The following is a 115,343-nucleotide window of genomic DNA, read 5'->3' as shown; positions in this document are numbered from 1 at the left end:
CGTTTTCTCGGTACCAGTTCCGTACACTTGTTTTACTGATCCTCCTGCTCGTCTGTGATGGTTACGATGCCCAGCTTCTGGGCTTCGTAGTCCCTAACTTGGCGCAGGAATGGGCTACCCCGAAAGCGGCGTTCGGCATTGTGTTCACATGCAATCTGATTGGCCTTACCCTGGGTTCACTGTTCCTTACACCACTCGCAGATCGATTCGGGATCAGAAAAACCTTACTGTCCTGCGTGTTGTTGTTTGCTGGGCTTACGCTCCTGTCCGCTTGGGCACACAACATCGAAACCCTAGCGGTGATTCGCTTCCTGTGTGGAGTCGGCATGGGTGGCGCTATGCCGAGTGCGATGGCGCTGATGGCTGACTACGCACCGCCTCGCATGAAGACATTCTTTGTGACTTTGGCGGCGTGTGGCTTTTCGTTCGGTGGAGCCGCTGGTGGCTTTGTCGCCGCGAGTATGATGGAGCATCACGGCTGGCAAAGTGTATTCATCGTCGGCGGGGTAGCGCCATTGGTTCTGCTGCCATTCCTTTACCTATGGTTGCCAGAGTCCTTGGCGCGGCTGTTTAGTGCCAAGCATCTTGGCCAATCGCTTAAGAGGATGCTTGCCACTCTGGTACCTCAGTGGACTCCACCGGCGCCTGTTCTTGAGCACGGCAAAGCACAGAAGGTGACTATCGCGGATCTGTTCCGCTACGGTTATTTGAAGCCAACCATCTTCATCTGGTGCACGTGTGTATCTACCTTCATCCTGCTCTATTTCACTATCAGTTGGTTGCCTACGTTGCTATCGGAGGGCGGTTTCTCTACTAGCGCGGCGAGCCTTGCAACATCCTCCTTCCTTGCATCAGGAACGGTCGGCGCTATCGCGTTCTCGTACCTGGCGGATAAGGTCAAGAAAAAAGTCTGGCTACTCGGTAAAATCATGGCGGTCTGCGGTATTGCAACCGCTGCGATCGGCTACAACCATGGGATACCTACGCTGACTGTCTTAGCCGTGATGATCGCTGGCTTCTGCCTGATCGGTGGTCAGTTGACGTTGAACGCACTGATCAGCAATTTTTACCCCCCTCACATCCGTGCGACCGGTGTAGGTTGGGGATTAGGTATCGGCCGTTTAGGTTCGATCTCTGGGCCATTGATCGGTGCCATGCTCATCTCAATGCAACTACCGCTCAGTACCGTGATGCTCATCGCCGCGATTCCGGCAATAGTAGCGGCGTGCCTTATCGTGAACATCTCTCATCCGGACACAGCTTGCGAAAAAAAGATACAAGAGGTTGATAGCCTCCGCCCGACATCTTTAGCTTCCAAATAATCAGGTCTGCGGAAAGTTGTAGACAACTGCTAGATTAACCTCGCCCTGTCGCGTCTCTGATGCGGCGGGGTTTTTTTCGTTTAAAAAGATCAAGAGGTTTCGCTGCAGAATGCCCACCGTACGTCTACAGTGTCTATTGTATGATTGTTTGCCAAGCTTCCTAACGATCTGAGGAGTTTCCAACCTGAACACCTCCAAGGAGGCGGAGGTAGGCATTGAAGACAACCATTCAAAGGAGCCAGCGGCTGAAAGCTTTTTTCAGCCGTTTGGCGAATCATAGGCGACTCTGAGTCAACACTCTTGCGAAGGCTGCTGTATATATAAACTCTGTGTAGCGGATTAGGATGAACTCAGGACAGTCGCTCAAACCTATCGTCAGCTGGGCGCTTAGTTGGCCTGAATAAGGCGCCGAGCATCAAATGACATTGAAGCGGCCGATATGTTCTACATCTAATTCTAAGGAGAATATCCATGGCCAAAGCCTTTGCCTCTTCGACTGACACCGTCGACAAAATTGAAACGCTGGAAGTGATTGCTGACGGTGTATATGCCTTGACCGCCGAAGGTGATCCAAACGTTGGCGCCATCGAAGGTGAAGATTTCCTGGTTTGCTTCGACGCACGCGCTACTCCGGCTTCGGCTTACACTTGGCTCAAGCAGCTCCGCGAACACACCGACAAGCCTGTGAAGTACCTGATCCTGAGCCACTACCACGCCGTGCGCGTGCTGGGCGCCAGTGCTTTCGAGGCTGAGAACATTTTGGCCAGCACTGCCACCGCGAAATTGATCGAGGAGCGCGGTCAGGAGGACTGGGATAGCGAGTTCGGTCGTATGCCGCGCCTGTTCAAGAACCCAGAAGAAATCCCAGGACTGACTATCCCCAACATTGTCAGCGACGATTACACCATCGAGCTGGGCGGGGATCGCGGTACTCTGGAAGTTAAATTCCTGGGTCGTGGCCATACTGCGGGTGACCTGGTCGCTTGGCACAGCAAGAGCAAGACTCTCTTCGCCGGCGACCTGGTTGAAGCAGAAGCTGCACTTTACACCGGTGATGCCTTCCACTTCGACTGGGCGGGTAAGACCCTGGATGGCGTCAAAGCCTTCCGCGCCGAGAACGTTGTCGGTGGTCGAGGCGCAGTTGCCAAAGGCCTCGAAGCTTCGGATGCCGCCATTGAACAAACCCGCTCGTTCATCAACGGGATGCTGGAGCATGTTGGCAACGCTCACCGCAACGGTGGCACTGTCAAAGATGCGTTCGAAGCAACTCACAAGGCCCTTGAGCCGCAATATGGCCAATGGCCGATCTTCGAACACTGCCTGCCGTTCGACGTTCAGCGGGTCTGGGACGAGTACGAAGGCGTTGAGTGGCCACGCGTGTGGACTGCTGAACGCGATCGCGAAGTGTGGGCTCTGCTGCAGGGCTAAGGCTCACGCCTAGTTTCCAACTCCTTTGTTTAGGGACAGCTTGAAGTTTTGACGGCTATGAACATCGTGTTTTGTCCCCACAGAGCGGCCTAGGCCGCTCTGTTTTTTTGGATGTAAATTATCTCCCATCCCATCCAAATCCACCGTGAACAATTTGATGAGCATCGGCTTCACAGGCAGCGAAAAATCCTACGGATGACTTTCACACACCCGTCTGGGTTCACCTCACACCTTTTGCCCGAGCCAATCGACCTAACTGAGCCCAAGTTCCGTTGCGAGAAATAGCTTCCGTCTGACGTTTGATCAAGAAGCAAGCTCCATTTCCCCGCAGACACTGAACTCTGATGCTTGCCAAGGTCACGCTCCATATTGTCAGGCAAAGGTCTGAACCACGGCGCGCGTGCATTTCGTCACCCCCGCTATCTCGTTCGGCCATGTAGCATCCTGGTTCGAGACCTGAGAGATTTTGTAGATGACTCTCTTTATCTCTAGCCAGTATCAGACCCTGTACAGGATGGGGTCTGATACCGATAGCTAAGTCATTTTGACAGTCGGAATACCCCTAGCTGCCCAGGGCCGACAGCGTATAGAGCCAAGAAACCACCTGCGATGGCTACGTTCTTATAGAAATGAGTAAACATGGCCATGTATTGCTCCGGAGGTACCGACCAATACGCATGACCGATGAAGCCCGTTACGAGGGTATAGGCGGCGAAAAATAGCGCTAGAGGTCGGAAGCACACCCCCAGCAGTAACAGGAGGGCGAGGGGCCCCTCGATCGCAATGGCTACGACAGCGAACAGCGTGGGGAAGGGGGCTCCTACTTTGGCCATCGATGCGATTGTCTGATCCAGGTGCATCACCTTGATTACAGCGAATATCAAAAACAGAGCGCAAAGAAATACTCTCGCGATTACCGGTGCTAGGTTCATGCTAGCGGAGGGCGAGTGGGGCTTCGCATAAATCATTCAGCTTCTACCTTGAGGAGTGGTTCAGAAGCGCCAGCGAGTGGGGCAGTGCTTCGCCAGCGGGATAGCCAGGCGGCCATAGGAATTTTGTTATGCGTAATCAAATTACGCAAATGATAATTTGCAGCTCGTTCGACCAACGCGCTATAAAGCCGGTTTACACGATAAGAGTCCGGGCTATGGAAAATGTGCCAGCTCCAGCTGCCGCAAATAAACAGACGGTGAGATCTGCGGAGGTTGGGACTGAGATTCTGCGCGCGCTTGCCCAGCTCTCACCGTCCACCTCTCTCAGTGCGTTGGCCAAATTCATCGACATGCCGGCGGCCAAAATACACCGGTATCTACAAGCGCTGATTACAAGCGGGTTCGCCGAGCAAGATGAGCAAAGCAGCCATTACAGGCTTGGCCGTGAGGCTCTGTATGTAGGGTTAGCGGCGCTCAGCAGTGTAGATATCTACCGAAGTGGCGGCAGAGCCCTCGTGGAATTGCGCGATGCCATTGAAGAGACATGCTTCTTAGCAGTTTGGGGCAGCGAGGGAGCAACGGTCATCCAGGTCGAGCCAGCCCCCAGGTCTGTGACTGTCGTCACGCAGATTGGATCGGTCTTACCGATCTTTCGGTCTTCGACGGGACTCGTTTTTGGCGCCTATCTGCACCACCTTGATTTCCAGCATTGGCTCGACAAAGACACCGCCCAGCACAAATCGTCAGACGCATTGCGCAGGGAAGATATCGAGGCGCAACTCGCCGGCGTGCGCGACAAGCGTATGTGCTCGATCCGCGGGCTGTTTATGCCTGGAATCAATGCTCTATCGGCACCAGTCTTCGACGCGTTCGGGAACATCAAGGGTGTGCTTACAATAGTCGGGTCGGTATCAAGCTTTGCTGCTGAGCTGAACAGCTCTCAAGCCCAATTACTGGATCAGGCTGCCAGGCAATTGAGTGCAGAGCTCGGGTATCGTGAGGAGTAGATGCGCTCATGACGGAGCGGAAGCGGGTGTAGAGCTCGTGTGCAGGCTGGGTGAGTGCATTAACGGTTGTCTTGGATCTAAATGCCACGCTCTCGATCTGATGCCACAAATGCGTGGTAAGTGGCTCAGGTCGAGAGCATGAACTCGATAAGTGAAGGCGGCACCTTCACCGTATGGGAATCACAGCGAATCGAACACGCTGAAGGGAGTAGGTTGCTCTTCAATCGCGGTTGTTTTCTCGAAGATGAGCCGATTGACAATTGTCATGCTGACTGACGTCCACCATTCACCAGCACTGGTGTCGATCATCAAACCCTCGTCTTTAGCAATCGCTTGATAGTCTTCGCTACGGAGGAAATCCTCCAGGTCGTTTAGGCTTGCGAAGCTGAGCAAACTGACCCCGTCGAATTTGCTCGCTTCAGGGTGGTAGAAAGCCTCACCGGGTTCTGTTGGGCCAATGCTGTGTAACTGAACATAGCGTCGCACCAGGCCACCGGTATGCTGCATGAAGGTCGGAGCATGTTCATGCAACCACCAGTGTTGAAATTGAGCGCGGGTGGTTCCGACCTTCCGGACGTGTAGCTTGACCAAGGTGATAGGCTCGTTGTCCGAGGTGCTTGGCAAGACGATGTACTGCTTCGCGGGGATTGGCGCAATGTTTCGGAACATCGCGTGGTCTTCAGGAGCGATCTTGTTTCGCACCCGCTCATTTCCGAACACAACTGCCATATCTTCCAGTCGGGCGAAGTGTAGGTACGCCACTCCGTCCCATGATGGGCGGTGATACGGCGGCACGTGCCCAACGATCGTAGGCCACAGCTTTCCGTGTTCATCAACTGGGAACTGATAGGGGGGCGCATTGAAGCTGGTGGGGCCCGGAGCGAATCGGTGAAGCTGGTCGTACCGCAGCAGACGCTCAAGAGACTTGTCATCCGATTCTTCAACGTGCACGAATCGTGGGCCGTGAACCTTGCGCCAGTATTCACCCCAATGCTCGAAGCTGAGATTCGGATCGCCCTCAAGCGCGTTTTTAGAAGGATCGGCCGCAGGATCCTCGATGACGTTGCCATCATTATCAAGGCCGAAGCCCTGCGCACGGCTGCGCTCATTCAGCGGCGTGTTATCTGACCGGGAAAGGAGTGAGAACAATACAGTCAACGGTGCCCGCTCGGCCAACTTGGGCTCGATGTATGGAGTGCGTAGCAGGCGATCGTGTGTGGTGTTAGGCATAACGCTGTTCCCGTTTCGGTACATGGTGAAGATAGGTGACGGCCAGGGCGGCAATTCCTGAGACTGCAGCAAAGATGAACATGCCTCGGGCGCCGAAATTCGTGAATGCGAACGTGCCGATTGCCGCGCCTACGGCCATACCGGCCATGGCTCCAGCCATCATAAGTCCGTTCAAGCGGCTTCGTGCTTGAGGGTCAAGGCTGTTGATGATGCTCTGATGTGACACCAATCCAGCTTGTACACCCAGGTCGAAGAGCACGGCACCCACAGCTAGCAGCGCAAGGCTGGGCGGAAGAGCTGCCATGGCTACGAAGGAGACGATCACCAGAGCGCACCCTGCTCTGATTGCGATTAGAGGCCCACGTCGATCTGCCAAGCGACCGAACAGGGGCGCTGCTAGAGCACCGGCTGCGCCGGCAATACCGAACGAACCTGCTACACCAGCCCCCAAGTGGAATGGTTCCGCAGCAAGCACCAGGGCAAGGCAAGACCAGAAAGCACCCAAGGTAGCAGCCAGCAGACCTTGGACAATCATCGCCAATTTCAAAGCCCGGTGTTCTACCCAAAGCGTCCACAGACTCGCGAGCAATTTTGTGTAAGGCGTGCGCAGAGGAGCAGGGGTAGGAGCCAGCGTCAGGAATGTGATCAGGATAACCACCAACATCAGCCCGGCAGCTAAGAATTGCATCTCTCGCCAGCCAAAGCTGTCCGCAACAAACCCACCAAGGGTGCGAGAGAGAAGGATGCCAGTAAGCAGCCCGGTGGTGACCATCCCCACAGCATGGCCACGCGACTTCTCTGGTGCGACATGAGCCGCAACGGGAATGAAATCTTGGCCTACGCTGCCAAGCAGGCCCACGACCATACAAGACACAAGCAGGATATTCAGGCTTGGTGCGGTGGCGGTAGCAATGAGGGCCAGAACCAGGATCAGGGATTTGATGATGATCAGCTTGCGCCTCGAGATCACATCTCCGAGGGGAGCCAAAAGAAGCATGCCCAGTGCATAGCTGATCTGGGTGAGGGTGGGAACCCAGCCGATTTGCTCAACGGTGGCGCCCAGATCGGACTTCACCAATTGAAGACTGGGTTGGAGATAGTAAACGTTCGCCACACCGAGGCCTGAGCAGACCGCGAGCAAGAACAGCTCGACGTTCAGGGGCAGCTTTGAGGGGGTTACAGCGTTCATGTTGCTTCGTATCTCGTGTTACGACGGCCCCCTGACGCAGGGAACCTTGTTGTGCATATGCTATTGACGAATTTGCTTGAGATATACCATGCTGTGATCGCAATAGAGTTGACTATTGGTCGTCAATCGGATGTTTAGGTAAATGAACACAGCAGATCCTTTCCGTGGCATCTCAATTTTTCTCGAAGTAGTCGATGCCGGGAGCTTTACAGATGCAGCCGAACGCCTGGATATGAGCAAGTCGGGGGTTGCTAAAAGCATCTCGCGGCTGGAGACCACGCTTGGAACGCGGCTCTTTCATCGCACCACGCGCAGCCTCACGCTGACAGACGAAGGCACACGCTTTAGTGAAGGCTGTCGTCGATCGCTCAATGAGCTCAAGCAGGCCCAGACACAGTTGCTCGCTCAGCAGCAGGAGCTGAGTGGGCGTCTTCGCATCACACTTCCTATGGTGTTAGGCAAGCGGTGGGTGCTGCCCGAGTTGCTGGAAATCGCCAAACAGCATCCTGCGCTCGAGCTGGACATCAACCTCACGGACAGGCTTGTAGATCTCGTGGAGGAGGGTGTCGACCTAGCGATCCGCATCGGGCCGTTGCATGACAGCGCTACATTGATAGCGAAGCCGCTGGGCGTTCAGCGCGCGGTGCTATGTGCCGCACCCGAATACCTAGAGGAGAATGGGTATCCATCATCGTTGGAGGATCTTCACTCTCACGCCTGCATCACATTCGGTAGTGGTGGCCAGGCCAGGTCATGGTATTTCCTGGACGAGAATGGGCACAGCCACTCCATGGCCATCCGCGGCCGTGTCGGCCTGAACGACAGCGGTGCGATTCTGGTGGCCACTCTTGCAGGGTTCGGCATCGCTTTGATTGCAGACTGGCTGGTTAATGAGCATCTGGCTGCCGGACGATTAGCGGTCGTGTTGCCCGAAGTGAAGACGGTCGGCTTCCCAATTCACGCTGTTTGGCAGCGAAATCAGTTGCTCTCTCCAAAGGTTCGGCATGTGGTTGATCTGTTGGCGGAGCGGTTCGTCCCGGAACAGCCTTGGGAGGTTCGAGGCTAAAGGTCATCAAAAGCGATCCCAATAGGGCGGGGAGCCGATCTGCTCAATGAGAAATGCGGAGACTTCCCGTACTTTGCGTGACCGAAGCTTGTTTTCTGGCGAAAGGAGCTGAACCTGCATTTCCTCGGCTGATGCGGAAACGTCCCAATCGCTGAGCAACCTGACGAGGTGTCCGTCTTTGAAGCTCCCTAGGTTGAATAGCCAGCTGGGGAAAAGGACGATACCTTGGCCCGCGATGGCTGCTGCTACTAACACCTCTGCATTGTTGCTTCTGAGAGGGCCGCTCACCGTGAGGGAGTTGAATTTTTGATCTCCTGGGCGCTTGAAGAACCAGCGCTGCGCACCCTGATCGCCTTTGTAGAGGAGGCAACTGTGTTGAAGCAGATCTTCAGGCGTGCGTGGGATGTCGTGGACAGCCAAATAGTCTGGACTTGCAGCCAGGACATACCGCTGACCGCTGACGACCCGGCCTATCAGCCCTGAGTCGACGACCTTGCCCACCCGTACGGTAACGTCTGCACCTTCCTGAACGGGGTCGATAATAGCGTCCGTGAGCGTCAGCTCTACTGTCAGATCGGGATACTTAGCTTGCATGCTGGCGAGCAGCGGAGCGACATGCAGTCGTCCTAGCGCTACGGGCGCATTGATCCTGACCAGCCCCTTGATTCCCGTATCTCCCTGAACCATTTCCTCCGCAGCAGCGTCCAGCAGGCCTATGGCTTCTTGTACTTGTAGGTAGAACCTTTCTCCCTCCTCGGTCAGTTTCACGGCCCGGGTGCTGCGGTAAAAAAGCTGACGACCTAGCTCCTTCTCCAAAGCTGCAATGAATCTCGAGACCGACGAAGCGGGCACTTCATAGTGCCGGGCTGTCGCTAGAAAGCTGCCGGTCGTGGCCACCATCAGGAAGTAGCGTAGAGCTTTGATCTGCATGGCTGCCTATCTTGTTCGATGAGAAGCTTGGTGATTGCAGTAATCGCAATTTAATTTTGCCAATTATAGCTGTTGTTGCAGCAATGCAGGGTACCTACCATTGGATATCCACGTGCGTTATGCACCAGCTTCTTGGAGTCCCTACTCATGAAAGACCTCTTCAAACCGTTCGACCTTGCAGGGCTTAGGCTACGTAACCGCGTTGTCATGGCTCCGATGACACGCTCCCGAGCTATCAATGATGTGGCCGATGAGTTGACGGCTCTGTACTACACGCAGCGAGCGACTGCAGGCTTAATCATCAGTGAGGGCACGTCGATTTCCAATGAAGGGCGCGGTTACCTCTTCAATCCCGCCATCCATACCGCAGAGCAGATCGCCGGCTGGAAATTGGTTACGGATTCGGTGCATTCCGTGGGTGGACGCATATTCGCCCAGCTGTGGCACGTAGGACGTATCTCTCACCCTTCCATCCAAGACGGCGGCGGACTACCGGTGAGTCCTAGCTCATTGCAAGCGAAGGGGGCGACGGCGTACGGGTACAACGAACGAGGTGAGCCAGATCAGGTAACTCCTCCAGCACCGCGTCCTTTAACAACTGCAGAGGTGGAGCGAACCGTTCTTGATTTCGCGCAAGCGGCGGCAAACGCTATGGAAGCCGGTTTTGATGGAGTGGAGATTCACGGTGCCAATGGCTACCTGCATGAGCAGTTCCTGAACCCAAAGGTGAACGATCGCACCGATAAATACTCAGCTGATCAGATGGACAACAGGTTGCGCTTCACGCTTGAGGTGATCGATGCAGTGATAGCCCGGATCGGCGCCAACCGGGTGGGTATCAGAATCTCGCCGTACGGGCAGCTGTTCGACATGCCCCTGTATGACGAGATCGATGCAACCTACGTCGCGCTAGCTCGAGAGATCGCAAGACGCGAGCTCGCTTACGTACATGTCATGAACCAGGACAGCTTTGAACGCATTGATCGAGGTGTCCAAGGAGAGGCAGTTGGCGGATTCTTTGCCCTGTTAAAACAGATTAAAGCTGAGCTGCAGGACACCGCACTGATCTTAGCTGGCGGTCTGAACCGGTCGCTGGCGGAAGAACTGGTATCAGAGGGGCAAATCGACTTGGCTGCCTTTGGACACACGTTCATCAGCAATCCCGATCTGGTCGCTCGACTCGAACATGGATGGCCATTGACTCCAGCTGACAGAGAAACGTTCTACGGTGGTGATGCGAAAGGCTACGTCGATTACCCGGCCTATCGACCGTAATCCTGGAAATCTGCTCCACGCCTGGCTGGAATTGCGGGAGGGGTTTACTGGTCTGGGGTGGATCGGGCGCGGGAAAAAGAGGTGGTCTAGAGTGGATGGGAAGCCTTGCTATGGGCCTTTACCCAAACCTTTTGAGTACCGCGAATGAGCCGATCGTCACGACGTCGCTACGACAAAGAATTTAAAAAGATTTTGAGGAAGGACGGTGATAGATGTGGGATCTGTCGAAAGCCTCTGGAGCATAACTGTCAGACTTTCGGGGGATTCACCGCTGACGGCACGACGACTTTGACCTCCGAGTGCTGCCGTCACTTACTGCACACCCTGATGGGGTCTGGGGTGTATGTGAATCAAAATACCGACGCTATCCGCAGTGTCCTCAGACAGATGCCGCAAGGGCAGGGCCCCGCCACTGACGTCATTGCGGCGGCTGAGCGCATGCGCTCAGGCGTCAACTCAATTGATCGGTTGACCCAAGAAATGATGGCAAAGGGCGGTCTCACTTCTAAGCCCACCGGTATTTCTCTGACGGAAACACCTTGGAAATCGGACGACGCCGCCTGGTTTGATCGGAACAAGAATCGCACCCACAGGATGCGGCAGATCTACCCAGGAGAGTTTGAAACCCTTCCACCCGAGTATCAGCAGCTCAATATTCCAGATGATCATCGCCTGGAAATAGTGGTACGCCAGGTCAAGAAGGGTCAGCGCATCAGGTCTGCGTTTTGTCGAAACCTGTCTGTTGAAATCCCTGATACCGATGAAGTCATACATGTGATCTTTGACTGGGTGGCTGGGGGTGGAAACGGCGCAGGAGTGATGACTGCTCAGGAGCTTGCGGAGCTAAGCAGCAGATACAAAGCATCGTCATCTGGATCTCGTCATTGAACCTATTCCCACCGCGATCTTGAATGCAAAACGGCACGCTTAGCGTGCCGCTTTCTTAGGTTTGCCAAGATTATGCTTCGGAGCTGCCCACGTGAAGCGCTCGCTTAGGCGTTAGGAAAATCATCGCAAACGCCGCGAGCACCATGATGAAGCTGATGACATAGAGTCCTGCATGGTCTTTCCCTGTAATGTCTCTAACGAACCCGATCAGCGCAGGCCCGACGAAACCACAGGTAACACCGAGGCTGCTCACCAATGCGATCCCCGCTGGGGCTGCCTTGCCTTTCAGATACGTCGAGGGGATTGCCCAGCAAACGATGATCGCTCCACTGAACCCAAACGCGGCGGCTCCCAGGATCAGTAGCGAGAGCAACAGAGAGTCATTTGATAGCGTCGACAGCGAGAGCATCAATGCACCAAACAGTATGCTTGCGGTGTAATGCCAGCGTCTTTCTCGTCGCAGATCCGAGCTCCGCCCGATCAACAGCATCCCTAAGGCAGCACATGTGAAGGGGAACATCGCGTAAAGCGCGATATGCGTGAGATCAGTCACACCCATTTTTTGAATGGTTGTCGGCAACCAGAAATTGAAGGTGTAGGTGCCGAGCGCGCTGCTGAAATATAGGAATGCGAGCACGTAAACCTTCGGATCCAGAAAGGCAGCGAGCAGTGCGTCCTTGTGCTGGTGAGACCCTTGCTGATCGTCAGCGCCTTTCTGATCTTTTTGCATCACCTGTCGATGTAGCACTTGCTCATCCGCTGACAGCCAGCGCGCCTCCGAAGGTCTGTCGCAGAGCACAAAGAAGCAGACGACCCCGATCACGATAATCGGCAAAGCCTCCAGGAGAAACAGCCATTGCCAACCCGACCAGCCGCCAACGCCGTGGAAGTGTTGCATGATCAACGCTGATATCGGCCCGCCGAGTATGGGGGCGACCAGGGTTGCAATCATGATCGTGGCTGTCGCACGGCCACGCATGTAGCTTGGGTACCAATAGCTGAGATAGAGGATCACACCTGGGAAGAAACCTGCTTCAAATACACCAAGGAAAAAGCGCAAGATGTAAAGCTGCTGAGACGTGGTGACGAACATGGTCATGGCGGAGGTCACCCCCCACAGAATCATGATCCGTGTCATCGTCCTTCGCGCCCCGATCTTGTCGAGCAGGATGTTGCTGGGGATCTCAAAAAGCGCGTAGCCAATGAAAAAAATCCCAGCCGCGAGACCATATTGGCTCTCAGAAAGACCGAGCTCAGGAGCCATTTGCAGTTTGGCGTAGCCGATGTTCACCCTGTCGAGGAACGCGAATACGTAGGCGATGAACACGAGTGGCATTACGCGCCAGGTGATTTTTCTGAACAGTGCCTTCTGCGATGAGAGAGTGCAGGCGTCAGCATGCACCCACTGACCGCTGTCAGTGGTGGGTTCCATTTCAGTGTCCTGTATTGTTTTTGTCGTGGACTGCAAACGGGGGCCGAACGGCCCCGCGCTGAATTGGTGACTTACTGCTCGTCGATTACGCGATTTCGAAGAGTGCCTATACTGCTGACTTCGACCTCAACCACGTCGCCAGCTTTCATCCACAGCGGTGGTTCCCGAAACGCGCCGACACCACCTGGAGTACCTGTAGCGATGACATCCCCCGGCAGGAGCTCTGTGAATGTTGAGATGTAGGCGATGAGGTCAGGCACCTTGAACAGCAGATCGTCGATTCCGGAATGTTGCACCACTTCTCCGTTGAGCCGGGTCGTGAGCACCAGCTTGTTCAGATCGGCGACCTCATCTCTGGTTACTATCCATGGCCCGAAGCTGCCGGAGGCTACGAAATTCTTTCCGGCGGTGAACTGCAGGGTGTGCCGTTGCCAGTCTCGGATCGAGCCGTCATTGAAAACGCTGTAGCCAGCGACGTGCTCCAAGGCATCCTCGGCCTTGATATGACGACCACCCTTGGCGATTACAACAGCCAATTCACCCTCAAAGTCGAAAGCCTTGGACGCGGCCGGCAGTATCAGCGGCTGATCATGTCCAACCTGTGCGCTTGAGAAGCGTGTGAAGAGAGTGGGGTGCTTCGGAACCTCTCGCCCGGTCTCCTCAATGTGCTTGCTGTAGTTCAAACCAACGCACAGAACTTTGTCTGGGTTTGGTACGGGGGGAAGCCACTGAACTGCGTCCACAGGGATCCGCGGAGCATCATTGAGACTCCCGATAAGATCCAGCCCCTCAGGACATGCGAGTACAGATTTGAGATCAGGGTATTTGACCGCGAGCGACTGCCCTGCATCCGTGATGTGCTCGTGCTCGACTACACCATAGGAGGCGCGGCCGTTATGGATAAAGCTTGCCAGTTTCATAAATGCCTCCTTGGCTCATTCGAGGATGATCAACACATCGCCTTCGTCTACCGTATCCCCCTCAGCTACCCGGATCTCCTTGACTGTTCCGGCTTCATCGGCCTCAACGGGGATCTCCATTTTCATGGATTCCATAATGATGACCTCATCGCCAAAGTCGATGGCCTGGCCTGGCTGAATATTGATTTTCCAGACGTTGCCGGCCATCTGCGCTTTGATCTGACTCATTGAATATCTCCGGTATGGCTACGGTTAAACTGGGTAAATGCCGTTGCGACGGTCTATGCGCGGGATTGCCCGACGGCTGTAGAGGGTGAAGCGCTTGATGAGGTCTTCGCGCAGCGCATCAGGATCCACCACCGCTTCGAAAGAGAACTGGTCGGCGGGATCGAACGCGTTGATGTCTTTGGCGTACTCCTGGCGTTTCTCAGCAATAAAGCGTTCACGCTCTTCGCCTTCCATTGCCTGGATCTCATTGAAGTGGATCGCGTTGATCGCTGCTTCTGGCCCCATCAGTGCCGGCATAGCGCCGGGGAGGGCGAGTTGAGCATCAGGCTGAGTCGGCCCTCCGGACATCGCAAGGTAGCCGCCGCCATAGCCTTTCCGGATCATCACCGAGATTCGTGGGACTTTTGCCTCACAAACTGCATGGAGCAATTTAGCGCCGTGGCGGATGATTCCTGCCTTCTCAACCGCGCTACCAATCATGTAGCCGCTGATGTCCTGCAGGAACAGAAGGGGGACATTGAATGCGTTGCAGGCCCAGATAAACCGGGTTGCTTTATCTGCGCTGTCGTTGAACAAAACTCCACCTTTGTTCTTCGAATTGTTGGCCACGATCCCTACCGGGCGCCCGCCGAGGTAGGCGAGTCCAGTGAACATTTCCTTGGCGAAAAGTGCTTTGACTTCAAAGAGACTGTCCGCGTCTACCAGCGACTCGATAAGCTCCTTCACGTCGAAGGGGCGGTTCTGATCGGGCGGAACGATTTCGCTGATCTTGCGCGAGGACGAAGGCTTCTGGCTCTCGCGCAGCGGCGGCAGGTCGCTATTGTGCGATGGGAAGAATCGCAGGTAGTCGACAGCAGCTTTGAGAGCCTCGTCTTCGGTTTGAGCGAGGTAGTCCCCCAGGCCGCTAACGGCGCAGTGCATGCGCGCACCGCCCATCTGCTCTTCAGTCACTTTTTCACCGATCGCCATTTCTGCAAGGCGCGGTGAGCCCAGGTAGGCCGTGGCTTGCTTATCGACCATAATGATCAGGTCGCAGAGGGCTGGCACATAAGCGGAGCCTGCAGGCGAAGGGCCAAACAGGACACAAATCTGCGGTACCACGCCTGAAATCTGCACTTGGGTGTAAAAAATATTCCCCCAAGCGATTCGGCCGAGATAGCAGTCGAACTGGCTATCGATTCGGGCGCCGGCGCTGTCCACCAAATAGATAATGGGCATCTTGCTGGCGACAGCAATCTCTTGCATCCGTACGATCTTGCGGAAGGTGTGGTAGCCCCAGGTACCGGCTTTCACAGTCATGTCGTTGGCAATGACTGCAACTTCCCGCCCATCAATCTTGCCAATTGCGGTAACAACGGCGTCGCCGGGCATCCCTCGAGATGCCCCAACCAGTAATCCGTCTTCGAGATACTCACCGTTGTCGAAGATGAACTCCAAGCGTTCACGCACCAGCATTTTACCCTGCGCTTTGTGCTTTTCCTTCGCCTTATCGGAGCCGCCAGCCATGGCAATTTCGACTCGGCGCTGCAGTTCTTTTACGTTCTCGATGCCGCTCATGCTTGAGCTCCTTTCTTAGTGAAGAATTTTTCGATACCCCGACGGAGCTCTTCCGAACACATAAAGGCGGGACGCAATCCACGCGCGAGTTCAAGGCCTTCCTCGAAGCCAACGGACGATATTTTGTGGAAAGCGTGCTTACCACGCCTCACCGTGGCAGGTTCAAGTCGGGCGAAAGCAGCCACCTGGGTCTCGATCAAATCATCGAGCTGACTAGGTTCCACAGCCGCATTGATCAAGCCCATGCGAACCGCGTCAGCAGAACCGATGGTTCGTCCAGTCATCACTAGGTCAAGGGCATGGCGTTGACCCATGCGGTTAAGCAGAGCAGGGAGGATGAACAGGGGGAACAACCCAATCTTGATTTCCGGTGAGCCAAAAGTCGCTTCTTGGCTCGCATAGGCAAAGTCGCAGGCCGCCACTAGCCCGCAAGCACCCGCCATAGCAGGGCCTACAACGCGAGCGATAACTGGCTTGCTGAGCGTGGGGATCAACCCAAAGAGCGCCTGCCATGCATCACCCGTTTCCCAGAGCTGAGTGGCGCCCGCGTCGACCGTCGCGAGGAACTCATCCAGGTCACCCCCGGAAGAGAAGCATTCCCCTTGGCCCGTGATCACGATCACCCGGACATCGGGCTCCAGATCCAGTTGCTTGAGTGCATCTACCAGCTGCGAGGCAGTAGCGGTGGCGATCGCATTGCGTTTGGCGGGGTTTGAAATCGTTATGGTTGCACGCGCGCCTTGGCGACTGATGAGAAGGTCGGTGGAGGTCACTGCGGTCTCCTTTCTTGTTTTATCTAACGGTTGTTAGTTTTCTAGAATATAGCTACGCTCATCTGGCAGCACAACCCTTCACGTAAATTTTCCTAAACTGGCTGGATAGCCCGATTTTCTAGCTAGTAGGGGAAGGGTTTTCTGGTTAATGGAATACTTACAACCGTTTGTTTCTAGGAGGTTGGCGTGACACAACAAAAACTACTGGTCGCGAACCGAGGCGAGATCGCCTGCCGCGTAATTCGTTCAGCACGGCTGCTTGGCATTCCTACGGTGGCGGTTTACTCGGACGCCGACGCGCAGGCTCAGCACGTTAAGATGGCGGATGAGGCATTCCATTTGGGCCCGGCCAAAGCTTCGGAGAGTTATCTTGACGCTGGAAAGGTGCTAGAGGCAGCGAAGAAAAGCGGCGCGACGCTGGTGCACCCTGGCTACGGGTTTATGTCTGAAAACACCGACTTTTCGGATGCTTGCCATACAGCCGGAATCAAATTCATCGGCCCTACAGCAGCAGTCATCAAGGCGATGGGCGACAAGCAACGATCCCGTCATCTTGCGATCGAGGCGGGCGTTCCCGTTCAACCAGCGGCGGAAAATGTCACAGCCGATGACCCTGAAGCCCTGCGAGTGGCAGCTGCAGCGGTCGGGTACCCGCTGCTGGTTAAAGCCTCGGCTGGTGGCGGTGGCATCGGGTTGAAACCTGTTCATTCTGAGGCGGAGCTAATCGATGCCGTTGCAAGCACGCAAAGGATGGCCGAACGTGCTTTTGGTGATGGAACCGTGTTTCTCGAAAAACTGATTCTCAGTGCCCGGCACATTGAGGTTCAGATCTTCGGCTTTGGTAACGGGAAAGCCGTGCATCTTTTTGAGCGTGACTGCTCAATTCAACGGCGCTATCAGAAAGTATTGGAGGAGTCGCCGGCACCACGCGTGCCCCGGAATGTGATCGAACACATGGCTGAGGCCGCCGTGCGATTGGCCAGCGCTTGCCGGTACGACGGGGCAGGTACTGTGGAGTTTCTCTACGACGACGACTCCCAGTCATACGCTTTCCTGGAAATGAATACTCGCATTCAGGTCGAACATCCCGTTAGCGAGGCCATCACCGGGGTTGATCTAGTCGCCGCTCAAATCCGACATGCGTTAGGTGAAGACCTGCAGCAGGAGCTCGCTCAAAACGCAATTCGCGCCACCGGTCATGCGATTGAGGCGCGCATATACGCTGAGACGCCTGAGAAGAAATTCCTGCCTGCGCCAGGTCTGATTGAAACTCTGGTGCTTCCATCTGTTAACGGCGTGCGCATTGACACGGGCTTCGTTGCCGGTGATCGGATCACTCCGTTCTACGACCCAATGGTCATGAAGATCATTGCTCATGGCGACGACCGTGCCCAAGCGGTGGAGCGGCTACAAGAAGCGCTGAGCGGCTTAATCATCACCGGTCTGCGTACCAATCGCGAATTCTTGTTGAGAGTGCTCAGCCACCCCGCTTATCGGGACACCGCGGTTCATACCCGATTCATTGATGCGCACAGCGAATCGCTTTTTCCAGCTGCGCAGCCAGCCTAAAGGAGACAGTCATGGCGGCTACAACACCTAACCTTGCCGAGCTGGATTTGCTCCCAGCGCTAGCCTCTCGTTACGTGAGCCTGGAGCTCTTGCCCTGGAAACCGACGCCTACGCCCGGGATCGATATGAAGATTCTGCTCCAGGATCAAGAGACCGGATTGCTTACGGCTCTTTTCCGCTGGGCTCCCGGGACACGTCTGCCACTGCACGAGCACGTTGAAATCGAGCAAACCTATGTGCTTGAAGGCAGCATCGTTGACGACGAGGGTGAGGTCACCGCGGGAAACTTCGTCTGGCGTCCACGGGGCAATCGACATCTTGCATGGTCGCCGAATGGCGCACTTGTGATCTCGTTCTTCCTGCGTCCCAACAAGTTCCTTGAAGGCGAATTTGCCGGGCAAAATCTGGAGTAATTGACATGACCGACTTGCCTAAACGAATTGCTATCAACGAAGAGGGGCCGCGCGAAGGTTTCCAAATCGAGCCCAATCCAATCCCGGTCGAGCGTAAAGCAGAACTCATTCATGCGTTGGCGGATACGGGGCTGAAGCAGATCGACTGTGTGTCATTCGTGAACCCGAAGCGTGTTCCAGGAATGGCAGATGCCGATGAGCTGGCTGAGGCGATTCGAAAAAAACCAGGCGTACGCTACACAGGCTTGTGGCTGAACCAGCAAGGGCTGGAGAGAGCCTATCAGTCCCCCTTAGATGTGATTGGCTCGATCCGGGTGACCGCTTCTGAAACCTTCTCGATCAAGAACACCAATAAAAATATTGAGCAAACACTCGACGAGCAGCGGGCGTGGTTGAAGTCCTACGCTGAGCATGATGTTCAGGTTGAGTGGGGCTACGTCATGACCGCCTTCGGTTGCAATTATGAGGGCTACATGCCTATCCCGCAGGTGGTGCGTATGGTCGGCGAGGTACTTGAGCTCGCTCGCGACGCGGATGTCGCGCTTAGAGGCTTGTACCTTGCTGACACCGTGGGCTGGGCTAATCCTCTGCTCATGGAACGTACCATTGGTGCCGTTAGAGAGCGCTGGCCAGAGTTGCCTCTCGCCTTGCACCTGCACGACACCCGCGGCACAGGGCTTGCCAACGTATATGCCGCGCTCAAGCTTGGTGTGGCTAAATTCGATAGTTCGTGTGCCGGATTGGGTGGCTGCCCGTTCGCGGGTCACAAAGGCGCTGCTGGAAATATCTGCACAGAGGACTTGGTCTTCATGTGTGAAGAAATGGGCATCGAGACTGGCGTAGATCTGGAAAAGCTGATCGAGGTCGCTCATTTGGCCGAGTCAGTTTTCGGAAGACAGCTGCCTGGTAAGGTCATGCGAGGAGGCAGCCTCACAAAATACAAGGCCTAGAAAAGGAGAACCCCACGTTAGTGGGGTTCTTTTTCTCACGATGATTTGTAACTCACCATTCGCAAGGCCAGCTCTATGTGCTGCCCCTCAAGATCTTCGATGGTTAACCGACCCTCTGGGTCATACCAGGAGCAGATTCCGGTGAGCATGGAGATCAGCGCCTTAGTAGTCAGGTTGCTGTCCGTCACATGGAAGATGCCTTCTGCGACACCTTCCTCGATCAGTTGACGGACGCGACGTTCATACTCAGCTCGGAGCCTCACAACCATCCGATAATTTTCCTGGTCAAGGCTGCGAAGCTCCATGTTGCCGATGAAAACCTCTTTGCGGCGACGAGTGTGAAAATCGATGTGCACGATAATCATCGCCTCAAAACGCGCCAGGGTTGTAGGCTGGAAATCCACCCGCTCAGTAAACTCTAGGAGCAGATCGCGCATGACCGCTTTCAGCACGATTGCCAAGAATTCCTGCTTGGTGTTGAAGTAGTTGTAAAGCGATCCAGCCTTCATGCCCACCTTCTCAGCGAGCATGCGCAGGGTCATGGCCTCATAGCCGTAGGTGCTTATCAGATCAACGCCGGCTGTGTGGATTGCCTGTTCTGTTACTTCTCGTTTCGCACCAACTGGTCGCATTAGGTCTCGTGTCTCAAATTGAAGGGGTGGGTGGCTTAGCGAGTCAGGTATCCACCATCGACCGGCAGTATTGCGCCAGTAATATAGCTCGCAAGCGGGGAGGACAGGAACAGAGATGGCCCTACAAGCTCATGAGCTTGGCCGGTTCGCCCCATGGGTGTGTGACTGATATAGGCCTGGAGTTTTTCCGGGTCGGCCAGCGTAGCAGCCGACATTGCTGTCGGAAATGACCCTGGGGCTAGTCCATTTACCCTCACATCGAACTCAGCGAACTCAGCTGCCATAGCTCTCGTCAGCTGCATCACTGCGCCTTTGGATGTGCTGTAGGTAGACAGCTCTGAACCAGGGGAATATGAGCAAATCGAAGCTATGTTCAAGATTGACCCCTTCGAGCGCTTCAGTTGTGGGAGCAGGGCATGGGTGACGTTGATCATTCCGGTCACGTTTACATCAACCGTCCGCTGCCAGTGCTTCAAGGTTTCTGGCTCTTCAAACCGCCCACGAAAAAGGAGGCCTGCGTTATTTATGAGGACGCTGACGGCGCCATAGCGCTGTTCAATTTCTGCTGCCATGCCCCTGCACGCAGCGTCGTCCGTGACATCCAGCGCTAGACCAAAAGCATCCCCGCCCGTTTTTTTGATTTCGGCCGCGGTACTGGCTGCCGTTTCGAAATCAATATCGACTACCAATACCGTAGCCTTCGCGAGGGCAAATCCTTGGGCGATGATAGCGCCATTGCCGCGACCAGCGCCGGTGATCAGAACTACCTGGTTCGAAAAATCGAAAGTCATCGGGATCATTAGCACACCTCTGTTGTTTTTGTTTAGGAAACTAACGACCGTTATTTTTAGCGGTATCTTGGAATTTTTCAAGCAAAATCAGGCTTGGCGACCTGGCATTGAGGTGCGGAAGAGGCCTTCAGCCCTGCAATTCGTCACAGTTTTTACTTTTTCAGGGTTGAAAACGAACAAGCGTTAGGTATTCTTGCGGTGGAGAGATTGAAAGGCATCCCTGCGTGCGGGCGACGCCAGCGTGATAACAATTACAAAAGGAGATCTCATGTCGAGTCGTATGCTGCTTGGTGGTCACATCACCCACAATGCCCGTCGATACCCGGACAAAGTGGCTCTGATTGATAAATATGGACGTTCTACATACGCAGAGCTTGAGCGCGGCGCGAACCAGGTCGCAAATGCCTTAGGTGCTGCTGGGATTGGCTACGGCGACAAGGTGGCATTCATTGCTTCAGCCAGTCGCAACTGGATTGAAGCGTTCTTCGGCATCGTGAAAGCCGGGGCGGTTGCCGTACCCTTAAATTATCGTGAGACAGGCGAGCAACTCGCCGCGCTACTGGATGACTCTGAAGCCAAGCTGCTCTTCGTGTCTCATCACCATCAGGATTCGTTCGCGCAGCTGCTGGGTAACCTCGCAATTCCTGTTGTTGCTTTGGAGGCCTTGCCGGAGTTTGTGAAGAATGCTGCAGGCGAATGGCACACCTCGCCAGCAATCGATCCGAACGATCCTGCAGTGATCCTTTATACCGGCGGGACGACGGGCCGGTCGAAAGGGGTGTTGTTGAGCCATGCAAATCTGTATTGGAACAGCATGGACGAAATCATCGATACCCGGATGATTGAGAGCGACAACACGCTCATCGCAACGCCCTTGCATCATTCCGCCGCACTGAACTGCTGGCTGCTACCCCATCTTTACCTCGGCGCCACTGCGACCATCCTCGAAAAATATTCCACCGAGGATGTGCTACGGGTGATTGCGCAAGAGCGCGTTACTAACACATTCATGCCACCGTCGTTGACTCGAGAGTTCATCCTTCATCCGCTGTCCAAATCCCTTGACCTTTCGAGCTTCAAGCGTTGGTACGTGGGGAGTGGCATCCTTACAGCTTCTGACCGCCAGGCGATGAAGGAATGTATTCCTGGGGTAGAAATCTTCTATCAGTACGGGCTCACCGAGGCTGGCCCGATCGCCACCGTGCTCAAGGAGGAGGATTATCAGAAGGCTCCTGACTCGATTGGCAGGGCGTTCATCAACATGGAAGTTGAGATCCACGACGCTAATGGCCAAGTGGCAGTACCTGGAGAAGTCGGCGAGATCGTATTGCGTGGGCCGACCGTCATGCTGGGGTACCACAACCGCCCGGACGCCACAGCTGAAGTCCTCGACTCTAACGGATGGCTGCACACCGGTGACTTGGCCCACATGGATAGCAACGGCTACGTCTATTTTTATGACCGCCTCAAGGACATGATCAAAACGGGCGGGCTCAATGTGTACTCGCAAGAAGTGGAAGCCGTCCTGGCCAAACACCCTGACGTCCGAGAGGTCGCCGTAGTCGGCCTGAGTAACGAACGATGGGGGGAAGAGGTCACTGCCATCGTTGTTTTGAAAGTCGACAGTCTGCCGGATCCCGAGTCTCTGCTGAATCACGCCAAGGAGCTGCTGGCTAGCTACCAGGTACCGAAGCGCATTGAGTACATCGCCTACGAGGAAATGCCGTTCAATCACAACGGCAAAATTCTTAAGCGCGACCTGCGTCAGCGTTTCCAGCCAGCCAATTGAGTGAGTCCGCCATGTCCATCATGTTTGAAAAAGTCGGCCATGTAGGCCTCGTTACGATCAATCGGCCCCAGGCCATGAATGCCATTGACCTCGAATCGCATCTCGCGTTCCAGCAGGTCTGGGGGAAGGTGAACGCTGATGACCAAGTGCACGTTGTTGTCATTACTGGAGCCGGCGGTAAAGCGTTCTGCTCAGGTGCTGACATCGGTACGTTCCTTCCATACCTGCGCGAGCGTGCCCAGCGCGAAGTGGATGATGGTGATTTTTGCGGTATCAATCGAAAGCCGCCCACGACGAAGCCCATCATTGCTGCCATCAACGGCCTGGCTTACGCGGGTGGCCTTGAGATCGCTTTGGCATGCGACATCAGAATCTCTGTAGTTCATGCTCGATTCGCTCTTCCTGAACCCAAATGGGGTGTTATCGCTGGGGCGGGGGGCGTAACCCGTCTTGCGCGGGCGGTGCCTACTTCATTGGCGACTCAAATGATTTTGACCGGTGAACCGATAACGGCAGATAGAGCGTTGGCTGAGGGTTTGGTTAGTGAGCTGGTTGAGCCTGACCAACTCCTGCCTCGTGCAATGGAAATCGCGGAGCTGATTGTGCGAAACGGCCCATTGGCTGTCAGGTCTTCGTTGCAAGTGGTTCGCCGCGGTGCAGACTGCGGCCTTGATGCTGCACTTGAGCTCGAGCGCACTGCATTCCGCCGTGTTCTCCTCAGTGAAGACTTTAAAGAGGGGATCGCTGCGTTTACTGAAAAGCGAACTCCCGTCTACAAGGGCATCTGAGGGTTAATCGCATGGATATCTTCACACCTTTGAAATGCGGCGCTTGTGTTTTTCCCAACCGGATTCTCATGGCGCCCCTCACCCGAGCGCGCACACCGGACACAGTACCTGGGCCGCTTCAAGAGCTCTACTACAGTCAGCGCGCGAGTGCTGGGCTGGTTATCTCAGAAGCCACGAACATTTCTCCGACAGCAGTTGGCTACGTGTACACGGCAGGGATCTACACCGACGATCAGGAAAAGGGCTGGGGTGGTGTTGCCCGCGCAGTACATGCTGCAGGGGGCCGCTTGGCGATGCAACTCTGGCATGTAGGGCGCGTATCGCACGAGCTGGTTCAGCCAAGAGGAGCTCAGCCTGTGGCGCCGACTGCAATCCGAGGTGAGACTACCAAGGCCTTCGTGGAGTTTGCTGATGGCTCCTCTGGGCCGACGCCCGCCAGTACGCCGCGAGAACTGAGTACCGATGAAATTGGCGGCATCGTGGATGATTACCGCAGGGCAGCAGTTCGCGCCACTCGTGCGGGATGTGACATGGTGGAGATCCATGCCGCGAACGGATATCTCCTCCATCAGTTCACTGCCACTGGTACGAATAAGCGAAAGGATCAATACGGCAGCACGATCCAAAACAGAGCAAGGATTGTGCTTGAGATTGTCGACGCGGTAGGTATCGCCATCGGTTACGACCGGGTGGGTGTCCGCCTTTCTCCTTTGACTGACATTTTTGATATCACAGATGACGATTCAGAAGAGATGGCACTGTACCTGGCCCAGCATTTGTCTCGCCGTGAGGTGGCGTATGTGCATATCAACGAGCCTGATTGGCGGGGAGGGGAAGTCAAACTCACTGAGGACTTTCGCCGTGCTCTGAGGCAAGAGTTTCCGGGCGTCTTGATCTACTGCGGTCACTACGATGCTCAGAGCGCTCAGCACTTGCTTAACCAGAATCTGGCAGACGCAGTGGCATTCGGACGTCCGTTTATCGCGAATCCCGACCTTCCCAACCGTTTTCGACTGGGGTTACCGCTCACGAAACCTGACTCCTCGACCTACTACGGTGGCGACGCCAAGGGCTACACCGATTATCCATTTGTGAATCAGCAATAGGCTCACCCATGACCACCTCGCTCGCTGAACTGGTGAACATTTTCTCGCTTGAACGCATTGAGCAAGGCATTTTTCGTGGCGCTAGTCAGGAACTGTATTTACCGCAACTTTTCGGAGGCCAGGCGCTGGGCCAGGCCGTTGCTGCATCTAGCATGACCGTCGGAAGCGAGAAAGTGCTGCACTCTATTCATGGATATTTCATCCGAAAAGGAAGGGCCGCCAAACCAGTGCTGTATCAAGTCGACTCACTGCACGATGGCAGAAGCTTTAGTACACGCCAGATCACTGCAAGTCAGGATGGAAAGCCGATATTCACTGCTTCGGCTTCGTTCCACATTTTCGAGCCTGGCTTGAGTTATCAGACGAAGATGCCATGTGTGCCGGGGCCGGAAACCCTTCCGCTAGAGATTGATTTAATGGAAGGGAATGAGGCATTGGCAGAGCAAGTCAGACTGCGTTTTTCCGCGGCCCAAGCGATCCAAATTCGTCCTGTCGACTTGATTGATCCCAGCAAGCCAATAGCGCAACAGCCCTTGAAGCGCTTTTGGTTCAAGGCAGCAGGTGACTTACCCGAAGATCAAACGCTGCATAGGTCAATCCTGGCTTACGCCTCTGACATCGGGTTGCTCATCACATCACTATTGCCTCATGGTGTTTCAGATCTTCAGGAGAATATGCAGGTCGCCAGCCTCGATCATGCTCTTTGGGTTCATCAAGATATCAAGGCTGATGATTGGCTTCTGTATGTGATGGACAGTCCCTGGTCTGATACAGGAAGAGGCCTGTCGAGAGGGAATATTTATAACGCACACGGCGCAATGGTTGCCAGTGTGGCTCAGGAAGGGTTGATCAGAAAGCTGTAAAGATTGAAGCTACTGGGCCAGAAAGTCACATTCTTTCGTTGTATCTAAATACAAAAATAATAGATGGTGCACCCTATGACTGCGAACCGAGTTGCGTGCTTGGCTATCATCCCCTTTGTCTTTTTTGAGGGGAGGGCAAACGCTGAACAGAATGCCGATTTCATTGGTGATAGTAAGCTGACGGTGACGGCTAGAAATTTTTATTTCAACCGTGACTATCGTAATGGTGCAAGTAGTGGTACCGGCACAAACGCATTCAAGCCAGCTGGTGACCGCAATGGGTATGCAGAAGAGTGGGCGCAAGGCTTCATGGCCAATTTCACATCTGGGTTTACGCCAGGAGAAATTGGTGTCGGCGTAGATGCTTACAGTTTCTTGGGAATCAAACTCGATAGCGGCGGAGGGCGCACGGGTTTGCGGCTGATGCCTATACAGGATGATGGTAAGCCGCAAGATAACTTCAACAAGGCGGGTGCTTCAGTAAAATTGCGCTACGATGGAGCGCTTTTCCAGTATGGGAATCTATTTCCAGCAGTCCCGGTTTTCTCGGTCAACACCGTTCGCCTGTTTCCAAGCTCTGCGACCGGCTGGATGTTTGGTTGGGACGTGGAAAAGCTGCATTTGGATGCAGGTCACTTCTATGGGCAGGGAGGGGTTGCCTCTTCTAATAACGATGACCCAATCACTACGGACTACGGCCTACCCATTGCTATTGACTCAGTGAGCTATGTAGGTGCTAAATATTCGGTTATTGATAACCTAAAGCTTTCGGTGTACGGCTCCGAACTCGAAGACACTTGGCGTCAGTACTACGGCAACGTCAATTACCGCTACCAGATTGATCCATCTCAGTCGGTCACATTCGACGGCAACATTTACAGAACGTTGGATACTGGGCGTCAACTGGCCAGCGTGATCAATAACACAACCTGGTCGATGTCGGTTGCCTATAAGTATCTGGCGCATACGTTCACATTCGCTGCTCAAAAAGTAGAAAGCGATGAGCCGATGGATTGGGCTGCATTTACCACCATGGGTGGATCAGTTTCTTTAGCCAACGCGGTACAGTTCGCGACCTTTACTGAGCCCAATGAGCGATCTTTCCAGTTGCGTTATGACTTAGACATGGCACCGTTCGGGGTGCCTGGACTATCGTTTATGACACGCTACGTCAGAGGCGATCAGATCGATAACCGAGATAGTCATAACACTTTTTATACTCGACGCTATGTCTATCCCGAGGGCGCTGATGTTCGCCACTGGGAGAGGGACATAGAGGCGCGGTATGTCGTACAGACTGGCGCAGCTAGAGATCTCTCTGTCCGTGTCCGACAAGCTACCCATCGCTCCTCGACTGGATACCGCTACGTAGATGATGATGAGGTAAGGATTATCATCGACTATCCCATCTCTATTTTCTAGAGATCCCGAGCGGACTTACACAGGTACGCGGCTGAAATAAATTCTGTTTCAGCCGCGCATACCACTGCTTGCGGGTTTGAAGTTTGACCCTCGCTCCCGCTTAGAATCGCACTTAAGGAAGAGCGTAGGCGATCACGTAGTCGCCGCGGTCAGGCGATTGTCTGGCTCCACCGGCGGTGATGACGACATACTGTTTCCCTGTTTTCGGAGACACGTAGGTCATTGGCCCGCCTTGACTGCCAACTGGCAGCCTGGCCTTCCAGATTTCGCTGCCATCGGCGGTGTTGTAAGCGCGAAGGTAGTAGTCTTGCGTACCCGCAATGAATACCAAGCCACCTTGGGTCGACAGTGTACCTCCCAAGGTTGGCATGCCGATCGGAAGCGGCAGGTGCATTTTGACACCGAGTGGCCCAGTGTCCTGGACGGTACCGACTGGTACCTGCCATGCGATTTGACGGGTTTTCATGTCAATCGCAGTCAGTGTTCCGAACGGTGGCGCTTGGCAAGGAATGCCAGCGATCGACAGGAAACGGTTTTTATTGACTGAGTAAGGAGTACCTTTGAGCGGGACTGCTCCCATCCCGGTATTCAGCGCTTCGCCGCCAGACGCAGTGGGCGCATTCTTCTCTTGAGGAGTCATCTTCACCCACAAGCCGAGCCGCATGTCATTGGCGAAGATGTAGCCATGAACGGGATCAAACGACAGCCCACCCCAATTCATTCCGCCCAAGGAGCCTGGGAAACTCAGCGACAGATCAGTTCCAGGGGCGGTGAATAGACCCTCGTATCGCATCTGCTTGAAGGAGATCCGGCACAGCATTTGGTCAAACGGTGTCGCGCCCCACATATCTGATTCAGTAAGAGTAGGAGCGCCAATTTGTGGCATGCCCAACGACTTCGGCTGGGTAAGTGAATACTGCTCGTTAGGAATGTCGGCCGCTTTAACCGGTACCTCCTCCACATGAGTCAGAGGCTTACCAGTAGCTCGGTCGAGAACGAAGATCTGACCCGCTTTGGTACCAATGACTACAGCAGGCACAGATTTTCCATCAACAGGGAAATCGACCAGGCTTGGCTGCATGGGCAGGTCAAAGTCCCAGAGATCGTTGTGAACCGTCTGATAGACCCATTTCTCCTCACCAGTGGTGGCGTTGAGAGCAAGTACGGAAGCGCCATACTTGTGGTTGAGAGCAGTACGCTCGACACCGTAAATATCGGTGGAGGAGCTGCCCATAGGCAGGAAGATGGTATTCGAGGATGGGTCATAGGTCATCGGAGCCCAGTTGTTTGGGGTGCTCCGCACGTACGTCTTTCCAGAATCAGGTGCGGCCCGGTCAGTGGGATTGCCTGGGTCAAATGCCCAGCGCATGGCACCAGTGACAACATCGAAGCCCCGAATCACGCCGCCTGGCATGTCAGTTTGTACGTTGTCAGCGATTCGCCCGCCTACTACCACCGTGGTACCCGCAACTTGAGGCGGAGATGACAGTGAATAGTAGGAATCTGGCATGTCGCCCATACCGTCTTTCAGATTTACCTCACCGTTCACTCCGAAGCCTTGGCAGAGGGCACCCGTGTCGGCATCCACAGCGATCAGTCGAGAGTCGATAGTGTTGGTGAATAGGCGACGCTGGCAATTGGCGCCTGCAGCTACGGCAACAGCGGGTACGGGAGTGCTTCCGTCCGAGGGCTGAATGAGCGGCGTAGAGGCATCGAAGTACGCCATGCCGCGGCACCGTTGCCACAATTTAGTTTTAGCGTTGGTGTCGTGTCTCCACAGCTCTTTACCGGTGTCCGCATCCAGTGCAATCACGTTGTTGTGAGGGGTGCAGATGAAGACTTTGTTGCCGATTTGCAATGGCGTCAGTTGATCTTCAGCTCCGTTACCATCGCTGAGCGCAACGTCACCGGTGTGGTACGTCCACGCCGGCACGAGTTTACTGACGTTGCTGCGGTTGATCTGATCCAGTGCAGCAAACCGGCTACCCCCTGCATCATTACCATAGGACTGCCAATTCTTCTGCGCGAGGGCAGGATCAACGCTTGTCAAACCTGGCCCTTGGCCGTTCACCGGATTATGAGGCTGGAACATACCCCAGAATCCACCGATCAATGCCAAGAACAAAACGCCTGCCACACTGTAGGATCCGGCGATATGCGCTTTACCGTGCGCTCTCAACGCCGTTGGATAAACCAGTGCCACGACCAAGCTGAGGACGCCAAGGGCGAAGAGCCTTGAGATCAATGGCCAGAACTGCAGGCCAACATCTACCAGTGCCCAGATAACCGAACAGATGATGACGAGGGCGAACAACCAAAACCCTTCTAGCCGTCTACGTGCTGTGAGCACTGCTGATACTAGGAAACCTACGCCAGCGAGCAGGAAGTACCATGATCCTCCAAGGCCTGCCAGGTAGGCGCCTAAACCGATGAAGGGCAGGGCGAAGATCAGCATGCCTAACACGGCGAGCCAGATAGGCCAGCGGCTAGTGTTGGGGGGTTGGGGAGTAGTCATATTGCGTGAGTCCTACGAGGAGAAAACTGTGTTCCATCCACCGGTAGAGGATCGATATGGGAGGGTTCCATCGATCACCTACCAATCCGGTGGCTTTGAATATTGGGCTATAAGCGCGACGGCGGGAGGCTGTCGCGCGAGGTCTGTTTTAACTGTGCTTGCTCAGGCCTCGAGTTGATTAAGATGGGTAGAGCAGCCCGGAAAGCGTCGATGTGAAGATGCTGTCAGCACCTCGCTTCATGCGTTCACTTGCTGATAGGCCTTTAACCGGCACCTCCACGCCGTAACGAACATCTCGCGGCAGCACCTCAATCAGCTCAGCAAGGGGCAGCAATCCGCTCCCAGGCATTAAGCGCCCCTCCCGGGCTTCCTGAATGATGAGTTCAGGGGAGGGGGGAGCAAGAGGGGCGTCGCATAGTTGGACATCTGCCAACCACCCGGGATCAACCTGCTGAAGATCAGCCAGCGTATTCCCCGCCCTGAACAGATGCAGCGCATCCAAGAGGATTCCGCTGTTCTGTTTACCAGCCGCTTCAACAAGCGCAGCGGCCTGCTTGAGGTTGGCCACATCACGCCAGCGCATGAATTCAATGTTGATGCGGATCCCATAAGGCGCGGCCAGGTCGCAAAGACTGCTGAAGTTTGTGCTGAGCCGAGGAAAGTCTGGATCATCACCGGAAACCGTCAGGGAATCAGCGCCAAGCTCCGCTGCGGCCTCCAAAAGCCATTCCACACTCTTCACGTCGATTTCAGGCGTCAGTTCAACGAATTCAACATCATTGACCCTAATGTCTTCGCTCTTGAGCACGCTAAGGAGTTCGGCCATTGCTGGGGTGCCTGAGCGCACTGGATAAGCCAGACCGCCCTTCATGGCTGGATGCAGGCGAAGTCCGACATGTGTGAATCCAGCCTGGGCAGCTTCCTTAGCTAAGGCAACTGGTGCCAAGTCGAGGGCCGTGAGATGAGCAACACTCAAGCGTTTCAATATGTCGCCCTCCCGCCGCTCAAGTCGAAGACGAACCCTGTGGTGAAGCTGCACTCTGGCCCAGCAATCCAGTTGACCATATTGGCGATCTCTTCAATCTGCAGGAACCTGCCCATCGGAATCTTCGCTTTGCTGGCGGCGATGTGCTCTGGCGTCATTTCGTTCATGAGCGCGGTTTCGGCCATTGCGGGAGCGATGCAGTTCAGAATTACGCCGTCTTGGGCGAGCTCTTTAGCAGCAGCCTTAGTGAAAGCGATCACACCGGCCTTGGCAGCTGAGTAGGCGGAGATGTATTGCACCCCGTCTTTACCCGCCATGGATGCAACGTTAACAATCCGTCCATAGCCATTGGCACGCATGTGGGGGATGGCGGTTCTGCAGCAATAGAACACTCCGTTCAGGTCTACGGCGATGACCTGATCCCACGCTTCGATCGGATATTCCCAAGAGGGTGTAACGGGGCCATTGATTCCGGCGTTGTTTACCAGGATGTCGATGCGACCGAACTCGGCTGCAGCTACAGCAAAAGCCTCTTCCACGGATGCGAGGGAGGCGACATTGACGGCCTGCCGAAGCGCCGGCTCAAAACCATTAGCCTCTGCATCCCAGTTGTCGACATTCAGATCCCAGATCACAACTCTCGCGCCTGAGGTGTGGAGGCGCTTTGCGATGCCCAGTCCTATCCCCCGCATGCCGCCAGTCACAATCGCCGTTTGGCCTTCGAGATACTGTTTCATTTGGTAAGTCCTTGCTCAGGCTGCTCAATGGCAGGCAAACGGGTGAGATCACGCACGATGAAGAGGTAGCAAAGGGCACCGAGCACGGTGATAGACGACACGAACGCAAGTGCCCAGACGAAGGAACCTGTTGTGGAAACGATCACGCCGATCGTCAGTGGAGTCACGATGCCGGCTGCGTTAGCAAACAGGTTGAACACACCGCCAGAGAGACCAAGCATGCCTTTGGGGGCGATATCAGAAACGATCATCCATGCGAGTGCAGACATGCCCTGTGCGAAGTAAGCGACACACAGGATCGCGATCACCAAGGCGTCAGAATCGACGTAGTTTGCGAGTACGATCACGGATGCAGTGAGTAGGCCTGCGATGACTGGCAGCTTGCGTGCCACGTTCAAGGAATAACCGCGGCGCAGCAGCGCGTCCGAGAGCCAGCCACCCACCAAGGTTCCCAGCGATGCAGCAATGAAGGGCAACACGGCGACCCAACCTACCTTCAGCCAGGGCATATGGCGCTCTGTAACCAAGTAAGTCGGGAACCATGTCAGGAAGAAGACGTTCGTGGAGTTACACGCAAATTGACCAAGGCAAATGCCCAGCATGTTGCGATGCTTGAGCAGAGCAGGGATCTGACGCCATTCAAAGCGAGTAGCTTTTTGACCACCGTCGACCACACCGCCACCTTCGCGGATGTAATCGAGCTCGGCCTTGTTTGCGGTGCGCGACTCGTGTGGTTCATGGTATTTCCGCCACCAAACCAAGCCATAGAGCACACCTACAGCGCCAACACTCAGTAACAGCACTCGCCATCCGTAGGCATGCAGAACCCAGAACAGCGCAGGGGAGAGGAAGGCGAGACCTACATACTCAGCGAAGGTGTAAATACCCGTTGCTCGAGCGCGCTCGCTTTGCGGGAACCATGTGGCGACAACGCGGCTGTTGGTCGGAAAGCATGGAGCCTCGGAAGCGCCGACTAGCATTCGGAGGCCCAGAAGCGACGCAAAGCCTTGTGCTAGGCCCTGTAGCGCAGTGAACACTGACCACAGTGTCAGTGCTAGCCAGTAGGTCAGCTTCGTGCCGAGCCGGTCAATGAGGATGCCGCCCGGGATTTGAGCAGCAGCGTAAGTCCAAGAGAACGCAGAGAAGATTAAGCCCATCATCACTGCTGACAGGCCCAGGTCTTGGCTGATGGCTGGGGCTGCAATACCCATGACCGTGCGGTCAAGGTAATTGATCATTGTGCCGCCGGAGATCAAGGCCAGGATCATGAAGCGTGTCCGCGTACGCCGCGCTTGAGTCGCGGGCGTATCTAGCACGGGAGTATCGATCGCCATTTGGGGTGCCTCTTATCATTATTGGTTGGTAGCGCGCAGGCTCGGCGGGCGTGGCAAAAAAGGACGCGAGCTCAGAGTCCTTTCTGAGCCACGTCCCACACACGAGCAAGCATCAGCAAAAGGGCCACAATTCAACCGGTAGGCTTCGGTCAGCGGCTTGACCTTTCGAAGAAGGCAAGGCCCACTGTTATTGTGGCTCGTAACCACATTACGACGACTCAGCCGGCGACGCTCATGACGAGATCGCCTAAACCATTAGCCAAGGTAATGATGTTCATGTCCATGTCAGACTCCGCCCAGTGGGTATTCAAGATGCGCCACATGGAAATGTTCCGAGCCGTGATGCTCACGGGGTCGGTCAGCGCGGCTGCAAAGATGATGTATGTCACCCAACCGGCGGTCAGCAAGCTCATCCAGTATGTGGAGGCTCGTCTGGGCTACAGGCTATTCGAGAGGGTTAACAACAGGCTGGTACCTACTGCAGAAGCTCACACTCTTTATCGAGAAGTAGAGCGAGTTTACCTCGCCGCCCAAGCGGTCAATGAGTGTGCGATGGCGTTGGCAGGGCAGCCGGCTCGGCAGTTGCGAATATGCTGTAGTACTACACTTTCGACAGTGCTTATCCCTTACGCGTTAGCGAAGTTGAAGCGTGAAGTCCCGGGGCTTGACATCCACTGGCAAACTGCACTCATAAGAGACATGCCTGCTCAGCTACTCGGAAAACAGATAGATCTTGCTGTTGCAGCCCTTCCTGTGGAGCATGAGCACCTTAACTGTTTTCCATTTATGCGCGGCAGCATGGTGTGCGCTGTGCCGCCAGACCATGTTCTTGCGAGCCAGGAGGTTGCAACCCTAAAGCAGTTGGCCGACTTTGAACTGCTGTTATTCAGGCGCGACATACCCTTTGGTGGAATTTTGGCGAAAGCGTTTGAGGATCAGGCGCTTGCTTATTCTCCAATTCTCAATTTCACCACGGCAGTTGAGGGCGTTGCCTTGGTGAAACAAGGTTTAGGTATTGCGTTGGTCGATGAGTTCGTGGCACAAGATAGCGGCTTAGCCGTAGTTCGGTTGGTAGAGCCCATTGAGTTCGATATCAGCTTTGTGTACTCGAAATTTGAGGCTTTGTCCGAATCTTCAATGCAGCTTATGAGGATTTTGCTCGATCGTGCGGCTGTTCTAAATCGATTGATTCCGGGTAGTCGACTCCCATTCAACTGACTCCTTAAGCTCGACACAAATGGACTGAAAATGGCCTATTTGATTGGATCATTATGTGGGACTTAGCTCTCGGACGTCGGTTACGGCACGAAAAACGACCGCATCCTCCCAGCGAAGCAGCGGAGGGTGCGATCGATAGGTCGCGACGACTATTTTACAGAGGTGTTGGCATGAAAGGGCGGGTAGTCGATATAACCGGTGAAGTCACCAGCGTAAATACGATCAGTGTTTACGGGAGCCAAAGGCCAGCCATTCTTAAACCGAGCAACCAGGTCTGGATTACTGATGAAGTTCTTACCGAAAGCTGCTAGGTCAATATAACCTTGAGTAATCAAGCGCTCTGCCCGAACTGGGGTCAAGCCACCGGCCAGGATTAAAGCTGTGCGTGGCAGGTGAGCCTTCATCTTTTTTAGGAGTACAAAGAAGTCATCGTCTTGGTTCGTGCGCTCGACAAAGTAGAAGCGTTCTGCCCCTCTCTGGTTCATGATATGAACATAGGAAAGATTTCTTTCACCTGCCTCAATCGCTAATTGCTCATAGGTCTGATCAATCTCGTCATAGAGAGGCATATCGAAAAGTTCACCGTATGGTGACAATCGAATGCCTACTCGCTCAGAACCAATGCGCTCTATACAGGCATCGATAACATCCAAAGTGAAGCGGATACGGTTCTCAAGCGTTTCTGCAGAGTACCGGTCGCTGCGATCGTTGACATGCGGGTTTAAAAACTGCTCATGCAGATAACCGTTCGCGCCATGGATTTCCACGCCATCGAATCCAGCCTTCACTGCGTTGTTTGCGGCATCGGCGAAATCACGGATAACTCGCTCTACCTCCTCAGTACTCAAACGGCGAGGGGCAGGGGAATGCAACCTCGCAGGCTTACCCTGTGCGTCATAACCAAAGGCTTGCGACGCCCTAGCTTGTTTGGATGTAGCACTGACTGGAGATGTACCATTGTCTTGGATAGACGGATGCGACAGCCGCCCAACATGCCAGATCTGCGCATAGATTCGCCCCCGACCGAGTGGACTGAATCAGTGGTCAGCTTCCATCCTTCGATCTGTGCGGGTGTATAAATACCAGGGTTAAAGATATACCCCTGACCCTCACGCGATATTGGCGTGCCCTCCGTAACGATCAGCCCTGCTGTTGCACGCTGAGTGTAGTGCAGGGCAATCCCAGCATTAGCGATGTCATCAGGCGCCCTGACACGAGTCATGGGAGCCATAACGATCCGGTTAGAAAGCTCGATTCCTGATAGATCAAAGGGACAAAAAAGGTTAGTCATAAGCTGCTCTTTTAGGTGGAGGAGGCACTGGGGCCGTTAGCCAATGCCCCATTAAGGTGAGGAACGTGTAGGGTGGGAATCCCAACCGTCTTGAAGAAGAGCCTCCGACAGAATCGAGGGCTACTTCAATGGCAGATAGCTGCAAAACAGAATTGCTTTAAACGGAATTCCAGGCCGTGCTTGACTGACTGCCACTCGAATTCGCAGCAATCACGCAAACCTGATGCCTAGGGGCAGGAGGGTGCAATTGGTCAACCAATGCACCCTCTACCGAGCGCTTACTGATCAGGCAAAGAATAGGCAATCACGTAATCACCGCGGTCAGGGGACTGGCGCGTTCCGCCAGCGACTACCACGACATACTGCTTACCGGTTTGAGGCGAAACGTAGCTCATCGGTGTTGCTTGGGAGCCAACCGGCAGTTCTGCTTTCCAGAGCTCATCACCAGACGTCTGGTCATAAGCCCTCAGGTAGTAGTCCTGTGTGCCGGAATGGAAAACCAGACCAGAGCGCGTGGTGAATGACCCGCCCAATGTAGGCATGCCTAGTGGTACTGGGAGGCTGACGCGAACGTTCGCCATGCGGATATCACGCACTGTACCTGCTGGCCGCTGCCATTGTAGTTTTCCGGTATTGAGATCAACCGCTGACACCGTCCCGAACGGCGGAGCGATACACGGAATGCCGAGTGGGGACATGAACGGAGAGGTCACCACTGCATACGGAAGTCCTGCTTGTGGCGAATAGAGGTTTTTGCCGTCATGAACGCCGGTGCTTTGTGCATCGCCGATTGCGCGCGGCTCGACCAGAGTCGTAAGCAGCGGAAGACGAATGTCATTGACGATAAGTGTGCCGGTATCTTCATTGATCGATGCGCTGCCCCAATTCATACCGCCATAGTTGCCGGGGAACTGCAGCCCTGTGGACTCGGGCCGAGGAGGAGTAAAGTCACCCTCGTACCGGACGCTCTTGAACGTTATCCGGCACAGCATCTGATCAAAGATCGTCGCTCCCCACATGTCTACCTCTTGGAGACGCTTGACGCCGATGACTGGCATCTCCACTGAGTACGGTTGTGTAGGCGCCAGGTGATCACCTGGCGCTGCGCCTTGCGGTACAGGCTTCTCTTCAACCTTTCGGATTGGATTTCCGTTGCGACGGTCAAGCACGAAAATCTGGCCCCGCTTAGTTACTTGCACCAAGGCCGGTGTCTTGCTCCCATCCTGTGCAGGAATGTCGTACAGCGCTGGTTGCGCGGGAACGTCATAGTCCCAGAGATCATGGTGAACTGTCTGGAAACGCCATGCGATCTTGCCGGTGGCAATGTCGAGAGCCACGATAGAGGATGAATTCTCCTCATCGAAATCACGCCGTTTGCCTCCGTAGTAATCCGGAGTCGCGTTGCCAGTCGGGAGGTAAACCAGGCCCAATTTTTCGTCGAAAGCTGGCGTGCTCCAGACGTTAGGAGTGCCGCGGGTGTATTGATAATCTTCTGCCGGGGGCATCTGCAGATTCGGATTACCTACATCCCATGCCCAGGCGATCTTGCCGGTGCGGGCATCGAAGGCACGGAAGGCGCCCGATGGTTCGCTCACTTCCTGATTGTCGTACACCCAACCACCGACAAGGATCAGCCCTTTTGCCACGGTCGGCGCCGAAGTCGGAACGTAGAAAGCATTTTTTATTTGGCCCAAGCCGCGCTTCAAATCGACGCTGCCTTTATCGCCAAACTCCTCGCATGGTTTGCCAGTGGCGGCATCCAGCGCGATCAGCCGTGCATCCACGGTGCTGGTAATAATCCGTTTGCTGCAAGCTTGGGATGATTGATCTACCGAAGCGTTCACGCTCGCTCCAGCGGGCGAGATGCTGACGTCGAAGTAACTCACACCGCGGCAACGCTGCCATTTACCGTTGCTCTGCACCTTCGGATCAAAATGCCAGCGCTCCTCCCCCGTATCAGCGTTCAGTGCGATCACACGGTTGAGCGGAGTGCACACATATAAAGTATCTCCAACCTGTAGAGGAGTATTTTGATACTCAGAGCCGTTAACTGGCAGCTCACCAGTTCTAAAAGTCCAGGCAACCTTTAGCTTGCTTACGTTAGTTTTGTTGATCTGATCAGCTGGAACGAAACGTGTGCCTGCAGCGGTTCGGCCATAGGCGGCCCAGTCGCTGGCGGCAGAGGTTTCAGCGGATGGATTGACTGTCACTTCCTGCGGATCGCTGATCACCCCATGGGGCACGAACATCGCAGCGAACCCTGCAATGACGGCGACCGCCATAACTGCTGCCGCACTGTACCAAGGGCGGGTGGGTGAGGTTGGGCCGGAGAGATGAGGGGCGATTAGCAGTGCTGGAACTGCCAGTACCAATACACCAGACAGACGTGGCACAAGTGGCCAGAACTGTAGCCCGACCTCTGTAAGGGCCCATAGGAGGGTACCGATAAACAGTACGCAAAATGCCCAGAATCCGGAGCGCCTTGCTTTCACATGGAGATAGCCGCTGACAAGGCACACGATTCCGGCGAATGCATAATACCCAGAGCCGCCTAATTTAAGAAGTTGGACTCCGCCAATTAACAGAGCTAAACCGCACAGTAGCAGAATAAAGCCGAACAAGGCGGGCCAAGTTCGTTTTGTTGCAGGGGATACTTCGCTCATTTTTATTACCTTCATAGAGCCAATTCCTTGCTGAGCAGAAGGATCATCTGGCTTGAGAGATGGTGTTAACGCGACGCGCGAAAAAAATGTACGTGCAAAAACGCAGGGGAAGCAAGAAGTTACATTTCTCACGACAGCACTAGGACTTGATTTGAGGTGGCACAGGTAATCACTTTGGGGTGCGAAAAGTGCCAGTCAATCACGCTGACTTCAGCCGCCTACCCTTGTGACCCATATGAAGTATGCCGCCCGAGCCTAGCAGGTATGTGAGGTGCCTATGCTGAATGCCCCGTATTCTCTAGGCTTCAGGGTTCAGTGTGTGTGTTCCGGGTCGTTGATTTCTAACTAACTAGCATGAACGCTCAAAATTGGTTGACCGTTCAATCAATCCTATGAAATTGAGTTCTGATCACTCATTGACGACTTTCAGTCAACTCACTTACTAAATGCGTCCTACAATTGATTAACTAAACTGGCTGCGCTTTTGAGTCTCGCTGTCTTTCAGTGTGGATGAGCACAGAGGGCACGTCAGATCGGTTTTCCGTGGCTTAAGGGGATGGTGGTTGCCAGGGCTGAAACATCTAAGCGAAAGTTAGGGAGTGTGACCAGGTTTCGGTTGGTCTCTGTAAAAGAAGCTGAACTTTAAAATAAATATTCTGAAAGAGCTCAGTGGTAGGTAATAAAGAGCATTTAGCACTACTTGATGCTTCGTCAAATGTTGCGTTCTTGCTATCGATTAGTTGGATCTTCTGTATTGCCGAGATTGCTTTGCCTGTCTTGCTTAAGGCTTCTCGCGTGCTACGGTAAGGCCATGAGGCCCAGTGGAAGCAATCCGCATTATCGTGAAAGCTGAACCCCAAAAATTGTTAATGTATTAATGAGCCTGCAGTGGCATAATGCTTTGCACATTTCATCACTTATGCCTAGGTACGCATGAGCACACCAAGACCCTCCCTGACGCTCACCTTACTGCAGGCGCGCGAAGCCACGATGGCGTTCTTCCGCCCCGCGCTCAATGCCCATGACCTCACTGAACAGCAATGGCGCGTCATTCGCATCTTGCGTCAGCAGGGAGAACTGGAAAGCCACCAGTTGGCTGAGGCAGCGTGCATTCTCAAACCCAGCATGACGGGCGTACTCAAGCGTCTTGAGCGCGATGGCATCGTGGGCCGGCGCAAATCAGCTGAAGACCAGCGTCGCGTGTTCATAAGCCTGACCGAAAAGGGGCATCAGGCATTCCTGGCGATGAGTGAGGAAATGGGTCGAAATTACGAGAAAATTCTAAGTCAATTCGGCGAGCAGAAGCTCCAGCATCTGATGCAGTTGCTCGAGGAGATGAAGAAGGTAAAGCCGTGAAGCGCCCGTAGCTTAGCCAGGTACCGATGCACTTGGCAGGGTTCAGCCTGCGATTTCTGGCTTACCAATGTCTACACTGAAAGCTGTTCTTGGAGGCAAAGTCTTGGCTATCACAACTCTGCCTGCCTGACATCGTCGGTCGCCTAATCAAGGGCCATAGCACGTGCCACGTTAAGAGTTGGCGCTTGTGCGATCGCTACACCAAGAGCATGTGATGACTTTGCATCACGCTTTACCATTCCTGAAATTCGAGAGCGTCGCGCCTTGGTTATTCCAGGCAAGCGTCTCATGGAAAGTGCAATTTTCCCCTCGGAACGTGCATTTCTCGACCACGTCCAGCGACACATACTGAAACTGTCATCGAGATTTCTCGGCTGCCCAATTCTGCATTGGGCATGCGCGCTGACTATCCAATAATAAAGAGACAGTTCATGAAAAAGCCAAACCCCCTGCTGGAAGACCTCAAAGCTGTTCTGCCGTCCATTGCCTCCAACGCCTTTCGGGCGGAGCAGGATCGCAGCGTCCCCGCAGAGAACATCGCCTTGCTCAAGAGCATTGGCCTGCACCGTGCGTTCCTGCCCAAGCAGTATGGTGGGATGGAGATATCCCTACCACAGTTTGCTCAGTGCATTGCACTGCTGGCCGGTGCCTGTGCCAGCACTGCATGGGCGATGAGCTTGCTGTGCACCCACAGCCATCAGATGGCGATGTTCTCATCAAAGCTGCAGGAAGAGGTATGGGGCAGCAACCCTGATGCCACCGCCAGCAGCAGCATCGCACCCTTCGGTCGTACCGAAGAAGTAGAAGGTGGTGTGAGCTTCAGCGGCGAGATGGGCTGGAGCTCCGGCTGTGATCACGCCGAGTGGGCCATTCTTGGATTCCGCAGGCCTAACGCCGAAGGCTCCCAGGATTACTGTTTCGCGCTACTGCCGCGCAGTGACTATGAGATTCGTGATGACTGGTACGCGGTCGGTATGCGCGGCAGCGGTAGCAAGACACTAATCGTTAAGGATGCATTTGTGCCTGAGCACCGTATCCAGAAAGCCAAGGATATGATGGAAGGCAAGTCGGCAGGTTTCGGACTGTACCCGGACAGCAAGATCTTCTTCACCCCTTACCGTCCATACTTCGCCAGTGGATTCTCGACAGTCAGCCTCGGCGTCGCCGAGCGCATGCTCGAGGTCTTCCGCGAGAAGACCCGTAATCGCGTACGCGCCTATACGGGGGCCGCGGTCGGCGCCGCAACGCCAGCGCTGATGCGCCTCGCCGAATCCACCCATCAGGTCGCGGCTGCTCGCGCACTCTTGGAAAAAAGCTGGGATGAGATTGCCGAACACAGCGAGCGCCACGAATACCCATCGCGCGGCACGCTTGCATTCTGGCGCACCAACCAAGGATATGCAGTGAAGCTGTGCATCCAAGCGGTCGATCGGCTGATGGAAGCTGCCGGTGGCGGTGCTTGGTTCGAAACGAACGAGCTGCAACGACTCTTCCGTGATTCGCACTTGACTGGCGCCCACGCCTATACCGACTACGACGTATGCGCACAAATTCTGGGGCGTGAGCTGATGGGGCTGGAACCCGACCCAGCGATGGTCTAAGCCGCTTCAGGCTGATATCCCCACACAACCACAATAATGAACAGGGTAGGCCGTCTGGCCTGCCTGGGAGTCTTGCATGTCTAATGAAACTGTAAACCCTGCTGATTTCGACACCCGTGCCTTCCGCCGAGCGCTGGGTAATTTCGCGACTGGCGTAACAGTGATTACCGCTGCTGGGCCTAGCGGCCGGAAGGTCGGTGTTACTGCGAACAGCTTCAATTCGGTATCACTAGAGCCGGCGCTGATCCTCTGGAGCATCGACAAACGCTCCACTAGCCATGAGGTATTCGAGGAGGCTTCGCACTTTGCCGTGAACATCCTCGCGGCTGATCAGATCGATCTGTCCAATAACTTCGCACGCCCCAAGGATGACCGCTTTGCAGGCGTTGATTACGAGCAGGGGGCCGGTGGCGCGCCTCTGCTTGTCGATTGCTCAGCGCGTTTCCAATGCGAAAAGCACCAGCAACTCGACGGCGGGGATCACTGGATCTTGGTGGGCAAGGTAGTAGCTTTTGACGACTTTGGACGCTCGCCGCTGCTGTACCACCAAGGTGCCTATTCCATGGTACTCCCACACACTCGTATGACTCAGCGTACCGAAGGGCTTGCACCGAGCAGCAGTTTTCAAGGCCGCTTGCAGTATAACCTGTATTACTTGATGACACAGGCACTGCGCGCTTACCAGGCCGACTATCAGCCACGTCAACTGTCCACCGGATTGCGTACCAGCGAAGCGCGCATGTTGATGGTTCTGGAGAACGATGCAGGTCTGAGCCTGAATGACCTGCAACGCGAGGTGGCGATGCCTGCGCGTGAAATCGACGAGGCGGTGGCGAACCTAAAGCGTAAGGGTTTGATCGCCGACGATGAAGGCCGGGTACGCTTGTCGATCAAGGGTATTGATGAGACCGAAGCTCTCTGGAGTATTGCCCAACAGCAACAAGAGAAAGTTTTCGACCGATTCAATCCTGAGCAAATCGAGAACTTCAAGACTGTGCTGAAGGCGATCATTCAGCTGTAATTCTTCTGAACACTGCAAAAAAACGGCGCCCATTGGGCGCCGTTTTCGTCTTGTTCATCGCACTCTGTCTGTGCGCGCGATGTGGTGTCAGTAAACACCACCACCAGCACTGCTGAACACCAGCGTATCCTTGAATTTGCCGGCGAGCGTTTGCAATCCACGCATCAGCACGGTGGTATCGACCCCGACCGCAACGAAGGCCGCACCCAGCTCGATATAGCGCCGCGCCAGCTTCTCGTCGGCGCTGAGAATCCCCGCCGCCTTGCCCGCCTTGCCGATGCGCACGATGGCGTCCTCGATCGCCACTTGCACGTCCGGGTGCCCGGGGTTGCCGCGGTGGCCCATGGCCGCGCTGAGGTCGGCAGGGCCGATGAACACGCCATCGACGCCGTCGACCTCGACGATCTCGTCCAGGTTGGCCAGGCCTTCCATGTTCTCGATCTGCACCAGCAGGCACATCTGCGCGTCAGCCTGGTCGAGGTATCCCGGGATGCTATTCCAGCGCGAGGCCCGCGCCAGGGCGCTGCCCACGCCACGCACACCCTTAGGCGGGTAGTGTACGGCCTTGACCAGCTGGCGTGCCTGTTCGGCGCTCTCGACCATGGGTACCAGCAGTGTCTGCGCACCGATATCCAGCACCTGCTTGATCAGCGCGGTATCGCCGATGACCGGGCGGATCACCGGCTGGCTCGGGTACGGCGCTACCGCCTGCAACTGCGCGAGCATGCCGCGCAGGTCGTTGGGCGCGTGTTCGCCGTCGATCAGCAGCCAGTCGAAGCCGGCATTGGCGGCAAGTTCTGCGCAGTAGGCATCGGCGAGGCCTAGCCACAGGCCGATCTGCGCCTGGCCGCTGCGCAGACGTTGCTTGAAGGTGTTGATGGGCATGTCCATGGCGAGCTCCTCAGATGAACCGGCAGGCAATCGAGCCGAGAAGGTCGTAGTCGACGTGGAAGGTGTCGCCGGGGCGCGCAGCCACCGGGCGGGTGAACGAGCCGCCGAGGATGATCTGGCCAGGCTCCAGGGTGATGTCGTAAGCGGCCAGCTTGTTGGCCAGCCAGGCAACGCCTTTTGCCGGGTGGTTGAGCACGGCGGCGCTGACCCCCGACTCCTCGATCACGCCATTGCGGTAGAGCACCGCCGGCACCTTGCGCAGGTCGATCTCGGTGGGGCGCACGGCCCGCCCGCCCATGACCACGCCGGCATTGGCGGCGTTGTCGGAAATGGTGTCGAAGACCTTGCGCGTGGCCTGGGTCTGCGGGTCGACCTGCTGGATGCGGGCATCGATGATTTCCAATGCCGGGATCACCCATTCGGTGGCGTCCAGGACGTCGAACACGGTCACGTTGGGGCCTTTGAGCGGCTTGCCGAGGATGAATGCCAGTTCGACTTCGACTCGCGGCACGATGAAGCGCTCGAATGGAATCTCGCTGCCTTCGTCGAACAGCATGTCGTCGAGCAGCGCGCCGTAGTCGGGCTCGGTGATGTTCGACGACACCTGCATGGCGCGCGAGGTCAGGCCGATCTTGTGGCCGACCAGCTTGCGACCAGACGCGATCTTCTTCGCGACCCAGGCACGCTGGATGGCGTATGCATCTTCGATGGTGATAGTTGGTTGCTCTAGGGAGAATTGGCGAACTTGCTCGCGCGAGCGTTCGGCCTGGTCGAGGCGCTCGGCAGCCTGCTGGATGAATGCGTTATCAAGCATGGTGGGGATCTCTGGATTCAAGGGTTGACGATGGCGGCCCGGGTGCGCAGCACCAGCAGGCCACCGAGGGTTATGAAGACGGCCAGGGCGTACAGCGCAAGACTGGCGCTTTGTGTGGTGTCACGCACCCAGCCGATGAAGTAGGGCGCCGCGAACGAGGCGATGCTGCCCAGCGAACTGATCAGGGCGATGCCGGCGGCCTGGGTGCGGGCATTGAGAAAAGCCGGTGGTAACTGCCAGAACATCGGCAGCGCAGCGCTGGCGCCCATGCCCGCCAGAATCAGCCCGGCCAAAACCGGCCAGGGTTGCAGCGGTGCCAGGCCGGTGATGGCGATGCCGGAGGCGGCCATCAGTAGCGGTACGCACAGGTGCCAGCGGCGTTCGCGCTGGCGGTCGCTGGAGCGCCCGCAGGCGAGCATGAACACGCAGCCGGCCAGGTAGGGAAGGGCGCTGAGCAGGCCGACGCTGGCGTCGCTGCCGATGCCGGCACCATGAATGAGGCTGGGCATCCAGAAGGCCAGGGTGTTGACCGCCAGCATCACCGCGCAATACACAGCCACCAGCAGCCAGATGGACGGGCTGATGAGGATGCCGCCCAGGGAGGTGACCGTCTTGCGCTGCTCTTCACAGCCGAACTGGGCTCGCAGCGCCGCCTTCTGCCGGTCGTCGAGCCAGTGCACCTGCTCGAAGCGTTCCGGCAGTGCCGCAAGCACCACCAGGCCCAGCACCACCACCGGCGCACCTTCGAGCAGGAACATCCACTGCCAGCCTCGCAGCCCGGCGCTGTCGTGCATGAAGGCGAGGATCGCCCCGGACAGTGGCCCACCCACCACGCCGGCCAGCGGCACGGCGATGGCGAACAGGGCGGTGACCTGGGCCCGGCGCCCGGCGGGGTACCAGCGATTGAGGTAGACCAGGATGCCCGGGAAGAAGCCGGCCTCGGCCGCGCCCAAGGCAAAGCGCAGCAGGTAGAAGGTACTGCTGCTTTCAATCATCAGCATGCTGGTGGACAGCAATCCCCACACCACCATCAGCGTGGCGATCCAACGACGCGGGCCGACGCGTTCCAGCATCAGGTTGCTGGGCACGCCGAACAGCGCATAGGCAATGAAGAACAGGCCGGCGCCAAGGCCGTAGACCGTATCGGACAGCTGCAGGTCTTGGCTCATCTGCATCTTGGCGAAGCCGATATTGATGCGGTCGAGGTGGGCGAACAGGTAGCAGACCAGCAGCAGAGGCATCAGCCGCCAGGTAATCGTGCGGTGGGTGGCGTCGGCCAGTTCAGCCTGGGTTGGCGCCGGCGAGGCATGTTCGAGTGTGCTCATGGTTTTTGTACTTGTTGTGTGATGAGGCAACGGGCGGCCTGGGTTCAGGCCGGGCGGTTGAACAGCGGGTGCAAGGTGCTTTGTTTGGCGTCGTAGACCTGCTGGGCACTTTCATCGATCTGCAGGGTGATGCCGACCGGGCGTTGTTGCAGCAGCCCGTCCAGGCGTTGTTTGAGTACCTGTTGCAGGTTGTCGCCGACCGCCTTGTGCACCTCGCGGCTGCGGCCGCTGCCCATGCGCAGGTTGGCGTACAGGAAGCCGTACTCGCCCTTGCCGTCAGCCACCGCGCAATGGGTGGCGGGGTAGGCCAGCACGCGGGTGCCGCCGGTGGGGAACACGGCCTTGCCGGTTTCGTCGTGCTGTTCGAGCATGCAGTCGGCCAGGGCGCGGCACAGCCCGGGTATATCGGCATCGGCTTCCAGGTCAGGGGTGTAGAGCAGAACCAGGTGTGGCATGAAGGCATCCTCAGCGAGAAGCACCTGGCCATCGCGGGGACGGCCAGTTGCGAACGGGTGGGTTACAGGCGACTGGTGGAAGCAACGTTGGCCGGATTAGCCGCCTGCGGTTGCGGAATCGCCGAACCGTCCTGGGGGGTGACCGGGAAGATGGCATTGATCTGGCCAGTTCCCGAAGAGCCGAAGTACGGGGTCACTACCTCAGCCTCGCCGTCATAGTTCGACCAGCCGAGGGTTCCGAGCAGCATCGCCGTGTCATGCATGAAACCTTCGCCATGACCTTTGGAGGCGTACTCGGGGAGCATTGCGCAGAAGTCTGCCCATTCGGCGCTTTCCCACATTTTCACCACCCGGTGATCGAGGGTTTCCAGGAACGGGCTCCACACCTTGGTGGCGAAGTCCGGGGCCTGGCCGTTCTGGGCGAAACGGTGCGACAGCGAGCCACTGGCAAGGAACGCAACGGTGCCGTCGTAGTGGTCTTCCACGGCTTTGCGCATGGCCCAACCAAGGCGGGCGCTGTCAGCCAGATAATGCGACGTGCACAGAGCCGAGACCGAGATCACCTTGAAGTGCTGGTCTTGGTTCATGTAGCGCATTGGTACCAGGGTGCCGTACTCAGGGCCCAGCGTGGTGGCATGGTGGGCCATGGTTTCAACACCAAAAGCATTGCAGGCATCGGAGAGGATCAGCCCAAGCTCTTTGTTACCAGGGAATGCGTAGGGCATGTTGCTGATAAAATGCGGCAGCTCGTTGGAGGTATAGACCCCTTCAAATCGCTCTCCGCAGAGAATGTGATAATTGGCATTGACCAGCCAATGGGTATCGAACACAACGATCGTATCGACGCCCAGCTCACGGCAACGGCGACTGATTTCGTGATGTCCATCGATAGCGGCCTGGCGAAAGCCTTGGCGGGGCCCAGGCAGTTCGGACAAATACATGCTGGGCACGTGAGTGATTTTGGCTGCGAGCGCCACTTTACCCATGATCAGACTCCTTATTCTTATAGATCCCAGAGCACCAAGCGAGGTCGCAGTCGTCAGAACAGAAGCCCGCCCGGTACTCAGGGAAAACGGTCACACGCCCCAGCGCGGGATGTGGTGGCTACCCATGGAAATGCAGACGTTCTTGATTTCGGCAAACACTTCGAAGCTGTACTGCCCACCCTCGCGGCCGGTACCGGAGCCTTTCACACCACCGAACGGCTGACGCAGGTCGCGCACGTTCTGGCTGTTGATGAACACCATGCCTGCTTCGATACCACGGGCCAGGCGGTGAGCCTTGCCGATGTCCTGAGTCCAGATGTACGAGGCCAGGCCGTACTCGGTGTCGTTGGCCAGTTGCAGCGCCTCGGCTTCGTCCTTGAACGGGATCAGGCAGACTACCGGGCCGAAGATCTCTTCCTGGGCGATGCGCATCTTGTTGTTCACGTCGGCGAACACGGTGGGCTGGATGAACTGACCTTTGGCCAGGTGCGCAGGCAGGTTAGCCGGGCGCTCCAGGCCACCGGCGACCAGGCGAGCGCCTTCTTCGATACCGATGCGGATGTAGCCAGTGACCTTGTCGTAGTGCTGCTGGGTAATCATCGAGCCGACCTGGGTTTTCGGGTCGGTCGGATCACCGACGATCAGGCGCTTGGCGCGTGCAGCGAACTCGGCAACGAACTGCGGGTACACGCTTTCCTGGATGAAGATGCGGCTGCCGGCGGTGCAGCGTTCGCCGTTCAGCGAGAAGATGGTGAACAGTGCAGCGTCCAGGGCGCGCTCGAGGTCGGCGTCCTCGAAGATCAGCACCGGGGATTTGCCCCCCAGCTCCATCGAATACTTTTTCAAGCCAGCGGTCTGCATGATCTTGCGGCCGGTGGCAGTGCCGCCGGTGAAGGAGATCGCGCGTACATCCGGATGGCGCACCAGGGCGTCGCCAGCCGTGGCGCCGTAGCCCTGGATCACGTTGAGCACGCCATTGGGGATGCCCGCCTCGACGGCCAGGCGGCCCAGCTCGTTGGCGGTCAGCGGTGACAGCTCGCTCATCTTCAGTACCGCAGTGTTGCCCAGCGCCAGGCACGGCGCGGTCTTCCAGGTGGCGGTCATGAACGGCACGTTCCACGGCGACACCAGGCCACACACGCCGACCGGCTGGTACATCGTGTAGTTGAGCATCTGGTCGTCGACCGGGTAGGTGTGGCCGTCCATGCGCGTGCACACTTCGGCGAAGAAGTCGAAGTTGTGCGAGGCGCGCGGGATCAGCACGTTCCTGGTCTGGTGGATCGGCAGGCCGGTGTCGAGGGTTTCCAGCTCGGCCAGTTTCGGCACGTTCTGGTCGATCAGCTCACCCAGCTTGCGCATCAGTCGTGCGCGCTCTTTGGCCGGGGTATTGGCCCATTTCGGGAAGGCTTCTTTCGCCGCGGCCACGGCCTGGGCGACTTCCTCGGCACCGCCGCTGGCGACTTCGCAGATGGCGTCGCCGGTAGCCGGGTTGTAGTTGACGAAGGTGTCTTTGCTTTCGACCTCACGGCCATTGATCCAGTGCTTGATCATGCTGCTCATGCCTTGTTGTTCTTGAAGAAGTCAGCTTCGCTGACGATGCGGTTGACCAGGCGGCCGACGCCTTCCACTTCCACCACCACTTCGTCGCCCGGCACCACGTCGGCCAGGCCTTCCGGCGTGCCGGTGGCGATCATGTCGCCCGGCTGCAGGGTCATGAAGCTGGAGAAGTATTCGATCAGGTGGGGGATGTCGAAGATCATGTCGGCGGTGGTGCCTTCCTGTTTCAGCTCACCGTTGATCCAGGTGCGCAGCTTCAGGTTGCTGACGTCGGGTACATCGGCGGCATCGACGATCCACGGGCCGACCGGGGTGGTGGCGTCGCGGTTTTTCACCCGCAGGTTGGGGCGGTAGTAGTTCTCGAGGTAGTCGCGGATGGCGTAGTCGTTGCACAAGGTGTAGCCGGCCACGTAGTCCAGGGCATCCTCGCGCCTGACGTTTTTCGCCGCTTTGCCGATGACCGCGACCAGCTCGCACTCGTAGTGCATGTACTCGACATTGTCCGGGCGCCAGGTCACCTGGTTGTGGCCGGTGTAGGTGCCCGGCGACTTGATGAAGGCCAGCGGCTCGGTGGGCGGGGCGAACGCCAGTTCGCGGGCATGGTCGGCGTAGTTCAGGCCCAGGGCGAACATGCTGCCGTCGGCCGGTGGCAGCCATTCGACCTGGCTTTCGTCGAGCACCCGGCCATCGGCCAGGCGCACGGCGTTGTCGGCTTCGACGGTGACAGCGTGGACGCTGCCCTCATAACGGATACGCGCGTGTTTCATGCAGGCTCCCCCGACTCGGCAACGATGGTGTTGGCCAGGCGACCCAGGCCTGTGATCTCGACTTCCACGTGGTCTCCCGGGAGCACGTCCACGCGCCCCTCCGGGGTGCCGGTGATCAGCACATCGCCTGCATGCAGGGTCATGAACTCGCTCAGTTCGGCGATCAGTTGCGGGATGCTGCGCACCAGGTTAGCGGTGGTGTTTTCCTGCACCACAGCGCCGTTCACGTAGAGCTTCAAGGTCAGCTGATGCGGATCGGCGACTTGCGCCACCGGCACCAGATCTGGGCCGATCGCGCAGAAGCCATCGCGGCACTTGGCCTTGACCGCAGGGCGGTAGTAGCTGTCTTCCGGCAGGCTGTATTCATTGACGATGGTGTAGCCGGCCACATGGCCCAAGGCGTCGGCGGCGCTAACCCGGCTGGCGTCTTTGCCAATCACCACGCCCAGCGCCGGGCCCGGTTGCAGACGCTCGCCGGCGGGGTGAATCACGTTGGCACCATGGGCGTTACGGGTGTTCGGCGTCTTGATGAACAGCACCGGCTTGACCGGGGCCTGTTTGTAAGGGGGCTGTTCGAACTCAGCCAGACGCTGCTGCAGCAGACCGTTGTAGTTCAGCGCTACGCCGAACACGGTGCCGTTCGCAACGTCATGCAACGCATGGCTCATGCTTCTCTCCTGGCAGTGATGGGGAGCAGATCCTCCCCAGCTAGATTGTTAATGTGTTAACGTTATAATTAAGATGTTAACGAACGTCAAGGTTCCATCCTGTAGTGTCCGCTTCCCAGCGGGTGCACTATGGGTCATGGTTAACTCGGTCAAACGGCTAGCGAGTAAGCAGTGATGAGCGATCGGCACCCCATCCCGAACATCAACATCGGTCAGGTTTACGACCAGCGATACAGTGACAGCGAGGTGCACTACGACCGGCTCGGTAACCTGGCGGGTTTTTTTGGCCGCAACATGCCCGTCCACCGGCATGACCGGTTCTTCCAAGTGCATTACGTGAAATCGGGCACGGTACGGGTGTATCTGGATGACCAGCAGTTCATCGAGTCGGGGCCGATGTTTTTCCTCACACCGCCGACTGTGCCGCATTCTTTCGTCACCGAATCGGATAGCGACGGGCATGTGTTGACGGTGCGTCAGCAACTGGTTTGGCAGTTGATCGAGGCCGATGCCAGCCTTCTGCCTGCCGGCGTTCAGGCGCGACCTGCCTGCGTGGCACTGGCGAAGGTACCGGCATCCGATCAAGCTGAGGCCAGACGCCTGGAGCGCTGGCTGGAGGCGCTTAGTGATGAGTTCGCAAGCTCTCATCCCGGCCGAGATGCAGCGCTCCAGTCGCTGACCCGGCTGGTTATGATCAGCCTGCTGCGGTTGTGCCCTAACTCGCAGGAGTCCACGACAGCCCGTCATGAAGACCTGAAGATTTTTCACCGTTTCAACGCACTGATCGAAGTGCATTACTTGGAGCATTGGCCCCTGGCGCGCTACGCCCAGCAGATCGGGGTCACTGAGGCGCGTCTCAATGATGTTTGTCGACGGATCGCTGACCTGCCATCCAAGCGCTTGGTGCTGGAGCGACTGATGCAGGAGGCTCGACGATTGCTGTTGTTTTCCGCAAGCTCGGTGAATGAAATCTGCTACCAGCTTGGCTTCAAGGATCCCGCCTACTTCAGCCGTTTTTTCAATCGCTATGCCCAGATCTCGCCTGGTGAGTACCGGCAGCGGCAATCGGAGTTGCAGTGAATTGACCACGTGGGCACACCTGCGGGGCGTTGTAGTTGTTTGTCACTGATGCTCGCAGCTTGCCGACAAGGCTTGAATGGGTTTTCCGTAGATCAGATTGCACTTTCCACAGGGTGGAGGTAGGTTGCTATCGTGCCGCGCGGCGCCTATCTCCATAGCAGTCTCTATCAGCACAGAGCCCAACGATGATCAAGACACAACCCTCGTTGACGTTAAGCCTGCTCCAAGCGAGAGAGGCAGCCATGGCATTTTTCAGGCCTCTTCTTAACGATCACGACCTGACTGAGCAACAATGGCGGGTGATTCGCATCTTGCATCAGGAAGGCGAATTGGAAAGCCATCAGCTCGCGCATTTAGCATGCATCCTAAAACCGAGTATGACGGGAGTTCTTGGGCGCTTGGAGCGTGATGGGATGGTCAGCCGGCGCAAGGCCGCTGAGGATCAGCGGCGAGTACTCGTGACCCTGACTGACAGTGGCCAGGCATGCTTCAGTGCGATGCGTGAAGGTATGGAGGCCAACTACCGCAAGATCCAGGCGCAGCTTGGAGAAGACAAGCTGCAGCAATTGTTAGGGCTATTGAACGACCTCAAGCGCATCGCCCCTTAACGGCACGCGATCAACTCATAGCTGCGCTTACGGTCTTCGAAGCGGTGGGTAACCGTAACGATTCCGATCTCCTTGCAGTCATAATCCCGAGCGAAAGCTTCGATTCTGCTGCGGCAGGTGTGCGCTGACCCGACGACCATTGCGTCGAGTGTCTGCGCATACTCGCAGCGCACCTCCAAACTCATGCGCGAATATCGCTGCTGTACCTGTTCCGGGCTAAGCAATGGCTCACGCGCGCCGTGCCTTGCACTCATCTTGCGATACACCGCCGTGCCAGCGAGAAAGCGCGCCTCTTCGTCCGAATCTGCGCAAACAACTGCTAAAGCCAACAGGCGCGGCGGCGTTTCGTCATTGCCGGCCTGGCGCCATGCCCGAACGTGATGCTCGAAGATGCCTGGAGAGCAGGTGTTGGGTGCAATGAATTGCGCCAGGGCCAGACCCATACCCAGCTGACCTGCAAGATTTGAGCTGCCACCACCAGAGCCGAGCATCCACAGCGAAGGCAGCGTCCCTGCCTCCGGTTGGCAAGTTAGGGAAGCATATGGGTGATCAGCGGGGAACTTGCCACGCAGGAACGCGCAAAGTTCGGCCGCCTGCTGCGGGAAGTGATCGTGCCCGAGGAGTTCGCCTGGCGCCGCCAGCGCGATACTGCTCAGGTGGCTGCCGCCTGGAGCACGACCGATGCCAAGGTCAATGCGCCCGGGGAACAGGCTGCCGAGTAAGGCGAAAGTTTCCGCGACCTTGTAGGCACTGTAATGGCTGAGCATTACGCCGCCGCTGCCCACGCGCATGCGCTGAGTGGCACTAGCGATACGGGTTAGTAGGATTTCTGGAGCGGCTCCAGCGAACTGGATGCTGTTGTGATGCTCGGCCAACCAGTATCGGTGGAAGCCCAAACGATCACAGGCCTGGGCCAGCTCCAGAGAGGCCGCAGGTGCGGTACCTGAGGTGTAGTGCTCGTGCACAGGGGTTTGGTCGATCACGGTAAGGAACAAGGTCAAAAATTCCACGTGGATTTCTAATTAATATATTAACAAATTCGGGCTGGAGCACCTAGAATGTTAAGATATTATCGAATTTGACCTGCGGAGCGTTCGCTTGACCCATCCTAGTCGTCTGATCGTGTTACTGGCTGCGTTAGTGGCGTTTGCCCCGTTGTCCATCGATACCTATCTGCCAAGCCTACCCAGCCTCGCTCAAGACCTAACTGCCGACACGGGTCGCGTGCAGATGACGATCGGCGTTTTCCTCGCCGGGCTGTGTATCGGAATGCTCTTCCATGGCCCTTGTGCCGACCGTTATGGACGCCGGCCAGTCCTTTTATGGGGGATGGTGCTGTACTTAGCCGCAACTATCGGCTGCATGGCGGCGGGAAGCGTGGAGCAACTGATCGCCTGGCGTTTCCTTCAGGGAGTGGGCGGAGCTGCCGCCTCGGTACTGGCGCGAACTATCGTGCGTGACATCTTTCCGCTCAACGAGTCGGCCAGGATCCTTTCGCTGATGCATCTGGTGACCATGCTCGCCACTCTCGTCGCTCCACTCGCTGGGAGCTTCCTGATGTTGCTAGACGGCTGGCGAGCAATTTTTGCGGGGCTTTTCTGTTTCGCCGCTATTTGCCTAAGCGCAAGCCTGCTGTTCATTCCCGAAACACATCCTGTCGAAAGACGAGCGGGAACGTTCCGAGCGGCGGTGGCTGCTTATTGGCAGATTGCACGCAACTCTCGAGCCTTGGCGTTAATCCTGTGCATGGGTTTGTCGTTCGGTGGAATGTTTGCGTTCATTACCGCTTCGCCCTATGTCTACATCGTCTACTTCGACGTTTCGCCTCGCGACTACGGATTGCTATTTGCCCTCAACATCGCGGGAGTAATTGTGGTTACCTTGCTGAACGCCCGACTGGTCGGCCGGTATGGCCCTTTGGCAATGCTCGGTGTCGGCGCGGCAATCATCACGGTGGCGGCATTGGGATTGGGCTTTTTGGGGAGCGCAGGAGTTCGGAGCTTGGAGGGCATTGTCCTACTGGTCGTGCTGTACGTCAGTGTCACCGGTCTTATGGGGGCGAATTGCGTTGCCAGTCTTTTGAAGTTATTCCCAGCCAATGCAGGAGCCGCCGCCGGGTTGGCGGTGTCGATGCAGTTCGCAATGGGAGCAGCGTTCAGTGCGCTGGTCGGTGCCTTGGCTGACGGCTCGCCGCGGCCGATGTGCCTAGTCATCGCGGGCGCGGGGATGGGAGCAGCACTGTGTTATGGATGGATCAGGATCAAATCAATGGCTACGCGATAGGCGCGCATACTCCAGTGGTTCTATCTCCGTCCCGAAGCAGTGGCTGGGCGGATAGACGCATCGTCACTCTGAATCCGCATCAGCGCCATGCTATGGATTCGTGTGTCTGAAGGGTCTACCGCTCGCGGAAGCATTTTCTACATGTCCTATTCACACTGCGGCGTAAGGGTTGCGCTCCCTCCAGATAACGGCATCGAGTTCAGCCAGATTTTTAGCGGGATAGGTTTTGGCCCGACTCAGCGCGATGCGGAGCAATCGCGCCGATCGGATGTAGTTGGCTCCCTGGCTTGCACCTCTCACCCTGTCAGCGCCTGTTCCTAGCAGCCAATCGCGGATCGGGGAATTTAGTACAAAGTATCGTTTGGGGAAAAATTGGCAGAGCATCTCAGAGAATAGAGCTCCACGTGTGTTGACCCCAGCGCTGGCAAGACGATCAATCTCAAGCCTGACAACCCTATCCCGCGATATCTCTTTGGCATTGAGCACGCGTACTACGCTGATAGCCAGTTCCTGGAAATTACTGCTCCGTCCCTGACGCTCCCAGCCCGCACCCTGGAAGCGATTGCGATGGCCATGGCACCAGAGACTGTTGAGCTGGTCGTAGAATCTCGCATCGTCGCCGGCCCTCCAGGTTTTTTTATCCGCTGCTGCCCGGAAAGCAGTCTCCAGCTCCGAGCGGAACCTAGCGAACTGACGCATTTGCCCTCGACGTCGAGCTAGCACCTGATCGAGCCTTGAAAGGGATTTCGGATTGGGTAGCTCTAGCTCGAAAACCGCCCCTTCGTCATCCCCATCCTGCCGCCCCTGTCGCTTAGGTTTACTCGGCTGCTTTGCCTCCTGGTAGCCCGCAAGCCAGTTCGAATCGAGTGTCGCGCAATTGTTCGCGAGATTCTCAATCCACTTCTCGGCCGCTCGGAACGTTGTCTTCGAAATACGCGAGTACCCATTGGCCTCGTGATTGGATGAAAACGCTGCTTTGGAGAGATTGGATGAGCCTACGAGTGCGTGGCATGATCCATTCACCTCCCGCCAAAAAACCGCCTTCGGGTGAAAGCCCACGATACCTTCTGCAACGAGGAACTCCTCGTGCCATTTCTCAGGAAGCCACTTGAGCACCTGCTTGCAAGCCGCTATCCGAGTGATTCCAAAGTCTTTGCCGACGATAAAAGTAAAGGTCTCGCACTGCTTGCCTAAATCTTCCTCGATGTCCCAGTGGGTGAGGTAGGCGCTGACTATGTACAGATGGGTTGAGTTGCGGAAGGCGCGGCGGTAGATGTCCGCAAGCTCTGTTTTCGAGCTCTGAGGGAGCAGCAGTAAATCCATTCGGTAACATCCATCCAGAGAAAAGCAGCGGCAGAATTTGCCCAGATGACTTGGAAATGGAGCCACTCCCGGCAAAGTCTTGTGCGCGTAAATGGAACAGCCGCAGACAGCAAAATTGCCGTCTAGAGATGCTGTCATATAGCTATCAATGGTTGCGTGTGCCCTCAGCTTTTGCAAGCTTTCGAGCCCACCTACCTACAGGTTGAGCTGAAAAGGCAGCTACGGCATCGATTTCGTTCAGAAGCAGGGCTATTTCCCTATATTTTGGAATTCAAGGATGAAATGAATGGAATTTCTTGCGATTAATCGTTTTAGCTAGTGCCCGTAGAATCAGCGCCAAGTCAGCGAGCTAGAGCTTCCAACCCGACCCGTTTAACCCGCAGGCGCGGGTGCATTTGAGGCAAGCCGACAGCTGGGGCTTTCCAAGGCCCTGCCTCGAGCTACTGCTCAATCGAGTCTTCTAGCCACACCTCTAATAAAACCACCTTAAACATTCTGTCTAGCGCTACAGCGTCAGGCTCAGTCGCGCCCTGAAAAGGATGCGGCTGTATTGCTGTGGGCTGATGAATCATTGGAGATCAAATGAAGAAACCCATTTTGATTGGGCTTATCTGCGCGCTTCCTGTCGGCGCGCTGTTGCTGGCGGGATGCAAACCGGCAGATACCCATTCGGAGGCTGCTCACGCACTCAAAGTCGGTTACTACGAGGTAACCGAAGCGCCGATCACGCTCACTACAGACCTGCCTGGTCGTACCTCCGCGTACCGTATGGCGGAGGTGCGGCCACAGGTTTCAGGCATTCTCCAACAGCGACTGTTTACAGAAGGCAGCGAGGTCAAACAGGGGCAGCCGTTGTATCAAATTGATCCGCGTACCTACCTTGCTCAACAGATCCGAGCCGAAGCCAATCTCAAGTCTGCACGAAACCTCGCGGAGCGATACGAACGCTTGCTCAAAACTCGAGCGGTAAGTCAGCAGCAATACGACGACGCTGTGGCTGCTTGGCAGCAGGCACAAGCTGATGCAAAGGTTGCACAGATCAAGGTGCAGTACACCAAGGTACTTGCGCCTATTTCAGGCCGGATTGGTCGTTCGTCGATGACAGAGGGGTCACTTGTCACAGACGGCCAAACCTCCGCGTTGGCCGAGGTGAATCAGCTTGATCCGATCTATGTCGACGTCACTCAGTCCATCACACGTATCCTGGCACTCAAGCGAGCACTCAAATCAGGTGATCTCAAGTCTGCCGGTGACGATCGGGCTGAAGTCACCCTGAGACTCGATGATGGAAGCATTTACCCAATCCCGGGCACGCTTAAATTTTCGGAAGTCAGCGTTGATCAGGGAACCGGTTCAGTCACGCTTAGGGCAGTGTTTCCGAACCCTGACCGTGCGCTTTTGCCAGGCATGTTCGTTCACGCCGGGGTGAAAGAAGGAGTCAGGCAGAACGCCATCTTGGTGCCCGAGCAAGCAATCATCCATGACAGCCGCGGCATTGCAACCGCGTGGGTCATTGGTGATGACAACCACGTTCAGCTGCGAGACCTCACGACGGTTCGAACTGTAGGCAATGCATGGTTGGTCGACGCCGGTCTTGAGCCTGGCGATAAGGTCATTACCGAAGGACTTCAGTTCGTCCAGTCTGACTCCATCGTCGACGCCCATCCTGCAAACAACGTTCAGCTGAAAACAGCTCTGAGCGCGAATTAAGGGGGCAACGATGTCACGATTTTTCATAGACCGGCCCATCTTTGCCTGGGTCATCGCGCTGGCAATCATGCTCGCTGGAGTGCTGGCGATTCACAGCCTTCCCGTTAACCAATATCCCAACATCGCCGCACCTGCAGTCCAGATTTCCGTTACTTATCCAGGTGCTTCCGCTCAAACCGTTCAGGACACGGTGATCCAAGTCATTGAGCAGCAACTCAATGGCCTCGATGGACTGCGATACATCAGCTCTAACGCAAACAGTGATGGCAGCGTCGAGATCACTGTCACTTTCGACCAAGGCGTCAATCCAGATATCGCCCAGGTACAGGTGCAAAATAAGCTCCAGCTTGCAACGCCGAACCTCCCGGAGGAGGTTCAGCGCCAAGGCATTCGCGTAGTCAAATTCCAAGCGAATTTCATGCTCTTGGTGAGTATCTACTCCACCGACGGAAAGCTGAGCTATGGCGATCTAGGTAACATCATCGTATCGAGCTTCAAGGATCCGCTGTCTCGAACCCAAGGAGTGGGCGACTTCTTCGTATTCGGCTTTCAAAATGCAATGCGTATCTGGCTGGATCCGGCAAAACTAAATAGCTATCAGCTGATGCCTAGTGACGTAAGCGCGGCGATCGCATCTCAGAACGTTCAGATCTCCTCCGGCTCAATTGGGGGCCTTCCTACTCGCCAAGGTGTTGAGCTGAGCGCCAATGTCATCGGAAAAACACGCCTGCGCAGCGCGGATGAATTCAAGGAGATTTTGGTAAAGGTTCGGCCAGATGGTTCGCAGATTCGCCTAAAGGACTTGGGCGAGGTCGTATTGGGAAGCGAGACCTACTCCTACGACGTCAACTACAACGGCAAACCTGCTGCGGGTATCGCATTGCGCCTCGCGAGCGGGGCTAACATGCTTCAGACAGTGGAGCGGGTGAAACAGACAGTCGATAAGCTGAAGGCAAATTTACCGCCAGGTGTGGAAGTGGTTTATCCCTATGACACCAGTCCATCAGTGAAGGCGTCGATTGAGTCGGTGGTTCATACGCTATTCGAAGCCATCGTTCTGGTATTCCTGGTCATGTTCCTGTTCTTGCAGAACGTGAGAGCGACATTGATCCCCACTCTGGCAGTCCCTGTCGTTCTGCTTGGTACCTTTGGTGTCCTCTACGCCTGCGGCTTCACCATCAACGTGATGACGATGTTCGCAATGGTGCTAGCAATTGGCTTGCTCGTCGACGACGCCATCGTCGTGGTTGAGAACGTTGAGCGGTTGATGCAGGAGGAGCATCTGTCCCCGAAAGAAGCTACCTACAAGTCCATGCAGCAGATATCCGGAGCCTTGATTGGCATCGCATTGGTCATCACTGCAGTGTTTATGCCCATGGCCTTTTTCGGCGGCTCCGCCGGCATCATCTACCGTCAATTCGCCATCACCATCATCACGGCGATGGGATTGTCAGTCCTCATCGCCCTGATTTTCACACCGGCACTGTGCGCGACGATACTCAAGCCTCATGAGGCCAAGAAAGCAACGGGCTTTTTCGCTTGGTTCAATCGCATGTTCGAGCGGAACACCACCCGTTACGAACGCTCGATTACCCGGATTTTGAGCAACCGCAAACGGACTTTTGTTGTGTATGCCATGTTGCTTGTCGGCGTCGCTCTGATGTTCCGGAATCTGCCATCTGCTTTTTTGCCGGACGAAGATCAGGGACTCTTGGTCGTGCAGATCCAGACACCGCCCAACAGCAGCGCTGAACGCACCGAGTCGGTACTGAAGAAGGTGCGGCATTATCTGCTTGAGAAGGAGCAAGCTGGTGTGCTCTCGGCATTCACGATCAGCGGTTACAACTTTGCAGGTCGTGGGCAAAACTCTGCCGTTGTCTGGGTGCGCCTCAAGCCATTTGAGGAAAGAGGGGCGAAGGAGAATTCTGCATTCGCTATCGGACAACGCGTGACGCAGTTTGCACGAACGATATCAGAAGCCAGCATTGTTTCGATCGTGCCCCCTGCCATCATGGAGATGGGGAACGCGACCGGGTTTGATCTTTACCTGCAGGACAATGGCGCCCGAGGGCATAGCGCCCTTATGGCCGCGCGCGATCAGCTAATGAAGCTCGTGGCCAAAGAACCAGCGCTCTCCATCATCCGCCCGAACGGGTTGAATGATGAAGCCCAGTATCAAGTCACGATTGATGACGAAAAGGCGAGGGCGTTGCAGGTCACGATTGAGTCGATCAACGACACCATGTCGGTGGCTTGGGGCTCGAGCTATGTGAATGACTTTATCGACAAGGGCAGGGTGAAACGGGTTTACGTGCAAGGTGAAATGGATGCTCGCATCTCTCCTGAAGACTTTGATAAGTGGTACGTCCGAAATGCGCTAGGACAGATGGTGCCATTTTCGGCGTTCGCCAGTGGTACATGGGTGTATGGCTCTCCAAAGCTAGAACGGTACGCCGGCGTTCCATCGGTAGAGCTCCTCGGAACACCTGCTGAAGGCTACAGTACCGGTGATGCCATGGCCGCAATCGAGCGGATAGCGTCTCAGTTACCCAGTGGCTTCGATGTGGCATGGACTGGTCTGTCCTATGAAGAGCGCGCTGCCGGTTCACAATCCACGATGCTCTACGTGCTTTCTCTGCTCATCGTATTCCTCTGCTTGGCAGCGATGTATGAGAGCTGGACGGTTCCTGTTTCAGTGATGATGGTAGTACCGCTGGGCGTACTGGGTGCGGTGGCTGCGACGTTAGGGCGAGGATTGTCGAATGATGTTTTCTTCCAGGTAGGGATGCTCACCACCATGGGCTTGGCGGCCAAGAACGCCATCCTCATCGTTGAGTTCGCTAAAGAGCTATATGAAAAGCAGGGTCGTACCTTGGTTCAGGCTGCTACTGAGGCAGCTCGCCTGCGCCTGCGTCCGATCATCATGACATCGATTGCCTTCGTCATGGGTACCTTGCCACTGGCTCGCGCTCACGGCCCGGGCAGCGGTAGCCAACACTCCATCGGTACAGCAGTCGTGGGCGGCACGCTGGCCGCAACATTCCTCGCCATCTTCTTCGTGCCACTGTTCTACGTCGTGGTGATGAAACTCATTTCTTCCAGGAAAGCATGCGGAGAGCGCAGCCTGGCCGATATCGGAGTCCAGCAATGAACCGAATGACTTTGATTGCGGCGCTCACCTTGACCTTGGCCGGCTGCAGCATGATTCCTGAATATCGTCGGCCTGATACGACTACCCCGGAGCGCTACCCAACGGGTCTTGCGTATTCTCAGCATGCGTTAGGAGACGCCTCACACATTCAGTGGAAAATGTTTTTCCAGGATCCATACCTTCGACAATTGATTGATCTGGCGCTTACCAACAATCGGGATCTGCGAAAAGCCACATTGAATGTGGCTGCCTATCGCGCCAAATACAGAATTCAAGGTGCAGCTCTATCACCTGAAATCGGAATTGAGGGGGCGACCGGACGCTCTCGTACTCCTGGGTATCTGTCTGAAACCGGAAAACAGCTTACGGCAGGCAGCAACAGTCTGCAGGTCGGATTAGCTAGCTATGAGATGGATCTCTGGGGGCGTGTTCGTAGCCTGGATCGCAATGCGCTCGAAAACTACCTGGCGACAGAGGAGGCCCGGCGTAGCGTGCATATTGGATTGGTGGCTGACGTAGCAGTGGCATACCTTACCTGGCAGACAGATCGCCAGTTGCTTGATATCACTCGCTCAACGCTGAAGAACTACCAGCACAGCCTGGAATTGACTACTGCAGGCAGCCAAGCAGGAACTGCGTCTGATCTTGATGTTCGTCAAGCGAGAACGTTGGTAGATAGCGCGAGAGGGCAGGTGCAGTCCTATGTACGACAGGTTGCCCAAGATAAGAACGCGCTACAGCTTTTGCTCGGCTCGACGGTACCGGCAGAGCAAACTTCCGCTGATCTGGACACCCAGATTCTCGTTCAGATACCTGAGGGTTTGCCAAGCGCATTGCTTCGACAGCGGCCTGACATCCTAGCTGCGGAGCACCGACTCTTGGCAGCTAATGCCAACATCGGTGCCGCCCGAGCAGCCTTCTTCCCAAGCATCACTCTGACAGGCGGAGCAGGTACGGCCAGCAGTCGTCTCAGTGGACTTTTTGATAACGGTTCGGAGAGCTGGAGCTTTGTCCCACAGATTCACATCCCGATCTTCACAGGTGGGCGACTCGAAGCGAGTTTGGACTACGCCAAGATTGCAAAGGAAATCGAAGTGGTGAACTACGAGCAGTCAATCCAGACGGCTTTCCGAGAGGTGGCTGATGGATTGGCAGCTCTGGGTACGTGGGACGAAGAGCTCAGTAGCCAACACGATCTGGTGCAAGCGACCGAAGAGTACACTCAGATGGCTCAACAACGGTACGATGAAGGCGTTGATAACTACCTCACCTTGCTTGACGCTCAACGGCAGCTGCTTTCAGCCCGACAGAAGCTGCTCACTGATCACCTGGCTCAGCTTACGGCCCAGGTTCAGTTGTATAAAGCCTTGGGAGGAGGGTGGGATTCGAGCACTGCAGCGGGCCGAACGTAGCGCAGTAGCAGTGTCAATCCATGACTGTCGAGATTGATAAGTGGGGCATACGCAACAGGGCCTCACCTGTCTTGAACAAGGACAGCAAGCCGTGGCCGCATGCTATCAAATAACCTGTAAGTCGTTTGTAATGGATGAAAAATGATTTATCACTACTGCACCGCTAATGTTTTTTCAAGCATTATCTCCACTCAGGAGGTCTGGCTCACCGATATCACTAAGCTTAATGATGAGACCGAGTACGTAACGGGTTTCGACTTGATTTCGGAGGTTTTGTCGGCGCGAGGGATTAAGAAAAAACTTCTCCGAGACTCAGCCTCGGAGCAGATCTCCTGCACCAGCTGTCAGATATTAGTTGGATGCTTCTCGCAGGAGGGTGACCTGGGAAGCCAGTGGCGTCTGTATGCTGATGACGGAAGGGGTTTATGCATCGGTTTTGATGAAGCTTGTATTTCAAGAAACAATCTTTTCAATCGCTCCACAGCGGCAGGATTTCAGCCTATAAAGTCACACGTAGCGCTTCGATCAGTAGAATATGACCAAGCGGCGTTTATCAGAAAGGTGGAGGACTTAGTAGATACCTTGGAGCATAACAACCCTAAGATTAAGGATATAATGTTGGATATAGGGCTTCGACGTTATGCGGCTATCTATAAAGACCAGTTTTTCAGAGACGAGCGGGAGGTCAGGGCGATGATTGAAATTGATGCTCGTATCGATGACGATTATGAGCTAGGAGTTAGGAAAAATGTCTACAATGAGCAAGCGAACTATCATAAATTGTTGACTTCATACAGAGGGATTAGTGCTATTAAAGAAGTTCTGATTGGCCCTCTTTGCCCCCTGAGCATTGAGCAGGTGCGGGATGAGCTGGCGTCGCACAACTTGAGCGAAGTCGAAGTAACATATTCTTCTGGCCGTGGTCGGTACCGGGCTGCTCCAGCTAAAGCTTGAGATTGAAGTGGCATCAGGTGGTGATTCAACTCACCACCTGATTAAATCCGGCATGCTCATCCATGTGACCGGAAGTGAGGGAGGATCTCTTCCGCCAGCTCCTGGAGTATTTCACGATAAGGCCGGTGACTGACTTTCAGATTCAATGCGAAATGGTTAATGCCTGCTTCTTGGGCTTCATGCAAGTACTCTTTTAGCATGTTCCTACCTGTCCGAATGCCCCCGAAGCTACGGCGCAGCGGTGCATCGGCATTTTCGAAAAGGTCTACAAATGCGCCTATACCTAGGGGCTTGAAGACTGAGCTATCAAACTCAACTAGAGCGCTTCGCCACTCCATCGCTGCGGCTTTCAGTTGATACGGTTCCGGGGCAGAGCGAATCAGACCATCCATATGCTCAGCAATCCACGCAAGCGATTGCTGTGATCTTCCTACCGCCAAGGCTGGTGTACGACCAATAACAGGCTTGGGCACAAGCTCGAATTCTCCGTTAGACCGTCCAAATAGAGGTGACTCAAAGGCAGGAAAGCTTTCCTCTGTGAGTGATCGTAAAACCTCATAGCTTTCTCGGAATCGGCTTCCGCGTGTTTCAAAATCAATACCAAACAACGGATATTCAGCGGGCCTGTCCCCTGAAGATATGCCCATCATCAGGCGACCGTTGGAAAGGTGATCCAAAGAGGTCATTTGCTTTGAGAAAATCAGCGGCTCTCGGAAGGGCAGCACGAAGCCGGTCGTACCTAAGGCGATTCGTTTGGTGATTGCTGCAAGGTAGCCAAGGTAAGGAACAGGATCGAAAATCTGCGCTACATCACCGTAGTGCGGGTCGTAGAATGGAACATCCCTGAGCCAGAGCGCACCGAATCCTAGAGTGTCTGCACGCTGGGCCATTTCGCCGTGATCAGCCATCGTTGGAGCGGGTCTACCAGGATGGGTCTCGAGCGGCATAATCAAGCCGATTGTGAGCTTTCTTTCTTCAAAAAGACGACGATAACCTGGGTGGCCATCCAGGCGTGGAGCTGGTAGATCTAACTCCGCTGGTGCTGCGACTGAGTTCATCATTGCTCTCCATTTCATCAAGAGCTTGAGTGTATTCCTGTAGAATTTGTGAATTAACCCGTTCAAATTCTCTACATTGCTGCCTGGAATTCTAAAATGTCGATGATCACCTTCGACGGGGTAAGGGAGTTCGTCGCGGCGGCCCAAACCTTGAGCTTCACCGCTGCGGCTCATGAGCTAGGAGTAACGAGCTCCGCGGTCGGCAAAAGCGTCACCCGTCTTGAAGCGCGTCTTGGTGTCAAGCTGCTCCACCGGACGACGAGGCGATTGATCCTGACGAATGAGGGAGAGGCGTATCTGTCGAGCTGCCTGCGTGCTATGGAAGAGCTCCTTGAGTCAGAGAACTTTCTAACCACAGGGCATCAGGAGCCCGTCGGACGTTTGCGTATCGACCTTCCTGCGGCATTTGGACGTCGCCACATCCTTCCAACGCTGATCAACCTCACAGTTCGTCATGAAAAGCTTGACCTATCTGTGAGCTTTAGCGAGCGAATTATCGACATAATCAATGAGGGAATCGATCTTGTCGTGAGGATAGGGACGCTCAAGGACGACAGTGAAATCGTTGCAAGAAAGCTCGGTTCACAAAGCTTACTCATCTGTGCCACACCAGAGTATTTGACGCTCCGTGGTACTCCTCACAAGCGGGAGGATCTCCTGGCCCATGACTGCATCGTGGGTTGGAAGAACGGCATCCGAAAGACTTGGATGCTTCTGGATAGCGATGGGGTCGCTATTGAGCAGGAGATTCGGGTCAAGCACGAAATGGGCGACGGTGAAATGTTGCTTCAGATGGCGCTAGCGGGAGGAGGGCTAGCCCAGTTGCCGACCTGGCTAGTCCAGGACTACATAGAGCAAGGCACGCTTGTTCCTGTCCTCGAGGAATATTCTGGCGCTGAAATGCCTATCCACGTCATGTGGCCACGTACCCGGTACATTCAACCTAAGGTCAGGATGATCGTGGATGAGCTGCTTGCATTAGCCCAGCGTGATGCCAAGGTTTTCCGACCGGATTGAGGGAGAGCACAAGCCGGCCGGGCTGATCGTAGCGCGGCCGTGAGCTGACCCTAGTGCTCCGACCTTGGGCTCATTCGTGATCCAGATCCGCCAATCGCTTGTACAGGTATGACCTGGAGATCCCAAGCTCCTCAGCGACCCGCTTTTTATTGCCATCATACTTTTTCAGAGCGTCGCGAATCAGGTTCAGCTCGACGTTGTCCATTGTGTCCTTCATCGTCACAGGCGCGGGTTCGAGCGGAGCTCTATGGTCATGATTTTCGTCAGGCAATGCCAGGTGGCTGAAGTCCCGTGGCTCTAGCTCGTGGTGGCTGGCGAAGATGATAGCCTGCTGAATCTCATGGTACAGCTGTCGAACATTCCCGGGCCACGAATGACGCTGCAGTAAAGCCAAAGCCTCAGGACTGATGCTCCGTACACTGGAACCTACTCGTTGCGAGATATGCGTGATGAAATGACGGGTGATTAATGGAATGTCTTCACGACGTTCGCGCAGAGGTGGGATAGTGAGGGTCACCCCATTGATTCGGTAAAAGAGATCTGCCCGATAGTCTTGGCTTTCGATGGCACCTTTTAGATCCCTGTTGGTGGCACTGATCAATCGGAAGTCTACGGTTCGTGCTTTATTGCTGCCAACCCGCTCAAAGCTGCTGCCCTCAAGCACACGCAACAGCTTCACCTGTGCCTCCAGCGGCAGATCGCCGATTTCGTCCAGGAACAAGCTGCTACGGTCAGCCAGCTCGAACTTACCTAAGCGTCCCTCACGCTTTGCTCCGGTGAATGCTCCCTGGTCGTAGCCAAATAACTCGCTCTCGACCAGCGTGTCAGGCAGTGCGCCACAGTTCACAACCACCATCGGTTTTTCGCTTCGCCGGCTCAAGTTGTGAATTGCGTGTGCTACGAGCTCCTTGCCAGTACCGCTTTCTCCTGCGATGAAGACAGGAACATCGAGGGGAGCGACCTTGCGAATCTGGGCTTTCAGCCGCTGGATGGCATCACTCTCACCGACAATTTCCTCTAAGCCGTAGGTACGGTGCCGTAATCGGGTGAGTTCCGTCTCGTAGTAGTTGACCTCTGCCCGAAGGGATGAAATCTGCCGGCTCAACTCATGGACTTCTTCAGGGGCGCGGAACATCACCCGACCAATCGCCCCGACCACCTCATCCCCCCGGGTTATCGGGATGCGGTTCACGACACGAGATGTGTTTCGCATTTGCTGAACCTGGCCAATCTCCGCTTTTCCGGTACGCACGACCTCCTGCAAGCGCGTGTTCTCGATGACTTCCTGTACCGGCTGGCCGACTGCACCGCCTGGTATAAAGCCAAAGAACCGCTCATGGACAGGACTGATGTACCTCAATATCGCGTCCTTATCGACAACCGTAATCCCTTCATAGGGGTTGGTGATGAAGTGTTTGAGGATGTCGAATGCGATATCGACCGTACTGATGAAGTCGAGCAATGCATGATCAGCGTTCTGCTCGTGAATGATCACCACAGTCTGATCTGCGCGCCTGAGGACGAGCCCGATACGGCTATCTTCCGCACCCAATGACACCATCTGCTTGTGACCCGGTGTGTTCCTCACGAGCTGAGCGAGCTCGGTTTGATGGGAGGGGTTTGCTATCCCAGCGGTACAAAAAAGCACGGCAAATTCGCTATCAAACGCGATCACTTCAAAGCCGGGTTGCATCACTCGCACCTCATATTCTTGTAGGTCAGCACTGTGTCCCCGAGAGACACTGCCTTCAGCTTGGGTGTATTCCGTAAATACAAACTCGGTCAGTTCTGCTGCATCTGTCAATCAAAAATAATCGCGCAGCATCCGTAAATCATTGATGTTTCAGCAGTCCTCGACAAGTGGCACACCGGTTGCACTCCAGACTACAAAAAGCAAAAGGTGAAACCAATGTTAGCCACCAGCCTTCCTACAGGTCACTCGGAAACCACCTTCTCGATTCTCAAAGGGGTGTGCGTGGTAGACCTGACCACGTCGATCGCCGGGCCTTATGCAACAATGCTGTTGTCGGATTTCGGGGCTGATGTCATCAAAGTCGAGCGGCCCACCGGTGATGATGCTCGCTTCTGGGGGCCACCCTTCCTGGATGGCGAATCGCTTTGGTTCCTCAGCGTAAACAGGAACAAACAAAGCATTCGACTCGACTTCAGCAAGCCCTGCGGCCGCACCGTACTCGACGCTCTGCTGGATAAGGCTGATGTGGTGGTGACCAATCAGACACGAGACGTACAGGCAAAGCTTGGGATGTCGCCGGAGCAACTGCGAGCGGGTCGGGAGGGGCTGATTGTCGCCAGCATCACTGGGTTCGGGCTGACCGGCCGCAATGCAAGCAAACCTTGCTACGACCTCATCGCTGAAGGCTACAGCGGGATCATGGATCTGACCGGCCCCTCAGAAGCCTCTCCTCAAAAGGTTGGCGCTCCCGCAGCTGACATGCTTGCAGGAAGCGATACTGCCATGGCGGTTTTAGCGGCCCTCTACCGCCGGCAGCAAACAGGGCAGGGTGCCACAGTCGATATCGCTTTGACTGAAAGTATGGTGCGTTTCACTTCGCCGCGAATCATCCCTTACCTTGGGTCTGGCGAAGTGTCACGCAGAACCGGCGGCCGCGACAGTGTCATCGCTGTGTATCAGACATTCGAGACAGCCGACGAGCCGCTCACACTCAGCTTGGGAACCGACCGGATCTGGCAGCGCTTCTGGAATCTGGTTGAACGACCAGAAATCGGAGTTGATCCGTCTCTCGCCAGCAATGCCCAGCGACGAGTGCGAAGAGAGGAAATTGTCGCGGGGATTCAAGACATCCTGCTGCACAAGCCCCGAGCTGAGTGGCTGGAGCTGTTTGCGGCAGCCGGCGTGCCCGCCGGCCCCATTTACCGGGTCGACGAGGTCACGGAGGATGCGCACTTCCACGACCGTGGCCTGTTTTTCCAAATTCCTCGAAACGGAGAGGCATTGCCCCAGGTTAGCCTGGGGATTCACCTCGATGGGAAAGCTGCGGGCTACCGTAGTGCCCCACCTCGACTGGGCGAGCATACTCAACAAGTTCTGGGCGATCTGCTGGGTTATACATCCGAGCAGATTGAGCTGCTGCGAAATGAAGAAGTCATCTGACTGCCAATTCACCTAAGGATAACTGCCATGCATTACGAAACCATCTTGTACAAAGAAGACGGCCCGGTTGGCACCTTGACGCTGAACCGTCCTGAAGACGGCAACATGTTTACCAAGACCATGTGCCTCGAGATTCGCGACTGCATCGAGTCTATTCGTACCGAGACCCGCACCCGTGTGCTGGTGATCACCGGTGCCGGAGATCGCTTCTTCTGCACAGGGGGACGCAAGGATGGAATGGAGGATTCTTTGCTGTACGCAGGCGTGCTGCCAACGCTCGAAATGTATGACGCCATCGAGCGTCTTCAGAAACCCGTGATTGCAAGTATCAATGGGTACGCCGTGGGTGGGGGCAATGTGCTGCAAGTCGTGTGTGATCTGTCGATCGCCAAAGAAAGCGCGGTGTTCCGTCAGGTGGGCCCTATGGTGGGGAGCTTCGACGCTGGTTACGGCACATGGTACCTGGAAGATCTTGTAGGCAAGCGTCGGGCGAAAGAAATGTGGTTCCTGAACGACAAGCTCAGCGCTCAGCAAGCTTTGGAATATGGGCTTATCAACAAGGTGGTTCCGGACGACGAACTGGAGTCCGCGACTCGTGAAATGGCATTGGCTGTAGCTGAACGGGGTGCGTTCGCGTTGGCTTCCTTGAAGGCGGCGTTTACCGCACGTCACAACGGCGTAGCTGGACTCGCGCGCGTTTCGCATGACCTGCTTCTTCGACCCTACCTGGATTCCCAAGAAGCGCACGAGCTTAAGGATGCTTTCGCAGAGCGCCGCAAGCCTGATGCCAATAAATTCGGTCATTGATCCCATTTCAAGCACCACCGGAGACACCCATGAATGTGATCGAGCGGCTTGATAGTCAATTGGGTCTCAACCCTGAAGAGGCCATGCTCCTGGAGTCTGTCAGAGCGCTGGCCAAGAATGAAATTGCTCCCCGTGCCGCTCATTATGATGAGACCAAGGAATTCCCTTGGGCAAACGTTGAAGCAATCAACCGTCTGGGTCTGAATGCGATGTTCATTCCCGAGCAATACGGGGGAGCAGGCCTGTCGTATCTGGTTTACCTGGCATGCGTTCGCGAAATCAGCTCGGCATGCGCCAGCACAGGCATCATCTGGGCAACCAATTATCACGCGATTAAGCCCATCATCGAGTTCGGAACCGATGAGCAAAAAGAACGGCTACTGCCCGTAATTGCCAATGGCGGTCTCGGTGCACTGGTCATCACCGAACCCGATGCTGGGTCGGATGCGACCGGGATGAGAACCAGTTTCCGGGAGGACGGTGACCATATTGTCGTCAGCGGCAGCAAGACGTTCATTACCAACGGCGATGTCGCGGATTTGTACTTGGTGTTCGGGAAATGGGCCGGAGTGGAGGACGCCAAGGAGGCGATTTCATGTGTTGTCATAGAAAAAGGCACTCCAGGCCTGAGCGTAGCTCGACTGGAGGACAAGCTTGGTCATCGTGCCTCCAGCACCGCCACGTTGAATTTCGACCAATGCCGCATACCTCGTCGGAATCTGATACGCGGCCCTGGTGAGGGCTTGCGAATGCTCATTGGCTCCTTAAATAAGTCTCGTCCGAGCATCGGCGCTCATTCGTTGGGCATAGCCCGAGCCGCCTTCAACGACGCGGTCGCGTATATCAACGGTCGGCGCCAATCTTCTCGGCGCATCATTGAGTTTCAGGGAATCCAGTTCCTACTTGCGGATCTGGCCTCCGAGCTGGCGCTCTGCGAAGGGTGGCTGCTCAATGTGGCTCGCCTGGTCGACAGTGGTGAAACGGACATCGGTGTTGAGGCTTCCATTTTGAAGCTCAGGGCTTCTGACCTGGCCATGCGGATGGCTACCGAGGCTATTCAGTTGCACGGTGGCTACGGCTACTGCAAAGAGTACCGAGTCGAACGCCTATTCAGGGATGCGAAGATCGAGCAGATCTGGGAAGGCACCAACCAGATTCACCGGCAAATCATCGGCCGCAGTTTCGTCGAACGTTAACTGCTCACAGCAAAGGAAAAGACCAATGTCCAAGTTATCCATCTGCGTGGCAGGCTGTGGAACCATGGGTACCGGCATAGCAATCGTTGCCGCTCGCGGGGGTGCCAACACTGTGCTTTTTGACGTCGCGCGGGATCGCCTTGAAGCGGCACGCCAGCAAATGGCGAACTTCTTCGAGAAGTCGGTAGCGCGCGGCAAGCTAGCCCCTGAGCAGGTCGAAGAGATCATGGGGCGAGTTAGCTTGGCAACTGATCCCGCCGAGGTTAGTGACTGTGATCTTGTCATAGAGGCCGTTTTTGAAGACCTGAAGGTGAAGGGCGCCCTGTTCCAACGGTTGAACGAACATTGCTCCCCATCAACTCTGTTCGCGTCCAACACCTCGACTTTGTCGATCACCGAAATTGCAGCGGTCAGCGGACGCCCAGATCGCTTTGTGGGCATGCATTTCTGCCTCCCAGCGCAGCTAATGAAGTTGGTCGAAATGTCCCCTGGGCTGGAGACCACCGATGAGACCTTTGATCGCGCTTGGTCGATCTGTGAAGGGTTAGGACAACAGCCGGTTAAAACGCTAGATCAACCAGGCTTCATCCTTAATTGCTTCCTGGTGCCATTCAACAACGACGCGATCCGTCTGGTAGAGCAGGGTGTGGCAGAACCGGCAGAAATCGACAAGGCCATCAAAGGTGCCTTGGGATATGCGATGGGGCCGATGGAGCTGCTGGATCTGGTAGGGCTTAATACCCAGGTACTGCTCTGTGAGGCGTTACATGGCGTGACCCATGAACCTCGGGCGGCCTGTCCACCCTTGCTCCGTAGGATGGTGGCAGCCAAGCGCTTAGGGCGTAAAACCCAACGCGGCTTCCTTGAGTATGACTCCAACAAAATTTACGGGAGCTGATCGATGAACTGCATGATTCTGACTGCTGGCGCCAGCCGCTCATTTCCGACTTCGCATTCGTTGATCGAAGCGCATGATCCTAACTCCAACTTGCTCATGATCATCGGCAAAGATTCGGGCCGCGCATTCGCCGAGCTCACCGATATCCAGCGATTCAAGCTGATCCTCATTGAACTCGAGGACGAGTGCTTAGGTGTGCACACAGGTGAGCAGCGCGGCACCGAAGGAAGCAATGTCTTGGGCTTCGCGAGGTTCCGCTTGGGGCACGCAGATCCCACCCCATTAGTTGAAATTGTGCGCCAACCCAACAGCGCGGCTGAGGCGGTTGCGCTGGCTGAAAATCTGTTCCAGTCGCATGGTCTCAAGACAGCCGTCTGCGCGGACTTCCCTGGTCGCATCGTCAACCGGTTGGTTCGACCTTACTACAACGCTGCTCTAGCCAAGCTGGATGCGGGGTTAGCGACGGCGAACGATCTCGACCTCACTCTTCGTCTGGGGTTGGGGTACCCAGAGGGCCCGATCGAGCTGCTGGAGCGAACCGGCCTCGCGGAGCATTGCGTCACCACCGAGTCGTTGTACCGAGCGTTGGGCGACCCGGCTTATGCGCCAGCACGCCGAGCTCAGGTGGCGTTGGCGAGATCTAAAAAATAATCCTGGCTGCTTCACCGAAAACTCCAATAAGAGGTGAACCCTATGCAACCTTTGGAAGGCCTTTTGGTTCTGGATTTCAGCACATTGCTGCCGGGGCCAATGGCTAGCCTGATCTTGGCGGATGCCGGCGCACGAGTTGTCAAACTTGAGAAGCCGGAACGTGGCGACGAGATGCGTTCCTATGAGCCAAAGCTCGGCGAAGACAGCGTGAACTTTGCGCTGCTCAACCGTGGGAAACAGTCGATCGCTATCGACTTGAAAGCACCTGACGCTGTGCAAAGGCTCAAACCGCTGATTGAGCGTGCGGATGTCCTCATCGAACAATTCCGTCCAGGCGTCATGGAGAGGCTCGGACTGGGCTATGAGTCGGTACGGCGTATCAATCCAAAATTGGTGTATTGCTCAATCACCGGCTGGGGCCAAACGGGCCCCAAAGCCAAGAGTGCAGGACATGACCTCAACTACATGGCGGAGACCGGACTCCTGGGTCTGACAGGGGCTGGTGGCAAGCCAGTTCTACCCCAAGTCTTGGCGGCTGACATCGGTGGGGGCGCCTATCCCGCGGTCATGAACATCATGTTCGCTTTGACTCAGCGAGACCGCACGGGCCTTGGTTGCTACCTTGACGTAGCAATGGCAGACAACCTCTACACGTTTATGTATTGGGGGCTTGGAAATGGCTTTGCATCAGACCGCTGGCCTGGAATGAGCGACGAAGTAGTAACTGGCGGGTCACCTCGGTATCAAATCTACCCCACTGCGGATGGTCGTTTCTTGGCGGCTGCGCCATTGGAGCCCAAATTTTGGGAGCTCTTCTGCGACCTGATTGACCTACCTCAAGCAATGCGCTCGGAGCAAGCGCCCGCCGAGGAAGTCAAGGCAGCAATCGGTGAGAGGGTGGAGCGCCATACCTCTCTGCATTGGCGAGCAGTCTTCGAGGGCCAAGATGTCTGCTGCTCGATTGTCGCAACGTTGGAAGAAGGTGTGCGTGATGCGCAAGTTGCAGCCCGTCGCTTGTTCGACCGTCAGGTCGACGCCGGCGGACGCAAAGTGCCTGCGTTGCCAAGCCCCGTTGCACCGCTGTTTCGCTCGGCCCAGGTCTGCGCCAACGCTCCTCGGCTCAACGAAACCCAAGATCCCCTATTGCTGATCTGATTGGAGATGATCCCATGCGTAGTTATCGAGTGCACGAACATGGCGAGCCTCACACTCTCCAAATAGATGAGCTTCCTCCGCTGCAGCCAGGCGCAGGCGAGATAGTTGTGGATGTGAAAGCCGCTGGGATCAATTTCCCAGATGTGCTGGTGATATCCGGCGAATACCAGCTGTTGCCGCCTCGCCCTTTTACGCCTGGGAAAGATTTTGCTGGGGTTGTCAGTGCAGTCGGTGCCGGTGTCGAAGGGTATGCGATAGGTGACCGGATCATGTCCCAGATCGAATGGGGAGCACTGGCCGAGCAAGCGATTACTACTCCGGCTCAGAGCTTCCATATGCCGGATGGCCTAGAGTATGCGGAAGCTGCAGCAATGGGATTGGTCTACCAGACAGCCCACTTTGCACTGGTTGAGCGTGGGCGAGTTAACGCTGGCGATGTCGTCCTGGTGGGCGGTGCTGCGGGCGGAATCGGCCTTGCCTCAGTTCAGATCGCAAAAGGCCTTGGCGCTACTGTGCTTGCAGGTGTGCGTAGCGATGTGGAAGCACGGGTCGCTTTAGAGTCGGGGGCAGATCACATCATCGACCTGTCCGGAGGAGATCTCAGAGAGCGGATTCGCGAGCAGGTTTACTCGGTAACAGATGGCCAAGGCGCTGATGTCGTCATTGACCCACTGGGCGGCCAATTCTTTGCTGGCGCCCTACGTGCAACAGCGTGGTGTGGGCGCATCGTCGTTATTGGCTTTGCGGCTGGAGAAATTCCTACGCTTAAAGTGAATTACCTGCTTCTGAAGAATATCGGCGTCTGCGGACTGCAATGGAGCGACTACCGCAATCGGACGCCGGAAAAAGTGGAGGCGGCTCAGGCGGCGCTGTTTCAGCTCTGGCGAGAGGGGGCGGTGAAGCCTCGCATCATGCGTTTGTTCAACTTTGAGTCAGCCAGTGAAGCCCTCGCTATGGTCAAGGCCGGGCAGGTTCATGGTAAGGCGGTAGTCTCTATGGAACGAGGAGCGTGATATGAACGCATTGTCTCAATCGGTTCCCGTTGCGGTAATCGGAGTAGGTGCAATGGGCAGCGGCATCGCCCAGGTTGCAGCAATGGCGGGGCATATTGTCTGGCTATTTGATGCCCGAGAGGGAGCAGCCGCCAAGAGTCGCGACCAGATAAGGGCCGTGTTCTCCAGGCTGGTTGAAAAAGGGCGCATGAGTCCTGAGCGAGCCATCGCAGCTGGTGACTCATTGCGTGTGGCGAGCTCACTGACAGATATCGCTGAAGCAGGGCTGGTGGTTGAAGCGATCGTTGAAGATCTCAAGGCTAAACAACAGCTTTTTGCCCAACTCGAAGAGGTAGTAGCGCCAACCGCCATATTGGCTACAAATACTTCTTCTGTGTCTGTCACAGCCATCGCCGCTCATTTGTCTCGTCCAGAGCGTCTGGCGGGGCTGCATTTCTTCAATCCGGCGCCGCTGATGGCGCTGGTGGAAATCGTATCTGGTTTGGCAACTGCCGAGCAGGTAGCTCAAACGCTTTATCAAACCGCTAGCGCGTGGGGCAAGAAACCCGTGTACACCCGTTCTACCCCGGGGTTCATCGTTAATCGTGTCGCACGCCCTTTCTATGCTGAGGGGTTGCGCTTGCTCGAGGAGGGAGTTGCCACCGCACCTACCCTTGATGCATTGATTCGCGAGGGCGGAGGCTTCCCAATGGGGCCTTTTGAGCTGATGGATCTGATCGGTCATGACGTGAATTACGCTGTGACTTGCTCGGTGTTCAATGCTTACTTCCAAGACCCACGGTTCAAGCCCTCATTGACACAGCAAGAATTGGTGCTCGCTGGCCACCTGGGCCGAAAAGCTGGACGAGGCTTTTACCAGTATGGCCCAGCATCAGAGCCGCCCGCCGCAGCAGAGCAAGGTCATCAAGCTTCTCCATCAATCGTGATAATCGAAGGGGATCTTGGCCCGGCGCATGCCTTGATGGAAACCGCGGCCGAGGGGATAGCTGTGCAGCGCCGCCCGGGCAGCGGGGTTTTACGAATGGAAGGCTGCACGCTCGCCATGAGTGACGGTCGCTCTGCGACTGTTCGGAGTAGTCAGGACAGCTATCCCGACCTGGTGCTGTTCGATCTTGCTTTGAATTACCAACAGCCTGGGCGATTGGCTATTGCCAAAGCAGACCAAACATCCGACGAGGCTTTGAAAATCGCGACGGGTTTGCTGCAGGCGTTGGGCTGGCGTGTCAGCGTGGTCGATGACAGCCCAGGATTAGTCGTGCTTCGCACGGTTGCGATGTTGGCAAACGAAGCAGCAGATGCCGCGATGCAATCAGTAGCGAGTGCCGAAGACATCGACGCTGCCATGCGTTACGGCGTGAACTATCCACTAGGCCCGTTGGAATGGGCTGATCGGTTGGGTGTGAGCTTTCTCCATCAGGTGCTCAGCAACCTCCAGCAGCACTATCAGGAGGATCGTTATCGTCCCTCAGCCCTTATGGGTCGCCTGGCTACTGGTGGGCGCGGATTCCACTGAAATCTCAGAACCTGTCCAGTACAGACCTCATGATAAAAAAATAAGATTGGAGGCAGTATGCGCTCGACTTTGATGACCCTACACGACCCGGCAATTGCTAAAGATTTCTATGCCCGCGGCTTATGGCAAGACGCCACGTTGTACACGTTGGCGCGTCGTCACGCTGCCTCACACCCAGCACGGTTTGCATTCCGAGATCGTCAGCATCGTCTGACCTGGGAGCAGCTGGTTGATTGGGCTGATAGCGTAGCAGCGGGGCTCCATGAAGCTGGTTTACGAAGTGGTGACCGCGTTGCAGGGTGGATGCCAAGCCGTGTTGAGTGCGTGGTGTTACTACTAGCCTGCTCGCGTAACGGTTACGTGTCCATGCAGTCACTTCATCAAAATCACACCGTTGACGAAATTTACACGCTGCTAGAGCGCTGTGGGGCGTGTGCTTTCGTTGGTCAGCCAGGATATGGAGCTGATGCCGGCACCAAGGATATTTTTGCTCGGCTTCAGGATCTGAATGGCTTCTGTCGTGCGTATGCAGTGGCCCCTCCTGACATCTCCCAGTTCCAGCTGCCTGAAGGTGCCGAGGTGTTTCCAAGGGCCAAGGTAGTCAAATCGCTGCCACCCGCAGACGAGAATCCAGACAAGATTGTCTACATTGCGCTTACTTCCGGCACGACCGGCCATCCTAAAGCTTTGATGCATAGCGATAACACGTTGCTGGCTAATGGCCGAGCACTCGTCGCCGATTGGTGCATGACACGCGAGAATGTCATCTATTGCCTTGGCCCCTTGAGTCACCACATCGCCACGGTAGGATTCGAGCAGTGTTTTGTGACTGGGTGCGAAATGGTCGTCAACGATCAGCCTAAAGGTGCTTCGCCCATCGACCGGATTTTGGAAACCAGTGCCGATTACATTATGGGTGTACCCACCCATGCGATCGATCTCCTTCAGGAGCTTCGTCAGCGTGGTTTGGAAAGGTTAGGGCGCGTCAAAATGTTCTACATGGCGGGCGCCGCCATTCCTGAAGAGGTAGCAAGGCGCCTGGTAGCACTGGGGATCGTGCCTCAGAACATCTACGGGATGAGTGAGAACGGCTCTCACAACTCCACGATTCCAAGCGACAGTATCGAGACGCTTACCCGCACAGTAGGCAAGCCGGTGGGCCGAAAAAACCCCGCCTATGAGGTCAAAATTTGGAAGGCCGAAGATCGCGATACTGAGGCCGCTCAAGGGGAGGTTGGTGAAATCGGTGGTCGTGGCGCGACGCTGATGCTCGGTTATTTTGGTAATCATGCCTCCACTCAAGCGTCATTCAACCGTGAGGGCTGGTTCATGAGCGGAGACCTGGGAAGGATCGATGCCGAAGGTAACCTCGAGATTGTTGGTCGCTCGAAAGACCTCATCATCCGAGGCGGGCATAACATCTATCCGGCGGAAATCGAGAACCTAGCCCTACGTCATCCTGGCATTGCAAAAGTGGCAGCATTTCCCGTCGCAGATCAGCGACTAGGAGAAAAGGTGTGCCTGGCCATCATCCCTGTACCAGGCGCTACCCCGAGCAGCGATGAGATCCTTCTCCATTTGAACGAGGTCGGCCTATCGCGCTATGACATGCCCGAGTATTTCCTCTGCTTGGAGGCTTTTCCTATGACGGCTAGCGGCAAGATTCTTAAAAGAGAGCTCACTGAGCAGGTGAAAGACGGTCATCTGAAGCCAGCAGCGATCTGTTGGGGAGCGACAAGTGAGGCAAAGCGCGCGTGAAGATTGGATGGGCCACGATCGCCGTCATGCGCCCTAGCGAAGGGCACATCACGTCGGCATAGCGTATTTCTGAAGGGTGCAGCGCAACGCGCGGATTGACGACTGCCAGTCAACTTACTTGCGATAGAGACCCTATATATTTAATTAATCGCGCTCATTAGTATCTAATTGCCACCCAACGCGATGAGCATCCTATCGGCGTAGCGAGAAGATCCTCGAGCTTGTATCCAAGGTATAAGGAGGAATTTCACCACTCATGAATCCAGGTGTGGAACGCCTGCGGATTCGGAGCGGTTCGGCAATAGATGGGTCTTAGGCAAGGAGCCCGATTTGGCTCATGGTTTTCAATGCCTGCTGATGTACACAGCTCTGCGACCCAGTCTCGGTCTGAGTAGTGCGTTCTCGAGGAAATCTATGGATTGAGCAGCAGCCGACCGAGCACCCTGCATTTCAGCTTGTGCTGCCTACGATGCAGGCTAATACCCAACTGTCGTGAAAATAACGACTAATTCTTACGTGGCCTCACAAAAATAATCGGAATGCCATGATGAATAACCAAATTGAAGCCTTTCGTGCTGCTTTAGATCAACGACCGCTTACGCGATATCAGATTCAAACCCTCGTGCTTTTGGTTCTATTGCTTATCTGTGATGGATACGACGCTCAGCTTTTGGGATTTGTTGTCCCGACCCTCGCGCAAGAGTGGGAAACACCAAAAGCTGCATTCGGTGTTGTATTTACTTGCAACCTACTTGGACTTACCGTCGGCTCGCTATTGCTAACCCCTTTAGCAGATCGCTTCGGCATCAGGAAAACACTGCTCAGCTGCGTACTCCTGTTCTCTGGGCTAACGCTTCTGTCCGCATGGGCTAACGACATCTACACTCTTGCGGCCATCCGTTTTCTTTGCGGGATAGGAATGGGTGGTGCTATGCCAAGCGCTATGGCCTTGATGGCGGACTATTCGCCTCCCAGAATGAAAACGTTCTTCGTGACAATGGCTGCCGCAGGTTTCGCATTTGGCGGGGCTGTGGGGGGCTTTATCGCTGCAAGCATCATGCAAGTCTACGGCTGGCACAGCATCTTCATCGTTGGTGGTGTCGCTCCCTTGCTTTTGATGCCTCTGCTTTATCTGTGGCTGCCTGAATCCTTGTCCAGGCTGTTCCGCGCTAAACACATGAGCGCTGCACTGGCCGCCATGCTGCATAAATATCTGCCCCAATGGACTCCGCCAGCTCCTATCTCGGAGGACGGCAAGCCACAGAAAGTCACGATTGTTGATCTTTTCCGTTATGGCTACCTGAAGCCCACTATTTTCATCTGGGGTTCCTGCATTGCTAGCTTCACTGTTCTCTACTTTACCGTCAGTTGGTTGCCGACTCTCCTGAGAGATACAGGGTTCTCATCCAGCGCCGCAAGCCTTACCACCTCTGCCTTCCTGGCATCAGGGACTCTCGGAGCTGTCACGCTTTCGTACCTAGCAGATAAGGTTAAGAGTAAAGTCTGGTTAGTGGGTAAAGTCATGGTGGTTTGCGGTATAGCTACGGCTTCCGTAGGCCTGGAGCATGGGAACGCTACTTTCACTGTTCTTGCCGTAATGGTGGCCGGGTTCTGCCTGATCGGCGGATCGCTCACACTGAATGGTGTTATCAGTAACTTCTATCCTCCACACATTCGTGCTACCGGAGTGGGTTGGGCGCTGGGCGTGGGTCGGTTGGGCGCTATCGCAGGCCCCCTCGTCGGAGCGACGCTGATAGCCATCCACATTCCCTTCGTCGGCATCATGTTCCTTGCGGCAATTCCCGCAGTTCTTTCGGGTATTTTCGCTATAAATATTGCACACCCCAATGCAGTGCCATCAGATAATTCTGAGGAAGCTTTAGGCTATCAAGTGCCTAAGACCTCAAAGAACTAGATGGCACATCATCAGTGACGGCTTGAGTCGGCGCTCGGAAGCCCCGCGGTTGCTACCAGCGCTGCGGGCATGCTGCAGTATGGAAATAGCTAGCGACCCTATTGCGCGGCACACGGAAAATTAGTCTGGGAAATGATCTCGATAGAGCTACCTGTCGGTTTCTTTCGCATAGCATATCAACAACATGCAATTGCTGATCACGATCGAACATTGAGATTTCAATGCTGGTTGTCGTTACTTGTTGCAGCAGCCAATACAAGGTTAGTTCTATTTCCTGATACTTAATTCCCGCTCAACACCTTGCTCTCCTTACTACAAAAACAATAGCTGGAAGAAAAAGATGACCACCAAAAAAGTAACTTGCGTTGCATTGCTTTCTGTCCTTTTTTGTGAGGCCCAAGCTGACGAAAGCCATTCACCATCATTTATTGATGATAGCAAGCTAACCATCACGTCTCGTAACTTTTACTTCAATCGAGACTTTCGTCACGGAATGAGCAATGGCGGAGGAACTAATGCCTCCAAGAGCGTAGGGGATCGCAACGGCTACGCTGAAGAATGGGCGCAAGGCTTCATGGCCAATTTTTCGTCTGGGTTTACGCCTGGCACTGTAGGCTTAGGTTTCGATGCGTATAGCTTCTTGGGCATAAAACTCGACAGTGGTGGCGGCAGAGCGGGTGTTCGCCTGACACAACTTGATAGTGATGGTGAGCCACGAGATCACTTTAGCAAGTCAGGCGGCGCTGTAAAATTGCGGTACGGCGGCGGGCTGTTGCAATATGGCAACCTATTCCCAAGCGTACCCGTATTGTCGGTGAACACAGTGAGGCTTTTCCCGAGCTCTGCAACTGGTGGTATGCTCGGATGGGACATCGATAAATTGCATCTCGATGCCGCGCATTTCAATGGCCAAGGTGGCGTGGACTCGTCGAATAATGACGACGATTTCACGACTGACTACGGCTTACCAATTGCGATCAAGTCCGTTAGCTATGTTGGCGCAAAATACAGTTTTGGAAATGCATTGAAGGCATCCATCTACGCGTCTGAGGCAAAGGACACATGGAAGCAGTACTATGCCAACGGTAATTACACCCATGCCATTGATGCCGGCCAGTCCATTACTTTTGATGCAAACGTATACCGCACAGTTGATACAGGTAAAAAGCTCGCAAGCGTAATTGATAACACTACCTATTCCCTGTCGATGGCCTATAAGTACAAAGCACACACGTTCACGTTGGCATATCAGAAAGTTGACAGCGATGAGCCTATGGATTGGCTTGGTTTTGGTACGGCACCTGGTGTAGTTTCACTCGCAAATGCGATCCAGTTCTCGACCTTTACTGAGCCGAACGAGCGATCTTTCCAGCTTCGCTATGACATAGATATGGCAGCTTTTGGAGTTCCAGGGCTTTCATTCATGACGCGCTATGCGAGAGGGGATGATGTCAGCAATCATGGGAGTGACAACACGTTCTATACCCGTCGGTACGTGTATCCTGAAGGGGATGACGTACGCCATTGGGAACGTGATATTGAGGCTCGGTACGTCGTGCAATCTGGCCCAGCCAAAGATTTGTCCATTCGGGTCAGACAGGCTACTCATCGAGGTTCGACCGGCTATCGATATGCCGACAACAACGAAGTTCGCGTGATTGTAGACTACCCGATATCTATCTTCTAACGGCTGCGGCAGGGATGCCGCTGCTCGGCTTCTCAGGACTGACTCCATTTTGAAGTGACAGGAAGGCGATTGGGAATCTCAGCATGCCCGTCCCGCTGTAGAAGTGAGCCCTTCAATAGCCTAACTGCTACTTGGGCACGATGAAGCACTTTGACATGATCCTAGAGCCACGGGCTCATGGTTGGCTTCAATTGTTATGCTCCTTGTTCAGTCGATACGAGCCATCTGCTGCCCACCAACCATGCAAGGAGTGCGGCAATCAAGGCCTTGCACGAGAGCATCGACAACTCCACAGAGCAATGCTCCTGCCTCTTCTTCCACCAGCCACGCCTCGTCGTAAAGATGACTCTTAAGAACAGCAAGGATACTGCCGGTGATCTGGTTGAGCCTGGGATGGTTTACCTCCATCCCGCACCGCGCGCTGATGGCTAAGCCAAGCAGCACTCGGTATCGCTGGTGTAGTTGCTCGATCTCTGCACGTTGAAGATCTGTCAGGCGACCCACTTCACGGAAGGCGAGGCCTAGAGCAAGGCGATCTTGCTGCACGTGCGACATGAAAATACGCACCAGAACGGCAAGTCGTTGGTCTGGAGTCCGCTGGGTCATGTCTGCGGTTGAACTCGCATGGACTAGGCGTGACAGCGCCTCATCTGTGATATCAGCCAAGAGGGACTGCTTGCTCTCAATGTGGTAGTACAGGGATCCCGAGCTGATTCCGGAAAGTTGCGCGATCTGCCTCAACGACACCGCTTCATATCCCTGTGCGTGAAACAGCTGAGCCGCCACCGTCATTATTCGCCGAGCTCGGTCACCCTGATGGTGCGTAACGGAAGTATCAATCATGGTTTTCCCCCAGACCCGTTTAGCCTGCAACCGCAAGTCATGTGCCAAGCTGGCTGGGGCTACGAAATCTGTCGATGCTGGGCATATCAAGGCCAAGGGAAGTCGCTCCATTGTCCCCTGAGGCTACAGCAGGTTAGTGCTACGTGTAGTCAGCGCGGACACGAAGCAGACGTGAAACTTGGAACGGGGACGGTGCAGACGAGGCAGGACGGGTTCATGAGAGGATGGCACGACGCTTGCGATGACATACGAGCCTGTCTGACCTTCAACAGGCTAGAGCAATACGCATAGGCCTTCCACTGGAGGGGGCTTCAACAAAATCAGTACGAGAGACATCGATGACTCTAGCACTCACTCGAGAAGGACTGTACGCCCGCCTGACTCTAGACCGTCCTGAAGCATTAAATGCCCTTAGCTTTTCAATCCTTGCCCAAATCGGCGAGGCATTGGATGAGGCCGCCACGTGGGACATTCGAGCCCTGATCATTACGGGCGCTGGTGACAAAGCATTTTGCGCCGGCGCGGACATCAAAGAGCTTCAAGGCCGTACGCTTGGAGACCAACGTAAAGGTCTCGAGTTGGGACAAAGCGTCTTCGCACGCCTGGATAAATTTCCCGTGCCTTCGATTGCCGCGATTAATGGCTACACATTCGGAGGCGGGCTTGAGCTGGCCCTAGCCTGCACGTTCAGGATTGCGTCAATCAAAGCTCGACTGGGCTTACCAGAAGTAAAACTGGGTCTCATCCCTGGGTACGGCGGGACACAGCGTCTCCCCAGGCTTGTAGGTGAGGCTAGAGCGATGGAGCTCATCATTACCGGACGAACCGTGGAGGCGAGCGAGGCACTAGCGATTGGTCTCGTGAATCGAGTTGTTGAGGAGGACGTTGTGCAGGCAGCAACGGCATTTGCTGACCTGTTCAGTGGTTACAGCAAAGCGGCAACATCATTCGCGCGGGAGGCAGTCCAACGCGCCCTGAGTTCCACGCTTCAGGACGGACTGCGAGTCGAGGCAGACCTCGCCACGCTGACATTCCAAACCTCGGATGCCAACGAAGGAATGGCTGCATTCGTAGAAAAACGCCCACCACAATTCAAGGATTTCTGAGATGAATGGGAAGAATATTTTCCTGACGGGAGCGAGCCGCGGAATCGGGGCTGTGCTGGCTCTGGAACTCGCTAGTTCTGGCAACACGGTAGGGTGTTTTTCACGTAAAGGTATGGGCCCGGAGTCCGTCGCGATTCCCAACGATTTAAGAGATCGTTTGGTCTTCTTGAAAGGTGACGTGACAGATCCATCCTCAATTGCGGCAGCCCTGGAAAGCTTCAGCGCCAAGGTAGGGTCGATCCACGGGCTGATTAACAACGCTGGTATCCAGCTCGAAGCACCATCTGCGCGACAGGCACTGAGCGAGTTTAGCGAAGTCGTACAGACCAACGTGATCGGAACGTTCTCCGCCTGCCAGCAGGCCTACCCGTACCTAGAGGGTCACGGCGGCCTCATCATTAACGTGGGTTCCTTCTTTGACAAGATGGGTGTTCGTCGCAATGCGGCTTACTCTGCATCAAAGGCAGCGATCGCAGCTATGGGACGCTGCCTTGCGGTCGAGTGGGCGGCTAAGGGAATACGTGTGATAACGGTGGCGCCGGGTTACATAGAGACCGACCTGAATAAGGAATTTCTTCAGTCGGAAAAGGTGAAGAATTTCCTAGCTTCTCGCATTCCCGTCGGTGGGCCTGGAAAAGCCAAAGACGTAGCGGCTCTCATCACAATGCTCTTCCGGGAACAGATGGACTACTTCACCGGTGAGACCATCTACCTTGACGGCGGTCAGGGCGTCGCCCTTTAGTTTCGTACCCTCTCAAGATGGCGGCCACGAGGCCGCCTTTTTTGTGTCTGTGCTCATGGATTGAAGTGTCTTCCGAAAATACAAAATTAACAGCCGAGTTGGCTGATCCTTTGAAAAATCGTTGGTAAACATGGAGTTACACAGCGCCACAAGGATGGTACGCCTCTTGCAAAACTCCTTGGGCCTGATCCAGCACTGCTGGAAGGCCAGGACGGTTCACAAACACAATAAAAAACCTCCACTGGAGATGCGCCCATGAGTCGCCCAAGTGACAAACCGCACCGCTCCCCAATCGTGAAAGTGGCAACCGCCAGCTTCATCGGGACGCTGATTGAATACTTCGACTTCTTCCTGTTCGGTACCGCCGCGGCGCTGATCTTCAACAAGGTATTTTTCCCGACTCTCGATCCTTTGCTGGGCACGCTGGCAGCGTTCGGCGCTTTCGGTGCTGCCTTTATAGCTCGACCAGTGGGCGGGATAATCTTCGGTCATTTCGGCGACCGCTTAGGACGTAAGACGATGCTTGTACTGAGCTTGCTCATGATGGGACTCTCCACCCTGTCCGTGGGATTGATGCCAACCTATGAACAAGTTGGCCTCTGGGCGCCCGTACTGCTATTGCTGGCTCGACTGGTTCAAGGTGTTGCGATTGGTGGAGAGTGGAGCGGGGCGGTTCTTATGGCTGTTGAACATTCGCCGCCACGCCAGCGCGCGTTTTACGGCAGCTGGCCTCAATGTGGTATCCCGGCAGGCCTGGTGCTAGCCACCGCATCATTCTACTTCGTGCAGCTCCTTCCCGAAGCTGAGATGATGAGCTGGGGCTGGCGCATCCCATTCATCGCAAGTGCACTGCTCGTAGCACTTGGCCTTTACATCCGGCTGAAGATCTCCGAAACCCCCGAGTTCGCCGCTGTGAAGCGGGAAGGTCGGGAGGTGCGCTTCCCGGTGGCCCAGGTGTTGTCGAAAGCCTGGCGGTCTGTACTCATCACGATGTTTTCAATGGCGGCGCCGAACATCATTTTCTACATCGCGACGGTGTTCATCCTGAAGTACGGGTCGACCACCGTTGGGCTTTCCCGCTCGACGGTTCTGGGCGCAGTGTGCCTGGCATCTTTTGTTCAGATTTTCACCATTCCGGTCTTCGCTATCTTGGCGGATCGCTACGGTCGTCGCCCAATTTTGATGACGGGCTGCGCGATGATGATTTTATTGGCCTACCCGATCTTCTGGCTCGTGGATTCTGCAGAGACGCTTAACGTCTATTTTGCGCTGATGCTCTGCCTGCCGCTGCTGCACGCTGCCACATACGGCCCACTCGCCAGCTTCGTAACTGAGCAATTCGACACACATCTTCGATACTCGGGTTCCGCCCTCGGTTACCACAGCGGCAGCATGATCCATAGCGGGCCTGTTCCATTCCTGGCTGCAGCCTTAGTCGCATGGGCAGGAGCATCGTGGCCTCTGGCGGTCTATGTAATCCTGGGAGGCGTTATGACCTTCGTGGCGGTAGCGGCAGCACGAGAAACCGCTCCCCATTTGATAGCCGCTACCGCTAAGGGGAATGAGCCTGTGGACAATCAAAATGATCGCCTTATGGGATCTCGTGCAGCTCGCTGACCCTTAATCATGAAATAGGCAGTCGACCGACTCCACGTTGGTCGACTGATCTATCCTCTCGAGTCAGAGCCCGATGCATATGAGCTCTGAAGCGAGAGGGGCGAGGCTTTGATTCCTGGTGTGAAGACAATCAAACTGCCTCCGGCACCAACAATGATTTCAGGTGTACCTCAAATGAGTCTACGTACGCCTTAACCATGCTTGAGTAGGGCATGTTAGGCGCTTGCATCCTGCGCATTTCACGAACTCGTTTGAGCGCTCGCTCCAAAGATTTCGGTGATCCACCTAACGCCATGTCCTCTTCAAGCTCTTCTATCGTTCTGCTGGCTTGGTACCTTAATTCGTTGAGGATCCTTGTGCGACTTTGAACCAGTTTCAGACGGTTCAACGCAAACACACTGATGCTAGCAAGAGCTCGAGTACAAACCCAAGGATCATCGGTATTAGCTAGAACGACGCTGTATGACCCTACATCAGACCATTTAAAAAAAGGTTCTGGATCTTCGGCGGTTGGATCAATCAAATGCGGCCGTTCGGTCGTTAGGGGGAAACCATACGTAGCCCGAACACCGTCGATCGGAAATTGGTTCGCCTTTCCATATGACAATTTGGCCTGCGTGGATCGTAGGGCTAAAAATTGCTCCTCAGTCATAAACTCTGTGACTAAATGCTGGCGTCTACTTTGGTTGCAAGGAGTGCAAGAAGGGAGCAAATTTTCCCAGGTGTGGGCTAACCACCAATAACCAGGATGCCCAGGGTCACCTGTGACACCGCCCTTAGGTCTGAAATGCTCAACATCCATATCATCTCCAACCTCGTCTTCACAGTATGCGCATTTGTCGTGAAATAGAATGCGAAGGGCGGCGGTGACATCAAATCCTTTGTAGTGGTTAAATGTATACGCGGCTGGACGAGGCTCCGCAGCTGCGTTGAAAGTTCGATAGTACGCCGCAGCGCCCAGCTTCTCGTCTCTGACAGATGCACTGGGTGTTGTCAATGAAGGCGGTGCGGCGACCGAACTGCGATCCACGTACCTCATAGTCAGTTATCACCCTCACTCAGGGCTTTTAAGACAGCCTCTACCGCTTCAGCGCGCAATTGCGGTCTTAGCATTCCCCGTTGAGATTCTCGGTGCTCGAGATATTGAGTCAAGGCCTCTTGAACAATTTGTTCTGTTGGCGAGTCACCGATAGCCAAGCGGCTCACAAGCTCGGTCGTAGCCAATGCAGGAGCGAATGTCGAGTCTCCTCGCCCAGTTGTTCTAGCTACATCGCCCGCTAAGTTGGCCAAGCGGATTTCGGTTGAAGGGTCAGTTGTGCTTGCCAGCCCAAAATAGTCCGAGGTTAGCAATTGCTCTGCAGTCATACCTTGAACACTTGGCAGACCAGCTAGAGAGTGGATGCGTCCCGCTCGATCTCTTTGAAGCACCATCACTTCACCGTCGTCCATCCCACGTAAACAGAGCGGGTCGTGAGTGGTGACAATAAACTGTACTTTAGGAAATACGTTCCTGAGTGAGGTCATAACCTGCATTTTCCATCGAGGATGCAGATGAGTTTCCAACTCATCAATGAGGACTAAGGCTTGCGCCTCCTCTAGGTTCTCAAAGTCATCAATCAGTTCGCGGATAATATCGACCGTCATGACAAACACAGATCGATAACCTTCACTGAGCGCGTCAATTGGGGTCACTCGCCCGTTAGCTCTGACTGCGAGATAATCTGGTTCTACAATCAGCTCGTCATCGTCACCTAGCGCAAGGACAACTCTCAAGGCTGACGCAATGCTGTCAAATCTATAGCCTGTTTGGGCTCGCAACCAATCACCCGGATACGGAATTGTTGCTAATGGGTTGAACAGAGTTACAACACGAGCAGCCGCCCCGTACCCCCGATTTCGCTTGTCCGTATCAAAAAAACGGCGAGGCCCATAGGCAAGCACTTTAAGAGCAGGATATGGCGAGCCTTCTGGAGCTTCTAGCGAACGATTGTAGACAAAAGCAGCACTGCGATCACTCAGATGAAAACTTATATCCGCTGAAACTTCTCGATCATCTAACTGATCGAAACGGCTCAGTGCCGTACTGTGCACCAGTGCAGGTAGATGTTTTTTTAGTTTTTTGGCTTCATTCGCTCCAATTGCCGCCAATGCAATTGCCGTAAGAATGCTGGACTTTCCAGTTGAATTCTCCCCCAAGATCATGAGCGCCGGAGTACCAGATCTATGAGACCTGCGCTTAGGCAGAGTAAACGATAGATTTTCAATGGCTTTGAAATTGGAGATGGTTATATTTGAAATTTCTCCAGCGGTGTAATGCCATTCTCGTCCAGGTATATGGTCAATTGAAGGAAGAGAACCCTCCCAATAGAATTCAGGTAGATTTTCTTCACGCTCGATTTCTTCAATCGACGCTTTTAATCTTCTATGCTCATCATTACTAGCCGCTTCGTATGCTTCTACAAAACGTCGGATGAATGCGTCACCGCGGCCAAGAGATGAGCGCCCTAACGGTCTCCATGCCCCAACTAATCTGCGAAGGATACTTCGCAGGAAGCCTGAATGTGGAGCATATGCATGAAGCATGGACTGAAAGTCCATGTCAGCCCTGTATTGTAGCGCTCTAAAAAAATCTTGAACTGTTTTAAGCCTAGCGTAGACCAATTGAGAACGATCGAGCCCAAACGTCTGTATGGTCTCGTAGCCTTTGTGAGTCAGCGGGTGAACATCTCCGTTGAGCCTAAAAAATAGATGTTTTTCTGGGTCGTCAGTTGTAGGATCTATGAGCAGCGCACGCTCATGCTTTACAGTATCTTGATAGCTTGACAAAAAATTTGCAGGACTGCCTTCAATTGGGAACTTATTACCTTTCCTGAGGGCGCATTCATCGCAGGAGTAAAACAAATTTCTCCACTCAAACGCCAACCAGAGATAATACTCCCGGTATTCTTTGCTGAATCCTTCGACATAGCGTAGCGGGCGCATATGCAAGGTGCGTCCGGACTCAATTAACTCAACCTCGCAGAATGCACACTTATCCTTGAACGTGTGAGCTAGGGCTCTAACAAAGTCTCTGTCAAAAAACATATCCTCATTGACCCCATCACGACGCTGCCTGCGGTCACCTTCATCTCTTCGAAGAAAATCTAAAATTCGTCTTCGCTCTTCCATTACAGTCGAGGTATTGAGAAAATTCGGCACCTTTGCTGGCCGTTGGATCCGTAACATATTATTGTACTCGATGCGATTGGATGAAAACCACGAAAGAGAGGGGCGTCCTTTGCGGCTTCCGTTTCTAAAGGTCTTGACACGGAAGGCGCCTGCGGAACTACCTTGGTAATTAGAATATTAAGGTCGTTGACATGTTGGGTTTCCTTCCCAGATTGCTTGTCCATGTTTCTTGCACGCCCATTATGTAGATCGATGGCGGCCTAATGATATCATGTCTTATCAATTTCAAGGGATGTCATTGCTTGCTGAGGTGTATGGGAAGTAGACACGATTAGTGTCGGACGTTGGAGAGATGTCATCACGGCAGAGGTGCTTGATTGAAAGCGGCCGTGTGGCGCGTCAGCACATGGGCTTCCTCCGTCACAACCCCTCAAACCTAAGGCCCACAAAATCGGCTAATCAGTTACCAATGGCATGAGCTTGAGGTGGGCAGCCGTCCCTGCGCTGTGGTTACGGAACGTCGCATTCCATGTTTCAGGGGGGGAAATTGAAAACCCCGTCTGCGCGACGAATATTGTAGAAGAGCGGCACTGTGGCCATAGCTCAGCGATGTCACACTCGAATTTAGAGGTCATGTTTCGGTTAGGCGAGCGAGCCTTATGCCGTTACGATCGGTAGAGTGCGAGCATAGGGCTCGCCTGAACGTAAGGAATACGCATGTTCGGCTCATTATACGATCCCCGATTTCCCATCCCTGAAATGAAAACTGCCGAGAAATACATCAAGCAGCTGAGTTGGGTGGGTAGCAATCTATTGGCGCTGTGCTGGCTGCTGGCGACAGTCAACGTAAGCACCTCGGTGCTTTTGGGTACCGGAGTATGTGCTGGTCTTTACCTCGCCTATGTGGGGACAGACTACCGCCGGGCCTTCCCGCGCATCAGGGCGTCAATCACAAATGGTGGGCTACTACGGCTTTTTCTCAAGGCCTGGCCGGCTTTTGTAGCTATCGTGATCATCTCTGGTCTTGCCGTAGAAGCGTTTACGTGGCAGCAATTGGGCCAAATCAAGACCCAGATTCTGGGGTTGGCGGCGATTCACTACGGATCCTGGATACTGGGGCAATTTTTAACGATTGATTAGGCGTTTCGTCGTTCGCCAGGCAGTGAGTGACTCTTTTAGATCAGTCACTGCCAGGCGTTTGGTACAGCACTGGCGCTGACCCAACGAGACGACGTATCGCAAAATCGTGGATGGTGCCCAACGAGGTGCCGCAGGTACATGTGCCCAGTGTGTAATGACTTCTTTTCGGGTGACGGCCGAAGCTGTTACGTCATGCGACCATTGCCAGGGCGCTTAGCCTTCCAGTCGCGAACCGCCTCGATTTCAGCCTGTGGTTCCTAAGTGACTGGAATCCAATGCCGGTTATCATTTGATTTTTCCTCACTAAAGTAAGCAGCTCTAGGGTGAGGGATGCGTGGCATTAGCTTCGATCCGACGAAATGACGACATCTGTCGTGTCTCGCGCCCGTATTGGCTCAGTGTTACAGAGGAATACCAATGAGCAGTAGCATTCAAGACGTCGTTGATCGTGAAGAGATCCGTAATCTCCGTACCTTGTACGCTCACCACCTGGACAGCAATAACATCCAAGCGCTCGACCAGGTTTTCGCGGCTGATGCGGTGGTGGAGGTGACCGTTGGAAAAATGGAAGGGATTGAGTCAATACGAGTCGGCCTGGAGAACGCGTTCAAGAAATTTGATAGAGACCAAACAGGCCGCTATCCGTTCATGCATGCCATCGTCAACCACTCGATTATCCTGACGGGGCCAGATACCGCAGAAGGGCGCTGCTATCTCATCGATTTCGAAACTGCGTCCAAGCCTGATCCTAACCCACTATTCCTGCTTGGCCTGTATACGGATCAGTATCAGCGTATCGACGGCCGCTGGCGCATCTCGCGTAGCAAGCTGGAGGTGGTTTGGCCCAAGCGCGCCTAGCCCACTGCTTGATGGCCTTCAAATCAGAGGATCATCGAATCTCACGGTTTCGTTGATCCCTGAGTCTCCGGCTCAACAGATTGAGGCGAGGACGAGGAGGGCAGCTACCTTTGCCAACTCGTTAGCTCAACGTCCGTCGAAAGCTTCGAATGAAAAAAATTTCAACCACCCCCCTTGAAATTTTTTTTGCGCGACGGAGTATATATTTTGTAATCAAAGAAAAGCGCCACTCTCCTAGAATTCCCATGCCCTAGCAGACGCTGCTCCTGCCATTTCTGTCGTTGCGATTCCTGTTGCAGCCTAGATTTTTCTAGCTACATATTCAGCAGGGAGCTTGCCCTGCTTTTTGTCATCTGATTCAACGGTTCGGGGCATATTAGTAAGTGTCGCTTCCTTCGGCCGTTAGGACGGCTAGCTTCTCTTTTGTACTCAAAATTTGAGCTACCCCAAATTTTTTTGAGCTGACTCGACGATCTCATCGCTAGCGAAACCCGGGCCCTGGCTCTATTGAGGTCATGCCACTCCCTGGGCGACACGCACAAAATGCTTCCTGTGATTCAGGATTCTGGTGAGCACATCTGTGTTAGCCGTGCCTACGAAGCCAGCGGTATGCGCGATTCACGGGCAGCCTGTTCCAAGCCCGGCATATCTCCATCGCGTTCCAATCTCTCAATTTCTGAGCGGAGGTCGCCGATGAGTTCCGCTGCAGATTTACCAGACTCCTGGCTCAGGGTAAGAGTCAGCAACGTCAATGAACTCAGTTCAAGCCGGTGGCTCACCTGCTCGAGCTTGTCCAGCGTTAGGCTTGATCGGGCGCCTTCCAATTTGGAAAGGAAAGTCCGGCTAGTATCTCCGAAGTCGCGCTGCGAGATTTTTCGCCTGGTGCGAAGCGTCCGAAGGACGATGGCGAATGATGACTTCAGTGACATGTGCAATTCCTCCATATGTTCTCGTCCTCAGTTGCTCCACGTGAGGTCACGGCCTGGCTCAGTCTGAATGTCCCTCTGTTCAGGACAGGAAGGAGGCGTGACGAGCATTCCCCTCCGTCGAAGTACTGTTGATGCATACAGTGTATCTCGCTAAACTCAGAAGGAGAACATTTGTACTCCACGCGGTGACGAGCGCCATGAAGAATCCACACGAGACCCAGGACGACTGCTTCGCGTTTTTCTCGCGAGAGGAGCTGCTCGAGCAGCAGTGCCTTCTGCTTGAGAGTGAGCTGCTTGTGATGGGCGAGGAGTTAAGTGCCTCCCGCGAAAAAATTGCCACCTTGGTTCTGATGTGGACGGGCATCAAGAATGAGCTACTGCAAGCGGAGGTGGAGTTGAGTGAGGCAAGGCAGCAGCTTGATATGAGCACCACTGGTCACTCATAACCCTCGGCACCCTAGCTGTCTTCATGATGGCTTTATGATTCCACTCCGGTTACGCTCATTCTCAGCAGGGAAGAGGTGCATTGAGCTAGTGCCGTGTGGGCTTTGCACGGCAAATCATCGTAGGGCGTTCCGATACCTACCTCGTGCTTCTCTGGTCTATGCATTCGACTCAAAACGAGGAAGGAACCCATGTCATTTAGCGACTATCTGAAAGGCCCAGCTCACCGACAGCGTGCGGAAGTTCTCGAGGCACAGCTTGCCGAGCTCCAGGTACAGCATTCGCAGCTGCAAGAGCTCGTTACGAAAATCGGCGCCATGGACGTAGTGAATATCCAGAAGCTGATTGAGCAAGAGCAGGCGAAGCTGGCAGGTGTACGCGAAGAGACCCGACGCTCAGAGAGGGAGTTGGCTGCACTCGCACAGCGCTCCACTGACCTGCAGGGGCAGATACTCGTCTGGGAAGAAACGTTGCTCTTGGAAAGCTTTGCCCTGTATGAGCCCAAGTTCAAGCTGACTTCCAGCCAGGAGTACAAGGAGCGACTGGATCACGTCCGTGATCGTCAGAAAGTCCTGATCAAGAATGGGCAGGCGGCCACCGGCAACATGAACTGGACGGTGAACAACAGCCAAGCCCAAGGTCGAAAGCTGGTCAACGACATGATCAAGCTGGTGATTCGCTCGTTCAACAACGAAGCTGATGCCTGCGTGGCCAATGTGAAATTCGACAACGTTGAGCTCGGCGAGAAGCGAATCCTCAAGTCGTATGAGGCATGTAATCGACTAGGCAAGATCATGAGCGTGGAGATTTCTGGGATCTATCTCGACCTTAAGCTCGATGAGCTGCACCTTGCCCATGAGTTCCAGATCAAGAAGCAAGAGGAAAAGGAAGAGGCCAAACGCGCCCGTGAAGAGCTTCGAGAGCAGCAGAAGCTCGAGCAGGAAATTCGCGCGGCCCGGGAGAAAATCGCGAAGGAGCGGAAGCACTTCACCACCGCTATGCGTGATCTCCAGGCCCGCCTTGAGCAAGTGCAATCTGATGAGGAGCGTTCAGCGCTGCTGGTGAAACTGGCCGAGGTTGAGGCAGGTCGCGCCGAGCTTGAGAGCGAAGAGAAGCTCATTGATTACCGTGAGCAGAATGCCAAAGCCGGGTACGTCTACGTGATCTCTAACCTGGGGGCTTTCGGAGAGGGCATCTACAAGATTGGCATGACTCGCCGCCTTGAGCCTATGGATCGAGTTGATGAGCTCGGCGACGCCTCGGTACCGTTCTGGTTCGACGTGCATGCGATGGTGTTCTCGAACAACGCTCCTGCATTGGAAGCGAAGCTCCACGAGCATTTTGCAGCTGGTCGGCTCAACAAGGTCAATGGGCGGAAAGAGTTCTTCCGAGCCGAGATTGCTGAGATCGAGAAGGTCATTCGAGAAAATTACGATGCTGTCGTCGAGGTCATGCATGAGGCGCCGGCGGAGCAGTATCGCGAAAGCTTGCGCATGGCATTGCCCAAGCCGGTGATCCAGCAATCAGAGCGCATGGCTGCGCAAAGCTAGTTCGTGACCAAAGGCGTGTGAAGCGTAACGACACAGGGACGGTACACCGTGATCTACCAATGCAACCACTGTCATCGCTCAACCTTTGAAACCTTTTGCTCTCAATCTGCCGCTACACGGTGGGCAGCGCCTGGTACATCACCTCAAAGAGGCACGGCGAGCCGTGAAGAGCGCGAAGGCCTCGGATGATGCAAGCAGCTTCAAGCTGCTCGATTGCAAGTAGGTGCAGTTGAAGTGGCTTTAGTGGAGAGGCGCCCGGTATGGTGGAGCGATGGTTACCCGGGCTACAACCGCCACAGCCAACCAATACGCCTTACGCTGACAATCCCCACTAGGTGCGCGATGAACCGATGGGGTCTGCATCAGGGCTAATCATTCTCAGAGGCTGCGCCTTTTCCGAGAGCGGCACTTAGGCTGCTGGAGAGACTAAGCCGAGCTCAGTCAGCGCCCTCAGTCCTTCAGTCTCTACAACCCTGGCGATATCCGAAGGTGCCCATGTGGATATCTCTTTCCTGAGAATTTCGCTCGAGCGAAAAGGCATTGTCGACATCGCATCGAGCATTCCAACTCTCGAGTTTTGATAGCGATCGATGTCGTCTAGCTGCAGAAAATAGCAGTCGGCGTGCTCGGAGAAGATCAGCTTAGCTGATGCACGGAGGCGCAGGTGCTCGCGCAGCAACTCTAGGGCAAAGCCCGAACCCCGTACTGCATCAACAGCGACAATCAGGCGATTCGGGCACAAGGGCAGGTCATGCGGAGCTGCTTCTTTAGGTAGTTCACTCATGACTCATGCTCGCCTCGACCATTCACATTCACCTGATTCATGATTGCCCATGTCCTTTCCATATTTCTCTGTCTACAAAATGAGCAATCTTGTGATCTTTCCCGGCTTGCAGGGTACATGGGATGCCGCTACATCGCCTATCCCCAAAGGGGGCTTAGGGGGACGATGGGAAGACGTGGCGTCTCCGCGCACGGTTGTCCACCTCAAGCCCCCCTCGGCACCATGCCCAAAAGCTGCGGCATCAGCTTCCCCAGGTTTGGTACCGAGCGCTTTTTCGGCGATCATGGCCAGCATCTGAAGAGGCTGGCATCCCGTTGTCGCGACGGGGCATATGGACAAGAGAGGAACCGCGTGGCGTCGAATACTTATGGGGAACAGGTCTGCTACAAGTGTGTTCAGGATGCCTATCTAGCCGGCAAGATCAAGCGTACCGGGAAGCCCGCCGTCTGCCACCTCTGCAGCGGCACTCGAAAATGCATACCGTTGTCCACCGTCGTTTCCCTCGTCGAGGGCATCCTTGATAGCTACGTCATAGAGGGCGAGTATCATCGTAGATGGGCTGATTGGGGCGATAGTCAGGAGGGTGACAGCCTTGACACTTGGGTTAGCGCGATCTTTGGCTGCGACAATGTTGAGCCGATCGTGGAAGCCGTATGTAATGGTCTAGACGGCTACCATATGGACACCAACTACTCCAAGCGAGCTTATAGACTGGATGACATCGGACTCCAGTGGTTCGAGTTCCAGGAGGGGATGAAGCATGGGCAACGATTCTTCAACGATCGCGCCAAGACGTTCTTAGATTGGATTTTCAAAGGTCTGGACAAGTACTCAGCCTCTTCCGACGAACATGCTGTGGTGCGGTTGCTTACACCTCAAGAGTCACCAACCATCTACCGTGCTCGCACCTGTATGACGTCTGAGGAGGTTGGTGGGATCACAGCCAATCCTGCGCGAAATCTAGGGGTTCCTCCGAAAGAGAGAGCCGGAGACGGGAGGATGAACCCAGCTGGCGTTCCGGCATTCTACGGGGCATTTGAACGTAAAACGTGCATCGCTGAATTGCGCCCCCCTGTTGGCGGAACTGTTGTCAGCGGTGAATTCAGGCTGAAGAGGATGGTGAGGGTGCTGGATTTCGGACGCTTCGAGAAGGCAGATCTTGGCCCAGTCCCGAGCTTCTTTGATCCGAAGCATCACGCCAAGACCGGACGCCGGGAGTTCCTTAAGTATCTGCACAATGAGATCACTGTGCCGGTGCTGCCTGGCGCTGAACGTGATTATCTTGTCACCCAGGTGATAGCTGAATACTTGGCAACCTGCTGCAAGCCAAGAATTGATGGAGTGATCTTCAAGTCGGTGCAACAGAGTGCGGGAAGTAACATCGTCCTGTTCTCGCATGTAGCCTGCGCCCCTACGGCTTCCTGGGGACGATTACAGGAGAGCTACGGCATCAAAGGAGTAGAGGAGCCCGGCATCGAATATGTCCGCAACACTTTGGTGTATCACGCGATTCGTGAGGTCAGATACCAGGTGGATGATGAGCCTTTGCCGGAAGGGAAGCCGTCCTTCATCTTGGAGACCGATTTCTGACCGGCAACCGTCATCCAGAGGTGAGGACATGTCGAGCGAGAATGCCTGCAACTACTTGTCCATCTCGTCACGCCTCTCCATCATCATGGGCTCTTGATCAAGGAGCTCATCACATGGAAATGACATCACTTAAACTGCTTCACCGCAGCATGATCTCGATCGGCAGTGATATGCAGCAGTTTCTGGTGAAAACAGGAGCAGCGAGTTTCGATTGCCTGTTCTCGACGCGGGACACGCCCTTCGTGCTTACGCTTACCGCCAGAGGGAAGGCCCGGGGCTTCTTCCGTTTCGATGTCCTTGCAGGCTATCGGATTCGAGATTATCTAGGTGATATGTACGGCGATCTCTTAGAGGTTCTCAAGGAGGACGGTGGTAGCGGCCAGCGTCTGATTCCCAAGGAGTTTCTGGCCCAACTGAACGATGCCATTCCCACCCGAGCCACGGAAAGGGCCCATCCCACCCCTTCGGATATCGTGCGCTTGCGACCTGATATCGTCGAGGATAGAGAAAAGCCTTACTTCAATTGCTGGTCATATTGGACGCAAGGTCAGAAACCCAGCGCTGAGAATCAACACAAGACCTTGCTTCTTTTGGGCCCTGATGCCTTACGCCACAGCCTGGAGCGGAGCGCCTCATCACGCTGGAGCGCTACCGACACTGGCGGCTCATGGACTAAAGATATCTCAAAATAACCAGTCGAACTGGTATTCACTGGGCACGTACCTATTGGTGATTGAAAGAATTTCCAATAGGTACCGAGCGCTTTCGCTGGAATCGATAGCCTAGGTGCACTTTCTACAAACAGGTGAACCCGAATGTCCTACACATCCACTGAGGCTGTCGAACACTGCGAAACCCTTCTTCGCGGGATGATGGAAGACCTCCAGGCCAAAAGCATTTGGCCTAATGTCCAGACCATCATCCATAGCATGCTCAAGCGTCGTATCGAGCTGGTTGAGGTGTATGAAGAGGTGTTTACCTCGCTGGCCACAAAGCCACGAGCGCTTTATGTCTTCTGGGATGCTTTCGTCCATGCCGCTGACGGCTGGAATCCTGCGAAGAATCGTGCAGCCCGGCAGGCGCGTGAAGAACTGATAGGAGTCAATGCGCGGATCAGTGAGCTCGCCGATCAACTGGCTACGCTGCTGGAGCGGCGTGATGAGCTTCATAACTACTCAGGCTTCGGCTCCAACACTCATCACCATATCTTGGATATCGTGCACGAAGCGTCGGTGCACAATTACCTCTACGAGAGCTATGTGAAGGAAGACCTGGAGCGCATTCATTACCAGTACGATTTCAAATACTGGCCACCTTTGTGCGATGTGATCAGTGCTATTGGTAGCGATGCAGATGTGGCAGAGGTGACTGCCAACGATCCGGCTACCGAAGCCGCCACAGCGAGCAGGAAGTCGGGCCGCTCAGATTTTGTGAGAGCTTTTCTGGCTCGTATCGATGACAACCGGGTGCGGGAGTGTGGGTTTATACCTAACAGCTTCGCGCTCTCTGACAGCAGCCTGGCGTCGCTTGTGAACTGTGGACTTGATTTGGCTGTGGACGAGCTGGTGGATGCTGATTTCATCAAGCGGTTTCGGCAGCGTCAGCGGCAAGCGAAACAGGCCTGATGGAAGTCCAACCTCATCCGTACAGCATGGGATTTATGAGAAGCGGAGCAGCGCTGGAACGGTCAAGGTATGGGCAGCACTTCACGGTATGGCGAGCTTTACTGCTCATCCCTCCAGCTTCCTGATGAGTCCACCAAACTGCTGAGCCGGCTCCACATAGCGAAGTGCTGATTTCATGTCGCTCCATCCCACGTACTCCATGAGCGTCTTGATGTCCCATCCTGAGCTTGCTGCCCACGTAGCAAACCCGCGTCGGATCGAGTGAGCACTGTAGATCTGGGAGGGTAGGCCACAGCGCTCAAGTGTGTCGCGAAGCAGAGGTATCAGGCTATGGGCTGCAAGCGGTCTCTCGCTGATGTTGCCCCAGCGATCAATACCTCTGAACACACTTCCGCGGGTAAGGCCAGCAGCCTCGATCCAGTTCAGATAAGCCTCGACCGGGCAAAGCTTGCTCAGCGATGGGGTTTTGTACTCGCGCCCGATGTTCTGCCGATCTCCCTTGCTAGACCCCAGGTAAAATCTAATCCCGACGTAGCGCTCAACATGCGTGTTTTCGATCGTTAGCCTGGCAAGTTCATCCCCGCGGAAACCTCTCCAGAACCCGACGGTAAGCAGGGCTGTGTCGCGGCTCGCCCTGAGGAGAGCGGCCATGTTGCCGGTGGCTCTTGCCTGAGCAGCCTCATCCTCAAGATGCGCGACTGCCTTCTCAAGATGTAGCAACGCTAGCGGGGCGGCTTGCTTTTGCTGAACGGGGTGAAGCGCCCTGATGCCTTTGAGCAACTGCCTGACCTTCGGTGCCTTGGTCGGATCTGGGAACCCGTTGCTCTGATGCCAGCTGGCGAGAGCAGCCAGACGCTGCTTAAGGGTACTGAGCGCCAGCTGGTCAGCGTATTCAGCGATGTACCTCACAACTGACTCGGTGGTGGTGGGCAGATAGCCGCCCCATGTCACCTCAAAGTGGGAGAGAGCAGCTGCATAGCTCTTCGAGGTGTTCTCTCGAACGCTCGCCTCCAAGTACTTATCTGCCTTGCTGGCCCGCTCAACCACGTAATCCTCCAATTCCAGCACTCGGTGGCTCTGTTTTGCCGTTTGTATCGGCTTTCGGCTCATTTTACCCACGACCATGGCCTTGACAAGCGATAATCCTCAATTATGTCTTGCGAAGAATGAAGGGGTTCATACCTATAAATTGTGATAATGTGGCACGTAATTACATGAAACGTAAAACAGTACGAAATCGTAGGAGCTGACATGGCTAGAGGCGGCATTAACCTGGCATTGGTGCGCAAGGCGCGAGATGCACTGCTGTCCAGAGGGCAAAACCCTAGCATTGACGCTATACGCATCGAGCTCGGAAATACCGGCTCAAAGACAACAATTCAGCGCTATTTGAAGGAAATTGAGTCGTACGACCCCCGACCATCGGCTTCGCCTTCACGACTAAGTGATGAGCTCACGGAGATGGTGGGCAAGATGCTTGAACGCTTGATGGAGGAGGGGAACGAAGCGTTGGCGCATGAACGAGCCGCATTTGAGCTTGATCGCAAAGCGATGAAAGCTGAGAGCAGTACACTTCAAAACAAGCTTGAGCAATCGCAGTTGGAGATCGCCAAGCTGCAGTCAGCCCTGCAGGCTCAGAACGAAGAATTCAAAATCGTTCAGTCCAGCCTTCAAACTGAGATCACTCGAAACGCTCGGATCAGTCAGAACTGCAGCGACCTTGAGATTCGCGTGCAAGAGAAGGACGCTCAGATCGAATCTCTGGAGGAGAAGCACACGCATGCCAGAGAAGCACTCGAGCACTACCGGATAGCAGTGAAAGAACAGCGCGACCAGGATCTAAACCGTCACGAGACTCAGATCTACCAGATGCAGCAAGAGTTGACCCTGCTCCAGCAGACGCTGATGGTTAAGCAGGAGGAGGCCACCCGAATGATCCGGGACAACGAGCGCTTAATCGCTGAGAACCGCCAGCACGCCAAGGAGACCAACCAACACCGTGATGCGATTGAGCATCTGAGGGGTGACCTGGGCATTGCCAACGCGGCGACTGCGCGAGCAGAAGGTGCCAAAGAGTTGCTCGCACAACAGCTCGAGACCAAGAGCAAAGAGGCTACTGAGGCCCAGCAGGCTGGGACAGCAGCACAGCAAAGGGCAGAGGAACTGAAGGCCCAACTCGCACAGTCTGACGCAGAGCTAGAAGCACTCCGCGCCGCAATTGAAACCAATGATCAGGCAAAAGCCGGTAAGCCCGAAGTCGAGATGTAGCAAAAGAGTACAAATGTACTCCTGCCGTATTTTCAAGCAAACGACTTTATCTGCGCTGCTCCGAAGGGATGATCAACTACGATTTTCTTCCATAGATGAACCGGGCCAGGCAACCGGATGTACCAACCCCGGAGAGACGCGTGTCGAGGAAGAAGCCGGCGCCCTCTGCAATGATGCAGTCATTCCCTTGCATCCCTGCCTGCAGCACCATCGGTTCAGTTTCCGATCTGCGCTGGCGAAGAGGCTTTGCTTACCATGTGAAACTGCTGGCGCTATCATCGATGTACTGATTGCACTCGGATGACTCACCAAATGTTTTACCTGTACGTAGATGGCAGCGATAACGATGCCGTGGAGGCCGAGCTCGTAACTGCGTTCCTTGGTCTCGCCAGCGAGTGGTCTGAACAGGGCGCGTTCCTTGTCAACCAAAAACACGGACGTGACGAGGGCCAATCGGAGAGTGATCTGCCCGGTTGGGACATAGGGCTGAACCTACCCTTGGAAGGCTATGGCATCGGGCAGGCTAACCGCCTGATACGCTTTGCGCAGGAGCTTGCTGTAAGCACAGGCTGTGAGTTCGTATTTGGGGTTTCCAGTGATCACGGGAGTTGCCAGGATCTGGTTTTTCTTGATTCGCACTCTGGGCCGCGCGAGCAAGACATCCTCAACAGTCTGCTCAAGGATCTGAGCAGTTCCCCAGACTGCATAAGCGGTCACTAAGCAAGCTGACACCTAAGCTGGCGACGTGGAATTTGTTCCCCTCGCAGTTTCGCCGCAGCGCTCAATCAGCCGGATGCAAGAGGCAATTTATGGATCGCGAAGGCCCTGGCAACCCAGGCACCTTTGATGCTCTGGCATCACCCAATCAGGAGCAGGTGTTTCCGACGACCGCTTCTGAGCGACTGCAATTGGCGCTCGACGCTGGCGCTATCATCGGCACGTGGGTGTGGGATATTCCAGATAACCGTGTGACCGCTGATGAGCGATTCTCGAGATCTTTCGGTTTGCCGGCGGATAAATGCATGACTGGCATTCCTATCGAAGAAGCGTTCTCCTCCATACACCCTGATGACCGTGATCGAGTCTCTGCTGACATCCAGGAGGCCATGCGTCGTGGTGGCGCTTATCGGTGTGAGTACCGGGTGCGGCAACACAACGGCGACTACAGGTGGGTCGAGGCCAATGGCCGTGCCGAGCTCAATTCGGAAGGCCTTGCTGTGCGCTTTCCTGGAGTGCTCATGGACATCGAGTCACGGCGCACTGCCGAGGCCGAGCGTGACAGAATGTCAGCCTTACTCCGCACTTTTGCCGCGGCAGTACCTGGCGTTGTCTATGCCAAAGACCTGGAAGGAAGACTGCTGGTCGCGAACCATGGAGCCACGCAGCTAATTGGTAAGCCACCTGAGTTTTACCTTGGCAAGACCGACCTGGAAGTTCTGGAAGACAAGGCCCAGGCCCGTCAGATCATGGAAACCGATCAGCGCATCATGCAGAGCGGAAAGGCTGTTCAGATTGAAGAACGCGTCGACATGCCGGATGGCAGCGCCACTTACTGGCTTTCGCTCAAAGCGCCTCTTTGCGACGACTCCGGCCAAGTAATGGGGTTGATCGGCTCGTCTATTGATGTGACCGCGCGAAAAAATGCTGAGTCAGAGCTTTTGGAGCTCAATCGTACGTTGGAAGCACGAATTGAGGAAGCCGTTGCCGAACGGGAAGCTGTGCAAGCAGCGCTCCGCCAATCGCAGAAGATGGAGGCGGTTGGGCAACTGACTGGAGGCATCGCCCACGACTTCAACAACCTGCTGGCTGGGATCACAGGAAGCTTGGATTTGATCAAGCTTCGTATGAAGCAGGGGCGCATTGCTGACGTAGAACGCTACCTGACGGTAGCTCACGGGGCCGCCCAACGAGCGGCATCCCTCACTCACCGACTCTTGGCCTTCTCTCGTCGCCAAACGCTGATGCCTGTTCATACCAATGTGAACAATCTCATCAGCGATATGGAGGAGCTGATTAGTCGAACAGTAGGGCCGACAATCCAGCTCAGAGTAGAGCTGAATGCGACATTGAGTACCTGCCTGGTTGACCCAGCCCAGGTGGAGAATTCACTGCTCAACCTTTGTATCAACGCTCGCGACGCATTGGAACGCGAGGGGTCGATCTCCATTAAGACGTACAACCAAATTCTGGAGCAGGGCTCGGAACTGGATCCTGAGCTGGCGCCTGGAACGTACTTCACAATCTGTGTCGCCGATGACGGAGTCGGCATGAGCACTGAGACGCTTGCACGAGCATTTGAACCTTTCTTCACGACAAAACCTGTCGGAGCGGGCACTGGGCTCGGTCTTTCCATGATCTATGGCTTCGCCAAACAATCGGGAGGCCAGGTTAGGATCGAGTCAGAAGAGGGGTGTGGCGCCCGGGTGTTCCTTCAACTGCCCACCCAGTCGAATGAGGTCGAAGCTGGAGCTCGAGCCGAGCCACTCCCTGAATTGGCAGTGATCTCGTCAGGCGAGACCGTGCTGGTCGTCGATGACGAACCTACAGTCCGTATGTTCGTGAGCGAGGCGCTAGGTAATTGCGGGTACATCGTCATTGAGGCAGCCGATAGCCTTGCTGGCCTTCAATTACTCCGGTCGGATACTCCCATTGATCTACTTGTGACAGATATCGGTCTTCCAGGAGGGATCGACGGGAGGCAAATGGCCGATGCCGGCCGGGGCACCAGGCCTGGTCTTCCGGTCTTGTTCATGACTGGGTACGCGCAGCCGAATGTTTTGGATAACGCCCAGCTGGAGCCCAACACGGCAGTCCTGACTAAACCTTTCGCACTTGAGGCATTGACGATGAGCGTCAATGAGTTGCTCCGCAGGCGCTTGGGTGAGGCTGATTGATACAGTTCATGGTCAAAATGACTCCGGGTGGCAAAGGAGCGTCTCGAAGGCAAGTCTTGCCGCACCAGATTCTGTTTCAGCGTAACGAGCACTCCAAAAGGTAACATGGTCACCGAGATGAACTCTAACCTACATGTCGTTAGGAGGATCCATCATGCAGCCAAAATCCGAAGGACTTGAAGAGCAGGGCCCTAGCGGCGTGCCCTACATCAACGACCCTGAAAAACCTACCTCGCCGCCTTTGAATGACGCCGATGCCACGGACTCAGCGGAGGCCGAGGAAGACATCGAGGACGACGGTGAAGCCATTTAGGCAAGAGGAGAAAGGCAATGGATAGCTACCACCTGAGCCAAACCGCTGATGGCTGGAAACTCAAAAAAGCCGGCGCGGAGAGCGCCTCGAAACTGGACGCGACGAAGCATGAATTGGTGAGCTCGCTGGCCGACTTATTTGATGGCAAAACCGCATCTGTGAAGATTCACAAGGCCGATGGCACCATTGAAGAAGAACGTACCTACCCGCGTTCTGCTGCCCCAAGGCGTTCCAAAGGGTGACACCTATCACCGCTGTTGACCTTGGAATTGAGGTCGGGGATGAGAGCGGTCACGGGTTGTACAAGTGGTTGCTCGCGAGCTTTTTGATCGGGAAGAGGATTCGATCCTCAGTCGCAGTGGAGGCGTATCGGAACCTGGTTGATCGGTACGGCCTGGATACGCCAGAAAAGCTGGCTAGCTGCTCCCATCATGACCTGGTCAGGTATCTGGGTCAGGCGGGCTATGCGCGGTACGACGAATCTACCGCCAGGCGCCTGCACGTTCTTGGGATGAGGCTCTCCGAAGAGCTGCCTCGACAACTTACGATCTTGAGGGCGGGTATTGTGGACGCCTCCGCAGTCGAGCAGTGGCTTCTGGGGTTCGAAGGCATAGGCCCAAAGACTGTAGAGATTTTTATGCGGGAGGCCGCTTTCTTGTTCCCCCAGCGGCTACCGAAGCTCTGAAAGCCAGTTCCTGCTAGGTCGGCTCTAAACGACCACGGGGTCAGGAGTTGACCTCAAGCGCTGTGTTCTTTTTTGCAGCCCCTCAGGTTCATGAGACAGAGGATTACCTGCAGTACGATCAGGCCCCAGGCCCCTGCGTGCCACCCCCACGCTGACCACAACAGGTTACTGGCTATATAGCAGCAGAAGCCAAGCTTCCTTCTTTCGGGCTCCGGGCCGGCGAGAGCCTATACACCAGGGCAGCCACTACCGTCACAGCCATGGCTGGCCACTCCAAAAGATTGATCCACATCTCCACCGACTGCCCTCCAGCATTACTTTTTTAACAAGCTCGATCCTGTCTCATGGGGATCGGCAACCAAACCGCGTTTCGCGCCGAAGACGAGCCTGCTCCCCAGCCATGCGATCAATCGTCCGAGATCAGTCCGACATTCTTTAGCAACGCGATATTGGTGAGCTTGACGTCGACCTTGAGTATTTCCTGTGGGCTGAACCATCGACATTCCACAATTTCACTGGCTGCGTGCGGCACCACTGAATCTGGAACTGGCATCTGATACAGGTAGTGCTCTTCCGTCTCGAAAACGTAGTGCTGGACGAATTCAGCGTTCGTGAAGGGCAGGGTGGTCTCCTCCCTAAGCTCTCGTTGGGCTGCCTCGAGGTGATCTTCGCCAGGGTCTATTTTCCCGCCAGGTAACGACCACTTGGGCGCTTCCTTGCGCACCATCAAGACCTTTCCATCCTGCAGACAAATGACGGGGGAATGCCGTTCTCGGATCTGGCTCATCATTTTTCCTCCCATATGAAGGAATGGCCATTTCAGCCTGCGTAAGTTCAGTCGCAGGCCGGATGTTCTCGGCCTCACAAGGCACACATCTCGTCATAATCAATAGCCATAATCCGCCCGCCAGTGATTGCGTTACCGCTTCACTGCGCTAAGGTGAGAGCACCCCACAAATAAGACTAAAGTCGTAGGAGGTCGGCATGCGGATTCGCGGTGATGTGTTTTGGAAATGGGCAGATCCAACGCTCCACCACAGGTCTCACGACGAGACACTGGACGACGGCACGACCATGGACATCCAGGTGCGACTGTCGCGCACCGGCGCTACCCAATTGTTCATCGGTGTATATGCCGGGACGGGGATGGCACTTTATGAAGAGGCATTTGACTCGCGGCCTGGCGAGTCGATGACCAGGGCATTGGCTTGGGGGGTAGGGCGCGCAAGGTGCCTTGCCACCAATCAAATGCCTGTCGAGCGGCGAGTAGCGTAAGAGGGCCTACGCCAGCAGTATGGTGGCGGCAGACTACTGGCCGACACCTAGGTGAGCCCACTCGCGGTATGCCGATTTCAATATCTGGGGCAGGCGAGGCAGTTCACGCCTGATTTCGCCCAGAGCATCGGGGCTTCGAATCCACTCCGTCAGCCACGCGATCATCATGGATCGAGTAGTGGGGCAAGTCCCAACCTGCTTTTCAAGCTCGTCGGCTATGTGGTCGAGTAGTTCGAGGTACGCGTCCAGCTCGGCAATTTGATTTGCCATGGTGTTCAGCCTCTTCAAGTGCGGACAAGCACTTGCTTCTCCGCTTCTCCCGCTCCCATTTCAGCAAGTGCGCGTCCTCTGCCGACTCCCCACGCCATTGCCCGGGTAGTCGTCTCACCGGGCCGCTTGGCATAAGCCTCCTCAATTCGGGCCAGGCCTGACCGTTCGTAAATCCCTATGAAAAGCTGCGTATCGCCGGTGCGGGAAAGTCTGACCTGGACATCAAGCCGTGCTCCATCTGCCAGTTGCTCTTGGTGAGAATGGTGCTTCAAGGTGGGGTCTGCCCAAGCCCAAAAAACTGTTCCGCGATGTCGCATCCTTGCCTCCTTATTACATCTCCATCAGGACAGCCTAGACCGTTTCGCTTGCGGCACGGGAGCTAATCATTTCAGGACATTCCAAGCCGAAGACCGTCACTACAGTGTGCGGGGTCATCTACTTACTCGAGGTCAGCCGTATCATCCGAGCTGTCGTATCGCAGCCATCCCGCAACCTCTAAGCCTCCGCCTACGCGGTCTTTAGGGTGAGTCCGGCCTTCATAAACAGGCAGCTCGGGGAAGTCAAAGGGGCTCATGCCTTCGACGCAGGCCACGTTGACTCCGTACTGGTCTGGCTTAGAGCGGCGCTGGTGAAAGGTGTAGATGCCACATTTGGAGCAGAAGTAGTGTTTAGCTTCGCGTGTGTTGAACTGATAGAGGGTGAGCGCCTCTTCCCCCTGAGTGACAGTGATGTCACTCAGGTTGGCCGATACCGCCACGGCACCACGCATGCGGCAGAGCGAGCAATTGCACCTACGCGCGGTACGCAAGCCATCGGTCAATCGCAAGGTGAAGCGCACCGCCCCGCAGTGGCAGGCTGCTTGGTGAACAGGGCGATCATCGTTCTTTTCATCAGTCATAGCATTCTCTGATCCAGTCTGAGGAGGCAAAGTGGATTTGGCGAAGAGCCCGGTCTCGGCTAGGTAATTCTAACGAGATAACTGGTTCCTGTCGGTGGCCCAGCAATCAATATCATCCCTCGCTACCTCCTGCGAACTGGGAACGGGTATATGCGGACACAGTGTTGGCCACGACACAAACTGAACGGTGAGATCAGGGTGCTGGTCAGACCGTTAACTGTCACGGAAAAGGACGTTAGCGATGAAAGCGATGACTCGAGTGTTCACTGGCCTCGCCATGGTTGGCGCACTGGCAAGCTCTGCAGCATTGGCTGACCAGCCTGGCGCTGATTGGAAGGTTACCAAAGATCAGGCTGAAGCCACTTTGAAGGGCGCCGGATACACCCAAATCACCAAGATCGAGGCCGATGACGGACATTGGGAAGGGGAAGGCATGAAATCTGACGGCAAGCTGTATGAATTCCAAGTCGACCCACACGATGGCAAGATCATCAAAGACGAATTGGATAACTGATCATCCCTCATGGGGAAAAGCCCGCGCTATCGCGCGGGCTTTTGTTTGAGCCGTGATCAGAAACCTTCCAGGACAATCTTGCCTCGGGCCTTGCCGCTTTCGATCAAGGCGTGGGCACGCTTGAGATTGCCGGCACAAATGCTCCCGAAGTGCTCCCCAACAGTTGTTTTCACAATCCCCTCATCGACCAGCTGCGAAACACGTTCGAGGAGCTGGTGCTGCTTGATCATGTCCTCGGTTTTGTACAACGAGCGGGTGAACATTAGCTCCCAGTGCAGTGACAGCGATTTGCGCTTGAGCGGCATGACATCCAGTTGCGCCGGATCATCGATCAGTGCGAGCTTACCTTGCGGGCGAAGCACCTCCACCAATTGAGGAAGGTAGGTGTCGGTGTGGGTCAGGCTGACCACGTAATCAATCGGGTTCAACTTGAGCTCTTGCAGCTGAAGCGGAATCGACTCAGAGTGATCGATTACATGATGAGCTCCCAGCTCTTTCACCCAAGCTTGAGTCTCAGGCCTTGAGGCCGTGCCTATGACTGTAAGCTGCGTCAGCTTCCTTGCCAGCTGTACCAGGATCGAGCCCACTCCGCCCGCAGCCCCGACCACCAGCAGGCTCTGACCTTTGCCGCCATCTTCTTCTATGGCTAAACGGTCGAACAGCAACTCCCAGGCAGTGATGGACGTGAGGGGCAGGGCGGAGGCACTGGCGTTGTCCACGCTCTTAGGCTTGTGGCCGACGATTCGCTCATCCACCACGTGGAGCTCGCTATAGCTGCCTGGTCGATCAATGGCACCGGCGTAGAACACTTCATCCCCTGGCCTGAACAGGGTTACCTCTGGGCCAGTTTCACGGACGACACCGACAGCATCCCAGCCGAGAACTTGTGGGTGCTCACCACCACGGCTAGCCCGAACTTTGGTATCGACCGGGTTGACGGCAATTGCCCGGACTTCGACAAGCAGGTCACGAGCGCCGATTTTTGGCTCGGGGAGCTCCGCGTCATATAGAGACTGAGCGTCCTGAATAGGTAATCCGGGTTGTGCGTAAACGACAGCCTTCATGGCGCTACCTCTATGAGATTCAAAAGTGGGGATAGGCTATTCGCTTCGATTGACTCTAAAAACAGCCTAAAAGCAGTAAGACTTTCTCGCTTGCAATGAAAATAGCGAGAGGCGCTGATGACTAGACCAAGCGCCCCACAGTCCATCACTTACCGGCAGGTGGGAAGTCGATATCCGTCATCGCCACGTTGTTGAGGTAGTTGGTTAGCGTCAGCAGGGAAACCTGAGCAATCACATCGACGATTTTCGCGTCATCCAGCCCTGCTTCCCGTGCAGCTGCTAGCTGGGCATCGCTGACCTGTCCTCGACTAATTGTCACCGCCCTGGCGAATGCAGCAACGCCATCGAGCGTGCCTGCCCGTGCCGCCAGCAGCGCATCGGCATCCAGCCCTACTTTGCCCCCAAAAAAGCTGTGCGCAGCGATGCAGTAGTCACATCCATTTACTTCAGATGCAGCCAGCGCCGCCACTTCACGCTCGGCGGGGCTGAGGCTGTTCTTGTTCAGCGCTTGGGACAACGCGAGGTATCCGCCCAATGCTGCAGGCGAGTGGGCGAGGGTGGCGAACGCACTCGGGATAAAGCCCAAACCTTTCTCTACACCTCGCAGGGCCGCCTGGGCTGCCGCGGGCGCCTGTTCCAAAGGCAAAGCATTGATACGCGTCATGACTGGACTCCTTCAAAAAAATTTGTACCGGTGTCAGGTCAAGCAACCGGGATCGGGTTCTCGACCACGGACTGATTGAACTGGTTGATCAGCTCATGCTCGTTAGCCCCTTGATTCGCACGCAGCGGCAGCACGCGGTCTACCAAGACTTCGGTCGTAGCAGTTTCGAGCTTGGCCAGCGTTTCTTGGATGAAGTCATCCAACGGCATTGCACGGTCGTCACCGCTTTTGTGGATCAAATCGGTATCGACCCATGGCGGTGCGATTTCCAGTACTTTGACGCTCGTGTCACGTAGGGTGAAGCGCTGCGACAGGGAGTAGGAGTGAATAGCTGCCTTGGTCGCCGAATAAAGTGCGGTGGCTGCCAGTGGTAGATAGGCCAGTACCGAGCTGTTATTGATGATGTAGGCGTCCGGCTGGCGCTTGAGATGCTCAACGAAGGCAGCACTGACTCGTACTGGGCCGAGTAGGTTAGTCTCCAGCAGGCTTATCGCCTGGGCATCGTCATAATCACCGGATGCTGGATTGTCGAACGGCATGATGCCGGCGTTGTTGATGATCACATTCAGCGAGGGGTGGCGCTGGATAACCTCCTGGGCCACCCGTGCAATTTGCTGAGGATCGTTGATATCCAGTCTTACCGTGTCGATGCCAGGGTTCGCATGAGCGATCTCGTCCAGCAGTGCCTGCCGGCGGCCTGCTACGATCACCTTATTGCCACGCTGATGAAAGGCTTCGGCAAGGGCACGGCCAATGCCTGAGGTACCACCCGTGATAAAGATGGTGTTGGCGGTCAGTTTCATGATTGGTGTCCTTCGAGGGTAGTCAGTTGGCGCTGTAACGCGGGGCGAGTTGGCTCGTGGAAAGCTGGCCGAACAGGGCTTGTCGGCTGGCTTCGTAACGCTGAAAAGCTTGCAGGTCATGTAACGACGGTAGGGAGATCAATACGTCCCGGTCGAAGTCCTGCAAGGCGCCAGTCACCAGATCCTGGGCCGACATCACGATGCCGGGGTCAAGGTGCTCGAGGGGTAAGCCGCCAATCTTCCAGAGGTCGGTTGCAGTGGCGCCCGGCAGTACCGCCTGGATTTTGATGCCCTTGTCCGCAAGTTCTTTATGCAGAGAGTGGGTAAAGGCGGTGACATACGCCTTGCTGGCGCCGTAAACGCCATTGAGCATCTCTGGCGCGAGGCTCACGACGGACGAAATGTTGATGACCGCGCCATGCTGGCGAGCAACGAACCCTGGGATGGCAGCGTAGGTAAGGCGGGTGAGGGCGGTGACGTTGAGATTGATCATCTCAGCCATGCGCTCCACATCGCTATCCAGCAAGCTGGTATGTGTACCAACACCTGCGTTGTTGACCAGCATTGAGATGCTGGCGTCTTCCTGCAGCTTACGCTCCATCTGGCGCAGGCCCTCGGCATCAGCCAAGTCTGCTGCGAATACCTCCACAGCCTGCTGGGTCTCGGTAGTGAGCCGACCGGCTAAGGCGTTGAGTCGCTCACGGTTGCGTGCAACCAGCACCAGGTCGTAGCCGCGACGTGCAAGCTGCTCTGCATAGATCGAACCGATCCCGGTGGAAGCGCCCGTGATGAGCGCGGTGCCTTTGAATTCCTGCGTCATGGTCATGCTCCAGCGGTTAGGTGTGGAGTCATGATGTGGGAACGTTCTCTTGTCTTAAACGACGCTTATGCTACTTTTTTAGGACATCGCATACTGGAGCTTCAAACCATGCACCGGGTCGGCTACCTCATCACTGAAGGTTTCCAGGTCATGTCACTGGCGACACAAGCTGTATTCGAGTTCGCGAATATCGTTGCCGGTGAAACGGCTTACAAGATCCAGAACTTTTCCATTGAGGGCGGTACCGTGCGGTCGTCTCTCGGGATGTATATGGATACGCTTCCCCTGGGGGCTCCAGGCCTGGCCGACACTTGGATGATTACGGGGACATTGACCCCTCTGACACCGCCAAGTGAAGACGTGTTGGCGAGCGTGCGTGGCTTTGTGGATGGAGCGAGACGCACGGCAGGCCTATGCACGGGCTGCTTCGTGCTGGCGCAGGCAGGCGTACTCGATAACCGGAGGGCAACGACGCATTGGGCCTATGCGAATAAGCTTCGTGAGATGCACCCGAGGATTGAAGTCGAGGAAGACCGTATCTTCATCGTGGATGGGCCAATATGGACGTCTGCAGGTATGACTGCCGCTCTGGACATGGCGCTGGCCATGGTCGAGAAGGATCTGGGCACCGAGATGGCTCGGTCGGTGGCGCGTAAGCTGGTCATGCATCAGCGCCGCTCCGGTGGTCAATCACAGCACTCCGAGCTGCTGTCGCTTTCACCAAAGTCTGACCGTATTCAGATGGCTCTGGATTACGCCCGTAAGCACCTTACCCGTCCAATCAGCGTGGACGAACTTGCTGAGGTCGTTCATCTGAGCCCCAGGCAATTCACGCGCGTATTCACCGCCGAGACGGGGCAATCACCGGCGAAGGCCGTGGAAAGCCTGCGCCTCGAAGCTGCCAGATTGATGATTGAGCAGAGTCGGCACAGCCTGGATGTAGTAGCCCGGGAGACAGGCTTCAGAGATCGCCGGCACCTGCGAGAAGTGTTTATCCGCGGATTTGGTGTACCGCCTCAAGCCGTGCGAAGGGATGCACGGCGGGTCGTATCCGCCTGACTGTGAAATTCCAGCCGCTTTCTATGCAATCACTCAGCCTAACAACTGAGTCAGCGCACGGTAGTCGGGGCAAAGGTGGAAATTCGCATCACCGACAAACCTGGAAAAGTCAGTATCTCCATAGCCCGCTACATGGCAGCCCGCGAGCAGTCCTGCCTTAACACCAGATAGGCTGTCCTCTACAACCAGGCACTTTTCGGCTGGAAGAGCCAAACGCTCCGCCGCATGAAGCATGATTTTAGGGTCAGGCTTCCAGGCTTGCACCTCATATGCGCTGATGATGGCCTTCTCGAAGGCAGGATAAAGGCCAACAGCTTTGAGGCAGGTTTCGATCTTGATGCGAGGCCCATTGGAAGCCACACATGCAGGAATTTTGAGCGCCTTTACAAACTCGATTGCGCCCGGCATGGGCTCCAAGCTCCTTTCAAAGAGAGGGATGCTCCGCGTGCGAAATCCAACCGTGAGAGCCTCGGAAGAAAGCGTAGGGTAGAGGTCACGCAGACCATCTACGAAGAACTGGAATTGGGCACCCCGAAATCGGATGAGTACCTCAGCAGGTGACATCGCAACATCCTGCTCTCCCAGCAACTCACTCAACAGCTGCGCTGCAAGGCGTTCGCTGTCTACCAGGGTGCCGTCGCAGTCGAAAATAATGCCGTGAATCGTCATAGGTATTTCGCTAGCTCCTCTTTGACCAGCTTACCGAGCACCTTTTCTCAAGCGATAAAGAGCTCATCCCAGGCATCGTGCTTCAATAAATGAGATTTTTCATACCTCTGTATCGCCAGTCCTGACCCGCGCTTCCGCTTGCCCGAGCGTATCAACCGAGGCCTGCTCCCGGATGGCATTCTTAGCCTGCAGTTCTAACTCGTCAGGTGCCCGCTCAGAAGCCTCCGTTTCACTCTGTGGGTCGTCAGGGGGTAACACTTGAGCCAGAAGCGCGCTGTGGTCATCCAAGGTGTAAAGAGGAGCGATGCGCAGGAAAACAATCTGAGCGTTCAGTTTCCTAGGTTGTTCCGGTCGCTGAGCGGCCTGCTTGGTACTAATCAGCATACGCCTGATGAGCGCGAAGTAGGTGGGTGTAAACCCATAATCCTCGAGATAGGCGAACCCTTTCAGGCTACGTTCTAGAAATTCTGTGGGGCAATGTGGATGCCGGAATAGAGGCTCCAGAAGATGCGAAATCAGCTCAAGCATCATTGGAAAATTACACCTGCCGGTTACGAACAACTGGCTGATAAATCCGATTACCATGAATGCTGCAGAGTCAAAATCTACAGCAGGTGCCGCGAGGTAAAGCCGCAAGCTTCTGATGCCCATATTCGCGAAGGCTAGACCTTGATCCATCATCGCGATCAGACTCGGAATGTCTACTGAGACGAAGCTGCGGCCTGCTGCAATCAGCTTGATCAGTGCGCAGGAGTATTCAACGCGCCTAAGCACACCAATATCCTGCATCCCTTTGAGCAGCATTTGAGTCGATGCCGAGTGCACACCAAGTGCCAAGGCCAGTTGAAGCATCCGCGCATCCAGAGAGAGCAGACCAGCGTCGTACTCTTTGCACAACATCAGGGACGCATGCTCCTCCACATCAAGTACGTCCCGTAGCCGATCTAGCTCAGGCGTCGGATGGAGTGGGCCATAGCAAGGCACCACGGTGCAAAAACTGGAAATCGCAATATCGATACTGCTTAGGAAAGCTTGCTCGCGAGCGTGATCATCTTCGGTTTCCTCATGGAATCCCAGCTGCCCCTCATGGGTGAACATCGTGCCGCGCTTGCGGAAGGCCGACGACATTTCGATCTTCATGTCGAGCGATCGTCTAGTTGCGGTGCTGACATAGACTGTCGCCAGGTGACCGAGCACATCCAAAAGCCCCAGCATCGCCAGCTGGGTCAGCATCGACAGATCAACTACCCAGGTGGAGCCATTGAGAGAGCAGGGCAGGACGTCGTGACCTGTCCCCACGACAGTAGAGACTTGCAAGGACGGGCCATCCAGAGGCCAACCCCGCACGAGATCAATGATGTCTCGCCCCAAGCGATTCGCAACCAGACCTAGGGTAAGCGGATTTTGCTCATAGAGCTTGAGTATGCTCTCACCTTGGGATTGATGCTGATCGAGATGCTGTAGGAAGACATTGAAATCCATCTCACCATTGGCATCGGTCGGGATTCTCATCGAAACCAAGGTCTTGCTCGGAACGACGGAGTCCCGAACCCGATTATGAGAAAGCTCCATTAGCCGCTGGTGAATCGTCATGATGCGCCTCACCTCTAAAACCTGCGTGCCCATTAGGTAACTGAACGTCACCTTCTCCGATACGCCTAGGCCGATCAGGCCTAACGCAAACTCCGAATCCGGTGCGATAAACTCACCTACGGATGGATAGTGCGTGTCTCTACCATCGATACTGACATGCCGGATTTCCCCATGCTCGTCAGCCAGCTCTACAGATGCTCCGGGCTCAACTACAGCTAGCGTCTGCTTAACCATGCCCATGATCGAGTCCGCTTCTTCAGTCAGCGTCAGCATCACCTTGACGTGGGTCGCTGCCAACTCAACGTCTTCAAGGTTATTTCGCATGGTGTGGGCAATACGAGCGAGTCCTTTTTCTGCTTGGCCATGGCGCATCTCGATGTTGGCCAACAACAGCAGGTCTGTCGGTGAACCTGCAAGTTCCGACGGAATCTCTGAAATGAGTGCGTTCAGGTCGACAACCCCTTCGCATGCGGCAACCCGGATCAACGTGAGCCAGGGGTTAACATCTTGGCGGTGCTCAGAAACTGTTAACTCCGCAATCTCGCGCATGCGAGCCCAGTCACCGGCACTGTTGAACAGAAACAAAGCCTGTTCCCGGGCTTCAGGCGACTGCCGCCAGGCAGTTGGCATAGAGTCGAGTAGATTTCTCGCCTGCGCATGGCGACCCACCAGGATGTAGCAGTGCAGCAAATCAACGTGCAGCGGCGTAAATGACTCGGCTGGGAGCAGCTTTTCGAACAGAAAAATTGCATCTTCATATCGGTGAGCACGAAGCATTGCTCGAGCTGCCATTGCTAGCTCTTGAGGCTCTGTGCACGCTGGCGCTAGCTCTGCGATTCGATCTACATACTGATTCCGAAGTGCGTCATCGTCTTCGTATGCTCGACTGGCGAAGCACAGGTCAATGACGGAGGTACTGGCCGGAGAGAAATCACGCTCGGCAAGCTCCTTGCGGACGGTTGCCGTATCTGCTGACTGCAACAGCATCTCCCAACTGAGCCGCCGAAGCATGGCCGATACACGAGTCACAATGTCAGACGGAGTCCGCCTTGCCGCCTCATTACGCGCTACCTGTAGAAGTTCATGACGGGACTGGGCCATGCAGGCATGACCAAAGCGGAGCAGGGACTCATCAGGCAAAGTATCGATCACAGCAGAGAATTGATCGGTTACCTCCCTCCAGCGTTGGAGGTCGCACATAGCCTCGACTTCAACCCGAGTCACAGCGGTCGTTATGCTGGCGCCCTTTGTTTTGGCTTGCTGAACAAGCTCGAGCGCTTCCGCGGGACGCTGCAGTAACACCATCGCGTAGGCTAGATTAGCGATAACCTCGCTCACTGTCTTAGCGCTTTGCGAAGCCCAGATCGTATTGTCTCGATCATCAAAGCAAGCCATAGCGTCCGACAAGACTGCTACCTGATGAGCAGATAACGACCTCAGGTTCACTCGCGCCTCATCTTGCGTTGCGAGGCGGATGGCGAAGCGCAGGTAGGACTCAAAGATGAAAAACGTGCAGTCCTGCTTTTCCATCGCTATACGAATGAAGCGAACGGCGCCTTCATCGTCATCCATACCACTGAGAGACGATGCCAGAAGCTGCCATGCCGATGCCTTGTCAGCAAAGATGCTTGGAATTTCGTCCTCGCTCGTCAACCGCTCTCCGGCAAGTAGCCGAGCGTTGGTCGTCACAGCCCAGATATGAAAGGACTCAGGGAACCGATCTAGCAATACGCGACCGATATCTACCGCTGCTTGGTACTCCTCTCGCAACATTCGTGCGCGAACCATAGCAGCGGCTATTCGATCATCTGAGTCACAAAGGCTAGCGGCGGTATCGAAATCCGTCGCTGCGGCTTCGTCAGTGCCTAGGTGCCAGAGGGAGAGTCCACGCAGTAAATACCATCTGGCCTTCTGGTGATCGTCGAAGTCCTTCAGGTCGCTCTCTAAAAGCTCTAATTGCTTCAAGCTGTCTTGGTATAGGTGCTCTCTCTGCCCTTCAGTAATCCGATCCAATTGTCGCGATATGAATGTGTCCGCTGATGATGCAAGGGCCGAAGGCAGATCGTCTGACATGATCAAGCCTTGAGCAGTTGCAGAAACGGAACGCAGTTCACCTAGGTGGCCATCAGTATCTGGAGTCAAGGTGAGGGCAGCTGCCAGCTTGCCGCCGCCACCAGTGAGCCTCAGGCCATTCTCTGCGTGGAAACCCTTCCAAATTGAACGAGTGTGTTGGAACTCCAGGGCCAGGGCGCCCAGATGACGCTGTGCTGTTGCCTCCGAGATTTCGCCTGCAGAGCTATTGAGTTCTGCGCATGCAGCCTGAAGCGAGGCCCACACATCACTGCTCTGGCGCGAGAAAATCCGCTGGCTAATGAGCTGCTTTTGGTTATCGACTTCTATTGAGCTGTCGGAGTCCAAGTCATGCGGCATGAACTTGAGATGAAGAACGAATGGGTATAGGTCGGCCTTGTCCATCTCAGAGCCAGTCTGGAGCTCCACTGCCCGCTTGATCGCAGCGTACGCTTTACGGTTGCTTTCGTTACTAAATCTCTGAGCATGGACACGCACATACCAGTCATCAGCTGAGGCAGACACCATCGCGTAGCGCACAACCTCTACAGCACCTTGCATTGAGGAGCTGCTTGAAGCGTGATACACGATGAGCAGCTCATCTAGGTTGCGCTGAAACCCTGGCTTTCTGAAGTCTGTCCAGGCGAGTCCAACCGCCTCGTTGAAGATCTTGTTGTCGGTGGGTTTCAGCGAACGCTTCATTTGCAGACGCTGTTTTGCGGTCTGGCCAGTGAGGGGATGCAACAAATCGATGATCAGATCATCTGTGTCATGATCGAAAAGTCGCCCTTGGAAAAGTAGCCGGGTGATGACATAGCCATCCCGTGCACCTGGGCATTGCGAACCAAGACACAGAGCAAGCAGGCGGACTGCTTGGACACGGCGCTCGAATGACCCGCCACGATCGCCGGTGGATACCGGACTCGCAACATTTTTTCGGCCGCCTTTAGCAGCCGCATCATTAGGGGCTGGAGCTACCCTTGCGGGCTTTTTCCTTGGAGCCTTGGCCATACCTGGTTCGCAATCCTGAGGTTCGGGCGTATTTTAACGGTCAGCGCGTGCGGTGCGTAGCCGTTTTGCACCGAGATCGCATGATGACCTCTGATTACTCAAACTTGGTTTCCCAATGTGTTTGCAAGGATAGTGCTGGCGCCTATCAGAGCCTGGGGCGCATGTGGGTGCTAGACGCCCTCGACTGTAGGCATCGTGTTCATGCCTATATTATTTTTGATTCCCCAGCCGCGGCTGTCTGAGTCCGATACTGAAGAGTTGTTCATCAATCCAAAGCTTTAGCGTGGCGGCTTTCAAATCTAATGTCGTTCGAACCTACCAAGCGCGCTGGCCGTTGCTAGGATTGCTCGACAACCAGTTTCGCGAATTGCATTAGGTCTCGGATTGCTTCAGTTCCGGATCGATTTAGATAGAAGCCTTTGATGCCAATAGCTCGAGGCCCATCGCGATCGCACCTTGGTGAATCTCCGATCATTGCTACCTGAGCCGCATCTTCGAACAAGTGGCCAGGAACTACCCCGAGATCGTGGCACACGGAGCGGTAGATTGTTGGGTCAGGCTTGATGACCCCGAGCTCGTAGCTGAACGCGTAGGCGTTGAGATCTGGCAGTAGCCGCTTCACCGCCGGCCCGTAGGGTGCAGCAAGATTGCTGCATATGGCAGTAGCGATGCCGTGCTCATGCAGCAGGGCGATCGCATCATGTGCATCCTGGAAGACCTCAATCGAGTCGATCTCGCGCTCAAGAGCTGACTCAATTGCAGCCATGCGGGACGGTGCAACCTGGATGCCGAGCAGGTCAGCAGCATCTCGAATCCGGGCGTTGAGGGTCATCAGTCTGTGGAAATCCACTGAGCAGGGGCGACGGCCATGCTTGGCACCTTCACGCAGCAACTGGCGAAATGGATTTGTGTGCGTACCGATTCGCAGGGTTGTGCCGAATGCGTCGAAGATCACTGTTGTGATTGCCATCCGTATCTCCGTGGTCGATCTGGCGGATGCGAGAGTACACTAAGCCCTCAGATGCAGGATGCCACACCGTTGAGGGTGAACAAGTGAAGAGAACGCTGCTG

The 115,343-nt window shown here is 55.3% G+C and carries 100 protein-coding genes and 2 pseudogenes (1 of these 102 running past the window's edge); 56 read left to right on the top strand and 46 right to left on the bottom strand.

The genetic code is table 11. From position 1 onward, the window contains the following. Both ACIPZB_RS07015 and ACIPZB_RS07010 read left to right on the top strand, forming a co-directional pair. Nucleotides 1-1,322 carry the 3' portion of an MFS transporter gene (locus ACIPZB_RS07015; RefSeq protein ID WP_400639520.1) on the top strand. 46 nt of this gene lie to the left of the window's left edge, so only the last 1,322 of its 1,368 coding nucleotides appear in the window; its start codon lies off the left edge, out of view; its stop codon occupies nt 1,320-1,322. A 471-nt stretch (nt 1,323-1,793) separates the two neighbouring features. Continuing rightward, complete coding sequence (locus ACIPZB_RS07010) at nt 1,794-2,750, top strand: MBL fold metallo-hydrolase (protein WP_336084923.1); 957 nt, start codon at nt 1,794-1,796, stop codon at nt 2,748-2,750. Between the two features lie 539 nt (nt 2,751-3,289). Here the strand turns inward: ACIPZB_RS07010 and ACIPZB_RS07005 are convergent. Then, nucleotides 3,290-3,682, bottom strand: coding sequence for a DoxX family protein (locus ACIPZB_RS07005; RefSeq protein WP_400639765.1), 393 nt, complete (start codon nt 3,680-3,682; stop codon nt 3,290-3,292). A 215-nt stretch (nt 3,683-3,897) separates the two neighbouring features. On the opposite strand from ACIPZB_RS07005, the gene ACIPZB_RS07000 reads away from it, so the two are divergent. Then, entirely contained in the window at nt 3,898-4,689 is a 792-nt protein-coding gene (locus tag ACIPZB_RS07000; RefSeq protein ID WP_336085080.1) for an IclR family transcriptional regulator, read from the top strand. A 180-nt stretch (nt 4,690-4,869) separates the two neighbouring features. On the opposite strand, the gene ACIPZB_RS06995 is transcribed toward ACIPZB_RS07000, so the two are convergent. Both ACIPZB_RS06995 and ACIPZB_RS06990 read right to left on the bottom strand, forming a co-directional pair. Continuing rightward, entirely contained in the window at nt 4,870-5,919 is a 1,050-nt protein-coding gene (locus ACIPZB_RS06995) for an EthD domain-containing protein (protein ID WP_336084925.1), read from the bottom strand. Continuing rightward, nucleotides 5,912-7,108, bottom strand: coding sequence for an MFS transporter (locus ACIPZB_RS06990; protein WP_400639519.1), 1,197 nt, complete (start codon nt 7,106-7,108; stop codon nt 5,912-5,914). The genes ACIPZB_RS06995 and ACIPZB_RS06990 overlap by 8 nt, the downstream gene beginning before the upstream one ends. Nucleotides 7,109-7,250: 142 nt before the next feature. Between ACIPZB_RS06990 and ACIPZB_RS06985 the strand changes: the two genes are divergently transcribed. Continuing rightward, complete coding sequence (locus ACIPZB_RS06985; RefSeq protein ID WP_336084929.1) at nt 7,251-8,174, top strand: LysR family transcriptional regulator; 924 nt, start codon at nt 7,251-7,253, stop codon at nt 8,172-8,174. A 6-nt stretch (nt 8,175-8,180) separates the two neighbouring features. Here ACIPZB_RS06985 and ACIPZB_RS06980 read toward each other — a convergent pair whose 3' ends face one another. Next, on the bottom strand, nt 8,181-9,104 hold the full coding sequence (locus ACIPZB_RS06980; protein ID WP_336084931.1) for a LysR family transcriptional regulator: 924 nt from the start codon (nt 9,102-9,104) through the stop codon (nt 8,181-8,183). A gap of 147 nt (nt 9,105-9,251) precedes the next feature. Here ACIPZB_RS06980 and ACIPZB_RS06975 point away from each other — a divergent pair, with 147 nt between their 5' ends. Together ACIPZB_RS06975 and ACIPZB_RS06970 are read left to right on the top strand one after the other, a co-directional pair. Continuing rightward, a complete protein-coding gene (locus tag ACIPZB_RS06975) occupies nt 9,252-10,379 on the top strand; it encodes an alkene reductase (protein WP_400639518.1) in 1,128 nt (375 codons plus the stop codon). Between the two features lie 339 nt (nt 10,380-10,718). Continuing rightward, nucleotides 10,719-11,267 (top strand): hypothetical protein, encoded by a 549-nt coding sequence (locus tag ACIPZB_RS06970; RefSeq protein ID WP_400639517.1) that lies wholly within the window; start codon nt 10,719-10,721, stop codon nt 11,265-11,267. A 70-nt stretch (nt 11,268-11,337) separates the two neighbouring features. Here ACIPZB_RS06970 and ACIPZB_RS06965 read toward each other — a convergent pair whose 3' ends face one another. From ACIPZB_RS06965 to ACIPZB_RS06945, 5 genes are all read right to left on the bottom strand, one after another. Then, complete coding sequence (locus ACIPZB_RS06965) at nt 11,338-12,699, bottom strand: MFS transporter (protein WP_336084937.1); 1,362 nt, start codon at nt 12,697-12,699, stop codon at nt 11,338-11,340. A gap of 71 nt (nt 12,700-12,770) precedes the next feature. Next, the gene (locus ACIPZB_RS06960) at nt 12,771-13,619 is read right to left on the bottom strand and encodes a fumarylacetoacetate hydrolase family protein (protein WP_336084939.1); all 849 of its coding nucleotides are present in this window, start codon (nt 13,617-13,619) and stop codon (nt 12,771-12,773) included. Between the two features lie 15 nt (nt 13,620-13,634). Continuing rightward, nucleotides 13,635-13,847: an acetyl-CoA carboxylase biotin carboxyl carrier protein subunit gene (locus tag ACIPZB_RS06955; RefSeq protein ID WP_336084941.1), complete on the bottom strand. Its 213-nt coding sequence runs from the start codon at nt 13,845-13,847 to the stop codon at nt 13,635-13,637. A 24-nt stretch (nt 13,848-13,871) separates the two neighbouring features. Further along, nucleotides 13,872-15,404 carry an acyl-CoA carboxylase subunit beta gene (locus ACIPZB_RS06950; RefSeq protein ID WP_336084943.1) on the bottom strand — a complete coding sequence of 511 codons (1,533 nt, stop codon included), beginning with the start codon at nt 15,402-15,404 and terminating at the stop codon, nt 13,872-13,874. Beyond that, the gene (locus ACIPZB_RS06945) at nt 15,401-16,177 is read right to left on the bottom strand and encodes an enoyl-CoA hydratase/isomerase family protein (protein ID WP_400639515.1); all 777 of its coding nucleotides are present in this window, start codon (nt 16,175-16,177) and stop codon (nt 15,401-15,403) included. The genes ACIPZB_RS06950 and ACIPZB_RS06945 overlap by 4 nt, the downstream gene beginning before the upstream one ends. A 186-nt stretch (nt 16,178-16,363) precedes the next feature. Here ACIPZB_RS06945 and ACIPZB_RS06940 point away from each other — a divergent pair, with 186 nt between their 5' ends. The 3 genes from ACIPZB_RS06940 to ACIPZB_RS06930 are packed head-to-tail and all read left to right on the top strand — an operon-like array spanning nt 16,364 to nt 19,109. Then, the gene (locus tag ACIPZB_RS06940) at nt 16,364-17,746 is read left to right on the top strand and encodes a biotin carboxylase N-terminal domain-containing protein (RefSeq protein ID WP_336084947.1); all 1,383 of its coding nucleotides are present in this window, start codon (nt 16,364-16,366) and stop codon (nt 17,744-17,746) included. 11 nt (nt 17,747-17,757) lie between these two features. Further along, nucleotides 17,758-18,159 carry a cupin domain-containing protein gene (locus tag ACIPZB_RS06935; RefSeq protein WP_336084949.1) on the top strand — a complete coding sequence of 134 codons (402 nt, stop codon included), beginning with the start codon at nt 17,758-17,760 and terminating at the stop codon, nt 18,157-18,159. A gap of 5 nt (nt 18,160-18,164) precedes the next feature. Next, nucleotides 18,165-19,109, top strand: a complete 945-nt coding sequence (locus ACIPZB_RS06930; RefSeq protein ID WP_336084951.1) for a hydroxymethylglutaryl-CoA lyase — start codon at nt 18,165-18,167, stop codon at nt 19,107-19,109. Nucleotides 19,110-19,144: 35 nt separating this feature from the next. On the opposite strand, the gene ACIPZB_RS06925 is transcribed toward ACIPZB_RS06930, so the two are convergent. Beyond that, complete coding sequence (locus tag ACIPZB_RS06925) at nt 19,145-19,741, bottom strand: TetR/AcrR family transcriptional regulator (protein ID WP_336084953.1); 597 nt, start codon at nt 19,739-19,741, stop codon at nt 19,145-19,147. A 35-nt stretch (nt 19,742-19,776) separates the two neighbouring features. Beyond that, nucleotides 19,777-20,541 (bottom strand): SDR family NAD(P)-dependent oxidoreductase, encoded by a 765-nt coding sequence (locus ACIPZB_RS06920; RefSeq protein WP_400639514.1) that lies wholly within the window; start codon nt 20,539-20,541, stop codon nt 19,777-19,779. A 259-nt stretch (nt 20,542-20,800) separates the two neighbouring features. Between ACIPZB_RS06920 and ACIPZB_RS06915 the strand changes: the two genes are divergently transcribed. The 5 genes from ACIPZB_RS06915 to ACIPZB_RS06895 all read left to right on the top strand — a co-directional run bounded on the left by ACIPZB_RS06915 (nt 20,801) and on the right by ACIPZB_RS06895 (nt 26,500). Further along, nucleotides 20,801-22,321 carry an AMP-binding protein gene (locus tag ACIPZB_RS06915; RefSeq protein WP_336084957.1) on the top strand — a complete coding sequence of 507 codons (1,521 nt, stop codon included), beginning with the start codon at nt 20,801-20,803 and terminating at the stop codon, nt 22,319-22,321. Between the two features lie 11 nt (nt 22,322-22,332). After that, nucleotides 22,333-23,109, top strand: coding sequence for an enoyl-CoA hydratase-related protein (locus ACIPZB_RS06910; protein ID WP_336084960.1), 777 nt, complete (start codon nt 22,333-22,335; stop codon nt 23,107-23,109). 11 nt (nt 23,110-23,120) lie between these two features. Then, nucleotides 23,121-24,215 carry an alkene reductase gene (locus ACIPZB_RS06905; RefSeq protein WP_336084962.1) on the top strand — a complete coding sequence of 365 codons (1,095 nt, stop codon included), beginning with the start codon at nt 23,121-23,123 and terminating at the stop codon, nt 24,213-24,215. Between the two features lie 8 nt (nt 24,216-24,223). Next, nucleotides 24,224-25,078, top strand: coding sequence for an acyl-CoA thioesterase II (locus ACIPZB_RS06900; protein ID WP_336084963.1), 855 nt, complete (start codon nt 24,224-24,226; stop codon nt 25,076-25,078). A 99-nt stretch (nt 25,079-25,177) separates the two neighbouring features. Next, nucleotides 25,178-26,500: an OprD family porin gene (locus ACIPZB_RS06895; RefSeq protein WP_400639513.1), complete on the top strand. Its 1,323-nt coding sequence runs from the start codon at nt 25,178-25,180 to the stop codon at nt 26,498-26,500. 112 nt (nt 26,501-26,612) lie between these two features. Here ACIPZB_RS06895 and ACIPZB_RS06890 read toward each other — a convergent pair whose 3' ends face one another. The 4 genes from ACIPZB_RS06890 to ACIPZB_RS06875 all read right to left on the bottom strand — a co-directional run bounded on the left by ACIPZB_RS06890 (nt 26,613) and on the right by ACIPZB_RS06875 (nt 32,071). After that, complete coding sequence (locus ACIPZB_RS06890) at nt 26,613-29,015, bottom strand: glucose/quinate/shikimate family membrane-bound PQQ-dependent dehydrogenase (RefSeq protein ID WP_400639512.1); 2,403 nt, start codon at nt 29,013-29,015, stop codon at nt 26,613-26,615. Nucleotides 29,016-29,193: 178 nt separating this feature from the next. Beyond that, nucleotides 29,194-30,000, bottom strand: coding sequence for a sugar phosphate isomerase/epimerase family protein (locus ACIPZB_RS06885; RefSeq protein WP_400639511.1), 807 nt, complete (start codon nt 29,998-30,000; stop codon nt 29,194-29,196). Continuing rightward, complete coding sequence (locus ACIPZB_RS06880) at nt 29,997-30,737, bottom strand: SDR family NAD(P)-dependent oxidoreductase (protein ID WP_336084970.1); 741 nt, start codon at nt 30,735-30,737, stop codon at nt 29,997-29,999. Before ACIPZB_RS06880 ends, ACIPZB_RS06885 begins: the two co-directional genes overlap by 4 nt. After that, nucleotides 30,734-32,071, bottom strand: coding sequence for an MFS transporter (locus tag ACIPZB_RS06875; protein ID WP_400639510.1), 1,338 nt, complete (start codon nt 32,069-32,071; stop codon nt 30,734-30,736). The genes ACIPZB_RS06880 and ACIPZB_RS06875 overlap by 4 nt, the downstream gene beginning before the upstream one ends. Nucleotides 32,072-32,347: 276 nt before the next feature. Here ACIPZB_RS06875 and ACIPZB_RS06870 point away from each other — a divergent pair, with 276 nt between their 5' ends. Continuing rightward, on the top strand, nt 32,348-33,289 hold the full coding sequence (locus tag ACIPZB_RS06870) for a LysR family transcriptional regulator (RefSeq protein WP_336084974.1): 942 nt from the start codon (nt 32,348-32,350) through the stop codon (nt 33,287-33,289). Nucleotides 33,290-33,438: 149 nt separating this feature from the next. On the opposite strand, the pseudogene ACIPZB_RS06865 reads toward ACIPZB_RS06870, so the two are convergent. Together ACIPZB_RS06865 and ACIPZB_RS06860 are read right to left on the bottom strand one after the other, a co-directional pair. Beyond that, nucleotides 33,439-34,580: pseudogene (locus ACIPZB_RS06865) on the bottom strand (alkene reductase). A 278-nt stretch (nt 34,581-34,858) separates the two neighbouring features. Then, nucleotides 34,859-37,243, bottom strand: a complete 2,385-nt coding sequence (locus ACIPZB_RS06860) for a membrane-bound PQQ-dependent dehydrogenase, glucose/quinate/shikimate family (RefSeq protein ID WP_336084978.1) — start codon at nt 37,241-37,243, stop codon at nt 34,859-34,861. Between the two features lie 933 nt (nt 37,244-38,176). Between ACIPZB_RS06860 and hpaR (ACIPZB_RS06855) the strand changes: the two genes are divergently transcribed. The 3 genes from hpaR (ACIPZB_RS06855) to ACIPZB_RS06845 all read left to right on the top strand — a co-directional run bounded on the left by hpaR (ACIPZB_RS06855) (nt 38,177) and on the right by ACIPZB_RS06845 (nt 41,221). Beyond that, entirely contained in the window at nt 38,177-38,599 is a 423-nt protein-coding gene (gene hpaR, locus ACIPZB_RS06855; RefSeq protein ID WP_336084980.1) for a homoprotocatechuate degradation operon regulator HpaR, read from the top strand. Nucleotides 38,600-39,030: 431 nt separating this feature from the next. Further along, complete coding sequence (locus ACIPZB_RS06850) at nt 39,031-40,200, top strand: p-hydroxyphenylacetate 3-hydroxylase oxygenase component (protein ID WP_400639509.1); 1,170 nt, start codon at nt 39,031-39,033, stop codon at nt 40,198-40,200. 76 nt (nt 40,201-40,276) lie between these two features. Then, a complete protein-coding gene (locus tag ACIPZB_RS06845; RefSeq protein ID WP_336084982.1) occupies nt 40,277-41,221 on the top strand; it encodes a p-hydroxyphenylacetate 3-hydroxylase reductase component in 945 nt (314 codons plus the stop codon). An 87-nt stretch (nt 41,222-41,308) separates the two neighbouring features. Here ACIPZB_RS06845 and hpaI read toward each other — a convergent pair whose 3' ends face one another. From hpaI to ACIPZB_RS06805, 8 genes are all read right to left on the bottom strand, one after another. After that, nucleotides 41,309-42,112, bottom strand: a complete 804-nt coding sequence (gene hpaI, locus ACIPZB_RS06840) for a 4-hydroxy-2-oxoheptanedioate aldolase (protein WP_336084983.1) — start codon at nt 42,110-42,112, stop codon at nt 41,309-41,311. Between the two features lie 10 nt (nt 42,113-42,122). Then, nucleotides 42,123-42,926 carry a 2-oxo-hept-4-ene-1,7-dioate hydratase gene (gene hpaH / locus ACIPZB_RS06835; RefSeq protein ID WP_336084985.1) on the bottom strand — a complete coding sequence of 268 codons (804 nt, stop codon included), beginning with the start codon at nt 42,924-42,926 and terminating at the stop codon, nt 42,123-42,125. 17 nt (nt 42,927-42,943) lie between these two features. Continuing rightward, entirely contained in the window at nt 42,944-44,251 is a 1,308-nt protein-coding gene (locus ACIPZB_RS06830) for an MFS transporter (protein WP_336084987.1), read from the bottom strand. Nucleotides 44,252-44,295: 44 nt separating this feature from the next. Further along, nucleotides 44,296-44,706: a 5-carboxymethyl-2-hydroxymuconate isomerase gene (locus tag ACIPZB_RS06825; RefSeq protein WP_336084989.1), complete on the bottom strand. Its 411-nt coding sequence runs from the start codon at nt 44,704-44,706 to the stop codon at nt 44,296-44,298. Between the two features lie 62 nt (nt 44,707-44,768). Then, nucleotides 44,769-45,692 carry a 3,4-dihydroxyphenylacetate 2,3-dioxygenase gene (gene hpaD / locus ACIPZB_RS06820; protein ID WP_336084991.1) on the bottom strand — a complete coding sequence of 308 codons (924 nt, stop codon included), beginning with the start codon at nt 45,690-45,692 and terminating at the stop codon, nt 44,769-44,771. A 90-nt stretch (nt 45,693-45,782) separates the two neighbouring features. Next, nucleotides 45,783-47,243, bottom strand: coding sequence for a 5-carboxymethyl-2-hydroxymuconate semialdehyde dehydrogenase (hpaE, locus tag ACIPZB_RS06815; RefSeq protein ID WP_336085082.1), 1,461 nt, complete (start codon nt 47,241-47,243; stop codon nt 45,783-45,785). A gap of 5 nt (nt 47,244-47,248) precedes the next feature. After that, nucleotides 47,249-48,016: a fumarylacetoacetate hydrolase family protein gene (locus ACIPZB_RS06810; RefSeq protein WP_336084993.1), complete on the bottom strand. Its 768-nt coding sequence runs from the start codon at nt 48,014-48,016 to the stop codon at nt 47,249-47,251. Continuing rightward, entirely contained in the window at nt 48,013-48,684 is a 672-nt protein-coding gene (locus tag ACIPZB_RS06805) for a fumarylacetoacetate hydrolase family protein (protein WP_336084995.1), read from the bottom strand. Before ACIPZB_RS06805 ends, ACIPZB_RS06810 begins: the two co-directional genes overlap by 4 nt. 174 nt (nt 48,685-48,858) lie before the next feature. Between ACIPZB_RS06805 and hpaA the strand changes: the two genes are divergently transcribed. Next, nucleotides 48,859-49,764, top strand: coding sequence for a 4-hydroxyphenylacetate catabolism regulatory protein HpaA (gene hpaA, locus ACIPZB_RS06800; protein ID WP_336084997.1), 906 nt, complete (start codon nt 48,859-48,861; stop codon nt 49,762-49,764). A gap of 185 nt (nt 49,765-49,949) precedes the next feature. Next, on the top strand, nt 49,950-50,372 hold the full coding sequence (hpaR, locus tag ACIPZB_RS06795) for a homoprotocatechuate degradation operon regulator HpaR (RefSeq protein WP_336084999.1): 423 nt from the start codon (nt 49,950-49,952) through the stop codon (nt 50,370-50,372). On the opposite strand, the gene ACIPZB_RS06790 is transcribed toward hpaR (ACIPZB_RS06795), so the two are convergent. Continuing rightward, entirely contained in the window at nt 50,369-51,382 is a 1,014-nt protein-coding gene (locus ACIPZB_RS06790; protein WP_336085001.1) for an MsnO8 family LLM class oxidoreductase, read from the bottom strand. The genes hpaR (ACIPZB_RS06795) and ACIPZB_RS06790 overlap by 4 nt on opposite strands. Before the next feature lie 88 nt (nt 51,383-51,470). Between ACIPZB_RS06790 and ACIPZB_RS06785 the strand changes: the two genes are divergently transcribed. Continuing rightward, nucleotides 51,471-52,655, top strand: coding sequence for a Bcr/CflA family multidrug efflux MFS transporter (locus ACIPZB_RS06785; RefSeq protein ID WP_400639506.1), 1,185 nt, complete (start codon nt 51,471-51,473; stop codon nt 52,653-52,655). 150 nt (nt 52,656-52,805) lie between these two features. Here the strand turns inward: ACIPZB_RS06785 and ACIPZB_RS06780 are convergent, their stop codons facing one another. Next, nucleotides 52,806-53,978, bottom strand: coding sequence for a phospholipase D family protein (locus tag ACIPZB_RS06780; RefSeq protein ID WP_336085005.1), 1,173 nt, complete (start codon nt 53,976-53,978; stop codon nt 52,806-52,808). 582 nt (nt 53,979-54,560) lie between these two features. Here ACIPZB_RS06780 and ACIPZB_RS06775 point away from each other — a divergent pair. From ACIPZB_RS06775 to ACIPZB_RS06760, 4 genes are all read left to right on the top strand, one after another. Beyond that, entirely contained in the window at nt 54,561-55,688 is a 1,128-nt protein-coding gene (locus ACIPZB_RS06775; protein ID WP_336085007.1) for an efflux RND transporter periplasmic adaptor subunit, read from the top strand. A gap of 10 nt (nt 55,689-55,698) precedes the next feature. Next, nucleotides 55,699-58,839 carry an efflux RND transporter permease subunit gene (locus ACIPZB_RS06770; protein WP_336085009.1) on the top strand — a complete coding sequence of 1,047 codons (3,141 nt, stop codon included), beginning with the start codon at nt 55,699-55,701 and terminating at the stop codon, nt 58,837-58,839. Then, nucleotides 58,836-60,251, top strand: coding sequence for an efflux transporter outer membrane subunit (locus ACIPZB_RS06765; protein ID WP_336085011.1), 1,416 nt, complete (start codon nt 58,836-58,838; stop codon nt 60,249-60,251). The genes ACIPZB_RS06770 and ACIPZB_RS06765 overlap by 4 nt, the downstream gene beginning before the upstream one ends. 141 nt (nt 60,252-60,392) lie before the next feature. Beyond that, on the top strand, nt 60,393-61,205 hold the full coding sequence (locus ACIPZB_RS06760) for a DUF2971 domain-containing protein (RefSeq protein WP_336085013.1): 813 nt from the start codon (nt 60,393-60,395) through the stop codon (nt 61,203-61,205). Between the two features lie 56 nt (nt 61,206-61,261). On the opposite strand, the gene ACIPZB_RS06755 is transcribed toward ACIPZB_RS06760, so the two are convergent. Then, complete coding sequence (locus ACIPZB_RS06755; protein ID WP_336085015.1) at nt 61,262-62,263, bottom strand: LLM class oxidoreductase; 1,002 nt, start codon at nt 62,261-62,263, stop codon at nt 61,262-61,264. Between the two features lie 96 nt (nt 62,264-62,359). Between ACIPZB_RS06755 and ACIPZB_RS06750 the strand changes: the two genes are divergently transcribed. Beyond that, the gene (locus ACIPZB_RS06750) at nt 62,360-63,280 is read left to right on the top strand and encodes a LysR family transcriptional regulator (RefSeq protein WP_400639504.1); all 921 of its coding nucleotides are present in this window, start codon (nt 62,360-62,362) and stop codon (nt 63,278-63,280) included. A 70-nt stretch (nt 63,281-63,350) separates the two neighbouring features. Here ACIPZB_RS06750 and ACIPZB_RS06745 read toward each other — a convergent pair whose 3' ends face one another. Next, complete coding sequence (locus tag ACIPZB_RS06745; RefSeq protein ID WP_400639503.1) at nt 63,351-65,084, bottom strand: sigma-54 interaction domain-containing protein; 1,734 nt, start codon at nt 65,082-65,084, stop codon at nt 63,351-63,353. 105 nt (nt 65,085-65,189) lie between these two features. Between ACIPZB_RS06745 and ACIPZB_RS06740 the strand changes: the two genes are divergently transcribed. The 11 genes from ACIPZB_RS06740 (at nt 65,190) to ACIPZB_RS06690 (ending at nt 79,006) form a co-directional block, all read left to right on the top strand. Beyond that, nucleotides 65,190-66,413 carry a CoA transferase gene (locus ACIPZB_RS06740; protein WP_336085022.1) on the top strand — a complete coding sequence of 408 codons (1,224 nt, stop codon included), beginning with the start codon at nt 65,190-65,192 and terminating at the stop codon, nt 66,411-66,413. A gap of 27 nt (nt 66,414-66,440) precedes the next feature. Then, nucleotides 66,441-67,220: an enoyl-CoA hydratase-related protein gene (locus tag ACIPZB_RS06735; RefSeq protein ID WP_336085023.1), complete on the top strand. Its 780-nt coding sequence runs from the start codon at nt 66,441-66,443 to the stop codon at nt 67,218-67,220. A 29-nt stretch (nt 67,221-67,249) separates the two neighbouring features. Beyond that, the gene (locus ACIPZB_RS06730; RefSeq protein WP_400639502.1) at nt 67,250-68,416 is read left to right on the top strand and encodes an acyl-CoA dehydrogenase family protein; all 1,167 of its coding nucleotides are present in this window, start codon (nt 67,250-67,252) and stop codon (nt 68,414-68,416) included. A gap of 25 nt (nt 68,417-68,441) precedes the next feature. Next, entirely contained in the window at nt 68,442-69,314 is an 873-nt protein-coding gene (locus ACIPZB_RS06725; RefSeq protein ID WP_400639501.1) for a 3-hydroxyacyl-CoA dehydrogenase family protein, read from the top strand. 3 nt (nt 69,315-69,317) lie between these two features. Then, nucleotides 69,318-69,965 (top strand): 3-hydroxyacyl-CoA dehydrogenase family protein, encoded by a 648-nt coding sequence (locus tag ACIPZB_RS06720; protein WP_400639500.1) that lies wholly within the window; start codon nt 69,318-69,320, stop codon nt 69,963-69,965. Nucleotides 69,966-70,007: 42 nt separating this feature from the next. Continuing rightward, nucleotides 70,008-71,120 (top strand): CaiB/BaiF CoA transferase family protein, encoded by a 1,113-nt coding sequence (locus tag ACIPZB_RS06715; RefSeq protein WP_400639499.1) that lies wholly within the window; start codon nt 70,008-70,010, stop codon nt 71,118-71,120. A 14-nt stretch (nt 71,121-71,134) separates the two neighbouring features. Then, the gene (locus ACIPZB_RS06710) at nt 71,135-72,133 is read left to right on the top strand and encodes an NADPH:quinone oxidoreductase family protein (protein ID WP_400639498.1); all 999 of its coding nucleotides are present in this window, start codon (nt 71,135-71,137) and stop codon (nt 72,131-72,133) included. A 1-nt stretch (nt 72,134) separates the two neighbouring features. Beyond that, on the top strand, nt 72,135-73,646 hold the full coding sequence (gene paaH, locus ACIPZB_RS06705; protein ID WP_400639497.1) for a 3-hydroxyacyl-CoA dehydrogenase PaaH: 1,512 nt from the start codon (nt 72,135-72,137) through the stop codon (nt 73,644-73,646). Between the two features lie 57 nt (nt 73,647-73,703). Continuing rightward, a complete protein-coding gene (locus ACIPZB_RS06700) occupies nt 73,704-75,404 on the top strand; it encodes a class I adenylate-forming enzyme family protein (protein ID WP_400639496.1) in 1,701 nt (566 codons plus the stop codon). A 547-nt stretch (nt 75,405-75,951) separates the two neighbouring features. Then, complete coding sequence (locus tag ACIPZB_RS06695; protein WP_336085040.1) at nt 75,952-77,319, top strand: aromatic acid/H+ symport family MFS transporter; 1,368 nt, start codon at nt 75,952-75,954, stop codon at nt 77,317-77,319. Nucleotides 77,320-77,659: 340 nt separating this feature from the next. Further along, nucleotides 77,660-79,006 carry an OprD family porin gene (locus ACIPZB_RS06690; protein ID WP_336085043.1) on the top strand — a complete coding sequence of 449 codons (1,347 nt, stop codon included), beginning with the start codon at nt 77,660-77,662 and terminating at the stop codon, nt 79,004-79,006. A 207-nt stretch (nt 79,007-79,213) separates the two neighbouring features. Here ACIPZB_RS06690 and ACIPZB_RS06685 read toward each other — a convergent pair whose 3' ends face one another. After that, nucleotides 79,214-79,849 carry a TetR/AcrR family transcriptional regulator gene (locus ACIPZB_RS06685; RefSeq protein ID WP_400639494.1) on the bottom strand — a complete coding sequence of 212 codons (636 nt, stop codon included), beginning with the start codon at nt 79,847-79,849 and terminating at the stop codon, nt 79,214-79,216. Nucleotides 79,850-80,187: 338 nt separating this feature from the next. Here ACIPZB_RS06685 and ACIPZB_RS06680 point away from each other — a divergent pair, with 338 nt between their 5' ends. From ACIPZB_RS06680 to ACIPZB_RS06670, 3 genes are all read left to right on the top strand, one after another. Beyond that, a complete protein-coding gene (locus ACIPZB_RS06680; protein ID WP_400639493.1) occupies nt 80,188-80,955 on the top strand; it encodes an enoyl-CoA hydratase/isomerase family protein in 768 nt (255 codons plus the stop codon). 1 nt (nt 80,956) lies between these two features. Beyond that, nucleotides 80,957-81,697: an SDR family oxidoreductase gene (locus ACIPZB_RS06675; protein ID WP_336085048.1), complete on the top strand. Its 741-nt coding sequence runs from the start codon at nt 80,957-80,959 to the stop codon at nt 81,695-81,697. Nucleotides 81,698-81,952: 255 nt separating this feature from the next. Continuing rightward, nucleotides 81,953-83,314 (top strand): MFS transporter, encoded by a 1,362-nt coding sequence (locus tag ACIPZB_RS06670; protein WP_400639491.1) that lies wholly within the window; start codon nt 81,953-81,955, stop codon nt 83,312-83,314. A 130-nt stretch (nt 83,315-83,444) separates the two neighbouring features. Here ACIPZB_RS06670 and ACIPZB_RS06665 read toward each other — a convergent pair whose 3' ends face one another. Continuing rightward, on the bottom strand, nt 83,445-84,344 hold the full coding sequence (locus ACIPZB_RS06665) for a hypothetical protein (protein WP_400639490.1): 900 nt from the start codon (nt 84,342-84,344) through the stop codon (nt 83,445-83,447). Between the two features lie 11 nt (nt 84,345-84,355). After that, the gene (locus ACIPZB_RS06660) at nt 84,356-86,539 is read right to left on the bottom strand and encodes an AAA family ATPase (RefSeq protein WP_400639489.1); all 2,184 of its coding nucleotides are present in this window, start codon (nt 86,537-86,539) and stop codon (nt 84,356-84,358) included. A gap of 660 nt (nt 86,540-87,199) precedes the next feature. Between ACIPZB_RS06660 and ACIPZB_RS06655 the strand changes: the two genes are divergently transcribed. Continuing rightward, the gene (locus ACIPZB_RS06655; protein ID WP_400639488.1) at nt 87,200-87,622 is read left to right on the top strand and encodes a hypothetical protein; all 423 of its coding nucleotides are present in this window, start codon (nt 87,200-87,202) and stop codon (nt 87,620-87,622) included. Nucleotides 87,623-88,039: 417 nt separating this feature from the next. Further along, nucleotides 88,040-88,480 (top strand): nuclear transport factor 2 family protein, encoded by a 441-nt coding sequence (locus ACIPZB_RS06650; protein WP_400639487.1) that lies wholly within the window; start codon nt 88,040-88,042, stop codon nt 88,478-88,480. Nucleotides 88,481-89,073: 593 nt separating this feature from the next. Here ACIPZB_RS06650 and ACIPZB_RS06645 read toward each other — a convergent pair. After that, complete coding sequence (locus ACIPZB_RS06645) at nt 89,074-89,409, bottom strand: XRE family transcriptional regulator (protein WP_336085059.1); 336 nt, start codon at nt 89,407-89,409, stop codon at nt 89,074-89,076. A gap of 197 nt (nt 89,410-89,606) precedes the next feature. Between ACIPZB_RS06645 and ACIPZB_RS06640 the strand changes: the two genes are divergently transcribed. Together ACIPZB_RS06640 and ACIPZB_RS06635 are read left to right on the top strand one after the other, a co-directional pair. Further along, entirely contained in the window at nt 89,607-89,855 is a 249-nt protein-coding gene (locus ACIPZB_RS06640) for a hypothetical protein (RefSeq protein ID WP_336085061.1), read from the top strand. A 189-nt stretch (nt 89,856-90,044) separates the two neighbouring features. Continuing rightward, nucleotides 90,045-91,403, top strand: coding sequence for a DUF4041 domain-containing protein (locus tag ACIPZB_RS06635; protein ID WP_336085063.1), 1,359 nt, complete (start codon nt 90,045-90,047; stop codon nt 91,401-91,403). A 409-nt stretch (nt 91,404-91,812) separates the two neighbouring features. Here ACIPZB_RS06635 and ACIPZB_RS06630 read toward each other — a convergent pair whose 3' ends face one another. Further along, nucleotides 91,813-92,187, bottom strand: a complete 375-nt coding sequence (locus ACIPZB_RS06630; protein WP_336089536.1) for a hypothetical protein — start codon at nt 92,185-92,187, stop codon at nt 91,813-91,815. A 351-nt stretch (nt 92,188-92,538) separates the two neighbouring features. Between ACIPZB_RS06630 and ACIPZB_RS06625 the strand changes: the two genes are divergently transcribed. From ACIPZB_RS06625 to ACIPZB_RS06615, 3 genes are all read left to right on the top strand, one after another. After that, nucleotides 92,539-93,777 (top strand): RES family NAD+ phosphorylase, encoded by a 1,239-nt coding sequence (locus ACIPZB_RS06625; protein ID WP_400639486.1) that lies wholly within the window; start codon nt 92,539-92,541, stop codon nt 93,775-93,777. A gap of 113 nt (nt 93,778-93,890) precedes the next feature. Beyond that, a complete protein-coding gene (locus ACIPZB_RS06620) occupies nt 93,891-94,469 on the top strand; it encodes a DUF6037 family protein (RefSeq protein WP_336089538.1) in 579 nt (192 codons plus the stop codon). A gap of 123 nt (nt 94,470-94,592) precedes the next feature. Further along, a complete protein-coding gene (locus ACIPZB_RS06615; protein ID WP_336089539.1) occupies nt 94,593-95,402 on the top strand; it encodes a hypothetical protein in 810 nt (269 codons plus the stop codon). Nucleotides 95,403-95,507: 105 nt separating this feature from the next. Here ACIPZB_RS06615 and ACIPZB_RS06610 read toward each other — a convergent pair whose 3' ends face one another. Next, the gene (locus ACIPZB_RS06610; RefSeq protein WP_336089540.1) at nt 95,508-96,470 is read right to left on the bottom strand and encodes a tyrosine-type recombinase/integrase; all 963 of its coding nucleotides are present in this window, start codon (nt 96,468-96,470) and stop codon (nt 95,508-95,510) included. Between the two features lie 183 nt (nt 96,471-96,653). Here ACIPZB_RS06610 and ACIPZB_RS06605 point away from each other — a divergent pair, with 183 nt between their 5' ends. From ACIPZB_RS06605 to ACIPZB_RS06580, 6 genes are all read left to right on the top strand, one after another. Then, entirely contained in the window at nt 96,654-97,670 is a 1,017-nt protein-coding gene (locus ACIPZB_RS06605) for a DNA-binding protein (protein WP_400639485.1), read from the top strand. Between the two features lie 312 nt (nt 97,671-97,982). Beyond that, nucleotides 97,983-98,390, top strand: a complete 408-nt coding sequence (locus tag ACIPZB_RS06600; RefSeq protein ID WP_336089542.1) for a hypothetical protein — start codon at nt 97,983-97,985, stop codon at nt 98,388-98,390. An 89-nt stretch (nt 98,391-98,479) separates the two neighbouring features. Continuing rightward, complete coding sequence (locus ACIPZB_RS06595; RefSeq protein ID WP_400639484.1) at nt 98,480-100,564, top strand: PAS domain-containing protein; 2,085 nt, start codon at nt 98,480-98,482, stop codon at nt 100,562-100,564. A 154-nt stretch (nt 100,565-100,718) separates the two neighbouring features. Further along, nucleotides 100,719-100,877 (top strand): hypothetical protein, encoded by a 159-nt coding sequence (locus ACIPZB_RS06590; RefSeq protein ID WP_336089544.1) that lies wholly within the window; start codon nt 100,719-100,721, stop codon nt 100,875-100,877. Between the two features lie 17 nt (nt 100,878-100,894). Then, the gene (locus tag ACIPZB_RS06585; protein ID WP_336089545.1) at nt 100,895-101,119 is read left to right on the top strand and encodes a DUF2188 domain-containing protein; all 225 of its coding nucleotides are present in this window, start codon (nt 100,895-100,897) and stop codon (nt 101,117-101,119) included. Further along, entirely contained in the window at nt 101,116-101,562 is a 447-nt protein-coding gene (locus ACIPZB_RS06580) for a DNA methylase (RefSeq protein ID WP_400639483.1), read from the top strand. The genes ACIPZB_RS06585 and ACIPZB_RS06580 overlap by 4 nt, the downstream gene beginning before the upstream one ends. 53 nt (nt 101,563-101,615) lie before the next feature. On the opposite strand, the pseudogene ACIPZB_RS06575 reads toward ACIPZB_RS06580, so the two are convergent. Both ACIPZB_RS06575 and ACIPZB_RS06570 read right to left on the bottom strand, forming a co-directional pair. Then, nucleotides 101,616-101,854: pseudogene (locus tag ACIPZB_RS06575) on the bottom strand (hypothetical protein). Nucleotides 101,855-101,968: 114 nt separating this feature from the next. Next, the gene (locus ACIPZB_RS06570) at nt 101,969-102,349 is read right to left on the bottom strand and encodes an NUDIX domain-containing protein (RefSeq protein WP_400639482.1); all 381 of its coding nucleotides are present in this window, start codon (nt 102,347-102,349) and stop codon (nt 101,969-101,971) included. A gap of 197 nt (nt 102,350-102,546) precedes the next feature. Here ACIPZB_RS06570 and ACIPZB_RS06565 point away from each other — a divergent pair, with 197 nt between their 5' ends. Beyond that, a complete protein-coding gene (locus tag ACIPZB_RS06565; RefSeq protein ID WP_400639481.1) occupies nt 102,547-102,837 on the top strand; it encodes a hypothetical protein in 291 nt (96 codons plus the stop codon). A gap of 284 nt (nt 102,838-103,121) precedes the next feature. On the opposite strand, the gene ACIPZB_RS06560 is transcribed toward ACIPZB_RS06565, so the two are convergent. Further along, nucleotides 103,122-103,424: a hypothetical protein gene (locus ACIPZB_RS06560; RefSeq protein WP_400639480.1), complete on the bottom strand. Its 303-nt coding sequence runs from the start codon at nt 103,422-103,424 to the stop codon at nt 103,122-103,124. Nucleotides 103,425-103,546: 122 nt separating this feature from the next. Further along, nucleotides 103,547-104,005, bottom strand: a complete 459-nt coding sequence (locus ACIPZB_RS06555; protein ID WP_336089550.1) for a GFA family protein — start codon at nt 104,003-104,005, stop codon at nt 103,547-103,549. Nucleotides 104,006-104,246: 241 nt separating this feature from the next. Here ACIPZB_RS06555 and ACIPZB_RS06550 point away from each other — a divergent pair, with 241 nt between their 5' ends. Continuing rightward, the gene (locus ACIPZB_RS06550; protein ID WP_336089551.1) at nt 104,247-104,519 is read left to right on the top strand and encodes a PepSY domain-containing protein; all 273 of its coding nucleotides are present in this window, start codon (nt 104,247-104,249) and stop codon (nt 104,517-104,519) included. Between the two features lie 56 nt (nt 104,520-104,575). On the opposite strand, the gene ACIPZB_RS06545 is transcribed toward ACIPZB_RS06550, so the two are convergent. The 4 genes from ACIPZB_RS06545 to ACIPZB_RS06530 all read right to left on the bottom strand — a co-directional run bounded on the left by ACIPZB_RS06545 (nt 104,576) and on the right by ACIPZB_RS06530 (nt 107,870). After that, on the bottom strand, nt 104,576-105,583 hold the full coding sequence (locus tag ACIPZB_RS06545) for a zinc-binding alcohol dehydrogenase family protein (RefSeq protein ID WP_336089552.1): 1,008 nt from the start codon (nt 105,581-105,583) through the stop codon (nt 104,576-104,578). A gap of 145 nt (nt 105,584-105,728) precedes the next feature. Continuing rightward, nucleotides 105,729-106,247: a carboxymuconolactone decarboxylase family protein gene (locus tag ACIPZB_RS06540; RefSeq protein WP_336089553.1), complete on the bottom strand. Its 519-nt coding sequence runs from the start codon at nt 106,245-106,247 to the stop codon at nt 105,729-105,731. Nucleotides 106,248-106,285: 38 nt separating this feature from the next. Beyond that, entirely contained in the window at nt 106,286-107,050 is a 765-nt protein-coding gene (locus ACIPZB_RS06535) for an SDR family NAD(P)-dependent oxidoreductase (protein ID WP_336089554.1), read from the bottom strand. A 22-nt stretch (nt 107,051-107,072) separates the two neighbouring features. After that, nucleotides 107,073-107,870, bottom strand: a complete 798-nt coding sequence (locus tag ACIPZB_RS06530) for an SDR family oxidoreductase (protein WP_336089555.1) — start codon at nt 107,868-107,870, stop codon at nt 107,073-107,075. Between the two features lie 108 nt (nt 107,871-107,978). Here ACIPZB_RS06530 and ACIPZB_RS06525 point away from each other — a divergent pair, with 108 nt between their 5' ends. Continuing rightward, complete coding sequence (locus ACIPZB_RS06525) at nt 107,979-108,929, top strand: GlxA family transcriptional regulator (protein ID WP_336089582.1); 951 nt, start codon at nt 107,979-107,981, stop codon at nt 108,927-108,929. Nucleotides 108,930-108,962: 33 nt separating this feature from the next. Here the strand turns inward: ACIPZB_RS06525 and ACIPZB_RS06520 are convergent, their stop codons facing one another. From ACIPZB_RS06520 to ACIPZB_RS06510, 3 genes are all read right to left on the bottom strand, one after another. Continuing rightward, nucleotides 108,963-109,598 (bottom strand): HAD-IA family hydrolase, encoded by a 636-nt coding sequence (locus ACIPZB_RS06520; RefSeq protein WP_336089556.1) that lies wholly within the window; start codon nt 109,596-109,598, stop codon nt 108,963-108,965. Nucleotides 109,599-109,697: 99 nt separating this feature from the next. Then, nucleotides 109,698-113,963 (bottom strand): hypothetical protein, encoded by a 4,266-nt coding sequence (locus ACIPZB_RS06515; protein ID WP_400639479.1) that lies wholly within the window; start codon nt 113,961-113,963, stop codon nt 109,698-109,700. Nucleotides 113,964-114,609: 646 nt separating this feature from the next. Then, nucleotides 114,610-115,242, bottom strand: a complete 633-nt coding sequence (locus tag ACIPZB_RS06510; RefSeq protein ID WP_400639478.1) for an HAD family hydrolase — start codon at nt 115,240-115,242, stop codon at nt 114,610-114,612. Between the last annotated feature and the right edge of the window lie 101 nt (nt 115,243-115,343).

The organism is Pseudomonas sp. NPDC089396, from assembly GCF_044749545.1.
In the GTDB taxonomy this organism is placed as follows: domain Bacteria; phylum Pseudomonadota; class Gammaproteobacteria; order Pseudomonadales; family Pseudomonadaceae; genus Aquipseudomonas.
This window is presented reverse-complemented; position numbering and strand designations above follow the sequence as displayed.

Excerpts from the sequence above, each read along its gene's own strand:
- ACIPZB_RS07010 (WP_336084923.1), top strand. The coding sequence starts at position 1,794 with ATGGCCAAAGCCTTTGCCTCTTCGACTGACACCGTCGACAAAATTGAA.
- ACIPZB_RS07005 (WP_400639765.1), bottom strand. The coding sequence starts at position 3,682 with ATGAACCTAGCACCGGTAATCGCGAGAGTATTTCTTTGCGCTCTGTTT.
- ACIPZB_RS07000 (WP_336085080.1), top strand. The coding sequence starts at position 3,898 with ATGGAAAATGTGCCAGCTCCAGCTGCCGCAAATAAACAGACGGTGAGA.
- ACIPZB_RS06995 (WP_336084925.1), bottom strand. The coding sequence starts at position 5,919 with ATGCCTAACACCACACACGATCGCCTGCTACGCACTCCATACATCGAG.
- ACIPZB_RS06990 (WP_400639519.1), bottom strand. The coding sequence starts at position 7,108 with ATGAACGCTGTAACCCCCTCAAAGCTGCCCCTGAACGTCGAGCTGTTC.
- ACIPZB_RS06985 (WP_336084929.1), top strand. The coding sequence starts at position 7,251 with ATGAACACAGCAGATCCTTTCCGTGGCATCTCAATTTTTCTCGAAGTA.
- ACIPZB_RS06980 (WP_336084931.1), bottom strand. The coding sequence starts at position 9,104 with ATGCAGATCAAAGCTCTACGCTACTTCCTGATGGTGGCCACGACCGGC.
- ACIPZB_RS06975 (WP_400639518.1), top strand. The coding sequence starts at position 9,252 with ATGAAAGACCTCTTCAAACCGTTCGACCTTGCAGGGCTTAGGCTACGT.
- ACIPZB_RS06965 (WP_336084937.1), bottom strand. The coding sequence starts at position 12,699 with ATGGAACCCACCACTGACAGCGGTCAGTGGGTGCATGCTGACGCCTGC.
- ACIPZB_RS06960 (WP_336084939.1), bottom strand. The coding sequence starts at position 13,619 with ATGAAACTGGCAAGCTTTATCCATAACGGCCGCGCCTCCTATGGTGTA.
- ACIPZB_RS06955 (WP_336084941.1), bottom strand. The coding sequence starts at position 13,847 with ATGAGTCAGATCAAAGCGCAGATGGCCGGCAACGTCTGGAAAATCAAT.
- ACIPZB_RS06950 (WP_336084943.1), bottom strand. The coding sequence starts at position 15,404 with ATGAGCGGCATCGAGAACGTAAAAGAACTGCAGCGCCGAGTCGAAATT.
- ACIPZB_RS06935 (WP_336084949.1), top strand. The coding sequence starts at position 17,758 with ATGGCGGCTACAACACCTAACCTTGCCGAGCTGGATTTGCTCCCAGCG.
- ACIPZB_RS06930 (WP_336084951.1), top strand. The coding sequence starts at position 18,165 with ATGACCGACTTGCCTAAACGAATTGCTATCAACGAAGAGGGGCCGCGC.
- ACIPZB_RS06925 (WP_336084953.1), bottom strand. The coding sequence starts at position 19,741 with ATGCGACCAGTTGGTGCGAAACGAGAAGTAACAGAACAGGCAATCCAC.
- ACIPZB_RS06920 (WP_400639514.1), bottom strand. The coding sequence starts at position 20,541 with ATGATCCCGATGACTTTCGATTTTTCGAACCAGGTAGTTCTGATCACC.
- ACIPZB_RS06915 (WP_336084957.1), top strand. The coding sequence starts at position 20,801 with ATGTCGAGTCGTATGCTGCTTGGTGGTCACATCACCCACAATGCCCGT.
- ACIPZB_RS06910 (WP_336084960.1), top strand. The coding sequence starts at position 22,333 with ATGTCCATCATGTTTGAAAAAGTCGGCCATGTAGGCCTCGTTACGATC.
- ACIPZB_RS06905 (WP_336084962.1), top strand. The coding sequence starts at position 23,121 with ATGGATATCTTCACACCTTTGAAATGCGGCGCTTGTGTTTTTCCCAAC.
- ACIPZB_RS06900 (WP_336084963.1), top strand. The coding sequence starts at position 24,224 with ATGACCACCTCGCTCGCTGAACTGGTGAACATTTTCTCGCTTGAACGC.
- ACIPZB_RS06890 (WP_400639512.1), bottom strand. The coding sequence starts at position 29,015 with ATGACTACTCCCCAACCCCCCAACACTAGCCGCTGGCCTATCTGGCTC.
- ACIPZB_RS06880 (WP_336084970.1), bottom strand. The coding sequence starts at position 30,737 with ATGAAACAGTATCTCGAAGGCCAAACGGCGATTGTGACTGGCGGCATG.
- ACIPZB_RS06875 (WP_400639510.1), bottom strand. The coding sequence starts at position 32,071 with ATGGCGATCGATACTCCCGTGCTAGATACGCCCGCGACTCAAGCGCGG.
- ACIPZB_RS06870 (WP_336084974.1), top strand. The coding sequence starts at position 32,348 with ATGTCCATGTCAGACTCCGCCCAGTGGGTATTCAAGATGCGCCACATG.
- ACIPZB_RS06860 (WP_336084978.1), bottom strand. The coding sequence starts at position 37,243 with ATGAGCGAAGTATCCCCTGCAACAAAACGAACTTGGCCCGCCTTGTTC.
- hpaR (WP_336084980.1), top strand. The coding sequence starts at position 38,177 with ATGAGCACACCAAGACCCTCCCTGACGCTCACCTTACTGCAGGCGCGC.
- ACIPZB_RS06850 (WP_400639509.1), top strand. The coding sequence starts at position 39,031 with ATGAAAAAGCCAAACCCCCTGCTGGAAGACCTCAAAGCTGTTCTGCCG.
- ACIPZB_RS06845 (WP_336084982.1), top strand. The coding sequence starts at position 40,277 with ATGTCTAATGAAACTGTAAACCCTGCTGATTTCGACACCCGTGCCTTC.
- hpaI (WP_336084983.1), bottom strand. The coding sequence starts at position 42,112 with ATGGACATGCCCATCAACACCTTCAAGCAACGTCTGCGCAGCGGCCAG.
- hpaH (WP_336084985.1), bottom strand. The coding sequence starts at position 42,926 with ATGCTTGATAACGCATTCATCCAGCAGGCTGCCGAGCGCCTCGACCAG.
- ACIPZB_RS06830 (WP_336084987.1), bottom strand. The coding sequence starts at position 44,251 with ATGAGCACACTCGAACATGCCTCGCCGGCGCCAACCCAGGCTGAACTG.
- ACIPZB_RS06825 (WP_336084989.1), bottom strand. The coding sequence starts at position 44,706 with ATGCCACACCTGGTTCTGCTCTACACCCCTGACCTGGAAGCCGATGCC.
- hpaD (WP_336084991.1), bottom strand. The coding sequence starts at position 45,692 with ATGGGTAAAGTGGCGCTCGCAGCCAAAATCACTCACGTGCCCAGCATG.
- hpaE (WP_336085082.1), bottom strand. The coding sequence starts at position 47,243 with ATGATCAAGCACTGGATCAATGGCCGTGAGGTCGAAAGCAAAGACACC.
- ACIPZB_RS06810 (WP_336084993.1), bottom strand. The coding sequence starts at position 48,016 with ATGAAACACGCGCGTATCCGTTATGAGGGCAGCGTCCACGCTGTCACC.
- ACIPZB_RS06805 (WP_336084995.1), bottom strand. The coding sequence starts at position 48,684 with ATGAGCCATGCGTTGCATGACGTTGCGAACGGCACCGTGTTCGGCGTA.
- hpaA (WP_336084997.1), top strand. The coding sequence starts at position 48,859 with ATGAGCGATCGGCACCCCATCCCGAACATCAACATCGGTCAGGTTTAC.
- hpaR (WP_336084999.1), top strand. The coding sequence starts at position 49,950 with ATGATCAAGACACAACCCTCGTTGACGTTAAGCCTGCTCCAAGCGAGA.
- ACIPZB_RS06780 (WP_336085005.1), bottom strand. The coding sequence starts at position 53,978 with ATGGATTTACTGCTGCTCCCTCAGAGCTCGAAAACAGAGCTTGCGGAC.
- ACIPZB_RS06775 (WP_336085007.1), top strand. The coding sequence starts at position 54,561 with ATGAAGAAACCCATTTTGATTGGGCTTATCTGCGCGCTTCCTGTCGGC.
- ACIPZB_RS06770 (WP_336085009.1), top strand. The coding sequence starts at position 55,699 with ATGTCACGATTTTTCATAGACCGGCCCATCTTTGCCTGGGTCATCGCG.
- ACIPZB_RS06765 (WP_336085011.1), top strand. The coding sequence starts at position 58,836 with ATGAACCGAATGACTTTGATTGCGGCGCTCACCTTGACCTTGGCCGGC.
- ACIPZB_RS06760 (WP_336085013.1), top strand. The coding sequence starts at position 60,393 with ATGATTTATCACTACTGCACCGCTAATGTTTTTTCAAGCATTATCTCC.
- ACIPZB_RS06755 (WP_336085015.1), bottom strand. The coding sequence starts at position 62,263 with ATGAACTCAGTCGCAGCACCAGCGGAGTTAGATCTACCAGCTCCACGC.
- ACIPZB_RS06750 (WP_400639504.1), top strand. The coding sequence starts at position 62,360 with ATGTCGATGATCACCTTCGACGGGGTAAGGGAGTTCGTCGCGGCGGCC.
- ACIPZB_RS06740 (WP_336085022.1), top strand. The coding sequence starts at position 65,190 with ATGTTAGCCACCAGCCTTCCTACAGGTCACTCGGAAACCACCTTCTCG.
- ACIPZB_RS06735 (WP_336085023.1), top strand. The coding sequence starts at position 66,441 with ATGCATTACGAAACCATCTTGTACAAAGAAGACGGCCCGGTTGGCACC.
- ACIPZB_RS06730 (WP_400639502.1), top strand. The coding sequence starts at position 67,250 with ATGAATGTGATCGAGCGGCTTGATAGTCAATTGGGTCTCAACCCTGAA.
- ACIPZB_RS06725 (WP_400639501.1), top strand. The coding sequence starts at position 68,442 with ATGTCCAAGTTATCCATCTGCGTGGCAGGCTGTGGAACCATGGGTACC.
- ACIPZB_RS06720 (WP_400639500.1), top strand. The coding sequence starts at position 69,318 with ATGAACTGCATGATTCTGACTGCTGGCGCCAGCCGCTCATTTCCGACT.
- ACIPZB_RS06715 (WP_400639499.1), top strand. The coding sequence starts at position 70,008 with ATGCAACCTTTGGAAGGCCTTTTGGTTCTGGATTTCAGCACATTGCTG.
- ACIPZB_RS06710 (WP_400639498.1), top strand. The coding sequence starts at position 71,135 with ATGCGTAGTTATCGAGTGCACGAACATGGCGAGCCTCACACTCTCCAA.
- paaH (WP_400639497.1), top strand. The coding sequence starts at position 72,135 with ATGAACGCATTGTCTCAATCGGTTCCCGTTGCGGTAATCGGAGTAGGT.
- ACIPZB_RS06700 (WP_400639496.1), top strand. The coding sequence starts at position 73,704 with ATGCGCTCGACTTTGATGACCCTACACGACCCGGCAATTGCTAAAGAT.
- ACIPZB_RS06695 (WP_336085040.1), top strand. The coding sequence starts at position 75,952 with ATGAATAACCAAATTGAAGCCTTTCGTGCTGCTTTAGATCAACGACCG.
- ACIPZB_RS06690 (WP_336085043.1), top strand. The coding sequence starts at position 77,660 with ATGACCACCAAAAAAGTAACTTGCGTTGCATTGCTTTCTGTCCTTTTT.
- ACIPZB_RS06685 (WP_400639494.1), bottom strand. The coding sequence starts at position 79,849 with ATGATTGATACTTCCGTTACGCACCATCAGGGTGACCGAGCTCGGCGA.
- ACIPZB_RS06680 (WP_400639493.1), top strand. The coding sequence starts at position 80,188 with ATGACTCTAGCACTCACTCGAGAAGGACTGTACGCCCGCCTGACTCTA.
- ACIPZB_RS06675 (WP_336085048.1), top strand. The coding sequence starts at position 80,957 with ATGAATGGGAAGAATATTTTCCTGACGGGAGCGAGCCGCGGAATCGGG.
- ACIPZB_RS06670 (WP_400639491.1), top strand. The coding sequence starts at position 81,953 with ATGAGTCGCCCAAGTGACAAACCGCACCGCTCCCCAATCGTGAAAGTG.
- ACIPZB_RS06660 (WP_400639489.1), bottom strand. The coding sequence starts at position 86,539 with ATGTTACGGATCCAACGGCCAGCAAAGGTGCCGAATTTTCTCAATACC.
- ACIPZB_RS06655 (WP_400639488.1), top strand. The coding sequence starts at position 87,200 with ATGTTCGGCTCATTATACGATCCCCGATTTCCCATCCCTGAAATGAAA.
- ACIPZB_RS06650 (WP_400639487.1), top strand. The coding sequence starts at position 88,040 with ATGAGCAGTAGCATTCAAGACGTCGTTGATCGTGAAGAGATCCGTAAT.
- ACIPZB_RS06645 (WP_336085059.1), bottom strand. The coding sequence starts at position 89,409 with ATGTCACTGAAGTCATCATTCGCCATCGTCCTTCGGACGCTTCGCACC.
- ACIPZB_RS06640 (WP_336085061.1), top strand. The coding sequence starts at position 89,607 with ATGAAGAATCCACACGAGACCCAGGACGACTGCTTCGCGTTTTTCTCG.
- ACIPZB_RS06635 (WP_336085063.1), top strand. The coding sequence starts at position 90,045 with ATGTCATTTAGCGACTATCTGAAAGGCCCAGCTCACCGACAGCGTGCG.
- ACIPZB_RS06630 (WP_336089536.1), bottom strand. The coding sequence starts at position 92,187 with ATGAGTGAACTACCTAAAGAAGCAGCTCCGCATGACCTGCCCTTGTGC.
- ACIPZB_RS06620 (WP_336089538.1), top strand. The coding sequence starts at position 93,891 with ATGGAAATGACATCACTTAAACTGCTTCACCGCAGCATGATCTCGATC.
- ACIPZB_RS06615 (WP_336089539.1), top strand. The coding sequence starts at position 94,593 with ATGTCCTACACATCCACTGAGGCTGTCGAACACTGCGAAACCCTTCTT.
- ACIPZB_RS06605 (WP_400639485.1), top strand. The coding sequence starts at position 96,654 with ATGGCTAGAGGCGGCATTAACCTGGCATTGGTGCGCAAGGCGCGAGAT.
- ACIPZB_RS06600 (WP_336089542.1), top strand. The coding sequence starts at position 97,983 with ATGTTTTACCTGTACGTAGATGGCAGCGATAACGATGCCGTGGAGGCC.
- ACIPZB_RS06595 (WP_400639484.1), top strand. The coding sequence starts at position 98,480 with ATGGATCGCGAAGGCCCTGGCAACCCAGGCACCTTTGATGCTCTGGCA.
- ACIPZB_RS06590 (WP_336089544.1), top strand. The coding sequence starts at position 100,719 with ATGCAGCCAAAATCCGAAGGACTTGAAGAGCAGGGCCCTAGCGGCGTG.
- ACIPZB_RS06585 (WP_336089545.1), top strand. The coding sequence starts at position 100,895 with ATGGATAGCTACCACCTGAGCCAAACCGCTGATGGCTGGAAACTCAAA.
- ACIPZB_RS06570 (WP_400639482.1), bottom strand. The coding sequence starts at position 102,349 with ATGAGCCAGATCCGAGAACGGCATTCCCCCGTCATTTGTCTGCAGGAT.
- ACIPZB_RS06565 (WP_400639481.1), top strand. The coding sequence starts at position 102,547 with ATGCGGATTCGCGGTGATGTGTTTTGGAAATGGGCAGATCCAACGCTC.
- ACIPZB_RS06560 (WP_400639480.1), bottom strand. The coding sequence starts at position 103,424 with ATGCGACATCGCGGAACAGTTTTTTGGGCTTGGGCAGACCCCACCTTG.
- ACIPZB_RS06555 (WP_336089550.1), bottom strand. The coding sequence starts at position 104,005 with ATGACTGATGAAAAGAACGATGATCGCCCTGTTCACCAAGCAGCCTGC.
- ACIPZB_RS06550 (WP_336089551.1), top strand. The coding sequence starts at position 104,247 with ATGAAAGCGATGACTCGAGTGTTCACTGGCCTCGCCATGGTTGGCGCA.
- ACIPZB_RS06545 (WP_336089552.1), bottom strand. The coding sequence starts at position 105,583 with ATGAAGGCTGTCGTTTACGCACAACCCGGATTACCTATTCAGGACGCT.
- ACIPZB_RS06540 (WP_336089553.1), bottom strand. The coding sequence starts at position 106,247 with ATGACGCGTATCAATGCTTTGCCTTTGGAACAGGCGCCCGCGGCAGCC.
- ACIPZB_RS06535 (WP_336089554.1), bottom strand. The coding sequence starts at position 107,050 with ATGAAACTGACCGCCAACACCATCTTTATCACGGGTGGTACCTCAGGC.
- ACIPZB_RS06530 (WP_336089555.1), bottom strand. The coding sequence starts at position 107,870 with ATGACGCAGGAATTCAAAGGCACCGCGCTCATCACGGGCGCTTCCACC.
- ACIPZB_RS06525 (WP_336089582.1), top strand. The coding sequence starts at position 107,979 with ATGCACCGGGTCGGCTACCTCATCACTGAAGGTTTCCAGGTCATGTCA.
- ACIPZB_RS06520 (WP_336089556.1), bottom strand. The coding sequence starts at position 109,598 with ATGACGATTCACGGCATTATTTTCGACTGCGACGGCACCCTGGTAGAC.
- ACIPZB_RS06515 (WP_400639479.1), bottom strand. The coding sequence starts at position 113,963 with ATGAAGCGTTCGCTGAAACCCACCGACAACAAGATCTTCAACGAGGCG.
- ACIPZB_RS06510 (WP_400639478.1), bottom strand. The coding sequence starts at position 115,242 with ATGGCAATCACAACAGTGATCTTCGACGCATTCGGCACAACCCTGCGA.